Raw genomic sequence first — 115,343 nt, 5'->3', positions numbered from 1 at the left:
TGGGAACTTTTGCCGGATGTGCTGCTGCCTCCCTGGTATTGGGGCATCGCCAGCTCAGCGACTGTCTTGCCATCGGTTCGGGCTTCGGATACTACTCGCTGTCGAGTATCTTTATCACCCAGTATCGTGGTGCAGAACTGGGTACCATCGCCCTTCTAGCCAACATCTGCCGCGAGATTCTCACCCTGCTGTGTGCTCCGCTGCTGGCTAGGTATTTCGGCAAACTGGCACCTATCAGCGTAGGTGGCGCCACCACGATGGATACCACGTTGCCCATCATCACCCGCAGTTCGGGCGAGAGCTTCATCGTCGTTTCCATCTTCCATGGTTTCTGTGTGGATTTCTCCGTACCGTTCCTGGTGACATTCTTCTGTTCTCTGTAAACGAAACTTGCCCATAGCGCTGTGCATTGGTTATGCATCAGGCGCTATGGGCAATTCATTAGAACCCTTCCAGTTCGAAATATTCATCTTCCAGTTCGATGCTTTCTGAAGAGTTGCTGTCATCAAAATAGATGCCGGTATCTTCTTCCTTCTTCTCTTTCTTCTGGTTTGGAATCACGAGGGTTCCGTCGTCTTTCTTTTCCTTCTGGTTTGGAATCACGAGGATTCCGTCGTCTTTCTTTTCCGGAATCTCTTCCTTCTTGCCTTCTACTTCGAGTTCTCCGCTGCTTAGCGGTTCGTCCTGTGGGGTTATTGGAACTGTCAGCGTGTTATCTTCTTGTGATTGTTCCGCTTTGGGCGATTCTTCAGAAGTAGCCTCTTCTGAAGAAGGCTCTTCTTCTGCTGCTGGAGCTGTTTCGGCAGGTTCGAGAAGCAATGGAAGCTTGCTGACAGGGAGAGGGGCGAAATGCTTGCTGTAGAACTTCTCATACTCCTCGTAGGTATGGCTGGTACCCAGGAGCTTCAGGTTCGGCTCGCTGATGACGTAGGCACGTACATTGCCCAGCAGACGCTTGATGGCGGGCTGCTGGTATACGGCGTTGGCGTACTGGCGGGCTTCGTCATAACTGTTGAAACCACTAATCTGCATGCGATGCAGTCCCTCCAAGTCCTCGATATTGATATCGAAATAGCGTGCCATGTAGGAGGTAAAGTTGTACTTCGCCATCTCGAAGAGCAGCTGGTTCTCGTTGGTCTTGTCCGGATCGTAGGCAAGGAGGAACACGAAGCTGGCATTGCGTTCCGGGCTATATCCCTTCTGCCTGGTGGAATCCCGGTCGTTGAGCTCTATGCTTCTGCGGGTCCATACGTCGTTGAGGTCGAATTTGCCCCCATAGAGTCGTCTGCCGGCATCCACGCCGTTGATGATCATACCTGCCATCTCGCTCAGACGGCTGTCGGGATACTTGCTGACCACTTCCTTGAGGTCTGCCAGGCAGCTCTTGATATCGCCGTCGTTCAGCTTGCTGAGGCCGCCGATGAAGAGGAATTTATCACGGTTTGCCCCATCAGGGAAGCGGTTCCGTGATATCTGGGCGTTCCTTTCCACCTTGTCATATTCCCCGTCCCTGAAAGCCTGATAGGTGAGCGTGTAGAGAGAATCTTCTATCTGCACCCCCCGCTTGGCATTCTCTGCATAGTATGGGTCGGAAAGGAGGGTAGTCCACTGGCTTTCCGGGTATTCTGCCTTCAGTTTCTGCAGATAGGTCTGTGCCATCTCTGGTTTCCGTTCTCTGGAATAGAGCAGATATAGATGGTAGTAGGCGTCATCCAGATGTGCATAGTCTGGATGGTTGTTGACCAGTCTCAGCAGGGATTTCCGGCTCAGTGGCAGGTTGTCGAGCTTGTCCTTGAAGATGACTCCGGCATGATACAGACCGTCTTCCAGCAGCTTGTTGCTCTCAGCCAATTGTTCTGGGGTGAACGGAATCTGTGCCAGGTAATACTCGCGTCTGTGCGGATCGTTGACGGCACTGTCTGAAGTCTGCTTGAGTAATTCTTCCTGTTCGGCAGCCTGTGCCAGCGAGTCTCTCTGTTCATCTGTTATCTCTTCAGCTCCGGCAGCGTTGGCAACAACGGTCTTGTTGATGCGTTGCCAGTTGTCCACGTTATCTCGCTTGCCCCAGAGTTTCTGGAATTGCGCCTTTCCCTGGCTTACGGTCAGCGGAGAGTAGAAATACCATTGCCCGTTGGCAGGGGTGTTGGCGCTATTCTCATTGTTTTTCTGCGGGCTGTTGCTGGAGGCAAAGTTGTTGTTGGCAAGGTTGCCGCCGTCCTGCCGGAGGGTTGATTCCGCTTCTTCCTCCGCCTTTCTGTTTCTTTCTTCCTTTTCCTTCTTTTTCAGGGCGTCAATAACCCTGTCGATGGCAGCATTGCGTTCTTTCTCGCTCATCCTGGCAAGTTGCTGCAATGAGTCTTGCAACTGCACGGCATCGGTATAGGGCACCAGTTCATCGAGCACCTTGGATCGGTTGGCGAGTTGCTGGTAGTCCTTTCTGTCCTTATCCAGCAGTCCGATGGCTTCTCCGTAGCATCTGCGTGCATCGGAGAATTTCTCCTTGGTCCAGTACAAATCGCCCAGATGCAGCAGCAAGACGCCTTTTTCTATGCCGTTGCGGGTAGATTTCTGATTGCCTTTCTCGTATGCCGTTATGGCTTGCAGGGTATCTTTCCTGCTGAGGTGTATATTGCCGATGGCATAGTATATCTGGTCCTGATATTCTTTGTTGTTGTCGGAGGCAGCCATTCGTTTCAGCCTGCTGATCATCTTGCCGGCATTGTCTTTCGCCATCACTTCGGTCATGGCAATGCGGGCGTTGAAGGCGAGTTCGTAAGGTGGATTCTGGCGAATCACGTGCCTGAAGGCTTTATAGGCTTCTTTCTTGTTGCCGATGGATGCCTGAAGCTGTCCCATCAGATACCATTCGCGTGCTTTCTGCTTGCGGCGCATCTCGTGGCTGATTACTTTCCTGAGGTAAGGAATGGCCTGCTCGGCATTGCCGGTGTGGATATAGTAATCGGCAAAGGTATAATCCCATTCTTTCTGGGCACGCCAGTGGATGGAATCGCGAAGTATGTTGCGAATCACGTCTTCGGCATCGTAATTCCAGTTCTGCTCGATATAGCATTTGGCGAGCCAGGCCCGGGCTTTGCCGTAGATGGCGGGCTGGGTGGCGTAGAGGCGACTCATATAGGAAAAGGTGGCGGCTGCCGACTCGAAATCTCCCTGATAGAACTGCGAACGGCCCATCAGCATCCATGCCTTCCAGAGGAACGGGTTGTATTCCCGGCGACTCAGCCATTCGATGTCTTTGGCTGTCTTGCGGCGATTTTTGGTCCATTCCGGTTTTCGCTTGATGCTGTGCTGATGGATGGCCTTCTCGCATTTCTCGATGGCGCGGTCGAAGTTGGCCTTGCCGATTTCCCGGCTGTTCTTGTTGCTCACGGTATAGAGCGGAATCTGCTCGGTATAGTTGTCCTTGTTTCCCGTCTCTTTCTCCAGCGAACCATCGATATAGGCGAGTGTACCATTATAATAGGTGTTGTACTTTGCATTAAAGGCGTGCCACCATCTGCTCTGCGCTGTATTCTTCTGCGTAGAGCATCCGGTAAGAATCAGGGCTGTCGTCAGGAAGACAAAGCCTAGGGCGTAATGAAAAGTATTCTGTTGTTTCACCTTATTATATTATCTTTATGAATGCCGGAGCATCTTATATCCCTTGGCGAGGGCAAAGAGGATGATGCTGACGAATATGATGGTAGCGCCTGAAGGCACGTTGAGCAGATAGCTGGCATATAATCCCACCAGGCAGTCTATCCATCCCAGCAGGATGCTGACGGCAATCATGTTCTTGTAATTGTTGGTAAAGAGATTGGCGCTCATCTGCGGAATGGTAAGCAGGCTGATGGCGAGTACGATGCCCACCATCTTCAGCGTGGCTACAATGGTCATGGCGATGAGCGTCATCATCAAATATTCTATGGCTGTGACGGGCAGGTGCTGCGACCTGGCAAACGTGCTGTCGAAAGCAATGTTCTGAATGGGGCGCAGCAGGAATGTGAAGAGCAGCGCAACGATGAGGGTGAGACCGCCCAGCAGCCACAAGTCAGCACTATCGATGGCTAGGATGCTGCCAAAGAGGAAGGAGGGAAGATCGGGCATGAATCCGGGTGTAAGGAAACAGCAGATGATGCCCACGCTCATTCCCAGTGTCCAGAACATGGCGATGGCAGAGTCTTTGCGCACGTCTTTCTTCCTGGAAATCCATTGTACGCCAAAAGCACTCAGTATGGCAAAAGCCATGGCTGAGAAAATGGGGTTGAGCCCCGCATATACACCGATTCCGATGCCACCGAAAGAGGCATGGGTGATGCCGCCGCTGATGAAAACCAGTCGGCGGGTAACTATATAGGTTCCGATGAATCCGCATAGGATGCTGGATAGGAAAGCTCCTATGAGCGCATTCTGGAAAAATGTATACTGCAGTATATCCATTACTTTGAACTTTGAACTTTATAATTAGCGGAGCTGCTGAATATTTAAGTTTGAACTGTAAAATTCTAGCTTAAAAAGTTGATGACTTCATCTTTCAGCTGGTTAGGAAGGTTGATGCCCCGCAGAATGAGGCTTCTGTTCCAGCCGGCTACTTCTTCTGGTTGCATCGTATAGAGCACCTCTGAGAATTCCTCCACCTCTTCGTCGGTATAGGAATCGGCTTCGCGACCAGCAAACCGGTCGAGGTCTTCGTCATCGTAATATTCTATTTCCTTGATGGCTGCTTCCATCATGCAGTCCTGTTCGCATTTAGAGTTTTCCCCATTGCAGGTGTTGCACGATACTCCTTCCTGCAAAGGTTCCTCTTCCTCTCCCTTGCGATGAGAGAAGATACCGAACAGGGCGCTTATCAGGCCTAATACCACCAAGGCTAAAACTAAATATAGCATTTACTTTGAACTTTGAACTTTGAATTTTGAGCTTTGAACTTTATGATTAGCAAAGGCTGTAGAATTCTTCACTTTTTATTCTTCACTTTTCACTTATTTCAAACCCTACTTTCTTGAGGTCCTCCCAGTATTGTGGGTAAGACTTGCTCACAACTTCCGGGTTGTTGATTTCTATCTGTGGAAACTTGAAAGCGAGAGGAGCGAAAGCCATAGCCATGCGATGGTCTTCGTAGGTGTCGATAGGAGCGAACGTAGGCTCGCAGGTTTCACCATCCCAGATGAGCGTATTGTCATTCTCGTCGCGAATCACATAACCCACCTTCTTCAGTTCCGTCTTCAATGCTTCGATACGGTCGGTTTCCTTGATCTTCAAACTGGCAAGACCGGTAAACTTGAACTTGACACCAAGGGCGCAGCAGGCTACTACGATGGTCTGAGCCAAATCTGGTGAGCCCGTGAAATCATATTCGAATTTCGGCAACAGGCAGCGATTCGCCTTCAAGGCAACAGTGCTCAGGGTGTCGCGACTTTCGAATTCGCTCTTTACACCCAGCAGACTGAAGATGTATTTCACAACCGAATCGCCCTGCTTGGAGCTGTCCATTAGACCTTCGAGCTTGATGAGGGAATTGGAATTGCTGTTGAGGGCCATCATCTCATACCAGTAAGAAGAGGCGCTCCAGTCGTTTTCTATCTGATAAGGAGTGCTTTTATATGGCTGCGGTTTGACGGTGATGGTATCCATATCAGTCCATTCTGCTTCAGCGCCATATTCCCTCATCGTCCAGAGCGTCAGGTCGATGTATGGTCGGGATGCAATTTCGCCTGTCAGTTTCAGTTCCAATCCGTTCTTGAGGATAGGACCAATCATGAGGAGGGCTGAGATGTATTGCGAACTGATGTTGCCCACAATTTCCAGATGGCCTCCTTCCAGCGGCTTGCCCTTGATATGGAGTGGGGGATAGCCTTCCTTCTTTTCATAGGTGATGTCTGCGCCCAGATAGCGAAGGGCATCTACCAGAATGCCTATAGGGCGGTTCTGCATGCGCTCGGTACCCGTGATGGTGTGTTCACCTTCTGTAGAAGCCAGGTAAGCAGTCATGAATCGCATGGCAGTACCTGCAGCTTTGATGTTGATGACCTCTGGCATATCCTTGAGGGCTACAATAATCACCTCTGTATCATCACAGTCGCTCAGGTTGTCGGGCTGGATGTTGCTTCCTGCCATCGCACTGATGACGAGCGCTCTGTTGCTGATACTTTTGGATGCAGGCAAGTTGATGCTTGCGTTGAGTTGGCTTGGAGCCTTGATTGTATATTTCATATTCTATATTCTGCTGTTTGATGATATTGAATCTGTTTATTTGTCATGGAAGGTGCGGGTCTGAATGTCTTTCAGCCTGATGGTTCTTCCCTTGGCCAAGACATTCGGAAGGTCGAATTCTTCTTCTGGCATCTCATTCCATGCTCTTGTGGTGGTTCTTGCCTTCTTCGGACCCGGAATGAGCGGCGAATAGTACAATACCTGTCTTATTCGATAGGCTTGATCTGGAGTGAACCGCATGCTGTAGCAGATGCTGTAATCCATCAGATTGTCTGCCTGCCATTCTTTTCCCTGATTGTTGGAGCGTTTGGCAAGTTGTTTCACCGTGAATGTCGTATCTGGCTTGATCTTTTTGGCTTCTGCCATGTAGCTGACGAGCCATTTGTTATACGCTATTCTGTTGTAGCTAGGTGTATCTTGACAATAGTCTGAATCATCATCGTCATCAGCCGGCTCTGATTTGTCTTTCTTGTCTGGCTTTTCGGAGAATGTGTGGAAAAGTCCCAGATAATGCCCCAGTTCGTGGGCCAGCGTGGCATTCGGATCTGCTGTATTATACTGATAATTCTTCTGCTTCTTGTCGGTCGTATATCGGGTACCCTCGTATTTCTTATCCACATAGATGGCATTGAGGGATACGCAGTATGGGAAACTGTTTGGCTTGCTGAGCGGATAATTCTTGCCGTTGGTCAAGCCTTCCAAATCAGGATAACCGGCTACCTTGTAGGGTACATTGCTGATGCCAAGAGTTGTCGACGTTGCATCGGTATTCTTGAAGGTATAGACCATCACATTGATGTAGTCGTTTTGGTTCCAGGAGTATTTGGCGTTCGACTTGCTGCGCATGAACTCTTCACAGTCTAGGGAGTCTTCTGCTATCTTGATGTATTCTACGCCTGGCGTCTTCAGTTTCTTTCCATTGAGGTCGTATTCGGCAAGTTCGAACTGTATATGGAGGTTCTCACTCTCGATGGTGTCGAGACTGATATTATATACATTGCCTTGATATAGCTCGTTGACATTGTCTAGCAGCTCCTTGAGTCGGGCATTGGATATATACTGTTTCGGGTTTTTGCTGTCTTTGTAGAATACATGGAATATGACGGGGAGATGGTAGATGTAGTCATCTCCCGTAATGATGTCACTATCCCTATCCTGTCCGTTGGCAGTGATGGGTGAATCTCCGATGGTTCCCTCTGAGTCTTTGCAAGACCAAAGCCCAAGTGTGGCCAATATGATGATGAAAATTGTAAAATGTTTCATGCGTATACCTTATTATATGATATAATTTATGATATATTTTCTGCAAAAGTACAAAATAAAATGAACATAAGCTAGCAAACGGGCGAAAAAGTTTATGTTTCTGATGAAAAAAAGTTTCTTTTATACGACATGAAATGATAAATGAGTTTACAATATGTAAAGAGATGATAGGTAAAATAGGGTATTATTTCTTGTAGCTACTTTCAAAGTGCGTAATTGGAGGAGCAAAAATAACAAATTGTAATTCTGTGTACGTTTTCACGGAAAAAGTAAAACTGGGGCAAAAAATAAAATAAAATTGCGTTAAGAGAATATACAACATTGAGAATTTCATTGTATCTTTGCACCAGAAAAAAGAAATAAACAACAACAAATTCAATCTAAAAAATTAAGAATATGAAACGAGTTATATTATTCTCATTGATGGCTTTTATGACTGTAGCAGCTTTCGGTCGTAAGCACGTAGAGAATGCAACAGTAGTAGCTGACACTATTTTCTATGCAGAAAATATGAGTAACGTAGCAAGTGCAGAGCAGGCTAGTTATTACAGACTGCTGATGACTACTGGCACAGGCGTCAATAAGAAGGATGTGTTCCAAGACTTCTATATGAATGGTAATCTCCGTGCTGAGGGTGGCTACAGCTTTGTAGATCTCGGTAACGATCGCAATACTATCTTCAATGGTGAGGTTACTACCTACTATAAGAATGGTAAGGAGAAGTGGCATGGCAAGTATGTCAATGGCAAGCGTGAGGGTTACTTCACTCTCCAGCTCCGTGAAGGCGGTGCGGCTGTCGTTCAGTTCAAGAATGGTAAGTCTGTTCACGATTACTTCATGGTAACTTACAAGGATGGTACTACAGAGAAGAGAAATCTCTCAGAAATCCAGCAGTTCATGTAAGATTTAAAACCTTGGAAACGGTTTCTTCATTGGAATTAAAGAAAATCTCTCTTATATAAATTAAAATTTTATGTTGATATGACCAATATGGGGATGGCTTCCGTGAGGAAGGTACATCCCCATCTTTTTTCTGATATGTGCGTAACTGAAAAGGGCTGGCGAAATCTCGCCAGCCCTTCTTTTGCCTTTGTATTTGATATCTGAATCTTTTGTCTCTCTAGGGATATCTGATTAGATGTCTAAATCAACTTCTACAGGACAGTGGTCGCTGCCCATGATTTCTGTATGAATCCTGGCTTCTGTTATCCTGTCTTTGATGCTGTCGGATACCAGGAAGTAGTCGATACGCCAACCTGCGTTCTTCTCACGGGCCTTGAAGCGGTAAGACCACCACGAATAGGTTACTTCTTCCGGATGAAGATAACGGAAACTGTCGGTAAAGCCGTCGCTGAGGAGGATGGTCATCTTTTCTCGTTCCTCGTCGGTGAAACCTGCATTGCGACGGTTGGTCTTCGGATTCTTGATATCGATTTCTTCGTGAGCTACATTCAGGTCACCACAGATTACAACAGGCTTCTTGGCGTCAAGAGCCTTCAGAAACTTGTGAAAATCGTCTTCCCAAGTCATTCGATAATCCAGACGCTTTAATTCTGTCTGAGAGTTGGGGGTATAGCATGTAACTAGATAGAACTGCTCATATTCCAGAGTGATGATGCGGCCTTCGTGGTCGTGTTCTTCCACACCCATACCGTAGCTTACGCTCAAAGGCTTGTGCTTGGTATAGATGGCCGTACCTGAGTATCCTTTCTTTTCTGCATAGTTCCAATAACTCTCGTAGCCTTCAAAGGTCAGATCGAGCTGTCCTTCCTGCATTTTTGTTTCCTGCAGGCAGAAAAAATCTGCATCGAGCGCCTTAAACTGGTTCTCGAAGTCCTTGCCAACGCAAGCGCGAAGGCCATTTACATTCCAGGATATAAACCTTAACATCGTGTTTATTGATTATTTTATAGTGATTAGTGATTACTAATAGACTCTCATGCCAATCAATAATCACTAATAACTAATCATTATAATAATTAGATTCTCTTTGTTTCTCCTCTCAACAGGTTCATGAACTCCTGACGGGTATTCAGGGAATTGAATACGCCACTATAATCACTTGTTGTTGTAATGGAATTCTGCTTCTCCACACCTCTCATCTGCATGCACATGTGCTTGGCTTCAATCACAACCATCACTCCCTGTGGATTTAAAGTCTCTTGGATGCAGTCCTTAATCTGTTGTGTAAGGCGTTCCTGCACCTGCAGACGATGGCTGTAGATATCTACCACACGTGCTATCTTGCTGAGACCGGTAATCTTTCCGTTTGGGATATAGGCTACATGAACCTTTCCGTAGAAAGGCAAGATGTGGTGCTCGCACATCGAGAAGAAGTCGATGTCCTTTACAATTACCATCTGGTTGTACTTTTCATCAAACAAGGCATCTGTCAATACCTTATGAGCATCCTGGGTGTAGCCGCGGGTCAATATCTGCATAGCCTTAGCCACACGCATGGGAGTATTTGCAAGACCTTCACGCTCAGGATCTTCACCCAAGAGTTTCAATACTTCTTTATAGTGGCCTGCGAGTTCGTCTAATCCCTCGCGAAATTCTGTTTCTGGATTCATATCTTATTTACTTTGAACTTTGAGCTTTGAACATTGAACTTTATTATTAGTAAAGCTGTTGAATTCTTCATTCTTCACTCTTCACTTTTTAATACTGCACTGTAATCTGTCCCTTTACGAGGCAGGCTTGCTTGTATCCAAGTGCTTTTACCTTAATCAATACCTTCCGGGCATCGTTAAGGTTGCGGAAGTTGCCCATGCGGCAAATCCATCTTGGTGAGTAGAAATGAACATATACTGGCTGTTCCGGGAATTTCATCTTGAGTGTATTGCCAGTCTGTTCTGCTTTCAGACGGTCGTTGCGTGAATTGCCTCCGGCATAAACCTGTACTCTATATCCTGTAACCTTATAGCTCTTGCGCATCACTTTCTTGCGCATGTCTACAACAGTGTTGTCTGTTTCGTCTTTTGGGGTTTCTGATTTTTGCGCGTTACTTGTATGGACACCTTCTTTGGCTGTCTCATGGCGCTGAGGTTCAGTCTTCTTTAATGAGTCTGGACCCTGTTTGTGCTGAGTAGTAGGAGTTACTCCCTTCTGCTGAGTATCTGTTCCGTTCTTTTGTGGTTGTGGTGTAGTCTTGGTCTTGTCGTCTTGGGGCGTAATCTTCTTTCCGTTAACCAATTCATCTATTGCCTTGCTTTGGTGAACGGTCACAACACCCTGTCCCTGATTCTTCTCTTTCAGATGATCCAGGTAAGTTTGAGCATGAGCGGTCATGCTAGTACTGAGGATGATAATCAATAATGTGACGAATTGTTTCATGACTATTCCTTTTATTATTAATATCGTAGTTTTGATGAAGAAGGGATGCTTCTTCACTTAGAAAACATCCCTTCAATTTTTTATTAAGTCTGTAGACTTATTAATTACTTCTTCCAAGCGTCGATGATACCCTTGAAATCAGCAGCCTTCAAAGAAGCACCACCAATCAAGCCACCGTCGATGTTTGGCTTAGCGAAGAGCTCAGGTGCGTTGCTAGCCTTGCAGCTACCACCGTAGAGGATTGATGTCTCCTCAGCAGCCTCGTTGCCATACTTCTCAGCTACGATAGAGCGGATGTATGCCAACATCTCCTCAGCCTGGTCAGAAGTAGCAGTCTTACCTGTACCGATAGCCCAGATTGGCTCGTAAGCAAGGATGATGTTCTTCCAAGCCTCAGCGCTCAAGTGGAATACTGAACCCTCCAACTCTGCCTTAACAACCTCGTTCTGCTTCTCTGCCTCACGCTCCTCGAGAGTCTCACCGCAGCAGAAGATGACCTTCAAACCGTTAGCCAAAGCCAACTCTACCTTCTCCTTCAAGATCTCTGCTGTCTCGCCATAATACTGACGACGCTCTGAGTGGCCGAGGATAACGTACTGAGCACCTGTGCTCTTTACCATCTCAGCTGAAACTTCACCTGTGAAAGCACCCTTAGCCTTGTCTGCGCAGTTCTCTGCACCGAGACCTACAATCTCTGAATCCAAAACCTGAGCTACAGAAGCCAAGTGGATGAATGGAGTACAGATTACTACGTCGCAGTTTGGTTTGTCTGCTACCAATGCCTCGTTGATCTCCTTAGCGAGAGCAACACCGTCCTGCAGGTTCATGTTCATTTTCCAGTTACCTGCTACAATTTTCTTTCTCATTTTTCTTTTCTTTTTAAAAGTTGATAATATTCTGTTTGAATTCTCTTTCTTTCTAATCCATGCGCCCCATGCCCAGAGCCTATCGGCGATGGTGAGTAATACCAATGGTATGACGAACCATGAAACCATGCCTGCTATCTTCTTGGCTGCACTTACTTCCGGCATCTTACCTATCTCTGTCTGCTCCAGCGGCTTGCCTGCTATCTCCGTCATGTTTGGGAGATCATTGTGGCTCCATTTCTGGATAATGGTTCCGTCTTTCAGCAAGAGCAGACCCGGATTGCTGCGGATCACAGTCTTCAGCGTGGTCTCGTCAGTGAGATAGAACGGATACTCTGCGCCTGTGATGTCTTGCCAGTGCTTGATCCCTTTTTCGGTACTTGCCGTAAGGCAGATGAACTTGTAGCCATGATCATTGGCGTATTCATAGATCTCATCGATGTTCCCAAAATTGGCATCATCGGCAAATTCCAGATGGGGCGAAACCAAGATGAAGGTGTATCCCTTACGATGGATCACCTCTTGGGTGATGTCTAGCCCCGTCTGAGTGTCTTCGATACTGAAATCGTGGATAGGAGGCACATATCCCTCTTCTGTCTGTACCGTCTTACTGTCGATGAATGTCCAGGTAGAGTCTGGGTAGTTGTCTATCGTGAACTCCTTTCGCTCTCCGTTCTTTTCCAGAATGAAGGTCGTATCAAACTTAGGCTGTTTGGCTCCCTTAGGTATTTCCATCCCTTTAGCGATGTTGGCACCGATATGATATGGGCGGAAGTCGAATTGTGGAAGTGTCCACAGACTCCATAAGCTTACGCAGATAGAGAAGATGAACGTATAATTGATTACGATCCATTGAGTCGGCTTGGATATCAGTCGTTTCATTTCGAACGGCTTTCTCCACAATAAGAGAGCTATCGCTAGGAGGATGATGTTCTTGATGAAAGTCTCTGTATTCGATAGGATAATGGCATCACCGAAGCATCCGCAGTCTTTTACAGGGTCTGCGATGACTATCCATAAAGTAATCAGCGTCATCACGCTCATGATGAATAGAGTAATCCGGCTTACCTGCCTCCTATGGATGGCAAACAGCAGGAAAATACCGATGGCAAACTCTATCATTCCTAGCAGAACCGACATGCCAAGTGTACTCCATGAGGGGAATATCCAGTCAATATGCAGTGCTTCCTGATAGTCGGTTATCTTGTATTGCGTACCCAATGGGTCCATTCCCTTCACGAATCCTGAGAATATGAAGGTTGTCGCCATGAGCAATCGCCCGATATTCACCGCAATCTTGGTTAAGATATGAGTAGCCTTATTCTCCATTTGAATTATTCATTTACCCTTATTCGCTCATCTTGATGGCTCCAAACACGGCATAGTTGATGATGTCCATATAGTTGGCATCAATGCCTTCTGACACGAGCGTGGCACCAGCGATATCTTCTATTTCCTTTACGCGCTGAATCTTGGTAAGGATGAAATCAGTATAGCTGCTGACTCTCATCGAACGCCAAGCCTCGTCATAGTCATGGTTCTTCCTGAGCATCAGTTCCAGTGCTTCCTGTGCATGGAGGTCATATAACTTCATTGCCTCTTCTGGCGTCATGTCTACTTCATCCACGAATGGCTTTTCCAGCTGGATGAGTCCCACAATACCATAATTAATAAGGGCGATGAATTCCGGACGTATGCCTTCGCCAACCAAAGATTCTTTCTTGATTTCGAGCGAGCGGATACGCTTAGCCTTGATATAGAGCTGGTCTGTCAGAGAAGAAGGGCGCAAGATTCTCCAAGAGGCTCCATAATCATGAAGTTTCTTCTCAAATAATGCCCTGCATTCACCCATGACAGCCTTAAACTGCTGTTCTGTTTTTAATAAATCTGCCATAATAATTTCGAAATTCGGTGCAAATTTACGCATTTATTATGAAATAGCCAAATAATTATTTTGTATTTTACATAATTTGCAGTAACTTTGGATAAGTTACGCAGCATTCGGAAGAAAAAATAAATCGCAATTTATTTTGTTTTTCGCTCATTTTGCAGTAACTTTTGATAAGTTACGCTGCATCTCAACAATAAAAACAAAAAAAATCTTTTTTTATTTTGTATTGTCTTCGATTTGCAGTAACTTTGCACCCCGAAAGAAAAAAGAGTATGAGAAATTTGACCAATGCCGAACTGGCACAAATACTGGATAAGGATATATTTCATAAGATTTCAGAGGTAGCGGATTCGTTGGCTGTGGAATGTTATGTGGTTGGTGGATATGTGCGTGATCTTTTCTTGGAGCGACCTTCCAATGATATAGATGTCGTTGTGGTGGGTAGTGGTATTGAGGTAGCTTCTGCCTTGAAAACATTGCTCGGAAAGAATGCATATCTCTCTGTGTTCCGGAATTTCGGAACTGCTCAGGTGAAGTATCATGATATGGAAGTGGAGTTTGTGGGAGCCCGTAAGGAGAGCTATAACCATGATTCCAGAAAGCCTATTGTAGAAGAAGGAACTCTGGAGGATGATCAGAACCGCCGGGATTTCACTATCAATGCAATGGCTATCTGCTTGAATAAAAAGCGATTCGGCGAACTTGTAGATCCGTTCGATGGCGTTTATGATATGGAAGATGGTATTATTGCCACTCCTCTCGACCCAGATATTACCTTCTCTGATGACCCGCTCCGTATGATGCGTTGTGTGCGTTTTGCCACTCAGCTCAATTTCCAGATAGAAGATGAGACCTATGATGCTCTCTCCCGTAATGCCGAGCGTCTGAAGATCATCAGTGCCGAGCGCATCTGTGACGAGATGAACAAGATTATGCTCTCTAAGCATCCTAGCAGTGGATTTTATTATTTGAAGGATACAGGTCTGCTTGACCTTATCCTGCCGGAACTGGTAGTGATGGATAAGGTGGAAACACGGAACGGCAGAGCGCATAAGAACAATTATGACCATACGATGGAGGTGCTTGAGAATGTATGCAAGCATTCTGATAATCTCTGGCTTCGTTGGGCGGCACTCTTCCATGATATCGGCAAACCGAAAAGCAAGCGATGGGATAACAGCATCGGTTGGACCTTCCATAGCCATAATATCATAGGCGCCAAGATGATTCCGAACATCTTCCGCCGTATGAAACTGCCGATGGATGCAAAGATGAAGTATGTACAGAAGCTAGTGGAACTCCACATGCGTCCGATTGTGATTGCTGATGAAGAGGTAACGGATAGTGCCGTTCGCCGTCTGTTGAATGATGCAGGCGATGATATCAACGATCTGATGACCCTCTGCGAAGCAGATATAACCAGCAAGAACCAGGTTCGCAAGCAGCGTTTCCTGGATAATTTCAAGATGGTGCGTGAGAAACTGGTTGATTTGCAGGAACGTGATTACAAACGTCTGCTCCAGCCATGTATCGATGGCAATGAGATTATGGAGATGTTCCACCTTACTCCATGTCGCGAGGTTGGTACCTTGAAGCAGTATCTTAAGGATGCTGTACTGGACAATAAAGTGGCTAACGAGCGGGAACCATTGATGGAGCTTTTGATGAAGAAGGCACAGGAGATGGGACTTGTAAATGCAGAAAACTTAAAATAGAGAATAATTTTTGTTAAATAACGGCTCCATGCGAGCCGTTATTCGTTTATTATTAGTAATTTTGCAGCGCCTTTAAAACTTAGAGGTGTTTCTTAGTTTTCGCCGGAGGGCGGAAAAGCGTTGTAACTTAAGGAAGTAAAAAGATTAAATAATAAATTATAATATAAAATAGGTATGAAAATTAAAAGCGTTTTGTTTGTTGCAGCAGTTTGTGTTCTTGCTGCGTTGACATCATGTGGTGGAAGTAAGAAGGGCGGTCTGCCTGACTTCAGCGACGATGAGTTCGCTGTGGCTACTATCGGTACTTCCAGCGCCGCATTGCAGACTACCTATCCTGCTACCATCAAGGGTATCCAGGATGTAGAGGTACGTCCTAAGGTTTCTGGTTTTATCACTAAGGTTTTTGTACACGAGGGACAGACTGTATCAGCAGGTCAGGCTTTATTCTCTATTGATAGCGAGACCTATCAGGCTGCTGTCCGTTCTGCTGCTGCCGCTGTAAATACAGCTAAGGCACAGGCAAATACAGCTAAGTTGACTTATCAGAATAACAAGAAGTTGTATGATAGCAAGATTATCGGTGAATATGAACTTTCTACAGCAGCTAACAGCTATGCAACAGCTAAGGCTCAGGTAGCTCAGGCAGAGGCTGCTCTGGCTTCAGCCCGCGAGCAGTTGTCTTGGTGTACCGTTACCAGCCCTTCTGCAGGTGTTGTAGGTAGCCTTCCTTTCAAGGTTGGTGCTTTGGTAAGCGCTTCTGGTCAGGCTCTGACAACTGTTTCTAACATCAGCACCATGGAGGTATTCTTCTCACTCTCAGAGTCTCAGATTCTGAACATGTCTAAGACCAATGGTAGCGTTCAGGCAGCCATCGCAGCGTTCCCAGCTGTTAAGCTGCAGTTGGCTGATGGTACTATCTATAATCATCCGGGTAAGGTGGTTAAGATGAGTGGTGTCATCGATGCTACTTCCGGTTCTATCTCTCTCATCGCTCACTTCGCTAACCCAGAGAAGTTGCTGAAGAGTGGTGGTGCAGGTTCTATCGTGGTTCCTAATGATCATAACAGGGCTATCGTCATCCCTCAGGAGGCTTGCTCTCAGGTGCAGGATAAGATTTTCGTTTACGTAGTAACCAAGGATAACAAGGTGAAGTATTCTGAAATCAAGGTAAATCCACAGGATGATGGCAAGAACTATATCGTAACTTCTGGTCTCCATGTAGGTGACCGCATCGTATTGAAGGGTATCACCAAGTTGACCGATGGTCAGCAGATCAAGCCTATCACTCTGGAGCGTTACAATCAGAAGATTGCTGAGGCTGCCAAGTTGGCTGAGTCTCAGGATAACGCTCATGCCTTCGCTACTGCTATGGGCGGAAAGAAGTAATATAATGTATAATTAATAATGTATAATTAATAATGTATAATGAATAATTAATAGACCTTGGGGCAATTATTAATTGTTAATTATTAATTCTTAATTAAAATAAGATTATGTCATTTACAAACTTTATAAAGCGCCCGGTACTTTCGACGGTGGTTTCCATCTTCTTCGTCTTGCTGGGTATTATCGGCTTGGTATCGCTGCCTATCGAGCAGTATCCGAATATCGCGCCGCCTACCATCACGGTAACTGCTACCTATACGGGTGCAGATGCCCAGACGGTGTTGAACTCAGTCGTTGCTCCGCTGGAGGAGAGTATCAACGGTGTGGAGAACATGACTTATATGACCTCTTCTGCGTCTAACTCTGGTTTTGCTCAGATCACCGTTTACTTCAAGCAGGGTTCTGACCCTGATATGGCTGCGGTCAACGTACAGAACCGTGTGTCTCAGGCGCAGTCTCTGTTGCCTGCCGAGGTTACTAGGGTGGGTGTCACCGTAACCAAGCGACAGAGTTCCAACGTCATCATGTTTGCTCTGACTACAGACGATGGACGTTACGACGACCAGTTTGTTACCAACTACGCCTTGATCAACGTCATTCCTCAGTTGAAGCGTATCAATGGTGTGGGTGATGTGCAGAGCCCTTCTACCCGTAACTACTCTATGCGTATCTGGTTGAAACCAGAGAAGATGAAGGAGTTCGGACTGGTTCCTTCTGATATTTCTCAGGCTTTGGCAGAGCAGAATATCGAGGCTGCCCCTGGTAGCTTTGGTGAGAGCTCTGATATGCAGTATGAATATACCTTGCGTTACAAGGGTCGTTTGAAGACTCCATTGGAGTATGAGAATATCCTCATCAAGAGCAATACTTCAGGTCAGACGCTCCGTCTGGGCGAAGTTGCCAAGATTGAGTTGGGTGGTTTGCAGTATAATGTAAACCTGCTCAATGATGGTCAGCCTGCCGTGATGGGTATGGTTCAGCAGATTGCCGGTTCCAACGCTACCCAGATTGCAAACGACGTAAAGAAAACGCTTGATGAACTGGAGAAGAGTTATCCTCCTGGGTTGAAGAATGTCATCCTGATGGATGTTACCGAGTTCTTGTTCGCATCTATCGAGGAGGTTATCTTCACCTTGATCATCACTCTGGTACTGGTGTTCATCGTAGTGTATATCTTCTTGCAGGACTTCCGTTCTACGCTGATTCCTATGATTGCCGTACCTGTGGCTTTGATTGGTACCTTCCTCTTCCTCTGGATCTTCGGATTCTCCATCAACCTGCTTACGCTGTCAGCCCTGCTGCTGGCTATTGCGATTGTGGTCGATGATGCCATTGTGGTGGTCGAGGCGGTTCACGCCAAGCTCGACCAGGGTTACAAGAGTGCCCTTACTGCATCTATCGATGCGATGAACGAAATCTCCAGCGCCATCATCTCTATTACATTGGTGATGTCTGCCGTGTTCGTTCCTGTATCATTCATCGGTGGTACTTCCGGTTACTTCTACCGTGAGTTCGGTGTAACCATGGCTGTATCTATCGTTATTTCGGCTATCAATGCGTTGACGCTGTCTCCTGCACTCTGTGCCGTGTTGCTGAAGCCACACGAGGAGGGTCACGAGAAGAAGATGTCTTTCGTAGACCGTTTCCACGCAGGATTCAACTATCAGTTTGAGAAGATTACCAATAAGTATAAGGGTGGTGTCAAGTGGGTTATCAATCATGGCATCATCGCTGGTAGCCTCGTGGCAGTCAGTATCGTAGGTCTGGTTGCCCTGATGGGTACTACCAAGACGGGTCTGGTGCCTGATGAGGATACCGGTACTATCTTCGCTTGTATCTCTACAGCTCCTGGTACTTCTCAGGAACGTACAGCAGAGGTGGTTAAGCAGGTAGATAAGATGCTGGCTAACAACCCAGCCATCGCAACCCGTAACGCCATCATGGGTTATAGCTTTATCGGCGGTGCCGGTTCTAACCAGGGTACCATCATCGTGAAGCTGAAGCCATTCGAGGAGCGTCCGGGTGGATTCTTCCACCGTATCAAGGAGGCTTGTACGGGTGGCGGTATTGAGGCGTTGTTTGTCAACCCAATGGAATATACTTCTGTGTTGGGTATGATCTACAAGCAGACTGCTGCCATCAAGGATGCACAGGTTCTTGCCTTCGCTCCACCTATGATTTCCGGTTTCTCTGTACAGAATGGTATCACCATGACCATGCAGGATAAGACCGGTGGTGACTTGAACAAGTTCTATGACAATGTGAAGAAGTTCCTGGCTGAGTTGAACAAGCGTCCTGAAATTCAGACCGCCCAGACTCAGTACAACCCTAACTACCCACAGTATATGGTAGATGTAGATGTTGCCAAGACCAAGCAGGCTGGTATCTCTCCATCTTCAGTATTGTCTGTAATGCAGGGTTACCTCGGTGGTCTCTACGCATCTAACTTTAATGCCTACGGTAAGCTCTACCGTGTCATGATTCAGGCTGGTCCTGAGAGTCGTATGCGTCCAGACGATCTGAGCAAGATTTACGTTCGTTGTGCTGATGGCACCATGTCTCCTGTAAGCGAGTTCGTGAACTTGAAGAAGATTTATGGTCCATCTAACATCACACGATTCAACCTGTTTACCTCTATGGATGTATCTGTAACTCCTAACAGCGGTTACTCTACCGGTGATGGTATGAAGGCGATTGCTGAGGTTGCCAAGCAGACATTGCCAGAAGGCTATGGTTATGAGTACTCTGGTTTGACCCGTTCTGAAGCTGAATCCAGCAACTCTACAGGTTTGATCTTCGCACTCTGTATCGTATTCGTTTACCTGATCTTGAGTGCCCAGTACGAGAGTTACATCTTGCCATTGTCTGTAGTATTGTCTATCCCATTCGGTTTGGCAGGTTCGTTCATCTTCACCAACCTCTTCGGTCACTCTAACGATATTTACATGCAGATTTCGTTGATTATGTTGATCGGTCTGTTAGCTAAGAATGCCATCCTTATCGTACAGTTCGCCCTCGAGCGTCGTCGTACGGGTATGGCTATCAAGTACTCAGCAATCTTGGGTGCCGGTGCCCGTCTCCGTCCAATTCTGATGACCTCTCTGGCGATGGTTATCGGTCTGCTGCCTCTGATGTTCGCATCTGGTGTAGGTAAGAATGGTAACCAGACTTTGGGTGCTGCCGCCGTAGGTGGTATGTTGATTGGTACTATCTGTCAGATCTTCGTGGTTCCTGCTCTCTTCGCAGTCTTCCAGTGGTTGCAGGAGAAGTTGACCCCAATGAAGTTCGAGGATGAGTTGAACGAGGAGGTAGCTGCCGAGTTGGAGCAGTATGCCAACGCAGCTCATCAGAAGAAGGGTATCGAGAAGAAGTAATAACGCAATGTAACTTCAAAGGAAACAATGAAAAAGAATTTAAATATCATCATATTGGGTCTCGCAGCGCTCTCTCTGAGCAGCTGCAAGACTCTCTACGGAAAGTATGAGCGTCCGGATGTGAAGACCAGCGGTATCGTTCGCGATGTAGCTTCTGATACAGATACTTTGGCTGTAAAGGATACTACTACCTTCGCCAATATCCCTTGGCGCAGTGTCTTTACCGACCCTCAGCTTCAGTCGCTCATCGAGAAGGGATTGAACAACAATGTCAACCTCCTCAATGCGGCTTTGAATGTGAAGATGGCAGAAGAGCAGCTGAAGTGTGCTAAGTTGGCATTCGTGCCAGCCTTGTCTTTCACTCCTCAGGGAACCATCGCTTCCTGGGATGGTCAGGCTGCCACCAAGACTTACACGATGCCTGTTACTGCCAGCTGGATGGTAGACCTCTTCGGCAATCTGCTCTCTCAGAAGCGCAGTGCCCAGATGGCTCTGCTCCAGTTGCAGGACTATCAGGTATCTGTAAAGACCAACCTCATCGCCAACATCGCCAACATGTATTATACCTTGTTGATGCTCGATAAGCAGGTGGAGCTGGTTAACAATATGGAAGGTTTGACCAAGAATACCTGGGAGACCATGAAGGTGCTGAAGGATACCAAGATTGGTTATCGCGGAACTTCTGTTCAGGCTGCCGAGAGCAACTACTATGCAGTGTTGACTCAGAAGACTGACCTGATGCGTCAGATTCGTGAGACAGAGAACTCCCTGAGTCTTCTCATCGGTGACCAGGCTCATTCTATTGCCCGTGGCAAGTTGGAGAATCAGAGTCTTCCTACAACATTCTCTACCGGTGTAGGCATCCAGTTGCTCAACAACCGTGCCGATGTTCACGCAGCCGAGATGAATCTGGCTCAGTGCTTCTATGGCATTGAGACTGCCCGCAGCAAGTTCTATCCATCTATCACCATTTCTGGTACAGGTGCATTCACCAATTCTGCTGGTGCAGGCATCGTGAATCCAGGCAAGTGGTTGCTTTCTGCTGTTGGTTCATTGGTTCAGCCAATCTTCCAGAATGGTAGAATCATTGCCGGCTTGAAGGTGGCTAAGATACAGTACGAGCAGGCTTACAACACTTGGCAGGATGCCGTGTTGAAGGCTGGTAGCGAGGTGAGCAATGCCCTCGTGCTCTACAACTATTCTGACGAGAAGGGTAAGGTGGAGGCTAAGCGCATCGCCGTACTCGAGAAGAATGTGGAGGATACGCGTAAGTTGATGTCAGAGGCTGGCGGTTCTTATCTGGAAGTAATCCAGGCACAGTCTTCACTGCTCAACGTACAACTCTCAAAGGTAGCTGATGACTTCTACAAGATGCAGGCAGTGGTAAACCTCTACTATGCATTGGGTGGAGGAGCTAAGTAATTGATAATTAATAATTAATAATTAATAATTATGGCTAGTATAATAAGTCCAAAGGCAGAGGTTTCTCCAAAAGCTAAGATTGGAGACAACTGCAAGATCTATCCATTCGCCTATATCGAGGACGATGTGGTCATCGGCGACAACTGTACCATCTATCCCTTTGCGAGCATCATGAACGGTACTCGCATGGGTAATAATAATAAGGTGTTCCAGGCAGCCGTTATTGCTGCCCTCCCACAGGATTTCAACTTTACCGGTGAGGAGAGTGAGGTAGTGATTGGCGACAACAATACCATCCGTGAGAACGTGGTTATCAACCGTGGTACTCACAAGGGTGGCAAGACCGTTCTGGGCAACAACAACTTCTTGATGGAAGGTGCCCATATCTCTCACGATACCGTAATCGGCAACGGTTGCGTATTCGGTTATGGTACCAAGATTGCGGGCGACTGCGTGATTGGTAACGGTGTCATCTACTCAACATCTGTAGTAGAGAACGCCAAGACTAGAGTAGGCGACCTGGCGATGATTCAGGCAGGTACTACCTTCTCTAAGGATATTCCTCCTTATATCATTGCCGGTGGAAAGCCTGTGAAGTATGCAGGTCCTAACACCATCATCATGGAAGCAGCCGAGCTTACCGAGAAGGTTCGCAAGCATATTGCTAATGCCTACCGATTGGTATTCCATGGCCAGACATCCCTCTTCGATGCCATTAACCAGATCAAGGATCAGGTGCCAGATGGACCGGAGATTCAGAACATCATCCAGTTCCTGGAGAGTTCAGAGAAGGGTGTCATCACCAAGTTGTAAGATTTGTTAGGGATTAGCAAGTCCCATAAAAGCAAATAGATTAAATTAAGTAAAAGTTCAAGTCATACCTATTTGAATTTTACTCTGTATAGGAAGGGCTGGCCGTGAGGTCGGCCCTTTTTCTCGTTTCTGTTATTCTTATTTTTCCGAATAAATGTAAATAAATGCAATTTTATTTTGTTATCTCTTCGTTTATATGTACCTTTGCAGACAATTTGGGTAATTACGCTCTTTTCAGTCAGAAATAAATAGAATTGATAATGAGAAAGAAACAATATAAACCTCGCAATCATCGTGGATTGCAGGTTGTTACGTTATGCATCAGCACCGCTATGGTGCTTGTATTGTTGGGTTTGGTCATCTTCTCTGTCCTCATGGGGCGGAACCTCTCGTCGTATGTGAAGGAGAACCTGGTGGTACAGGTGATGCTGGAGCAGGATATGACCAATCCGGAAGGTTTGCAGATGTGTAAACGCTTGAATGCCCGTCCTTACGTAAAGGATTTGACTTATATTACGAAAGAACAGGCGTTGAAGGAAGCTACCAAGGAATTGGGTACCAATCCTAGTGAGTTTGCCGGTGTAAACCCATTCCAGCCTTCTATTGAAATTACGACTCAGGCAGATTATGCCAATAATGATTCCCTGACATGGATTGCCAAGGAATTGAAGGCTTATCCGCGTGTAACTGAGGTCAGTTATCAGCATGATTTGATAGAGCAGGTCAACAATACGCTCGCTAAGATTAGTATTGGTTTGTTGATTGTGGCAGTCTTGCTTACTTTCATATCCTTCTCGCTTATCAACAATACGGTACGCTTAGGTATTTATGCCCGTCGATTCTCTATTCATACGATGAAACTGGTAGGAGCTTCATGGGGCTTTATCCGTAAGCCATTCCTGAAAAAAGCGATGGTGATAGGCGTGGTGGCAGCTTTGCTGGCAGATGGATTCCTGGGTGGCTGTCTTTATGCCTGGTCGTTGCATGAGCCTGAGTTGCTCAACGTGTTGGGTTGGCAGGAACTGGCTATTACCGGCGGATCGGTGTTCCTCTTCGGTATCATCATCACGGCTTTGTGCGCAAGCATCTCTGTAAATAAGTTCCTGAAGATGAAGGCAGGCGACCTGTATAAAATATAAGGGAAGAGTGAAGAACGAAGAGTGAAGAATTCTCTTGCTTTATTAAACATTGAACATTACACATTAAACATTAAAATAATGGATAAGAAGAATTTAGCATTTGACAAGATGAACTTCATCTTGTTGGCAATTGGCATGGCAATTGTCATCATCGGTTTCCTCTTGATGAGCGGAGCTGGCTCTAATGAGCATACTTTCGATACTGATATCTTCAGTACTCGTCGTATCGTTGTGGCACCAACCGTTACATTGATTGGTTTCCTCTCTATCATCTATGCTGTAATACGCAAGCCGAAAGACAATTAATAATTAATAATTTATAATTAATATACATATTATTATTAGATGGATTTTATTCAGACAATCATTATCGCTATTGTAGAGGGATTGACCGAGTTCTTGCCTGTGTCAAGTACAGGTCACATGATTATCACCGAAAACTTGTTGGGCGTAGATATTCAGGATCAGTTTGTTAACGCTTTTACTGTCATCATTCAGTTTGGTGCTATTCTCTCTGTTATCTGTTTGTATTGGAAGAGATTTTTCTATCCGGATTCAGTGAAAACAGGCGAGAAGACCTATTGGAAGGCAATGTTCGATTTCTATGCACGATTGGTAGTGGGTACTGTACCTGCGGTGGTGTTGGGTCTTGCCTTTAATGATTTTATTGAGTCTAACCTTGGCAATGTGCAGTTGGTAGGTTGGATGCTTGTCATTGGTGGTGTCTTCATGCTCTTCTGCGATAAGATATTCAATAAAGGTAGTGAGCAGACTAAGTTTACTTACAAGCGCGCCTTGACCATCGGTTTTATCCAGTGTATTGCGATGATTCCTGGTGTGTCTCGTTCTATGTCAACCATCGTGGGTGGTATGTCTCAGCGTCTTACTCGTAAGGCTGCTGCAGAGTTCTCATTCTTCTTAGCGGTTCCAACTATGTTTGGTGCCACTTGTCTGGAGGTTTATAAGCTCATCAGCCATGGTGGCGGTTCGTTGCTCACCCAGGGTAATAATCTGGTAACATTGATTTTAGGTTCAGTGGTAGCATTCTTCGTTGCCATCCTCGCCATCAAGTTTTTCATCAATTATGTCACCAAGTACGGTTTCGCTGCCTTCGGCTGGTATCGTATCGTTGTAGGACTCATCATCATCATCTGCGGCCTTTGTGGTGTAGACATGCAGATGGTGGATTAAATATTTCATAATGGATTTCAGAAAAGGAGAAATTATTGCCATCGACAAGCCTTATCGCATGTCGAGTTTCGGAGCCTTGGCGCATGTTCGCTATCTGCTCAGCAAGAAGCTCGGCTTTAAGGTGAAGATAGGACATGCCGGTACGCTCGATCCCCTTGCCACTGGCGTGTTGGTGCTCTGTACAGGAAAATGTACCAAGCAGATAGAAGAGTTGCAGGCGCATACCAAGGAGTATACGGCAACTCTACAGCTGGGTGCTACTACGGCTAGCTATGATAAGGAGCACAGTGTGAATCATACTTTCCCTACCAAGCACATCACCCGTGAACTGGTAGAGGAAACACTCAAGCAGTTTGTGGGCGAAATCCAGCAGGTTCCACCTACCTACAGTGCCGTGAAGGTGAATGGTGACCGCTCTTATGCACTTCGTCGTGCGGGAGAAGACGTGCAGTTGAAGCCAAAGACCGTACGTGTGGACGAGATTGAACTCACCGACTACAACGACGAGGAGAAGACGGCAAGCATTCGTGTAGTTTGCGGTAAGGGAACCTACATCCGTTCTCTGGCACGTGACATCGGTCGTGCTCTGGATAGTGGAGCATTCCTTACAGCCCTTCGCCGTACCAAGGCTGGAAGTTTTGCCGTTGAGAACTGTATCGACTTCGATCATTTCCAGGAATGGTTGGATGCCCAGACTTTAGAAGACAGCACCCAGGCCGCAAAGTAAGTGTTGTCTTTTGAGAATAATAAAATAGAAATTAGTAATCATTTAGAAAGGAGAAAAATATATAACATGAAACTATCACAATTCAATTTCAAGTTGCCAAAAGAGCAGGTGGCACTTTATCCACATAAAGCAAGACGTGTGGTTAAGACAGCAAGTGGAGAACGTGTATTCGAGGTGACTCGCCGTGACGAGTCTCGTCTCATGGTGCTCCATAAGAAGTCTGAAACCATTGAGATGTATAAGAAGGATGAGGAAGGCAAGGATATGGTGGATGCCGACGGCAATCCTGTATACTTGCAGTTCAAGGATATTGTCAACTACTTTACCGAGGGTGATACCTTTGTATTCAATGACACCAAGGTTTTCCCTGCCCGTCTTTATGGTACCAAGGAGAAGACTGATGCCAAGATTGAAGTGTTCCTGCTCCGTGAATTGAATCCGGAGATGCGTCTTTGGGATGTACTCGTAGAGCCTGCCCGCAAGATTCGTATTGGCAACAAGTTGTTCTTTGACGATGTGAACGAGATGGTAGCTGAGGTTATCGATAATACCACCAGCCGTGGTCGTACCCTTCGTTTCCTCTATGATGAAGAAGGTAAGCATGATGTCTTCAAGAAGTCTCTCTTTGCATTGGGTGAGGCTCCATTGCCTCGTTATGTGATTGATAACCGTGAGGTGCATCACGCTACAGAGGATGATATGGACGACTTCCAGTGCGTATTTGCAGAGAAGGAAGGTGCTGTAACTGCTCCAGCTACTGGTCTCCACTTCTCTAGAGAGTTGATGAAGCGTATGGAGATTGATGGCATTAACAAGGCTTTCATTACTTTGCATTGCGGACTTGGCAACTTCCACGAGATTGAGGTGGAGGATCTTACCAAGCACAAGATGGATTCAGAGCAGATGATTATCACCAAGGATGCATGTGAATTGGTGAATAACACCAAGTTGTCGGGTCATCATGTCTGTGCCATTGGAACAAGTGTGCTCAAGGCTACAGAGACAGCTGTGGGTACAGATGGTATGATGAAGGCATTTGATGGCTGGACCAACAAGTTTATCTTCCCTCCATACGATTTCGGATTGGCAGACTCTATGGTAGCCAATTTCTATCAGCCTGAGTCTACACTCCTGATGAATACGGCAGCCTTTGGCGGTTACGACATGGTTATGGAGTGCTATAAGAAGGCAGTGAAGAATGGTTATATGTTCGGTTGTTACGGCGATTCATTGTTGATACTTCCTGATTAATTGCGAAACAAACGCTTTTTGTGTATAATTAAGTCGTTGATATACAGGTCTTAGACTGAGTTATCCACAGTTTTCGCAAAAGTGTGAATAAGTATGTATAAAGTATATTTAGGTCTCGGAACGAATTTGGGCAATAGAAAGCGCAATATTCGTGAGGCAATAGATAAAATAGGAGAGCAGATTGGCGTGGTTAAGCGCCAGTCTGCTCTTTACGAAACAGAGCCTTGGGGCTATTCGTCGCCTAATCATTACATCAATTCCTGTGTGTTGGTGCTGACCGAGATGGCTCCTCGCCAGGTATTGGAAGCCACTCAGAAGATAGAGCGAGAGATGGGGCGTACGATGAAGTCGGTGGATGGAGAGTATTTCGACCGTATCATCGACATCGACATCCTGCTCATTGATGATTTGAAAATCGATGAGCCTGATTTCAAGGTTCCTCATCCGTTGATGGAGGAGCGTGATTTCGTGATGAAACCCTTGAAGGAAATATTATAAAGAATGAGAAAAAAGAAAAATCCCATCGTTCTTGTGAGCGATGGGATTTTTAATTCTGTTAAGCAATGTGTCTGCTTTCGCTGATTACTTACGAAGACCGAGGGCCTTGATGATAGCACGATAGCGATTGATGTCGCGATCATACAAGTAATCGAGCAATGCACGACGCTTTCCTACAAGCTGTGTCAACGCACGTGTTGTAGTATAATCTTTACGGTTCTTCTTAACGTGCTCCGTCAAATGAGCAATACGGTATGAGAACAATGCTATCTGGCTCTCAGCTGAACCAGTATCAGAGTTAGACTTTCCGTACTTGCTAAAGATCTCTTCTTTTTTTGCTTTGTCTAAATACATAGCTGTGATACTTAAAATTTAATTATTATGAATGAATGTTATGCATCTTTTGGACCTTCCTCACGGTGGTTTCCGTTAAAATGCGGTGCAAAGGTACAACTTTTCAGTGAATTATGCAAATTTTTCGGGAATTTTTTGTAATTTTGCACCCAAATTCATAAAGTATTTAAGGTAAAGGAAATGCAAGACATTAGAAACATTGCAGTTATTGCACACGTTGACCATGGTAAGACAACCTTGGTTGACAAGATGATGCTCGCTGGTAAGCTGTTCCGTGACGGCCAGGATAACAGCGGCGAGGTGCTCGATTCCAACGATTTGGAGCGCGAGCGTGGTATAACCATTCTCTCAAAGAATGTGTCTATCAATTGGAAAGGTACTAAGATTAATATTCTCGATACTCCAGGACACTCTGACTTCGGTGGTGAGGTTGAGCGCGTGCTCAACATGGCAGACGGTTGCCTCCTCCTCGTCGATGCTTTCGAGGGTCCTATGCCTCAGACCCGTTTCGTGCTGCAGAAGGCTTTGCAGCTCGGACTGAAGCCTATCGTTGTCGTTAATAAGGTAGATAAGCCTAACTGTCGCCCTGAAGAGGTGTACGAGATGGTGTTCGACCTGATGTGCGACCTCGATGCTACTGAGGATCAGCTTGACTTTACTGTAGTTTACGGTTCTGCCAAGAATGGCTGGATGAGCGATGACTACAACAAGCCAACAGACAACATCGATTATCTGCTCGACAAGATTGTGGAGATTATCCCTGCTCCTAAGCAGCTGGAGGGTACTCCTCAGCTCTTGATCACATCTCTTGACTATAGCTCTTACACCGGTCGTATCGCCGTAGGTCGTGTACACCGTGGTACTTTGAAGGATGGCATGAACATCACTATCTGCCATCGTGACGGTACCCAGGAGAAGACTAAGATCAAGGAACTCCATACCTTCGAGGGTATGGGTCATAAGAAGACAGACCATGTGGATTCTGGCGACATCTGTGCCGTTGTCGGTTTGGAGAAGTTCGAGATTGGTGATACCATCTGCGACTTCGAGAACCCAGAACCACTTCCTCCAATCGCTGTTGATGAGCCTACCATGAGTATGCTCTTCACCATCAACGATTCTCCTTTCTTCGGTAAGGAGGGTAAGTTCTGTACATCTCGTCATATCCAGGAGCGCTTGAACAAGGAGTTGGAGAAGAACCTCGCTCTTCGTGTTCAGCCTTACGAGGATACCACTGATAAGTGGATTGTTTCGGGCCGTGGTGTGCTCCATCTCTCTGTGCTCATCGAGACCATGCGTCGTGAGGGCTATGAACTTCAGGTAGGCCAGCCACAGGTTATCTACAAGGAGATTGACGGTGTGAAGTGTGAGCCTATCGAGGAGTTGACCATCAACGTACCAGAGGAGTTCGCTTCTAAGATGATTGATATGGTTACCCGTCGTAAGGGTGATATGACCTCTATGTTGAACATGGGCGACCGTGTGGATATCGAGTTCGATATTCCTTCACGTGGTATCATCGGTCTTCGTACCAATGTGCTCACTGCTTCTCAGGGTGAGGCTATCATGGCCCACCGTTTCAAGGAGTATCAGCCATACAAGGGCGAGATTACCCGCCGTTCTAACGGTAGCATGATTGCGCTGGAGACAGGTACTGCCTATGCTTACGCCATCGATAAGCTGCAGGATCGCGGTAAGTTCTTCATCGACCCAGGTGAGGAGGTTTACGGCGGCGAGGTTGTTGGTGAGCATGTTCACGACAACGACCTGGTGGTTAACGTAACCAAGGCAAAGCAGCTGACCAACGTGCGTGCTTCCGGTTCTGATGATAAGGCTCGCGTGATTCCAAAGACCGTGATGAGCCTTGAGGAGTGTCTGGAGTACATCCGCGAGGATGAGTACGTAGAGGTAACTCCTAAGAGTATGCGTATGCGCAAGGTGATTCTCGATCACTTGGAGCGCAAGCGTAGTAATAAGGATTAAGCTATAGCTTATATATAAATGGATCCGTGAGAAATCCCCTCTTGCCGATTGCCCTGGGCAGTCTGCTTGCAGGGGATTCTTTTTTAATGTATGCGTATGTGGTTGTGGAAATTCTTTAGAAAGTTTTCTTTGCCCTGTTCTCTGGTATTGGGAGCCGTGGGCTATCTGATTTTCGCCAATGTTCCTTTTCTGGAACCTTTGGGCGATGCGGTGGGACCGAAGCTGGTGGATATGATGCCGGTGGTGCTCTTTGCCTTGCTCTATGTTACCTTCTGTAAGATTGAGATCAAGGAGATGAAACCGAAGGCTTGGCATTTTATCCTGCAGCTCATCCGAACCAGTCTGGCACTGATGATGGTGGTGCTTATCTTCGAATTCGGAGATAATTATGAAACCAAGCTGGTGCTCGAAGGTGCTTTCATCTGTTTTATCTGTCCTACGGCGGCAGCCGTGGCTGTGGTGACGGAGAAGTTGGGTGGAAGCATCGGCTCGTTGACAACTTATACGGTGATAGCCAATGTCTTTACGATGGTTATCATTCCTAGTCTTTTCCCGATGGTGGAGAAGGGGGCAGATGTTTCCTTTCTTTTCATGAGTGCGATGGTATTCCGAAACGTAACCACGGTACTGGTGGTTCCTTTGCTTCTGGCTTTGCTGAGCCGCAGGTTTCTGCCTAAATGGGTGGATAAGGTGAAGAGCGTGAAGGATCTGGGCTTCTATATGTGGTGCTTCAACCTTACTATCCTGATGGGCGAGACGGTTCGCAATATCCTCCATGCCGAGGTTTCGGGATGGATTCTTGCCTTGCTGCTCATTGTTCCGCTCTTTGTTTGTATTGTCCAGTTCGCCATCGGTAAGGCGGTGGGCAGACATTATGATGCGAGCATCAGTGCCGGTCAGGCTCTGGGACAGAAGAATACCATTGTGGGTATCTGGCTAACCCTTACTTTTCTGAATCCGCTTGCTGCCGTAGCACCGGGTGCTTATGTGGTTTGGCAGAACCTGGTGAATGGCTGGCAACTGTGGTATAAGGAGAAATACGGAAAACTGAAATGGTAGGACGCTAAGTTATAATGATGCGGTAATACTGTGAATTATAGAAATCGGACTGAGTAATATTATATTCGTACTGGGTAATATTATATTCTGCCCGTACTTTGGCAGAATATAATACGATGTTTCTGAATGTGCCTCGGCATGGCAATTTATTGCCCCCTTCTAGGGCAATAAATTGCCGTACCGAGATAATTTTTTATATCTCGGGATGAAAAAAAAAAGTAGGGCGTGGTATACTGAAAAACAGTATATCGGGTGTTTAAGAGCCAGTTTCGATTTTACTCTTCACTCTTCACGTTTTGTATATAACCTACTGTGTTACTGATGGTTGAAATGGTGAAGAGTAGATGGTCACTCTTCACCACTCTTCACCACTCTTCACTTTAGTGGGAAAATGGCTTCTATTGAGGCTTGTCTTTGCCATCTATTGAGGCTTGCTTCAGCCATCTATTAAGGCTCGCTTTAAGTCTCATTTGCTTCTGGAATAAGCCTTTTTCCAATTTGATTTAAGCCTTCTTTGAATTTGGTTTAAGCCTTAGATAAAGTTTACGTGGGGCTTTGTTAAAGTTTACTTGAGTCTTATTCCGATTCCAGGAGACTCTGAAAGCCCTTTCTGAGCTGCTCAAAATCACTTGATGTAAAGAGTGGTGAAGAGTTGTGAAGAGATAAAATAACTCTTCACCCTTCCAACTTGCAGTAACACAGAAGGTTATCTGTAAAATGTGAAGAGTGAAGAGTGAAAGCGAAACTGGGTTGTATTCCTTGTTTATTTGCTTGTAGAGATAAATATGCACTCGATGGTTACGTTGCCATCCATCCATTTGGCTGGAATGGTGTAGGTGCCATCCTTGGCGATATCTGTCTTCTTGAGCGGTTCTATCTGGTCACCATGGGTAATGGTGAAGTCACCGTAGGTGAATCCTGGAGCAGGAACCATCTTCACCTTGAATGGCTTGCCGTATGCCACCTTGTGGTTGTTGAGGGTGGTTCCATCTGCTGCGGTCACCATACCGTTGCGGTTAGCCTCGGTTACAGAAACAAACTCGCTGTGAGCCTTCTTCTTTGCAGCACCTTCGGTCTTCAGCAAGGTGATGCGAGGAGCGTTGGTCAGGTGGATATTGATGTCGTCAATATATACTACTTCATCCTGCTTCATCTCGTGAGGTGACTCAGCATGAGGAACCACAACCAGGCTATAGATGTCTACACCTTCTGCACTCTTGATTGGGAAAACGGCATCAGCCCACTGTCCTGCAGGAACAGGAGTGGTTGACTTGATCCAGAACTGCTCCACTTCGTTAGACTGTCCGGCTCTGTCTCTACGCTTTCCAAGTCCTACCAGCATCACTCTGCCTTCCATCGGACGGTTGATAAGTACATGAACTACTTTTCCTGAAGGCCCCAGTGCAATCGGTTTCTTCAGATCTATTCTTGCACCGAAGATGTTGGATGCCAGGCGTGAACGCTGGAAGGCAAGCACCTTCTTGTTGGGATTGTTGGTGAGGTCAGGATTATCCACAACCTCGCAGTTGCCCGCCAGTTCTCCTGTGCGGAATGGGGAATGCTCCCATCTGTCGTAAACTCCCACGGATTTGTAATCCTGGGTGTCGAACTTAATTTCTTGTCCCATTGCAGCCAATGGTAACAAACACAATGCTATGAGTAATTTCTTCATATTCTTAGTGTAGAGTCAAAGTTTAAAATACTTTTATGGAATGTAACAATGGGCAAGCCTTGCTGTCGTCGATGACAACCTTCAGGCCTTTCACCTGATAACCCTTGCCGTAACTGTCGGATGTGCTGCCGTTCAACGGGATGATGCGCTTGTATCCGATGGTTGTGGTGGTGCACTTCTCTGCGATAGGTTTCCATGTCTTTCCGTCTTCAGAGATTTCGATATGGAACTTTCTTACTCGCTGACCCTTGCGGATATATTCCATCATGTCTACATAGCGAACGGTCTGTGGCTTGTCCCAGTTGAAGGTGATGGTAGCCTGCTTCACGCCATCATCAGTAGCCCAATAGGTATTCTTGTTGTTATCGGTCAGGTTCTTGGCTGCATAGTTGCGGTTGGCACCAGCCTTTCGGGTGTTGCTTACAGTAACCTTTGCCTTCTGTGCCAGGTCCTTGCCCAGACGGGTACGAATCATGTTGCCCATATCCTTGAGGACACGGACGTCAATCTCTGGCAACTGACCACTCTTGTCTGGAGGGCAGTTGAGAATCAAGGTAGCATTTCTACCTACAGTCTCCAGATACATCTGGAAGAGTCGCTCTACAGAGAGAGGCTTCTCGCCCTCGTGCCAGAACCATCCCTTGTCAGTAAGTTTGGCATCGCTCTCTCCCGGGTCCCACTGCCATCCGTCTTCGGTACCATACATACCATTGCTTTCAGGAGCATAACCTCTTTCGTCGGTGAGCCAGTTTGTTTCGCCAGCCCATCCTGCCTCGTTACCAATCCATCTTGACTCAGCGCCCACACCCCAGAGGATGATGTCTGGGCAAACCTTGTGGATAGAATCTCTGAGGTTAGGAATGTCATAATAGGTAGAACGGTCTACATTGACGGTGGTATTGCGTCCGCCGTAGTATCCGTCGCCACCGTTGGCACCGTCGAACCACATTTCGAACTGGTCTTTACCATACTGAGCCAATTCAGCGCACTGGCGGAGGAAAACGTCGTTGACATATTTCTCTGTGCCGTAGTATTTGCTGTTTCTGTCCCATGGAGAAACATAGAAACCATACTTCATTCCCAAGCTTCGGGCAGCCTTGGCAAAGTCGCGTGGAATGTTGGTGGTCTTACCGTTCTCATTGCCGGCATTGACGATGGAATGGTCAGTAGTAGATGTAGGCCAGAGGCAGAAACCGTCATGATGCTTGACTACAGCTATACCGCCCTTCATGCCAGCAGCCTTTACAGCCTTGAGCCATTGAGTAGGGTTAGGCTTCTTGGTAGGTGCAAAAAGGGTTACGTCTTCACTTCCCAAGCCCCATTCTCTGTTGGTATAGGTGTTCATTCCGTAATGGAAGAAGGCATAGAATTCTGTCTCCTGCCATTTCATCTGGCGATCGCTAGGAACAGGGAACACAGCTGTAGGCTCGTTGTCCGGATTAGGCAACGACTGCTGCTTAACTTGGAATACACTCTGAGAGTGGCCAGCCATGGTAGACATGATGAAGGTCACTCCAAACAAAACTTTTTTGATGTTCATGGTTGTTGTATTAAAATCGATACACTTTATTCTTGCCACAAAAAGAAGTTGATAATTGTTAGTTATTGTCGTTATTGGTGATTGTCGTTAATATATATTATCTTATGCAAAGATAATGCAAACGAGCGCAATGAAAGCTTGCTTTCAAATTGCCGAGTGTAGCTTATCTTATGCAAAGATATGAGTTTTCGGAAAAGTTTCAAAACTTTTCTGGTTAATTAAATATAAACGCCCGCAATTTGTGGTTGCGGGCGTTCATCTATGATTAATCCTGTGTAGGATAAATCAAGTTAGCTTCAGTGATACAGTTGAGCACCTCTTCGAGATATTTCTTCGATTCGTACTTAGCCATAGGCAGGTCGTGGAGCAGATAGTTGCCGCAATCCTTGGCTGCCTGTCCAGGAATTTCGCCTTCGAAATCGGCAATGAACTGGAAGGTGCGCTTCATCAGTTCTACGATGTCCTTGCTCTCCAGATCGCCCTTGATGAGGAGGTAGTTGCCGGTAAGGCATCCCATTGGTCCCCAATAGATGATGCGGTCTTTCCACTCCTCGTCGTTACGCAGGTAAGTGGCAGCCAGGTGCTCGATGGTATGGATGGCACCGTTGTGGAGACAAGGCTCCTGGTTAGGCACCTTCATGCGGATATCGAAAGTGGTGACTACTTCTCCGCCTACCTCGTCCTTGCGGCTTACGTAGATGCCGCGGAGCAACTTGTTATGATTGATTGTGAAACTTGGAATCTTATTCATTTATAATTTATAATTAATAATTTACAATTTATAATTAAGCCCGTACCTGAAAAGCAATTGAATTCTTCATTCTTCACTTTTCGTTCTTCACTTCTAAAGGCTCTCCAGGAATGCCTTGGTGACATTGAATGAGCCTTCTGCCATTTTAGCCCAGAAGTCGAAGTACTGCTGTGCCTTGGTATCCTTCAGAGGAACATCGCTGATGATGCGGAAGGAGATGAAAGGAGTCTTGTAGATGTGGCAGGTCTGTGCGATAGAGCAGCTTTCCATATCCACAGCCATGGCATGAGGGAAATGTTCCAGGATGGAGCGCATCTTCTCCTTGCTGTCTACAAACCATTCGCCGCTAACAATCTGTCCGGCATGAATCTTCGGATGCTGGTTGGCGGGCAGTTCATTGATGGCAAGTGCTTTCTCCACATACTCCTTTGGAGTCTTGAAGGTGGCTGGCATACCGAGAATCTGTCCAAACTCGCATTCATCACCGCAGTAGGCATCGTGATAAACACAGTTGGTTGCCACTACTACTTCAGTAACATTGAGGTTGATGTCTGCACCGCCAGCCACTCCCGAAGAAATCACGAGGTCCGGGTGATAATTATCAATCATTTCCACCGCTCCGATGGCGCTGTTCACCTTTCCTATGCCGCACTGCTGCATCACCACCTCGTTCTCGCCGATTTTTCCGATGACGAAGTCCTTATGATTCTTTCGCTCTGTCTGCGATTCTGTCAATAATGTCTTGAGCTGCGTGAACTCCTTGTCCATCGCAACGATAATTCCTATTCTCATACTGATTTATTTCAAATTTGGGTGCAAAGTTACAAAATAAATCCCATAAAAGAACAATTCCCCACCTATATTTTATAACAGGCAGGGAAATGTATATCAAGTTTTAACTACAAAACGTATGGTTGTTTTCTTCTGTTAGAAATTTACGCCAAAATTGAGCATGACGGCTCTGTTGCGTGCCTTGTCAAATGTATCGTGGCAGATGTTGGCAAGACCGAGGTCGTAGGTGAGGTCGGCATAGAACATGTCGTAGCCGATACCGCAACCGATGCGGAGACCGCCATCCAGGCGACGGAAGTTGTTGCTTCGGAATGAACTCTGAGCCTCGCGCTCAGCAAAGTTCTTGATCTTGCCACCCACGCCTGCTGCAAAATATCCACCGGCAAACGGCTCTATGGTTAAGTCATCATCTATCTCATATTTAAATTTTACTACTACCGGAATCTCCAGATAGTTGAGGTCGTAGGTCATCTTCTTGCCTCCGCCTAAGGATTTCTTTCCACCTTTTTCTATATAATAGAGACCAGTCTCCAGATAGAGTGGGTCAGAATAGGTAAGCGGGAAGCCGGCTACAACACCTACGTTGAGACCTGTCTGCCAGTCGCCACCATCGAGACGGCTGTCGTCAGAAGTGATGTATGAGAATCCGGGTCCGATGCGGATGCCGTAATAGGTATCGACGCCCTTATTGTTGGATCCATAGTCGAGATGCCCCGTCTTCTGGTTATAATATTTACTGTGCTTGTAATTCTGTGCAGTAGATGGGATGACTGCCATCAGCATCGCCATCAAGATAAATACGATTTTTTTCATAATCTTACTCATTTTATGTTTATGGGTGCAAAGGTATGGCTTATCGGCAGATAAACCAAGATAGTTTCCCTAAAAGTTAGGGGGAAACCCCTATTGTGACTTTTCTTCGATAAAAAAAGTAAAAAGTTTCTTCTTTTATTTTGTAGTGTCTTCGATTTGTGCTAACTTTGTCCCCAAAATTATAAACGTTTATAGAAAATATGAAATTTTTGAAGAAGTATCTACTGGATATTCTGGTAGTAATTATTTTTGCGGTAATCTCCTTCGCCTACTTCATGCCAGCTGACATGGACGGACGAATCCTGTTCCGTCATGACTCTGCGGCAAGCAAGGGACTGGGACATGAGAAGGAACTTTACCAGCAGCAGACTGGCGAGACTACTCGCTGGACCAACTCTGTATTCGGCGGAATGCCAACTTATCAGATGTCGCCTTCGTATGGCAGTACCAAGGTGCTCGACCAGGTAACTAAGGCTTATCACCTGTGGCTGCCAGATTATGTATGGTATGTATTCGTATATCTTCTTGGCTTCTACATCATGTTGCGTGCTTTCGATTTCCGACAATCGCTGGCGGCATTGGGTAGTATCATCTGGGCATTCTCGTCCTACTTCTTTATCATTATCGCAGCCGGTCATATCTGGAAGGTATGGGCACTGGCTTATCTGCCTCCTATGATTGCGGGAGTGGTGCTGGCTTATCGCGGCAAGTATCTGAAAGGTTTGCTCCTGACAGCCATCTTCTCGGCTTTCGAGGTGAACGCCAACCACGTGCAGATGACTTATTACTATCTCTTCATCATCCTCTTCATGGTGATTGCCTTCCTGGTAGAAGCCATTCAGAAGAAGCAGCTGGCTCGTTTTGGCAAGGCTACAGCGGTATGCGCAGTGGGTGCCCTCATCGGTATCTCGCTCAACCTGTCCAACCTTTATCATACCTGGCAGTATGGTCAGGAAACCATGCGCGGAAAGAGTGAACTGGTCAAGAAAAACTCTGCTAATCAGACCAGTAGCGGTCTGGATAGAGACTATATCACTCAGTGGAGTTATGGTATTGACGAGACTTGGACGCTCCTGGTTCCAGATGTCAAGGGCGGTGCTTCCGTGCCTCTTGCCCAAAACGAGAAGGCAATGGAGAAGGCAGACCCTAACTTTGTTCAGATTTATCAGCAGCTGGGTCAGTACTGGGGTAATCAGCCTGGTACCAGCGGTCCGGTATATGTTGGAGCATTCGTATGTATGCTCTTTATCCTTGGGCTGTTTATCGTAAAGGGTCCGATGAAGTGGGCTTTGCTCGCTGCCACCATTCTGAGCATCCTGCTCTCATGGGGTAGAAACTTCATGCCGTTCACCAATTTCTTCCTGGATTATATTCCGATGTATGCCAAGTTCCGAACGGTGGCTTCCATCCTCGTTATCGCCGAGTTTACCATTCCGCTGCTGGCGATGATGGCGTTGAAGAAGATTGTGGATGAACCGGAAGTGCTGACTTCTAAAATTAAATATGTATACGCCAGCTTTGGTCTGACTGCAGGTTTCTGCTTGCTCTTTGCCATCATGCCGAGCGTATTCTTCCCTGATTTCGTCTCTGCCCAGGAGACTCAGGCGCTGCAGCAGTTGCCTGCTGAATATCAGGGTCCTATTATCAGCAATCTGGTAGAGATTCGCAAGAGTATCTTTACTTCTGATTGCTGGCGTTCGTTCTGGATTATCGTTATCGGTTCAGCCTTCCTGCTGCTTTATAAGATGAAGAAGCTCGGTGCAGAATTCATGATTGCCGGTATCGCCGTGCTCTGTCTCGTGGACATGTGGATGGTGAACAAGCGTTATCTCTATGACGATATGTTCGTGGACAAGGTAGAGCGTGATGCTCCTCAGCAGATGACAGAGACCGATAAGATCATCTGTCGCGATAAGGCACTCGACTATCGTGTGCTCAATCTCGCATCGAATACCTTCAATGAGAACGAGACTTCTTATTATCATAAGAGTATCGGTGGATATCATCCAGCTAAGTTGCGCCGTTATCAGGAGATGATTGATGCTCACATCGCTCCTGAGATGCAGAAGACAATGAAGGCTGTGGCTGAGGCTGGCGGTGATATGACCAAGGTGAATGGAGATAGTATCTTCCCTGTATTGAATATGCTGAATGCCAAGTACTTCATCATGCCTTTGCAGGGCGGTCAGACTGTTCCTGTTCAGAATCCATACGCCTACGGCAATGCCTGGTTTGTTGACGAGGTGAAGTATGTGAACAATGCCAACGAGGAAATCGAGGGCGTGGGCAAGGTGAACCTCCGTCATGTAGCCGTGGCTGATGCCAAGTTCAAGGAGCAGCTGAATCAGAGTGTAAAGCAGGATGATACTTCGGTTGTGAAGATGACTGCCTATAAGCCAAACAACTTGACTTACGAGGTGAAATCGACCAAGGGTGGTGTTATCGTATTCTCTGAAATCTATTATCCGGGTTGGTCTGCTACCGTAGATGGGGAGCCTGTAGAACTCGGTAGAGTAGACTATATTCTCCGTGCGCTCAATGTGAAACCGGGTAACCATAAGGTGGTACTCGATTTCCATCCACAGTCGCTCAAGAATACAGAGACTGTAGCATACGTAGGTTATGGCGTTCTTGTACTCCTTATTATAATAGGTATAGGAGTGGAAGTCAAGAAACGCAAGAAGAATACTGAAGTAGTTAAGGAATAAAGGAGTAGAAGAGATGCTGTTTCGGACAGAAATCGATATTCCTAAGGCTGACTTTGAGATACAGCCGGCAGAGCAAATGCTCTTTGTGGGCAGTTGCTTTGCCGATAATCTGGGGCGCAGATTTGTAGAGAATCGCTTCCGGGCTACGGTGAATCCTTTCGGAGTGATGTATAATCCGGCTAGTATTCTTCATACGGTGGAGAAGAGCCTGGATGTTCATCCACGGGTTGCGGTCTTTACGTTGGGGACAAACCATGTGTATATATTGAAGGAGACGGGCGAAATAGTGGACAACTGCCAGAAACGCCCACAGCGTCTTTTCGAAGAAAGGGAACTGAGCGTGGATGAATGTGCGGACTATCTGCAAAAGGCGATAGATTTGCTGAAGGCAGAAAGAAAGCAAACTTCATCAGCAGACGGTGGCTTGAAGGTTATCATCACGGTGAGTCCTATCCGATATGCCAAGTATGGCTATCATGGAAGTCAGCTTTCCAAGGCTACGCTTCTGTTGGCTGCCGATAAGCTGGTAAAGGCGAATCCGGGAGTGGTGAGCTATTTCCCGGCTTACGAAATCATGAACGATGAACTTCGTGATTATCGCTTCTACAAGGAAGACATGCTGCATCCGAGCGACCAGGCTGTGGAGTATATCTGGGAGAAATTCCGGACAGTATACTTCGGAAAAGCAGCCGAGCAGTTTCTGGAAGACTGGAGACCCATCCGGGAAGCGCTAGGGCATAAACCCTTCAATCCTGATAGCGAGGAACACAAAAAGTTCATCGCCAGGACGGAAGAAAGGAAAAGAGAATTTGAGGAGAAGTATCTTCTCTTATAAAATATAGAATCATTAAAGTATTAAGACAATGACATATACTATTGAAAAGGTAACCACACTGATAGGTGCGCGTCGCTATGGAGACAATGATACCAACATCGGTTTTATCCTGACCGATAGTCGTTCACTTTGTTTCCCAGAGGAAACTCTATTCTTTGCGCTCAAGTCGGAGCGTAATGATGGTCACAACTATATACCTGAGCTGTATCGCAGAGGTGTGAAAAACTTTGTGGTGACTGATGTTCCTAAGGGGTACGCTTCTGATTATCCGGAGGCAAACTTCCTGAAGGTTGTCAATACGCTGGAGGCTTTGCAGCGTCTGGCTGAGCGTCATCGTGATGAATTCAATATCCCTATCGTGGGGATTACGGGTTCCAACGGCAAGACCATGGTCAAGGAGTGGCTCTATCAGCTGCTCTCACCAAGTATGTTCGTTACCCGCAGTCCTAGAAGTTACAATTCCCAGATAGGTGTGCCATTGTCTGTCTGGTTAATGAACGAACAGACTCAGGTGGGCGTGTTCGAGGCTGGTATCAGTCAGCCAGGTGAGATGCTTGCCCTCCGCGACATCATCCAGCCTACCATCGCTGTTCTTACCAATCTAGGTTCTGCCCATCAGGAGAACTTCTCTTCCCTGGAGGAGAAGTGCCGTGAGAAGCTCATCCTCTTCCATGATGCTGATACCGTGGTTTATGATGGAGATAATGAGGTGATTACCAAGGTGGTGGCTGAATATCCTGATTATAAAGGTGAAAAACTCTTCTGGTCGCTCAAGAATCCTGAGGCTCCTTTCTTTGTCAAGAGCATCGAGAAGCAGCAGAGCGTGAGCGTCATCACCTATATATATAAAGGTGAGGTGGATAGTTTCTCCATCCCATTCATCGATGATGCTTCTATCCAGAACTCTATCATCAGCGCTGTGGTGGCTTCTAAGCTCGGAATCTCTGCTGAGGATATTGATAAGCGTATGGCGAAACTCGAACCAGTGGCTATGAGACTGGAAGTGAAGGTGGGACAGCACGGATGTACTCTTATCAACGACAGTTACAACAGCGACATCAATTCGCTTGACATTGCTCTCGACTTCATGAATCGTCGTCCGGATCATCGTGGACGCCGTCATACCTTGATATTGAGCGATATCTATCAGAGCGGCCAGACTCCGGAGGCGCTATATAAAGAAGTGAGCGATCTCGCCCGCAAGCGTGGAGTTGTGAAATTCATCGGTATTGGTCCTGAACTCTGCAAGCAGCATGATATTATTCAGATTTCTGAAAAGTTCTTCTTCCAGGATGTAGAGGAATTCATAGCCAGCGAGGTCTTTGCTTCCTTGCGTGATGAGGTCATTCTGCTGAAGGGCGCTCGCCAGTTTGGTTTTGATCAATTGACCGAGTTGCTGGTTCAGAAGGTGCATGAAACCACTCTTGAGGTGAATTTGAATGCAGTGGTAGCCAACTTGAATTACTATCGTGCCTTTATGAAGCCAGAGACAAAGCTTGTCTGCATGATTAAGGCTGACGGTTATGGAGCTGGAGCTGTTGAAATAGCAAAGACTTTGCAGGATCACCGTGTAGATTATCTGGCTGTGGCTGTTGCCGATGAAGGTGTAACCCTGCGCAAGAACGGAATCACCAGCAATATTATGATTATGAATCCGGAGATGACCGCCTTCAAGACCATGTTCGATTATGACTTGGAACCAGAGGTTTACTCATTCCGTTTGCTCGATGCACTGATTAAGGCTGCTGAGAAGGAGGGAGTAACAGGATTCCCTGTTCATATCAAGCTGGATACAGGAATGCACCGCATGGGCTTTGATCCGGAAAACGATATGGAGGAATTGATCGGCAAGCTGAAGCATCAGAATGCCATTATCCCTCGTTCTGTGTTCTCTCACTTCGTGGGAAGTGATGATGACAGCTTCGATGACTTCTCTGCCCATCAGTTTGAACTCTTCGATAAGGGAAGCAAACAGTTGCAGGCTGCCTTCGACCATAAAATTCTGCGTCATATCTGTAATTCTGCAGGTATCGAGCATTTCCCGGAGCGCCAGTTGGACATGTGCCGCCTAGGTCTTGGACTTTATGGAATCAACTCCCGCAACAATAAGACAATCAACTGCGTGAGTACCCTGAAGACTACCATCCTGCAGATGCACCATGTGAAGGCGGGAGATAGTGTAGGTTACAGTCGCAAGACCATTCTTGATAAGGATAGTGTGATTGCAGCCATTCCTATCGGTTATGCCGATGGCTTGAACCGCCGACTCGGCAATCGACATGCTTATTGCCTTGTCAACGGTCAGAAAGCTGATTATGTAGGCAACATCTGTATGGATGTGGCGATGATAGATGTGACAGGCATCGACTGCAAGGAAGGTGATTCTGTGGAAATCTTCGGAGAGCATCTTCCTGTTCAGACGCTGAGCGATATTCTGGAAACTATTCCTTACGAAGTTCTGACTACCATCAGCAACCGAGTGAAGAGAGTTTATTATCAGGACTAGGAAGTGAAGAACGACGTTCAATTCGTCAATAAATCGTGCAAAAACGGATAAAAATCGATAAATCCCATCCAAAAAGCTCGGATGGGATTTTTTTTTAAGTAATATTTTCCATCAAAACGTATTGAATATGAAGAAAAAAGTGTATCTTTGCAGCCAACAAATCATCTAAAAACAGGTGGAGGTGCACTTTTGGTGTATTTTCTTAACTATTTAACAAATTCAAAAAGTAATAATGGAACAGGTATTTAGCTATATCATCAGTCTGGGTGCAAGCGTGATGATGCCTATCATCTTCACGGTTATAGGACTATGTATTGGCATGAAATTCGGAAAAGCGTTGAAATCGGGACTCTTCGTAGGTGTGGGTTTCGTGGGTTTGGGTGTGGTCACTGCTTTGTTGACTACTAACTTCAATGACCCGCTGAAGGCTATCTCCGACATCTATCACCTACAGTTGAACGTGTTTGACATGGGTTGGCCTGCAGCAGCTGCCGTAGCTTATAATACAGCAGTGGGTGCTCTGATTATCCCAATCTGCTTGGGTGTCAACTTCCTGATGTTGATAACCAAAACCACCCGTACGGTGAACATCGATCTTTGGAACTACTGGCACTTTGCATTTATCGGTGCCGTGGCTTACTTCGTAATGGGTGAAAGTTTGCTTTGGGGATATTTTGCAGCCATCGTCTGCTATATGATAACATTGGTATGTGCAGACTTCACTGCAGAAAAGTTCCAGAAGTATTACGATTTGGATGGTATCTCTATTCCGCAGCCATTCTGCCAGAGTTTCATGCCATTCGCCATCATCTTCAATAAACTCCTGGATATGATTCCTGGTTTCTCTAAGCTTGATGTTGATGCAGAGGGATTGAAGAAGAAGTTTGGCGTGCTCGGCGAACCATTGGTTCTCGGTGTCATCGTAGGTGCCTTGATTGGTTGGGCTGCACAGCTCGATATCAAGAAGATTCTCTTCCTCGGTGTAACCATGGGAGCAGTGATGGAGCTGATTCCTCGTATCACCTCTTTGTTTATCGATGGTTTGAAGCCAATTTCTGAGAAGACTCAGGAGTTGGTAAAGACCAAGTTCAACGGTAAGAAGGTTCACATCGGTATGAGTCCTGCCTTGGTGATTGGTCATCCTACGACCCTGGTAGTATCAGTCATTCTGATTCCTGTCATCTTGGCTATCGCTGTATTCTTGCCAGGCAACCAGTTCTTGCCATTGGCATCATTGGCAGGTATGTTCTACCTCTTTCCAATGATATTACCATTCACCAAGGGAAATGTGGTGAAGACTCTTATCATTGGTTTGATAGCCCTCATCATCGGTCTCTACTTTGTAACCGATATGGCTCCAGACTTTACAATGGCAGCCAATCAGGTTTATGCAGCTACTGGTGATAATGCCGCTCATATTCCTAACGGATTTTCGGGTGGTGCACTCGATTTTGCTTCATCTCTCTTTGGATGGGTCATCTATCGTGGCGTGAAGCTTTCATACATCGGTATGGGTGTGCTTACCATCATCACTATCGCCTTGTTGGTTCTCAACCGTCAGCGCATCGTGAAGGAAGAGAGAAAGGTAAAAGGGTAAAAAGGTAAAAGGGTAAAAAGGTAAAAGGGTAAAAAGAACCTTAACCCCTTCCTCCCTCTTTGCACCCCCCGTTCCCAGCGATTCCATCGCTGGTCCCCTAAAGATAAAATATCAATAATAAACAAGATAATTATGAAGAAATTAACATTAATATTAGCAGCAATGGTATTAACAGCAAGTCAGGCTTTTGGCCAGTGTGGTAAGTGTGGATACGAGGTAAAGGCAGAAAATGCCTACACCAACTACAACGTTCGTTATGCTAGCAACCCAATGGATGCCAAGCATTACACAACAGACCGCCTTCGCAGCGAGTTCGCTATCGAGAAGGTATTCGCTCCAGGTGAGGTAAACTGGACATACACTATGTTCGACCGTTTCCTTATTGGTGGTGCAGAGCCAACAACTGCTCCTTTGAAGCTGACTTCTATCGCTCCTCTTTATACAGATAAGCCAAACGATCAGAAGAATCTGCTCGACAACCGTGAACTGGGTATCATCAACATCGGTGGTGAGGGTACTGTTACCGTAGATGGCAAGAAATATACTCTTGGTTTCCAGGAGGCTCTCTATGTAGGTCGTGGTGCCAAGAACATCGAGGTAAGCAGCAAGGATGCAGCTAAGCCAGCTAAGTTCTATATGAACAGTGCTTGCGCTCATCAGACATTCCCAAACAAGAAGGTGACTCTGAAGGATGCCAACAACATCAAGGCTGGTAGCTTGAAGGAGAGCAATGACCGTGTTATCCATCAGTTGATTATCGATGGTGTGGCTGGCGTTCGTACTTGCCAGCTGCAGATGGGTGTAACAGAGTTGAAGGAGGGTTCTGTATGGAATACCATGCCTGCTCATACTCATCTCCGTCGTATGGAGACTTATCTTTATTATAATGTACCAGAGGGACAGAAGATTCTCCACGTCATGGGTGAACCACAGGAGACACGTCCAATCTGGTTGAACAACGAGCAGGCAGTTATTGCTCCTGAGTGGTCTATCCACTGTGCAGCAGGTACCAGCAACTATACCTTTATATGGGGTATGGCAGGTGAAAACCTTATCTATAACGATATGCAGGTAGTGAAGATTCCTACATTGGAATAATAGAGTGAGAAATATTGGCATAACCTGGCTTGAAGATACAAGCCAGGCTTTGCCGTCTAATAACTGGAATAAATAATAAATATAAAAATAACGCTTAAAAACTTAGACAAATGAGTCCTATTTCAACGAGTAAAATGTCCAACTTCCGTTGGGTTATCTGTGCATTGCTTTTCATTGCTACCACAGTCAATTACATGGACCGTCAGGTTCTGTCATTAACATGGAAAGACTTCATCGCTCCAGAATTCCACTGGACTGATGACGACTACGGTACGATTACTGGTCTTTTCTCTATCTTCTATGCCATCGCTAACCTCTTTGCTGGTAAGTTCGTGGATTGGATGGGAACCAAGAAAGGTTATCTCATTGCCATCTTCGTATGGTCAACAGGTGCCGTTATGCATGCAGGTTGCGGTTGGGTAGCTATGCAGATAGAGGGTTACGATTCTATCGAGGCACTCCGCATGGTACAGGCTGGTAGCGATGCAGCTGTTGCTATTGCTACCATCAGCGTATGGTTGTTCCTCTCTTGCCGTTTAATCCTTGCTGTGGGTGAGGCAGGAAACTTCCCTGCTGCTATCAAGGTAACGGCAGAGTTCTTCCCAAAGAAGGACCGTGCTTTCTCTACTGCCATCTTCAATAGTGGTGCATCTGTAGGTGCCTTGGCAGCTCCAGCTACTATTCCATTGTTGGCTCGCAGCATGGGCTGGGAGTGGGCTTTCATCATCATCGGTGTGCTCGGTTATGTATGGATGGGTCTCTGGATATGGCTTTATGAGAAGCCATCAAAGAGTAAGCATGTGAACAAGGCTGAGCTTGCTTACATTGAACAGGATGAAGATCTCGATAAGGTTGAGACTGAGAATGCTGAGACTACTGAAGAGGAGAAGACCATCGGCTTCCTCAAGTGTTTCAGCTATCGTCAGACATGGTCATTCATCGTTGGTAAGTTGATGACTGATGGTGTTTGGTGGTTCTTCCTCTTCTGGGCTCCAGCTTACTTCTCAGATCAGTATGGTTACTCTTCTGACTCTGGTATGGGTATTGCCCTTATCTTCACTCTCTATGCGATTGTAACCGTATTGAGTATCGGTGGTGGTTACTTGCCAACCTACTTTGTTGACAAGAAGGGTATGAATCCATATATCGGTAGAATGCGTGCGATGTTGATCTTCGCTTGCTTCCCATTGCTTGGTCTGATTGCTCAGCCTATGGGTGAGTACAGTGCATGGTGGCCAGCTATTATCATTGGTTTGCTCGGTGCTGGTCATCAGGCTTGGTCAGCTAACCTCTATTCTACCATCGGTGATATGTTCCCTAAGTCAACTGTTGCTACAATCACTGGTATTGGTGCAATGGCTGGTGGTATCGGTTCTTTCCTTATCAACAAGGGTTCTGGTATGCTCTTCACCTACGCAGAGGGGCAGGGTTCTGCCTTCAGCTTCATGGGATTTGACGGCAAGCCTGGTGCTTACATGATTGTATTCTGCATCTGTAGTGTTGCTTACCTCGTTGGTTGGTGCATCATGAAGGCACTGGTTCCTAAGTACAAGCCAATCGTTGTAGAATAATGAAAAGGTAAAAAGGTAAAAAAGTAAAAGGGTAAAAAGGTAAAAAAAGCACCTCGCTGGCTAACATTCCGCTAGGCTTTTTTACCTTTTTACCCTTTTACTTTTTTACTTTTAAATAAATCCTTGCTGTTTGAGGGCATCCAGGAATCCTACGCTCATCGCTTCACAGTCTTTCTTGGTATAGCGGATGTCTGTGAAAACTTGGGCGAGAGTCTCTACATTGTTGATGCGGACAAATTCCTTGTTCTCTTCCAGAGATTCCTTTTCTGAATAGAAATCATCTATTTTTTCTGGAGTGTAATCTTCAAAGGTCTCATTGTGAACGATGCTGCGTAATGGCAGACGGTCGGTTTGTGCAGGATTTTCATCTGGCCAGCCGATGGCTAATGTAGCTACAGGCATTACGAGCTTAGGAAGCTTCAAGGTATCAATAATCATCTTTGGCATATAGACCGTTGTACCTAGAAAGCAAGTACCCAATCCAGCCTCTTCTGCCAGATTGGTAAATGTCTGGGTGAAGAGGAGAGCATCTGTGGCTGCATTCATGAAGGAGAGAATGTTGTCGTAGCCAGGAGTTCCCTTGCGGTTTTCTGCCCATAGGGTGGTGCGACGATAATCGGCACAGATGGTGAGTACAACGGGAGCACCTGTCACCATCGGCTGGTTGAAATGAGCTGGAGCCAATGCCTTCTTGCCTTCCTCGCTACGGGTAATGACAACGCTGTAAAGCTGAAGATTACCCATGGTTGGGGTACGCATTGCATCTTCCAGCAATTGATTCAGAAGTTCGTCAGAAACTTCCTTCGTTGAATATTTTCTAATGCTTGTTCTGTTCTTGATTGATGTCATAACTTTCCTATTTATGTTATTATACCTTATTATATATAGTAGCTCCGTGTTGTTTTAGAGCCCTATTTTGATGCAAAGTTAGTGAAAGTTTTCCTAAATGGTACATATCTTTTATATTTTTAGTGAAATATATGGTAAAACGTTTCATATTTTAGAAATAAAATCTTAATTTTGCACCATAATATTAAACGTTTGATAGAATGAATAAAGAAAATACAAATTTTGAAGAGGCTACAAAGGTCTTGCTAGATGAGTTGAAAAACAATTTAGCTGCTCTTCATAAACAATATGAAGTGCGTCCGGCTGAATGGAGCAAGATGCATGATCAGCTGTTGAAAGTAGTTTCTGAGGAAACTCAAATTCCTTATGTACCTGAAGAGGTGGTAGAAGTGCGTCCTAGAGAATTGGAATGTGATGTCGTAAGATATCAGAATAATAAGGAAAAGTGGGTGGCTCTTGTTGGATTGCTCAATGGACATCCTTATGAAATCTTCACCGGCTTGCAGGATGAGGATGAAGGAATCATGCTCCCTAAGTCTGTTACTAAGGGTAAAATCGTGAAAACCGTTCTTGAGGATGGTGTGAAGCGTTATGACTTCCAGTTTGTCAACAAGCGCGGTTATAAGATGATTATTGAAGGTCTTAGTGAGAAGTTCAACCCTGAATACTGGAATTATGCTAAGTTGATTTCTGGTGTATTGCGTTATCGAATGCCTATTGAGCATGTAATCAAGCTTGTGAATCAGCTTCAGCTTACCTCGGATAGTATCAATACCTGGAAGAAAGGTGTAGAGAAAGCCCTCAAGAGATATCTCAATGATGGGAGTGCCTTTGATAGGGGGGACGACGACATGGAGGAAGAGGCTTAATGCTGAGGTCTATTGAATCAGAAGACTAAACTATTTATGAAATAAAACTATGTCTGTTAGTAGTAGGATTTATTTGAAGAATGCTCGTTTTCATGCTTATCATGGCGTGTTGCCGCAGGAGAGAACTGTCGGCAACAACTATGTGGTGAATCTAGTCGTAGATTATGATTTCACTGATGCTATGGAAACGGATGAACTGTCTACTACCATTAATTATGCAGAATTGTATGAAATCATCAAAGAGGAGATGGCTATACCAAGTAAGCTGCTGGAACATGTAGCGGGAAGAATCGGTAAAAGACTCTTTTCTGTATTTTCCGCTATTCGTCAAATACAACTGGCTATTACTAAAGAGAATCCTCCTTTTGGAGCTGATTGTGACGGTGCAGGAGTTGAAGTTGTATTAACAAATGATAAAACTTACTAGTTAGTTTAGGTTTTCTGATAATAAAGTAGTAATTTTGCAAAGTCATCAGAAAGTATGTATAAAAAAATAACACTGATATGGGTGGTATTGTGGATGTTGGCAATGACTTCGTTTGCTGCCAATAGAAACTTTACACTTGTGATAGATGCAGGACATGGTGGTCATGATGCGGGTGCGCGTGGAGCTATTTCCATGGAAAAGAATGTCAATCTGTCTGTGGCGTTACAATTCGGCAGATATGTAGAGAAGTATATGCCAGAGGTAAGAGTGATTTATACACGTAAAACAGATAAGTTTGTCTCTTTGATAGAACGTGCCAATATAGCTAATCGTGCCAATGCAGACCTTTTCATCTCTGTGCATACCAATGCTTTGCCTGCAGGTAAGATAGCACGTGGATTTGAAACCTATACGCTCGGTATGCACCGTGCCAAGGATAATCTTGATGTGGCTATGCGGGAGAACTCTGTAATTTCGATGGAGAAGGACTATAAGCAGACTTATCAGGGATTCGACCCGAAATCTTCGGAGAGTTATATCATCTTCGAATTCATTCAGGGCAAGAATATGGAGCGCAGTGTAGAGTTGGCAAGAATGATTCAGCGTAAGGTTTGCGATAATGCCAATCGTCCTGACAAGGGGGTGCATCAGGCAGGTTTCCTGGTGTTGCGTGAAACATCTATGCCAAGTTGCTTGATTGAGTTGGGATTCATCACAACGCCTGATGAGGAAAGAATTCTCAATAATTCTGATCGTGTTAATGATATAGCGAAATCTATTTATGATGGTTTTGCTCAATATCGAAATAAATATGATAAGAGGGTCACTGTACCTTATCGCCCATTACAATCTGGTGATGTAGAGGAATTGAAGGAGCAAGAATCTCAACATCAAGTTGAACCTCAGAGAAAAAATGAAGCTCAGAAGAAGGTAGAAGTTCTGAAAAAAACAGAAGATCTAAAGAGAACTGAACCTCAGAAAAAGGCTGAAGTTCAGAAAAGAGTAGTAGCTCAGAAAAAGCCAGAGCCAAAGGATGCTCCTGTTTTCAAGCTTCAAATCTTCGTGAGTGACCGAATCCTGCGCAAGGGAGATGCCCATTTCAAGGGCGAGACTGATTATGAATCATTCAGGGAAGGTAATCTGGTGAAGTATACCATGGGTGCCTCTTCTAATTATAATGAGATATATCGTTTGCGTAAGAGTTTGCAGGAAAAATTCCCTGAGGCTTTCATCATCGCTTTCAAAAATGGACAAAAGTATGATGTAAATCAGGCGATACGTGAATTTAAGCAGAATAAAAATAGATAAAAATGAAACTGACAAAGGAAATAAAGATAGCGCTGGTTGCTGTTGTAGGTATTTTGATTATGTATTTCGGAATTAATTTTCTGAAAGGTATCAATCTGTTTTCTACCAACAATGCCTATTATATGACGTTTGATAACATTCAGGGATTGGGCGCTTCTACGCCTATCTATGCGGATGGTTACAAGGTGGGTACTGTGGATGCCATCAGTTACGACTACAAGGAAAACGGACCTATCAGAGTGACGGCTGATATTGTCAAGGATCTGAGGATTCCGGCTGGTAGTCAGGCTGAGATTTCTAAAGATATGATGGGCAACCTTCAGGTGAACCTGCTCCTGGCTAATAATCCACGTGAGCGTATTGAACCTGGTGGAACTATTCCAGGCTCTATCAATGCAGGTATCATGGGAAAGGCTGAGCAGCTTATTCCTGTTATGGAAAAGATGTTGCCTAAGCTCGATTCAATCTTGACTAGTGTGAATGCTCTCCTGGCAGACCCTGCTTTGGCAGCTACACTTCATAACGCTGAGACCATTACCAGCAACTTGACAGTTTCTACTCGAGGGTTGAATACCTTGATGGCAGGTTTGAACAAGCAGATACCAGGTATGATTGGTAAGGCGAATGGCGTGCTCGATAATACCCATAAATTGACAGCCAATTTGGCTGCTTTGGATGTACAGGGGACATTGAACAAGGTGAATGCTACTTTGGAAAATGCACAGCAGTTTACTGAGAAGCTGAATAGCAATAAGGGAACTCTCGGTTTGTTGATGAATGATACCCAACTCTATGAGAATTTGAACTCAACCATGGGGCATGCAGATTCATTGATGATAGATCTGAAGGCGCATCCTAAGCGCTATGTGCATTTCTCAATATTTGGAAAAAAAGATAAGTAAACTTGATTTTACTTATATAAATATTATCTAAATAATAAAATAGATGTTTCACGCCCCGATATAACTGCCAAACTGTTTGTTTGTTAGCTATTTCGGGGGTGTTACATAAATGTTTCACTGCAAGAATATTAACGATTGTGGATAACTCTGTAAAATGCAGAGCATCAACTGGTTACATTTAATGTATTAAAATTAATTAAATGGGGAGATTTGCTGTTCTCCTTTTTTTTTCTTAATTTTGCAACTGATTTCGCATCTTTAGTGGTGTGAACACAATCAATATCTAAAAAATAATTAATATAAAATAGTCAATGTTAGCAAGTCCGAAAGCGCTTTGGGATAATAGTCTTTTGCTTATAAAGGATAATGTGTCAGAGCAGCAATATAATACATGGTTTAAGCCAATAGTCTTTGAGTCGTACAAGCCATCGACAAAGACTTTGTTGGTGCAAGTTCCAAGTCCGTTTGTTTACGAATACTTGGAACAGAACTATGTTGGCTTGTTGAGTAAGGTGCTACATCGCAATTTTGGTGATGGAATCCGACTCACTTATCGTGTTGTTACCGATAAGGAACATAAGATTGCACAAGATTTAGAGGCTGATCCTGCTGACGAAGAGGTTGCTGAGCGCAACAGAAAAGCGAAGCAGGCTCAAGCCCAAGGTGTCGTTCCTGAGGCTCTTCAGCAGGATGACATTGATACCCAGCTCGATCCTAAGCTTACATTCAATAATTATGTAGAGGGTGAGAGCAATAAGTTGCCTCGTTCTGTGGGATTGTCTATTGCTGAGCATCCTAATACCACTCAGTTCAACCCTATGTTCATTTATGGTCCATCGGGAAGTGGTAAGACGCATTTGGTGAATGCTATCGGTTTGAAGGCAAAGCAGATATATCCTCAGAAGCGTGTGCTTTATGTCAGTGCCCGTCTTTTCCAGACTCAGTATACGGATGCTATCTTGCATAATTCCAGCAATGATTTCATCAATTTCTATCAGTCTATTGATATTCTGATAGTGGATGATATTCAGGATTGGGCAGGAAAGGCTAAGACATTGAACACTTTCTTCCATATATTCAATCATCTCTTCCGTAATGGCAAACGCATTATCTTGGCGAGCGACCGTCCACCGGTGGAGTTGAAGGATATGCCAGACCGCTTGATTACCCGTTTCTCTTGTGGCTTGGTATGTGAGCTTGAAAAGCCAAATGTGGAGTTGTGTGAAGATATTGTCAGCAACAAGGTTCGTCGCGAAGGTTTGAAGATTCCTAATGATGTTGTGGCCTTTATTGCTCAGACCTGCAATGGCAGTGTGCGTGATTTGCAGGGTGCTATCAATGGTCTGTTGGCTTATAGCATCGTGTACAACAGTCATATTGATATCCGATTAGCTGAGCGTGTTATCAAGCGTGCTGTGAAGGTAGATGATAAACCACTCACAATTGATGACATCGTCGAGACCGTATGTAACCATTATAATGTAACTGTTACGGCTGTGAACAGTAAGAGCCGTAAGCGTGATTATGTGGTGGCACGACAGGTAACTATGTATTTGGCGCAGAAATTTACCAAGATGCCTGCTTCACGCATCGGCAAACTCGTTGGTAATCGCGATCATAGTACAGTTATCCACAGTTGTTCCAAGGTTGAAGAACGATTGAAGGTTGATGCTGCATTCAATGATGAAATCAATAGTATTGAGAACGGATTGAAGATAAAAAAAGGTTAGAAATGCACGGAACCTTGGTATAGTGGTTCTGTTTATATAAATGAAATAAAAGGAAGTCGAGCTTTTTGTATATGCTCAGGCTTCCTTTTCCTGTTTATTTGCTTTGAACTTTAAACTTTGAGCTTTATGATTAGTTTTCTTTTTGCTCTTTTTTCATCATCTTTTTCCATTTGAAATATCCGGCTACGGCGATGATGACGTAGAGACCATAGAGCCCCGCCTTGAATGGGATACCTTTTACTATATAGAGATAGCAGCAAACGGCATCTACAAGAATCCAGAAGAACCATTGTTCTATGTATTTCCGTGCCAAGGCCCACAGACCCACAAAGCTCAGGGCATTGGTGAAGCTATCCTGCAATGGTACCGTGGAGTTGGTAAAGATAATCAGAATATAATAGGTGATTCCCCATGCTGCCAGAAAGAAAATAGCGGTAGGGAGATAGAGCGATTTTTTCATATAAGTGATCGGAAGCTCTTCTTTTTCTGTCTGGTTGTGTTTCTTGCCGAATTTCCAAACAGCATAGCCATAGACGGCTGCCACCGTATAATATACTGCCATACCTGCATCGCCATAAAGACCATGGCTCCAGTATAGCCAGACATCCAGAGCCGGCATGATGATGCCCACTGCCCAAAGCCAGATGCTGGCACGGTACTCCAGCAAGATGTAAATCAAGCCGAGTACCGTGGTAAAGATGTCTAAACCATGTGATGCAATATAATCCATCATGATGTTTTAGTTTTTGAATCTACTTTCTAGAAACCGTGATAATTAGAACTTCAATGTTACATGTCCCATTACAGTGGTGCCTGCCATAGGAATATAGCTAATGGCACTGAGGCGGTGATCCTGAGTGTAACCGGCACTCTGACTTACCGCATTGTACCATACGGAACCGCTCGCTGCGTAATGACGGTTGAAGATATTGTTGATATCAAAACCGAAAATCATCTGCTTGATTCCCAGCTTCTTAGCTACATTTGTCTGATAGTTGAGGCTCAGGTCGCTCTGTGAATAGCAAGGCAATGAACGGTCTTTGCTCTCAGAATTGTCGAGATACTGACTGCTTACGAAGTTGGTGTGCCAGGTTGCTGAGAATCCGGCATAGTGCAGGTCGATGAAACCATTCAGAATAGCTGATGGAGAATATGACAAGGTTGAATTGTCGTAGTGTATCTTCAATGCATCACCATCCCAATTATCTACATACTCATCGAAATCCTTGATTTTGTTCTTGCTCAAAGCAGCATTTCCCTCCAAGGACAACCATGACAATGGTGCCCAACCTGCTGTCAACTCAACGCCCATGCGATAAGAATCTTTGATATTGGTAGTCAATGGCTCACCGATTTCGCTCAACTGTCCGGTTTGAGCAAGCTGGTTGTCGTAATCCATGTAGTAGAAGTTGGCACCTGCATGCCAGTTGCTTCCCTCATACTGATAACCGAATTCCACATCGAGTAACTTCTCCTGTTTAGGGAAAGGATAGTTGAGGTTGTCGGTATAGTTGTTGCGCTCCGGCTCACGGTTGCTGTAAGCTACGGAAGCGTAAGCCTTATGACCGTCCTTGTTGAAGCTGATACCTGCCTTAGGATTGAAGAAATTGAATTTCTCGTCGATGTTCAACTCCTGATTCTTGTAGCTGCCGTCTTTCTGAGCGATAAACTTATCGTTGATACCATCAGTCTTGTATTCCACACGGCGGTATTGCAGGTCTGCGAATGCATTCCAGTAGTCTGCAAAGCGATAGCTTGCCTTGATGAAGGCGCTGTAGTCGTATTTGTGGGCATCAGAATCATAGTACTTATACTTGCCGTTGCTGCCGAGGAACTGCTTCTCTGCATCCTGATTGGCGATATAAGTAAGATATCCCCAGTGGTTGCCACGGAACTGCTGGAGGTTCAAGCCGCCGATTACGTCCCAGTGTTCATCCTTATAGTTGGTGTTATATACCATGCCGTAGGTGTTCTGGGTCAATCCCTTCTTGCGGATGAAGTCAGATTTCTTAACCTTGTTGCCCTCTGCATCCTTGTAAACTAGTCCGAACTTGGCAAACTTATACTGATTCTTGAACTCCTTGTAGTAGCCGTAACCATAGGTATAGTGCAGGGCGATGTTGTGGCTCCAGTGGCTGTTAGGAGTCCAGGCTGCAGAGAGAATATTGTGGTTCTGATAGAAATTATCCGTAGTTTTCTCCCATTTGTTGCCGTTTCTGAGGGTATATGGCTTGATGTTATAATCGCCCTTTCCATTGCGCACCAAATCGCCAGTCAGGACATTGAATTTCCCCAGTCCAGCCTCGTACATATCCTTGTATGTGCGTATTCCATCATCCATCAATGTGAAGTTGGTATTGTAGTCGCCTCCCAACACGCCATTCCATGCCTGTCCGGTCTTCTCGAAGTTGCCGATGTTCTTATAGCTGATCTTGAAGTTATCTCCTAACCAGGTCAGTCCACCATAGTAAGAGCCGGATCTGCCGTCTGTTCCGTCGATATAGCCATCTGTGGCAGTCTCATGATAAGCACCGTCAAAAACCAGGTGGTTGCCCATCAGTCCGGTAGCGAAGCTGACGCCCGTATTGTAAGTGTTGTAAGTACCGTAAGAACCAGTTACTTCTGCCATAGGAGTGAGTGAAGGAGCAGCTGTAGCCATAGAGATGCTGCCGCCGAAAGCACCATCGCCGTTGGTAGAAGAACCTACGCCACGCTGCACCTGAACACTGCCCAGGAGCGAAGCATAACTGTTCATGTTAGCCCAGAAAACGGTCTGGTCTTCAGGAGAATTGAGAGCCACGCCATCGAGTGTCACGTTGATGCGGCTTCCTGCAGCACCACGGATACGCATGTAGGTAGTACCGGTTCCGATACCATTTTCGCCCCACGCCAGGATACCTGGTGTGCGAGAAAGGAGGAAAGGCAATTCCTTACCTGTAGAGGAAAATTGTTGGAGTTCTGATTTCTTGATGTTGGCAATGGCGTATGGAGCTTCTTTTGTGGCACGTACGCCTTTTACGATTACTTCATTCAAATGTTGCACCTTCAAGGTGTCGATTTTTGTCTGTGCCAGTGCAGCTTGGCTTGCCAAAGAGCAAAATGCTACACCGAGTGTGATCCCGTTGAATCTTTTCATTTATTTAAATTAAAACCTTTATATAAGGGGCATTCGTGTAAAGCTACCCCTTCGTCAGCGCTCTGCTAACTGGATGCAAAGTTAGCAATAATAACCGAAAGCGCAAAATTTTCGTAAGTTTTTTCAAGGTTTCAGTCTTTATATCATTCTTTTTTATTATATTTGCAGCTGTAATTGTATTGAACCTAAATAAAACGAAGATATGGTCAAGAATATTTGTCGTCTAAACCTTTGGGTCTTCTTTTTGGGGACTATGCTAGCATTCTCTTCGTGTCAGAATGAGCAGCAGAAGAATCTGCTCAGCGAGGATGCTATCAATGGTTCTGTGTCCGATATTTATTCCAATGCCGTAGCGCCCCTATATGATTATATGGACAAGGATAGCCAGGAAACTTCTTATGCCGACCCGCTTTACCATGTCTGGGAATATATCTATCAGGGTATTTCTCTTGCCAATCATTCCCTTGATTTTATTGATGATAACGCCTCGCTGATTACTGCCGACCACAAAGACCGGTTGAAGGCTGAGGTCCGAGCCATCAGAGCCTTGCTTTATTATGAGGCGATGGATAAGTTTGGGCGTATTCCGGTGGTTTTGTCTTCGGAAGAATCTGCTATTTATGCCTCTGCAAAGTCCGATTCCACTGCTTCCTTTACTGATGTCTATCTTTCTGCTCAAAGTGAGAGGAGTGAGGTCTTTCAGTTTATTTTCAGTGAGTTACAGCAGGTTTTGCCTTATCTCTCCGCTCAGCATAGCGGTAAGGAGGGCAGTTTTTTCGGTCGCATTACGAAACCGGTGGTCAACTATCTGCTGGCAAAGATGGCTTTGAATGCAGAAATTTATACTTTTGATGATTGGACCAAGGGTTATAAGAAGCGTCCAAGGGGCCGTAATATTGATTTTATGGTTCAGACAGCCGATGGTGCCTCCCTGCTGAATGACCTCAAGGCGAGCGAGAATCGCAGCAAGAAGCTGAATGCGTGGGAAACCTGTATTTACTATTGTGATGCTCTGGCTGCTGAGGGATATTCCTTGGACGAGGATGTGATATTCTGCAGTACCGACAGCCGTACAGAGCTTCCTAGCCGTACCGGCACCCCAGTTGCGCGTTTCCTGTTCCGTTATACGGATGTTTTGCTGATGAAGTCAGAGGCAAATATCCGTAATGGTGAGGATGGCAGAACCGAACTGAATATGGTTCGCGCCCGTCAAGGCAAGCCTGCCCATAGGGCTACGCTCAATCGTATTCTCGAAGAGCGTCTTGCCGTATTGTCAAGAGAAGATATTCATCGTCAGGACCTTATCCGCTTTGGTATGTTTACTGATGCCTTCAATCTCTATCCATATCTGAAAGGCAAATCGTCCGTTTATATCACCGTTTTCCCGATTCCTCAGAAATGTATCGATTTAAATCCTAAGTTGGTACAGAACAAGGGATATGAAGAAGAAGGTTCATCTGCTTATAAAACAATGCGTTATGACTAATGGTGAGTGAAACGCCGTGTGGTTGGAATAGCATTTTTTATAAATCCAGCAACGCAGCGTTTCACAGCGTCGCTAGATTTATTTTTTTATTTCCTTTGGATAGCAAATTGGTTTACAACTGAATTTCCTGTAGGAATTACAGCTGATAGAACTTGGTGAAAGCCTTCACGCAATATTCGTGGTCGATAACGCTACCGGTTTCGCGGCAACTGTGCATAGCGAGGATGGCATTGCCCATATCCACACCCTTCAATGGTATGGAAGAGGCGAGGATATTGCCCAATGTGCTGCCACCTGCTACATCGCTGTGGTTTACGAAGCGCTGGCATGGTACACCGGCTGCATCGCAGATGTTGGCGAAGATGGCTGCTGATACAGCATCGCTCGCATACTTCTGGGCTGCATTGAACTTGATGACCGGACCACCGCCCAACTTAGGATGATTCGTAGGGTCGAATTTTTCGCTATAGTTAGGATGCCAGGCATGCGCATTATCGGCTGAAATCATGAAGGCACGCTCTACTGCCTGATAATAAGCCTCTTCTGTATGGCTCTGTGCCAGGGCGATGCGCTGGAGCATATATGAAAGGAATGGACTTCCGGCTCCCTGTTTGGTCTGAGACCCCGTTTCTTCATTATCGAAGATGGCGAGAACCTGGGTGGTATCATTGGCATCAGATGCAATCATCGCCTCTACACCAGCCCAGCACATAGACAGGTCATCGAGTCTGCCTGAAGAGATAAACTCATCGTGTACACCGAAGGTGCAGGCTGGAGTGGCATCAGCCAGATAGAGATCGAAATCAAGAACATCCTCTTTCTGGATATTCAGTTCGTCGGTTATCACATTCATCAGGAGGTTACCCTTCTCCAGTTCATCATTGATGATGCCGAGGATAGGAAGTACATCCTTCTGCTTGCTCAACTTCACACCATCATTCACCTGGCGGTTGAAGTGGATAGCGAGATTGCTGATCTGCAGCAATGGGCGCTTCACATGAAGAAGGAGCGTCTGGGGATTCATCGCATTCTCGCCCTTCACGATAACTCTACCAGCCAAAGTGAGCGGACGGTCGAACCAGGTTGACATGATAGGACCACCATAAACCTCGGTATTCAGTTTTACGATACCGCCCTCGCAAAGCATCTCAGCATTTGGCTTGATGCGGAAGGTAGGCGAGTCGCAGTGGGCGCAGATCATGTGGAAACCGGCATCTGCCAAAGGCTTCTTTCCGATTTGGAAGGCGTAGATGGAAGAGTCGTTCTTGGTAACGAAGAACTTTTCACCCGCTTCAATCTTGCCCAAAGGCTCCTGTGGGTTCATACGGCGGAACCCGTTCTTCTCCAATTCCTTGGAGATATTCTTTACTGCCAGGAAATTCACTGGCGATGCGTCTAGAAAGGATAATAATCTTTTGATCATAGTCTATATCTTTATATTAATATCTTGCAAAGATAATAGATTTTTTTCATTTTATCTCATTATTCTATTTGTTTTTCATTTTTTTGTATTATCTTTGTCCCCAAGTAATATCAATGAAAGAATTATGAAACGACATAAATCCTGTACTTTAATTATATTGCTGCTGTTGGCATCGGCTCTTCAGGCATATGCGCATATTTCCAGAAATATGTTCATGCTTTCCAATCTCAATGCAGACAATGGTCTTTCCAGCCCTCGTGTTTATTCTATTGTCGAGGCAGAGGATGGTGCTATGTGGATAAGTACTAAGCGCGGAGTTGACCGATATAATGGGCAACAAGTAACCAATTATACTTTATACACAGAGATGCCGTATAGTGATGCTAGTGGTAGAAGTATTAAACTGACTAAGGATGCGCAACATCTGATTTACGCCTACGACAACAAGGGAAAGGTGTATATATATGATAAGAGGAAAGATGCATTTGTTTTGAAATGTAATCTTCAGAATATTTTAGGTGGAAGTATCGTGTTGAACGAACTGTTGGTAGACGAAAAGGGCAATTTCTGGTTAGCTATGGATAGAGGCATTTATTGCTTATCAGCAGCTACTGATGGAAAGGAGATAGTTCGGGAGACAGCTAAGGGTAGGTTTGTATTGAAAAATACCTATATTAATCATATCCAATTTATAGGTGAGAAACTCTTGATAGGAACTTTTAAAGATGTTTATTGCTATTCGATGCCTGCCCGGAAGTTAGAAAAGAAGATTAGTGGCAGTTCTGTAGTATCCTCTTATCATGATATTGTGGGACATCGTATCTGGCTGGGTACTTTTCACGAAGGAGTTAAAGTGATGGATGATAGTACTTGGAAGCTGATAAAATCTTCTGATTTCCAATCTTTGCAAAACATTCCTAAAATTCCCGTACGTTCAATCATTTTATATGATAAGCAGACTCTTCTGATGGCTGTAGATGGAGCTGGAATATATGCTTATGACAGTTCGAATAAACAAACCAAACTCTTGCTTGATACAGATGGACGTCCTGGTAACGTGTTGAATGGTAATGGATTATACACCTTGTGCTGCGATCGTTTTGGCGATTTATGGACTGGCTCTTACTCGGGAGGAGTAGATTTGGCAATACCGATGAAACATACTTTGGAATATATCACACATGAATATCTCAACAATCAATCACTGATAGATAATTGTGTGAACGATGTTTTCCAAAGCCGTGATGGGAAAATATGGTATGCCACAGATAAAGGAGTAAGTGTTTATGATGCGCAGACTCATCTTTGGCATCATGGATTATATAATAAAGTGGCGCTTACGATTTGTCAGACTGTAGACGGCAGAATTCTGGTTGGTACCTATGGTAATGGCGTATATCAGGTTAATGCTGATGGCACTAGTATGCCTGCTTATTCTGTGGATACAGGAATGTTGAAGAGTGATTACGTATTCAGTCTTTTAACTGATAGCGATGGTAATATTTGGGTGGGATGTTTGGATGGCGATATGGCTTGTTTCCCTTCAGATAAATATAATTTGAATGGAACGGGAAAGTCGGTATTCTATCTGCCTGTCAACGAAGTGCAATGCATCACGGAATCATTGGATAAGCGTTTTATTGCTGTAGGAACTTCGCATGGAGGCTATTTGATTGATAAGCGCGAACCTTTGCATCCTCGTCGTTTCTTTTATCCAGAACAGTATCCCGATAAAGACATTAATTTGTTTGTCAACAGTATGGCTTTTCAGGATTCCCGTCATATCTGGATTGGAACGGATGGAGGAGGACTCTATGATTATGATTTCCTGACAAAGAAGTTTAAGCGTTATACTAATCAGGACGCTTTGCCTTCTAATACTGTTTATGGACTTATAAAAGGTATTAATGGCAATTTGTGGATAAGTACGGATAAAGGATTGGCTTTCATGAAACAGGGGAAGATAGTAAACCTCAACATCTTTAAGGGAATGGAACGTGAGTATAACCGAATGTCTGTTGCGTGTACTTCAGATGGCAGGGTGCTTTTTGGCAGCAACGATGGAGTTGTCACTTTGGCTCCTATGTTTGCCAAAGGTTTGAATTATGCCGCTCCACTTCGTATTCATAGTGTTGAGGTTGAAGGTGTCGAACGTTCCGATCACTGGAATGAATGTCTCTTTGAAATGTTGAAGGAAGGCAAATTGAAACTTAGCCATAACGAGAATACGCTGGTTGTTTCTTTCGAGAGTATCAATTATCAATACCAGTATGATATTCAATATCAATATTATTTGGAAGGATACGACCGTAATTGGAGTAAATCATCTTCTAATCAGTTGGCACGATTTGTAAATTTGCCTTCGGGCAGCTATGTGCTTCATGTAAAGGCTATCTGCAGAAGTAATGGTAGAGAATTGGGAGAAACAACCTTGGAAATTCATATAGCCCAACCTTGGTGGAATACCTGGTGGGCATGGATTATCTATCTCTGTATTTTTGCTGCCATCTTATATTTTGTCTGGCAGTATTACAAAGAGCGCTTACAGCGAAAGTATTATGATGAAAAAATCAATTTCTTCGTTAATACTGCCCATAACATACGTACTCCTTTGAGTCTCGTGTTGGCTCCTCTTGATAATCTGGCTAATGATTCCAACTTGAGTGAGAAAAGTCGTGGATTCTTGGATATGGCGCATCGCAACGGCAACAAACTATTGAAGATGGTTACAGAATTGCTTGACTTCCAAAAGGCAGAGCAGTCTGCCGAACAGGTTCGTCTGCAAGATATAGAATTGCCGATGCTTTTACGTGTGCAGTTGGAAAAGTTTGTATTGGCAGCTCAGGAGAAGCATATTCAACTGTGTATTGAAACGTGTCCGCAGCAACAGATTCATTCTGATGTCAAAATGATGGATTTGATATTGGAAAATCTTCTCTCGAATGCTATCAAATATACACCTCAAGGTGGAAAGGTTACGTTGTCGGCTTCTATTGAAGGTAAGATGGCTATGATTCATGTATGTGATACAGGTATAGGTATCCCAAAGGCCGAAATTAAGAGTATCTTCAAGACCTTCTTCAGGGCTTCTAATGCGATAAATTCTCAGGAAATGGGAAGTGGATTAGGACTGATGCTTACACGAAAGCTTGTAGAGAAATTAGGAGGAAAGCTTAGTTTCGTAAGTGAGGAAGGAAAGGGTACTACTTTCTGTGTGAAGATGCCATTAGGTAATGTAACAGATTCTTCTGTTCGGCTTGTAGGAGAAAAGAAAAATGTTGCAACTGAATCTTCTTTAGCTGAAGATAAGCATGATGAAACTTGCCAGACTGTTTCTTCTGCGGTTCTGCAGGATGCTGATGTTTCAACGGATACACTTCTTTTTGTCGATGACAATGAAGATCTTCGCAAATATATCAGAATGACTTTTGGTGATTCTTATCAAGTAGTTGATGTGGAGAGTGCAGAGGCTGCCTTGAAATATTTGAAAGAGGGCGGGGTATGTGATATCGTTGTTTCTGATGTCATGATGCCGGGAATGCACGGAGATGAGTTCTGTCGCAGCATCAAGGAAAATAAGGAAACATCATGGCTGCCTGTTATCCTGCTGACTGCTAAGGCTGGTCGTGACTTTATGATAGAGGGACTCGGACTTGGTGCTGATGACTATATAGCCAAGCCATTCGATACTGCTATTCTTGCGAGTAAGGTTGCTAGTATTTTGAAGAATCGTCGCCGGTTGAGTCAGTATTATATGGACAGAAGCCTTGCTCTTGTTAGAGGAGAGGTTGCTTCTGAGTCTGCTTCTTCCGAGCAGATTGTGGGTTCTGATTCTTCCTATGAACTCTTGGAACCTACTGGAGCTTCTGAAAAGAAAAAAGATGATACTGTCTTGAATAAGCAAGGCCAGACGTTCGATAATGTGGCAGAAGCTGTTCTGAATCCACAAGACCAGGCTTTTGTAGACAAAGCTACCCGTTTGGTGTTGGCTCATCTGAGCGATACAAACTTTAATATCGACCGACTCTGTAGAGAGATGGCGATGAGCAGAACGCTTTTCTATGGTAGGCTGAAGACTCTTACGGGTCAAAGTCCGCAGGATTTTATGCGTTTGATACGTCTGGAGCAGGCTGCAATCTTCCTGAAACAGGGGGATAGTGTGCTGGAGGTCTCAGTGAAAGCCGGTTTTGTAAATGTGAAGTACTTTAGTACTGTATTTAAAAAGCACTTTGGAGTTTCTCCAAGTAAGTATCTGTAAATTAGAGTTTTAAATTCAAAGAAAAGGTTTCTGTTTAGACGATATGTCTGAATTGAAACCTTTTTATGTTTGTTATCTAACCCTCTGAAAGTTCCTTTTCTTTATCTTTGCAGCCAAATTCTGTTACGTAAGTCAAACAGTTATTAAAAAAACGAAACAATAACAATATAAACATAAAAATGAAAAGGAACTTTTTGAAATTTAGCCTCTTTTTAATAGGCATCTTCACATGTCTCTCATGCGAAGCAAGTACGTTGCACTCATCATCCAGCAGTTCTGATGGCGTAGGCGAATCCATACCTACTGCCCAGCAATGGAATAAAGACGTTGTGGGGTGGAATCTTGGCAACGAATTCGAGTGCTCAGCTCCTGGACAGGATGGTGAGTCGATGCAGATTGGCAACCCTGATGGTTCTATCCATGCAGAGACAGCCTGGGGCAATCCCGTTGTTACCAAGAAGATGATACAAGCCGTGAAGAAGGCAGGTTTTAATGCCATCCGTATTCCAATCCGTTGGCAGTGCCACATTACCAACGCTCAGGCGATGAGCATCGACAAGGCTTGGATTGCTCGCATCAAGGAGGTGGTGGGCTGGTGCCTTGACAACGGTTTGAAGGTTATCATCAATGTGCATCATGAAAAATGGCTCGAAGGTCGTCCTACCTATCAATATAAGGAAGAAAACTGCCAGAAGCTTGCGCTCCTCTGGATGAATATCGCCTCTGAGTTTGCCAATTATGACAGTCGCTTGGCTTTTGCCGGTACCAATGAGGTTCACATCAGGGACAACTGGGGCAAGCCTACTGCCGAAAACCTCGAAGTGCAGAATGCTTACAATCAGATATTCGTGGATATGGTTCGTGCCACAGGCGGCAACAATGCCAAGCGCCACCTCATCTTACAGACTTACGTTTGCAACCCTTGGTTTGGCATCGAGAATGGAGATTTCATCATTCCAAAGGATGCCGAAGGCAATGGCAACAACTATATGAGTGTGGAATTCCACTACTATCAGCCATGGAGCTACGCCGGCGATTGCACCTACGATTACTGGGGTGATGCTTACAAGGATGCTGGCAAGATACCTGCTGAAAACGAGAAGACGATGACGGATTTCTTCGACAAGGCGGTGAATACCTGGAGCAACAAAGGACTGGGTATCGTAATAGGAGAGTGGGGAGTAACCGATCATTATAAGTCAAACTCAGAGAAAGTGCATGAAAACATGACCTACTACTGTAAGTTCTTGACTACGGAGGCTCGCAAACGAGGCTTCTCTACTTTCGTTTGGGACAACAACCACTTCGGCAACGGCTCTGAGAAGTATGGCATCTTCGACCGTTTCAAGAGTATGAAGGTGAATGCTCCTTGGATTCTCGAAGGAATCTTTGGGAAAGAATAATGTTAAACTAAAAACAAAATATCAATTATGAGAAAGAAAACTATGTTTCTCGGCCTGCTCGGTGCAGGTTTGATGTGGATGCCTGCTTCTGCCATTCTCGCTGCCCAGATGAACAATGCTGCGATGAGCGTGCAGCAGAACCAGGGCATCAAGGGTACAGTGGTGGATGCCACTGGCGAAACCTTGATTGGCGCTAGCGTGAAGGTGGCTGGTACAACCAACGGTGCCGTTACCGATATAGATGGTAACTTTACGTTGAACTGCAAGCCTGGAGTAACGCTCGAAGTGAGCTACATCGGTTACAAGACGATGACCGTGAAAGCTGCTAATGGCATGAAAATCACGATGCAAGAGGATGGTAAAGCCTTGAATGAGGTAGTTGTCACCGCCCTCGGTATCAAACGAGACCGCAAGGCCCTCGGCTATGGCTTGGAGGAAGTGAAGGGTGAGGAACTCACCAAGGCGAAGGAAACCAACGTCATCAACTCTCTTTCAGGTAAGGTGGCTGGTCTTGTTGTGCAGAACACCGCTGGCGGTGCTTCTGGTTCTACCCGCGTGCTCCTTCGTGGTAATACAGAAATGGCAGGCAATAACCAGCCTCTCTATGTGGTGGATGGTGTGCCTTTGGATAATACCAACTTTGGCAGTGCTGGTGAAGCTGGTGGTTATGACCTCGGTGATGGTATCTCTGCCATCAACCCTGACGACATCGAGACGATGACCGTATTGAAAGGTCCTGCTGCCTCTGCCCTCTATGGTAGCCGTGCTTCCCACGGTGTTATCTTGATTACAACCAAGAAGGCGGAGAAGGATAAGATTTCCGTGGAGTACAATGGTTCTTATACTATCGATACCCAGTTGGCTAAATGGGACGACATCCAGGAGATATATGGCGCTGGCTACAATGGCGAGCTTCCTAATTCGAGCACTTCTGGTACGAACTCAAGTTGGGGACCTAAGGCCGATGACTTCATGTTCAAGTATTTCGATGGCGAGGAGCGTCCTTTCCTGATGCACCCTAACAATGCCTCCGATTTCTTCCGCACAGGTTTCACCGCCCAGAACTCTGCCATCCTCTCAGTTAATTCCGGTAAGACGGGTATGCGTTTCTCTGTTACCGATATGCGCAACAAGGATATCTTGCCAAATACTAATATGAGTCGTGACAACTTCAACCTCCGTGTGAATACCTCAGCAGGTCCTATTGACTTCGACTTCACCGCCAACTATACTCGTGAGAAGGTGAAGAACCGTCCTGCCCTTGGTGACTCTCAGAGCAACGTGGGTAAGAACCTCATGACCCTGGCGGGTACCTACGACCAGGCTTGGTTGAAGCACTATGAGGATGCCGACGGCAACTACTCCAACTGGAATGGTAACGACCAGTATAACAAGAACCCATACTGGGATCTCTATAAGAACAGCAATACATCCGACAAGGACGTGTTCCGTTTTACGGGTAAGGCCATCTGGAACATCGACAAGCACCTCAAGTTGCAGGGTACCATCGGTACCGATATCAACAGCATGAACTTCGAGGACTTCATCGCTAAGACAACTCCAGGAACTCCTGCCGGAAAGCTTACCGACCAAATCTTCAACAACCGCACATTCAACGCCGAGATACTCGCCCTCTACAACAACTCATGGGGCGACTTCGATGTCAACGCTACCGCTGGTGGTAACATCTTCAAGGTGAACAACAAGACCATTACCAACGTCGGTCTCAACCAGCAGATGAATGGCATCAAGAACATCATGAACTATCAGGAGCAGAATACTCGCGAGAGCATGTATAAGAAGCAGATCAGCTCTCTCTATGCCAGCGCGAGCCTCGGCTACAAGCATACTTACTATCTGGAGGGAACTCTCCGTGGAGATAAGTCTTCTACGCTCCCTTCGGGCAATAATACATATATATATCCTTCTGTATCTGGTAGCTTGGTATTCTCTGAGTTTATCAAGAACAAGAAGTTCATCAATTACGGTAAGATTCGCGCATCTTGGGCAAAGGTAGGTAGCGATACCGATCCATACCTGTTGGCACTCAACTATACCACGGGCAAGTACAGCTACTCGGGTTATACCATCGGTATGATAGCCAACTCAACACAGCCAAACAAGGATTTGAAGCCTACTATGACAGGTTCTTACGAGGTAGGTTTGGAGATGAAGTTCCTTAACGGACGCTTGGGCTTGGATGCCACCTATTACAACCAGAACTCCAAGGACCAGATTTTGAGTTTGGCTTCAACCACCACCTCTGGCTATGCTTACCGCCTCATCAATGCCGGTGAGATTCAGAACCAGGGTATCGAGATTGCCCTCAATGCCCGTGCCTTGCAGATCAAGGACTTCGCTTGGGACTTGGGTGTCAACTTCTCGAAGAATACCAACAAGGTGAAGTCGCTCACCGATGGCATGGACTACTTCGAGTTGGCGAAGGCATACTGGTGCGGTGTTTCTGTAGGTGCCAAGGTAGGTGAGAACTATGGAGCTATCCGTGGACACGACTTCCTCTACAACGACAAGGGTCAGGTGGTTGTCGATGCAGCTACTGGTCTTCCAAAGGTTGACCAGAAAATCAAGACCATCGGCAATTCTACTTGGGACTGGACAGGTGGTTTCTACTCAACCTTCAGCTACAAGAACTTCCGCCTCTCTGCTGCATTCGATGTGAAGGTAGGTGCCGACATCTACTCTATGTCTATGCGTTCTGCATACCAGACTGGTAAGGCAAAGGGAACATTGGCAGGTCGTGAGGAGTGGTACACTTCTGAGGAGGCTCGCAAGGCTTCGGGTATGGACCTTGCCGCATGGCGTGAGTCTGGCAACTGCAAGGGACTCGTAGTGGATGGTGTTATCGACAATGGTGATGGTACTTATCGCAAGAACGACATCGCCGTGAACCCTGAAGATTACTGGAAGCATGTGGCAAATGGCGTGCAGAGTGCCTTCGTTTACGACAACTCTTACGTGAAGTGTCGTGAGATTACTTTCGGCTATACCTTCCCAGAGAGCATCCTGGGCAAGTATGTCAAGGGCTTGACCGTATCCTTCGTGGCTCGTAACCCATTCATTGTTTGGAAGAACATTCCTAACATCGACCCAGACTCCAGCTACAATACTTCAGGTCTCGGTCTGGAATATGGTTCCCTGCCATCTCGCAAGAGTTATGGTTTGAACGTGAACGTGAAGTTCTAATCTCGAAAAAATAGAATCAATTTCTTTAGAAGAGTTCTAATATATAATAAGGTAAGAAAATGAACAATATAATCAAGAAATATATAGGTAAGAGCAGCCTGATGATGGCTTTCGCCCTGATGGCAACCGGCACTGCGATGACTTCTTGCTCAGATGATACCTTGAGCAACATCAATACCGACAAGACCAAAGTGAACGAGCTCGACCCTAACGCACAGTTGACAACAGCTTTGTTGCAGACTTACGGTGACTTCAGTCTGATGGATACCTACCGTAACTATATAACTGGTTTTCCACAGTATTTCGCTGGTGGTTGGAATGTAACCAATTACGCTGGTTCTAATTTCAGAGAAGATGATATGACCCGTCGTGTCTGGGACCGCTATTATGAAATCAGTATCAAGAACCTTGTGGATGCCATCCACAATTCTGCTGACAAGGCAAACTTGAATGCGGCACTTCGTATCCATCGTGTCTATCTCACGGCAGTTTTGGCAGATACCTACGGTGACGTGCCTTGTTCGGAGGCAGGTCTGGGTTATATCTCAGGTATCTCCACCCCTAAGTATGATACCGTAGAGGAACTCTACAGCTGGTTCTTCGAGGAACTTGACGCTTGCGAGAAGCAGCTTGGCACAGGTACCGACCACATTTCTGGTGATGTTACCAGCATGGGTGGTGATGTAGTTCAGTGGAAGAAGTATGCCAATGCACTCCGTATGCGCTATGCTATGCGCATTTCCGATGTTAATCCACAGAAGGCAAAGGAGGAGTTTGAGAAGGCTGTAGCTGCCGGTGCCATCGCCAGTGCAGCCGATGATGCTTATATCAAGTATGCTGATGCTCCATTTACCTATTATGATGGAGCCAACGACTACGATTTCCGTGCCAATGCATTGAGCGAGACTCTCTATGGTCAGGATGCCACATCGCCTACCATGGTATGCTCTACCTTGTTCTATCAGTTGCAGAATACCAATGACCCTCGTCTCTATCGCATCTGCCGTCACTACTACAATATCAAGCGTAGTCAGGTGAAGCCAGATAAGGAACAGAATATCGACTTGACCGATGATTTCCTGGCTTACTTCCAGAACAAGGGTCTCGGTGAGGAGCCTTGCAACCCTGGTGCAGCCTGGTACACTGACTGGATGAATCCAGCAACGTTGGATGACCTTCCTACTTTGAAGAAGTATGCAGAGATAGACGAGAACACTTATGCCAACTCTGATTATATAGCCCGAGCTAGTCGTCCTTGCCTGAACATCGACTTCGAGATGCCTTCTTGTCCTGGCGACTTGATGAGCTATGCAGAGGTAGAGTTCCTCAAGGCTGAGGCTGCAACCAAGGGTTGGAAAGTAGGTGGTGGTGATGCAGAGAGTCACTACGAGGCTGGTGTTCGTGCCAGCATGGAGTTGCTCAACAACTACTATCTTACATCCAACAAGATTTCCAAGGAAGAGATAGATGCGTTCATTGCTAACAATCCGTTGGGTGACAATCCTAAGGAGACCATCAACACCCAGGCTTGGATTCTCCACATGATGAACCCTTCTGAGGGTTGGGCTAACATGCGCCGCTCTGACTATCCTGCCATCTTGAATCGTGATCTCTTGACCAAGAATGGTTTCACTTATACGGATTCCGATTGGTCAATGCCTGTCCGCTTGCAGTATCCTGAGTTGGAAGCTCAGTACAACAATGCCAACTACAAGGCTGCCATCGACCGCATGGGTGGTACAGACGATTGGCACAAGCACCTCTGGTGGGACAAGGCTGATGTAAACCTTCAGCCAGACTTCAATCCTCCATTCGGAAAGGGATATAGCAAGTAGTGTTTAATGTTAAGTGTTAAATGTTAAGTCTTATAGGACAATAGAATAGAATAATTAATTATGAATAAGACAATGAAACAATATAAGGGAAAAGTTTTGAAGGCTATGATGATGCTCTTAGCCGTGGGTTTCGCACTGGCTGGTACATCTACCTTGTCTTCTTGCTCTTCTGACGATGAACCATACTTCACTGTCAGCGAAGATGACGATCCACGTATCTTGAACACCGACTTGGCTGATTCCAAGATAGACCGCAAGACTAATTATAAGTTGGAAATCAAGGTGACTCCTGTTCACTACACCACTGTGACATGGTTGCTCGATGGCACTCAGATTTATGAAGGTACCACTATCGACCAGACATTGCCTGTAGGTAATCATGAACTGAAGATTGTGGCAACCACCACCAAGGGCAAGAGCACATCCCGCACCTTGAACGTTACCGTGACTCCTGCTGCCGATGACCCAGCCCTGGGTACCAATGCCATCGAGCTTTGGGTAGCTCCAGGTGCTGAGACCACTATCCATAAGTGCAAGAATCTCGGTACAGTTACTAAAGTAATGGTAGGTGGCAAGGAAGTAGCCTTCGAGGTTCTCGAAGAGGGCACAGCCTTGAAGCTCACTGCTCCTACAGGTTTGGAGAATGGTGACTATGATATCACTTTGGTAGATGGTGAGGGCAACCAGTTCCCTGGCGGTACCATCAAGGTAACCACCGAGGCTCGTCCATCTATGGAGAATACCCTCTGGGAAGGTGAGTTTGCCGTGACATGGGGCACTCCTTTCGATGCCTTGAAGGATACCTTCCTCTCAAAGGTGAAGGCTGGCACCATCCTCCGTGTTTATGTGGATGGAAACGGTCAGGGTACCGCTGCCACAGCTTGGTGGAACAACATCCTTACTGGTAAGGGCGACCCAGAGCGTGGCGACATTATGGTGAATGGACCTGCTAAATGGGAGTTTGAACTGACCGACCTCTCTATCCAACTCTTGACAGAGCAGAATGGTCTCCTCCTCGTGGGTGACGGTTACACCGTAAAAAAAGTAACTATTGAATAATATATTGGAAAGATTTCCGTTTTTATCATAAAACGTCAAACCTTTACGACTTATGAAGAAAATATTATTTTCTATTTCAATGTTGGCATTGGCTTATACAGCCAGTGCCAATGTTCCAGTTATCAAGAGCGACCCTAAGATTGAGGCTCAGGTAGAACAAACCCTGAAGAAACTCACCTTGGAGGAAAAGATAGGTCAGATGATGGAATTGGTGACCGACCTCTTTGGTGCCAACGACAAGAACGGTGTGTTCTATATCGACGAGCACAAGACCGATTCTATCCTTTCCCGCTATAAGATTGGCTCTATCCTCAACGCTCCAAATACCTGCGCACCAACCGCCAAGCAGTGGGAGAAGTACATCGCGCAAATCCAGAAGATCTCGATGAAGCGCATCGGCATCCCTTGTGTCTTCGGTCTCGACCAGAACCATGGTTCTACTTATACACAGGGCGGAACCCTCTTCCCGCAGAACATCAATGTGGCTGCCACCTTCAATCGTGAGATAGCTCGCCGTTCGGCTGAGGCTACCGCTTATGAGACTCGTGCAGTGAGCGTGCCTTGGACTTACAGTCCTACCGTTGATCTCGGTCGTGATGCCCGTTGGCCTCGCATCTGGGAGAACTTTGGCGAGGATTGCTACCTCAGTTCAGAGATGGGCAAGGCGATGGTCTATGGTTTCCAGGGCGAGGACCCAAACAACATCGACCAGTATCACATTGCCACTTCAATGAAGCACTTCATGGGCTATGGTGTGCCTTGGACCGGTAAAGACCGTACGCCAGCCTATATCTCTCCTGCCGACTTGCGAGAGAAGCACTTCGCTCCTTTCCTGGCGGGTCTGCAGGCTGGAGCCTTGACCGTGATGGTGAATTCCGCTTCCGTCAATGGTATGCCGATGCACGCCAACAAGGACATCCTGACAGGATGGCTGAAGGAAGAGACAGGATGGGATGGTGTGCTCATCACCGACTGGGCAGACATCAACAATCTTTATACTCGTGAGATGGTGGCAAAGGACAAGAAGGATGCGCTCCGCATTGCCATCAATGCTGGTATCGATATGATTATGGAACCTTATTCTTGCGATGCTTGTGGCTACCTTGTAGAACTGGTGAAGGAAGGTAAGATTCCGATGAGTCGCATCGACGATGCCTGTCGCCGTGTGCTTCGCATGAAGTACCGTCTCGACCTCTTCAAAAAACCAACCCAGAAACTGAAGAATTATCCTAAGTTTGGTGGCGAGGAGTTTGCCAAGCTCGCCTTGGAGGGAGCTACCGAGAGTATGGTGCTCCTGAAGAACGAGGGTAATATCCTTCCTTTGCAGCATGGCAAGAAGATTCTACTTACGGGTCCTAATGCCAATCAGATGCGCTGCCTGGACGGTGGATGGAGCTATACCTGGCAGGGGCATCGTGCTGATGAGTTTGCCGGCAAGTACAATACCATCTATGAGGCATTCTGTAATGAGTATGGCAAGGAGAATGTTATCTTGAACCAGGGTGTTACCTATAATGAGAAGGGAAAATACTGGGAGGAGAACGAACCTCAGATTCAGGGCGCAGTTGATGCTGCAAAGAATGTTGATGTCATCGTTGCCTGCATCGGTGAGAACTCTTACACAGAGACTCCGGGCAATCTGACCGACCTTTGGCTCTCAGAGAACCAGCGCAATCTCGTGAAGGAACTCGCCAAGACCGGTAAGCCTGTCGTTCTGGTATTGAATGAAGGTCGTCCTCGTCTCATTGCTGACATCGAACCATTGGCACAGGGCATCATCGACATCCTTATCCCTGGCAACATGGGCGGCGATGCCTTGGTAAACTTGGTATCGGGCAAGTCAAACTTCAGTGGCAAGATGCCTTACACCTATCCTAAGGAAATCAATTCGCTCGCCAACTATGACTTCAAGAAGAGTGAGGAGGTGGGTACGATGGAAGGTGCTTACGACTACAATGCGAAGATTACCCAGCAGTGGGGCTTCGGATATGGTTTGAGTTATACCTCTTACAAATATAGCAACCTGAAGGTTTCTCAGTCTGATTTCCGCCACGGCGACATCATCAAGGTGAGCGTGGATGTGAAGAATACGGGAAAGGTGGCAGGCAAGGAGAGTGTCCTCTTGTTCAGCAGCGATCTCATCGCCAGTATGGTTCCTGATGGTCGTCGTCTCCGTGCCTTCAACAAGATAGAGCTTCAGCCTGGTGAGACCAAGACCGTGACCTTTGAATTAAAGGCAGACGATTTGGCCTTCGTTGGTTGGGATGGCAAATGGAGATTGGAGGAAGGTGACTTCAAGTTGATGATTGCTGACCAGAGTGCTGATATCCATTGTACTGATACTTATCTATGGAAATCAGCCAACCGATAAAGTATATTTAAAAGATGAGTTAAAGAAAAGAGCGTGCCAATAGCGGTGCGCTCTTTTTGTTTGCATAGTAAAATGCGAAGAGTTAAATATCTACAAGAATCCCCCATGATGTTTGGTGTTATGTCTTGAAATGATTACTTTTGCAAATCATAATTTTTGCAGATTTACAGAATCATTCAAAACAAGGATAAATGGAAATAGTAATTGGAATCATCATAGGGCTTGCCATCGGATTCTTCGTGGGAAAACTGATGGAAGCAAAAAGTGCGGGAGAGGAGAAAACGCAGCTTGTTGCGAAGGCGCAGGTGCTGCAGGCTAACATTGAACAGAGCAATCTGCATCATGCTTCTGAGGTTCAATCCTTGAAGCAATCTCATGCTGTAGAAGTTCAAGGTCTGAAGGATTCTCATGCTTCTGAAGTTCAATCCTTAAAAGTTCAGATGGAGAACGAACGACAGTATGCCGCCAGACTCAGGGCGGAAAGCGACCAGCAGTGGGCACAGAAACTCGAGAGCCTGAAGCAGGAAATGCAGCGAATGACGATAGAACAGCAGAAGGTGGCGGCTGAGCAGTTGGCTGCCAAGCAGTCGGCTCTGCAGGAAAACAACCGTCTGCAGATGGATGAACTCCTGAAACCTATCAAGGATCAGTTTGCTGATTTCAAGAAATCGGTAGAGGAGAGCAAAACCCAGAACGAGGTGAACAAGAAGGAACTGCAGAACACCTTCGAAGCCACGATGAAACTCTTCCAGCAGGAACAGCAGCAGGCTGTACTGAACCTGAAGGAGCAGACCGAGAAGATTGGCTCCGATGCTGCCAACCTGACCAAGGCATTGAAGGGCGACAGCAAGATGCAGGGCGACTGGGGCGAGATGGTGCTGGAAACCATCTTGGAGAACAGCGGACTTCGTAAAGATGAGGAATTCTTCATTCAGGAGAATACGAAAGATGAAGAGGGAAAGAACTATCGTCCGGATGTCATCGTCAGATTCCCGGAAGGCAGAAGTGTGGTCATCGATTCCAAGGTTTCGCTTACCGCCTATTCCGATGCTCTGGCAGCTGAAGATGAGGCTGAACAGGAACGCCTGATGAAGGCACATGCGCTGAGCGTACGAAAGCACATCGATGAACTGGCAGCCAAAGACTATTCTAAACTGGTGGATGATGCCATCGGCTTCGTACTGATGTTCATTCCTAACGAGACCAGCTATATCGCAGCGATGAAGCAGCAGCCGGATCTCAGCCGTTATGCTTATCAGAAGAAGATTATCATCATCTCACCAAGCAATCTGCTCATGGCACTCCAGCTTGCCTATAATCTCTGGCAGTATGACCGGCAGAACAAGAATGTGGAGAAAATCGTGAAGACGGCAGCTGACCTGTATGATAAGGTGGCTGGCTTCGAAGATACCTTTATGAGTGTGGGGGATCTGATAACCCGCCTTTCGGGTACTTTTGATAAGGCTAAGAAGCAACTCTATGACGGCACCGGCAATGTGATGAGAAGGGTAGAGAGCCTGAAGGGACTTGGAGTGACACCGAAAAAGCAGATCAAGGAACTGGATAATCTGTAAAGTGTATACAAATAGTCTGCTGTTGGTTAAAAAGGAAACAGGGCGAAAAGCATTTTTTGTTACCGAAACATTTCTAATTGTTCAATTTAAGTTTCTATTTGTTCAATATTTTGAAATAATCTCTAAAAAGGAGCGGTATTTCAGATTAAATTCGTAATTTTGCTCTGACTAAACAGAAGAGGAATCATTGTATTGCTTATAAAAAGGCAAAAATTTACATAAAACAACATCAATAATTATTAATTATGAAACTGAATGACATTCTTTCTAACAACTTTCAAACTACAGAATGGGAAGCCAAAGGTTATGAGCTCCCTAAGTATGATATTGCTGCTGTAGCTAAGAAGACGCATGATGAACCTACTTGGGTTCACTTTGGTGCTGGTAACATCTTCCGTGCGTTCCCTGCTGCTATTCTTAACGATGCACTTAACACCGGCAAGTACGATCGTGGTGTTATTGTTGCTGAAAGCTTCGACTACGAAATTATCGATAAGGCTTATCGTCCTTACAATAATCTCTCTCTTCTCGTAGGCCTCCAGTCTAATGGTACTATCGAAAAGAAGGTTATCGCATCTATTACCGAAAGTATCAAGGCTGACAAGCAGTTTGCTGACGACTGGGCGCGTTTGGTTCAGATTTTCCAGGCTCCATCTTTGCAGATGGTTACTTTTACCATCACCGAGAAGGGATATTCTTATAATGATGCAGATTTGGCACGTGGTCTTGATGCAGTATTTGCTATGGGTAAGCTTACCGCTCTTCTCTATGAGCGTTATAAGGCAGGCAAGTTGCCACTTACTCTTCAGTCTACCGACAACTGTTCTCACAACGGCGACCATGTTAAGGCTGGCGTAAAGGCTTATGCTGAGCGTTGGGCACAGGATGGTGTCGTAGAGGCTGGTTTCGTAGATTATATCAATGACAGCAGCAAGATTACCTATCCTTGGTCTATGATTGATAAGATTACTCCTCGTCCACACGAGAAGGTACAGGCGATGCTCGCTGAGGATGGTTTCGAGGATAACAATACGATTATCACCGAGAAGCATACTTTCACCGCTCCTTTCGTAAATGCCGAGGAAGTGCAGTATCTTGTTTGCGAGGATACTTATACCAACGGTCGTCCGCCATTGGAGTTGGGCGGTGCGCTCTATACATCCCGCAAGACTGTGGATGAGGTTGAGACCATGAAGGTAACCACCTGTCTGAACCCTCTCCATACAGCGATGTCTATCTATGGATGCATGCTCGACTATACCTTGATTTCTGCAGAGATGGCTGATGATGATCTTCGTGCCTTCATCCAGAAGATAGGTTATATCGAGGCAATGCCAGTAGTAACAGATCCAGGTGTGTTGAATCCATACGAGTTTATCGGCACCGTTATCAACAAGCGTCTGCCTAACCCATTCATGCCAGATGCTCCTCAGCGTATCGCTACCGATACCAGCCAGAAACTCTCTATCCGTTTCGGTGAGACTATCAAGAAGTATATCGACCGTGGTCTCGACAAGAGCAACCTTGTGTTGATTCCTCTGGTATTGGCAGGTTATGCCCGTTATCTCAAGGCATTGGATGATAATCTGAAGCCATTCGAGCCATCTTCCGACCCATTGTTGGCAGAACTGCAGGCCATCGTGGCTCCTCTGGAGGTAGGCAAGGCTGATCAGGACTACTCTTGCCTCAAGAACCTCTATTCTCGCAAGGATGTATTCGGACTCGATCTCTACGAGGCTGGCTTCGGCGAGCAGATAGAAGGCATGGTGAAGGAACTCTTCGCCGGCAAGGGTGCCGTAAGACAGACATTGCACAAGTACGTTGCTGCAAGATAATTCATTTTTTTGATTTAACCAATACATTATATATAAAGATATATGGAAAGAACATGGCGCTGGTTTGGCAAGAAGGATAAGATTACGCTTGCCCAGCTGAAACAGATAGGTGTGGAGGGTATCGTGACAGCATTGCACGATGTGCCTCTGGGTGAAGTTTGGACACGCGAGAAGATTCATGAACTCAAGGAGTACATCGAGTCTTATGGCATGAAATGGAGCGTGGTTGAGTCTTTGCCTGTGGTTGAAACCCTGAAATATGGCGGTCCTGACCGCGACCATCAGATTGAGGTTTACAAGGAAAGTCTCCGCAACCTGGGTGAGGAAGGCATCAAGTGCATCTGCTACAACTTCATGCCGGTTTTGGACTGGGCACGTACCGATTTGTCTCACGACAATCCTAACGGAGCCAACAACCTCTATATGAACTGGGGCGAGTTTGCCTACTTCGACATCTATATCCTCCAGCGTGAAGGCGCCCGTGAGGATTGGGCTGAGTTCTCTAAGGAGCACAAGTGGGGCAGAGACCTCGTGGCTGAGGCTGATGAAATCAAGAAGACTTCTACACCAGAGCAGGATCATGCCCTGGTAGAGAATATCATCATCAAGACCCAGGGTTTCGTATCGGGTAACTTCAGTGAGGGCGATTCTGCTCCTGTCCAGAAGTTCCGCGACCTGTTGAAGCTTTACGATGGCATCGACAAGAAGAAGTTGCAGGAGAACATGAAGTACTGGCTGGAGGCTATCATGCCTATTTGCGATGAATACGATATCAACATGTGTGTTCACCCAGACGATCCTCCTTATCCTGTATTCGGCTTGCCAAGAATCATCGGTCGTGCCGAGGATATCCAGTGGATGCTCGATGCTGTGCCAAACAAGCACAATGGTCTGACTTTCTGTGCAGGTTCATTCTCTGCCGGCGAGCACAACGACTGTGTGGCAATGGCTAAGCAGTTTGCTGACCGCACTCATTTTGTTCATCTGCGCTCTTGCTACATCTTCCCTAACGGGAACTTTACAGAGGCTTCTCACTTGGGTGGTCGCGGCCATCTCATTGAACTTTGCCGCATCTTTGAGAAGGCTGAGCAGGAAGGCAAGTGCAATTCCGGTCGTCGATTGCCAATGCGAGTAGACCACGGTATGACCTTCACTGATGAGCCAGGTGGCGTATTCGATGAGAGCAATCATGGTCACAATGCCGGTTACACTCTCCTCGGCCGTATGTTTGCCATGGGTCAGATTCAGGGTGTCATCGCAACAGTAGATGATGAACTGGGCATTGAGTATAAGCAGCCGGGATTCTATGATTAGTGATTAGTTATTAGTGATTAATTCTGATGAAATATAAAAAGGGCTAGCATGCACAAGCGCACGCTAGCCTTTTTGTTTTTACACCCTCTTGGACCGCATGTGGCCATGGGGCAATTTCTGGGTGTCATCGCCACAGTTGATGATGAACTCGGCATCGAGTATAAGCAGCCGGAATGATCTTATTTTAAATAGAAATGTAGTTTTTTTGTTCGCCCAATGATACAAATCATTCAAATGTAGCAGGATTGACGAATTTTGCTGTTTTTTATACGAATTTTAGGTGTTCTCTTCCAATTATTCGTATTAATTTTGCAGCAGAAAACAAAAGATATAGTCGGTTATAGTAACAGAAAATATAAATTATTAATTATTAAGAATATCATATATGACATATAAGTATATTATAACTCAGAGTTTGGCGATGCTGATGAGTCTTGCTTCGAATGCTTTCGAAGTGAAGAGCGGGCAGATGGTGGTGGTTTCTGCTGATACTGCCCGGATGGAACCCGTGGCTAAGACAGCTTTGAAGATGTTGAAGGGCGATATCCGAAAAGTGCTGGGCTCGGAAATGAAACTTGTTAATACTTCTGTTAATAGTTCCATCATCCTGCAGAGGGATGCCGCTGCCTTCGCCTACAAGAAGGAAGCTTTCCTGCTAAAGTCAGCCAATGGCTGCCTATATATAAAAGGTAGCGATGATCATGGATTGGCTTACGGCATCCTCGAGGTGTCTCGCCTCTTGGGCGTTTCACCGTGGAAATGGTGGGCAGATGCCGAGCCTAAGCAGCTCAAGGCATTCTCCCTGAAGGAAGGATATCACAATGAGCAGTCACCATCGGTGGAGTATAGAGGCATCTTCATCAATGATGAGGATTGGGGACTGATGCCATGGTCGGGAAAGACCTATGAACCATCGGATATTCCAGGTCATATAGGTCCGAAGACCAATGCCCGCATCTTCGAACTCCTGCTCCGCCTTCGTGCCAATACCTACTGGCCGGCGATGCACGAATGTACCCGTCCTTTCTTCCTGACAGAAGGCAACAGAGAGGTGGCCCTGCAGTATGGCATCTACATCGGAGGTTCCCATTGTGAGCCGATGGCTTCGAGTACGGCTGGCGAATGGAAGATGAGAGGAGTAGGAGAATATGATTTTCTGAACAACAGGGAGAATGTGCTCCAGTTCTGGGAAGACCGTGTGAAGGAGGTGGCTGGTCAGCCTATCCTCTATACCATCGGAATGCGTGGCGTTCATGATGGAGCCATGCAGGGAGCCAAGACAACTGAGGAACAGAAAACAGTATTAGATAGCGTCTTGAAGGCGCAGAGAGAGTTATTGGGAAAATATGTGAATAAGGATGTGGCGCAGGTACCTCAGCTGTTCGTGCCTTACAAGGAGGTGCTCGATGTGTATCATGCAGGCCTGCAGGTGCCTGAGGATGTATGCCTCGTATGGTGCGACGACAATTATGGTATGGTGCGCCACTTTCCTACAGCCGAAGAGCGTGCCCGCAAGGGTGGTAACGGCATCTACTATCACGTGAGTTATTGGGGCCGTCCTCATGATTATCTCTGGCTCGGCACCTTCTCGCCAGCTTTACTCTACCAGCAGATGTCTGAAGCCTGGCACAAAGGCATTCAGAAGTTCTGGATTCTCAATGTGGGCGATATCAAGCCTGCTGAGTATCAGATAGAGCTCTTCCTGGATATGGCGTGGAATATGAACCGCATCTATTCGGGCGATACCCCAGAGAAGGAGCTGCAACCTAACAATGAATGGCTGGCAGAGCATGAGAAGAACTTCTGGACCCGCGAATTCGGCAAGAAGCTGGCTGCAGAGATGCTGCCGGTGATGCAGGAGAGCTATCGGCTGGCGTATATCCGCAAGCCGGAGTTCATGGCGAATACACGATGCGAGGAAAGAAATCCGAAATATAAGATTATCTCTGACCTGCCATGGAGCGAAGTCTATATCCGGGCAAGATTGGCTGATTACAAGTCGATTTCTGACAGGGCAGAGAAGATAGGGGGAATGCTCGATAAGGCGATAGCCAAGGGCGAATTGCCTAAGGAACGCAAGGATGAGTTCTATCAGCTATTCAAATATCCCGTGCAGGCTGTTGCCCAGATGAACAATAAACTCCTTTATGGGCAGCTGGCTCGCCACGGAAAGGAAATTTCTGGTTCTTCCCGTGATGTTTCTGCCGAGTATTGGAAGAAGAGCGAGGCGGCTTACGACAGCATAATCAGTCTCACCAAGATATACAATGAGGGTTATTACAATCAGGGCAAGTGGAACCGCATGATGGATTTCCAGCCACGCAGGCTGCCGGTATTCAACCGTGTGCCTCATACCGTGGCTACCCAGCCTTTGGCAAAAGATCCTGAATATATAGCATGTTTGAGCGCCAACGATTGCATTTCAGCCAGTCCTCTTTACTTGTGGAAGGGATTGGGTTACGAATGTAAGGCGATTAGTATAGTCCGAAATCAAGAGATAGGTTTTGTTTTCGACGGTAAGAAGGTGAAGGGTGATTCGGTTACCATCGAAGTTCGCTGGGTTCCGACTCATCCTATGGATGACAAACTTCGTTTCTCTCTGTCGCTGGACGCAGGAAATCCGGTTGAAAGGGAGGTTCAGACCAGAGGCAGAAGTGAGCTATGGAAGGTGAACACCCTGCAATGTCAGGCTCGCGTATCCTTTACATTGCCAGTAGCCAGAATGAAGAAGCATCGCATTCTCATCAAGGCATTGGACGAAGGCTTGGTCCTTGACCAGGTTTGTGTGTATTGAGAGGGCGTGTTTTACGGGAATTATTTCTTCGCATCGAGTTTCACCTCCTCTACATATTTCACCAGCGAATCCTTGCCGTTCAGCAGATAGTAGTCTACTCTTACCACGTGGTTGATGTCGGCATTACCCTTCACCTTGATATGTAGGGTCTTACTATATATAAAGGTGTCGCGGCGTGAAGGGTAGGATACCAGCTGGATGATATCCTTGGTAGAACCGCTGCCTATATAAAATATGTCGGTACTGTCCACGATGGCAGCCTGCTCAGCTGTCTTTTTCGCCATCTTTTTGGCGTGGGCAGACGATGTGTCTTCCGGATAGAACTCGCTGGCAGCCACGGTGTCACCATCCTGCTGTTCGGGTGCGAACTTGCAGCTGGTACCGGTTGTCGTAATAAGGGTTGTGGCGGCAATGGCAGCCACGAAGTATAAAATCTTCTTCATGATTATCTGTTTTTTGCCTGCAAAATTACAAAAAATCCTCTGAAAAACCAATTTCTTTTTCGTCTGATCGTCTTTTGAGCGAATAATTATCGTTCATTTGATACAATAAATCGTTCTTGATGCGTAAAAATGCCAAAAATTGCTGTTTTTTGAACGATTTTTTCACCTATTATATACAGAAAAACCTTATCTTTGCACCAGAATTCAGAAAGGTTTGGTTTACTTACGGTGAATCGATTCGTTTCGGGATGATATGGTTTACGATTATAAGTTTAGGTTTAGTTGTTTTAGGTTAAGTTTAAGGTAAAAGTTTTTAAGTTTAGGTTAGTTAGGTTTTTAGGTTTATAGGTTTAGTTTTTTAGGTTTATAGAATTGTATTCTAGAAGTCCACGGCCCGCTGTTGAAGCTCGCTGTGGATTTTTTTATCCCCAAAATACAAAAAAAATATGAGATTGTTTTTGGATTCTTAGGTTTTACTCGGTAAAAATCTGCGACGTTTGCGAATTGAAAATCGGCGGCAGAAGGGAAAGTTAAAGCTGCGGGAGTTATTTCTTGTCCCACAGAGTCCACAGATTTTCACAGATACAATAGAAAAAAAGGTCTATATGCCACGATAATCGGGTGGCGTATAGACCCTTTTGGTAGTATCAGGGATGCCGAAGGATGACGCCATGCGGTCTGATGGAGCGCTGCATGACTAGAGTTTCATCTGCTTGATTTCCTCTGCCGTCAGCCCCGTCATATCCATGACCATTGCTTCATCTATACCCTGTGCCAGCATCTTTCTGGCAATCTCAAGGCTTCGCTGGTTCATGCCTTCTTCTTTACCTTCAGCTCTGCCTTTTTCCATGCCTTCTTCCTTACCTTTCTGGTAGCTGTCATCTATGAGGGTTCTTTCAACGCTTACGGAATCCCAGAACTTGTCGTAGGCCCAGAGTTCGGCATCTGTGAATCCGGAAATCTCCAGTTCCTCTACGGCTTTTCCTATCTCCGGGTCATTAAGTAGGTCGGAAGGAATCTCCTTCGTGTTGGAATTGATTTCCGTGAGGAAACGGAGCCACAGCACCATCATGCGCTTGTCGGAGATGGAATAAGGAGTGAACTTAGGGAGTTCTATGAAGGTGAAATGCAATCCCTCGATGACCTTATTACTGTCCTTGTCGTGCACGATGCGGTAGTTGTGGATGAAATCCGGAGTATCATGCGCAAAGATATCATTTATCAGGTTGAGAGAATACACTGGTTGGAGTTCACTGTATTTTCCTCCCTTTTTAGCCTGACTCACATAGAGCTTGGATGCATTGAACAGTACTCGCTGCTGGAAGGCATCAGACCATTCCATCTGCATCTCCACGCAGAACTTCCTGCCTCTGACGTCGGTACAGAGTACATCAACAATGGTATTCTTGCCCCCTTCGAGCTGGGGCACAAGTTCTGTGGGCAGATACTTGATTTCTTGTATCTGCTCTTCTTCGCTGAGTGGCAGGAGGGCGTTCAGAAGGCTGATCAGTCTTTTAGGATGATTGCCGAATATCTTCTTGAACGTGAGGTCTGCCTTAGGATCTAAGTACTTCATAACCATCTGTTTTTTAATCTACAGCGCAAAGTTACGACTTTATTTTCAAATCCGCAAGCTTTTTCTGGAATTTCTTTGTTTTTCCTTGGGGGTGTTCTAAAGAAGCTATTAGATAGGGAAAATATCTCTGAGAGATAAAATATTATCTCTGTGAGATAAAACTATATCTCCGTGAGATAAAATAATAGCGTATTGAAAAATCTTGATTCTTTGGAAAAAGAGGGAAAAAATAAGACACGAAAACTGAAGGCAAAGTTTTTTGGAGTGTTAAAATAGGGTTAAAAAGTAAGGAGAATGGACAAAAATGTTGGCTGAAGGACTGAAGGCACTTTTTCAAAATAATAATTTCATGCCAAAAACTGCATTTTAACACTTGGTATAAATATGTTGCAATTACCTAATAATCATATAATTACATCTTTTTTACTCTACGCTGCATATAAAAATGAGTTTTTAATTTCAGATTTCAGTTTTTTTGTGACCCTTCCTTCACAACCTTCAGTTTTTCAGAGGGGTTCCTTTACTCGTAATTCTTTACAAATTCTAAAATCCTAAATCTGCGTTATCTGTGATATCTGTGGGACGATTAAAGAAATAAAAAAGAGAATGCGCCATGGACTCATGACGCATCCTCTTTTATTTATTTACATTTCTACGATTACCTCGTGTTTGCCTTCCTGACATGGAATGATGGTGCCTGGGATAGCCTTGCCATCAACGGTTATCTGCTTGACGCCCTTCTCCTTGCCTTCTGGGTTCTTTACCACGATGTGGTATTCGCCACCACGGAACTTGCGGGTTACCTCGTACTCATGGGCGGTGCTTGGGAGACATGGGTCGATGTTCAGACCCTCGTAATCTGGCTTGATGCCTAGGATGAACTCGCTGACCGTATACCACATCCATGCTGCTGTACCGGTGAGCCAGGAGTTCTTTCCTTCGCCCGGTTTGGCTGCATCCTTACCGGCTACCATCTGGCAGTTTACGTAAGGTTCTACCTTGTGCAGAGTCTGATACTTCTCTTCTACATAGCTTGGCAGAATCTTGGTATAATGGTTCCAGGCATCGTTGCCACGACCGGCTACGGTTTCACCGATGATAACCCAAGGATTGTTGTGGCAGAAGATGCCGGCATTCTCCTTGTAACCTTCAGGATAGGATGATATCTCGCCCATCTCTACATGATAGGTGGTATAGGCAGGGTTGTTCAATACCATTCCGTGCTCGCACTCCAGACGCTTCTTGGCGCTGTCCAATGCCTTGTCGCAGAGACCGTCTTCCAGTCCGATGCCAGCCATGGTGCACCAGCCCTGGCTCTCGATGAAGATCTTGCCTTCTTCGTTCTCATCACTACCTATCTTGTTGCCGAAGAAATCGTAGGCACGGAGGAACCATTCGCCGTCCCATCCATGCTGCTTCACGGCTTCGCTCATTGCGTCTACCGCCTGCTGCATACGCTCGGCTTCTGCCAGGTAATCTTCCTCGGCTAGTCCGGCGATTTCGCCTTCATGGCTGTTCACGGCTTCCTTGGCAAGCTGCTTGCAGAGGGCTACATAGTCCTTGCCGGTTACTACGAACAGGCCGGCAATCATCAGGCTTTCAGCCTTGCTGCCTTCGCCCTTGTTCTCGGTGGTCTGGAAACTCTCGTTAGGATCCCAGGAGAAGCAGTTCAGGTTCAGACAGTCGTTCCAGTCGGCTCTGCCGATGAGCGGCAACTTGTGTGGACCCAGGTTGTTGATAACATGGTTCATTGAAATCTTGAGGTGCTCGAAGAGGCTTACTTCTGTGCCCGGCTGGTTGTCGAAAGGCACCTGCTCAGCGAGGATAGAGAAGTCGCCCGTTTCCTTGATGTATGCCACGGTACCGAAGATGAGCCAGCAAGGGTCGTCGTTGAAACCGCCACCGATATCGTTGTTGCCGCGTTTGGTGAGCGGCTGATACTGGTGGTAGCAGCCACCGTCAGGGAACTGGGTGCTGGCGATATCGATGATGCGCTGGCGGGCACGGGTAGGAATCTGATGAACGAAGCCTACGAGGTCCTGGTTGGAATCGCGGAAGCCCATGCCTCGACCGATGCCGCTCTCGAAGAAACTTGCCGAACGCGACATACAGAAGGTGATCATGCACTGATACTGGTTCCAGATGTTCACCATGCGGTCTAACTTGTCGTTGCCGCTCTTCACGGTGAAGATGTTCAGCAGGTTATCCCAGTACTGGTTGAGTTCTGCGAAGGCAGCGTCCACCTTTTCGGTGGTATCAAACTTGGCTATAAGCTCATGAGCCTTCTCCTTGTTGATCACCTTCTTGGCGCTGAACTTCTTGTCCTGCTCGTTCTCCACATATCCCAGGAGGAAGATGAGGTCGCGACTCTCGCCCGGCTGCAGGGTAACCTCTATATAATGAGATGCGATAGGGCTCCAGCCGTGGGCAAAGCTGTTGCGTGGCTTGCCTTCGATGACTGCCTCAGGCTCGGCAAACTCGTTGTAGAGTCCGATGAAGCTCTCGCGGTCGGTATCATATCCCTGAATCTCTGTATTCACGGTGTAGAAAGCATAGTGGTTGCGGCGCTCGCGGTATTCGGTCTTGTGATAGATGGTAGAACCCTCTACCTCCACCTCTCCCGTAGAGAAGTTGCGCTGGAAGTTCTCCATGTCGGTAGCAGCATTCCAGAGGCACCATTCGGCAAAGGAGAATACCTTGAGGGTCTTCACCTCCTTAGTCTGGTTCTTCAGCGTCATCTTCTGCACCTCAGCCCATGTATGGAGCGGAACGAAGAAGAGCACACTTGCCTCCACGCCGTTCTTGCTGCCCGTGATGCGGGTATAGTTCATGCCGTGGCGGCACTCGTAGCTGTCGAGCGGTGTCTTGCAAGGTTTCCATCCTGGGTTCCATACGGTATCGCCATCCTTGATGTAGAAATAGCGACCGCCGTTATCCATCGGCACACCGTTGTAGCGATAACGGGTGATGCGACGGAACTTGGCATCCTTGTAGAAGGAATAACCACCTGCTGTATTTGAGATGAGCGAGAAGAAATCCTCGTTACCCAAATAATTGATCCAAGGCCATGGAGTCTTAGGATCTGTAATCACGTACTCGCGATTGGCGTCATCAAAATGACCGTACTTTTTCTCTGCCATTGTTTTTTTAATGTTATTTTTAGATAAATTCTTTTATTTTGGTGCAAAGATAATAAAAAGTTTCAGTTTCGGGGTTAGAAAACAGTTTTTTTTTGTATTTTTGCAGTAGAAAGTTTGATGTTTAACAGATTGTAATTAACATAATATACTGTTGGCTTATGAAAAGAAACATTCTAACACTCCTCATAGCCCTGCTTGCCCTGCAGCAAACTGTGGCACAGACATACGACAACTTGTGGAAGCAAGCTGAAATCATTGCTCAGAAGGACCAGCCTAAGAGCGAAATCGCGGTGATGAAGAAAATCATCGCCAAGGCTTCGGCGGCAAATGATTATGGACAGCTGCTGGCGGCTGAGATGAGGCAGATGACTCTCTGGAAAGAGATTTCTGCTGACTCGCTGGAACCGAACGTGAAGCGGATGGAAGCCGAGGTGCTGAAGGAGAAGAACCCGGTTTTGAAGGCGGTGAGATATGCCGTGCTGGGCAAGGTCAGCGAAAAGAAAAGCCAGGAGTTCTTCAAGAAAGCCCTGGAACAGCCTGAACTTCTTGCTCGACATACATCTACAGAGTATGTTCCATTGACGCAGAAGGGCGTGGATGGCAGTTCCTTTAACAACGATCTGCTGCATCTCATCGGATTCGAGTCAGACAGCAAGGAGGCGTATCTACTGATGTATACCTATTATAATAAGGTGGGCAATCGGGGAGCGGCATGTCTCTGTGCCTATAAGCTCATTGAAAAATACAGTCAGGACGACGTGAGAGAGGTGAAGAAGTCGAAGTATCTCCATACCATCGACTCGCTCATCCACGTTTATCAGGATATTCCGGAGGCAGGCGAACTTGCCGTGGAGCACTACCGCTTCATGGAGCGTTCTTCCGATGCCAAACCGCAGGATAAGCTCAACTATATCAACTATGCGCTGAGCCGCTGGGGCGGATGGTCGAGAATGAACGAACTGAGAAATGCGCAGAAGCGACTCACCGAACCGATGTTCCAGGTGCAGGATATGCCGCAGGTATTGCGTCCAGGAGAGAAGGCGTGGGTGCATCTGAATGTGCGCAATCTCCAGAACCTGAAGTTCAGCATTTCCCGTCTTGATATCACGGCAGATAATAATTATGATGCGCAGGATGAGGCTACCTATAAGATGCTCCTGAAGAAGACTACGAAGCTGCATCAGAAGGATTACAGCAGGAACTACTACGGTCGTCCGGATTATGAAGAGGTGAAGGATTCCATCGAAATCGGTGGCAATCTGCCGCTGGGTGCCTATCTGATGGAGGTTACTTCGGATAATACCGGCATCGCTCCGCAGCGCAAACTCTTCTATGTGAGCAATTTGGCGGTGATGATCCAGCAGTTGCCTGATGATAAGCATCGCTATGTAGTGGTGAATGCTACCGATGGCCAGCCTATTGCCGGGGCTAAGATTGAACTCTATGAAAAGGATTATGATGTGAAGACGGGCAAGCATAAGCGACTGGTTCATGCCCGCTTGACTACTGACAGCAATGGTGAGGCTTACTTCAAGAATGTAGATGGAGAGGTGTTGATTTCCACTTCTGCAGATAAGTATGCGCCAGCCAAATACATCTATCTCAGCCGTGACCGCTATTTCGAGCAGAAGGATGACAAGACAGCATATCAGCTGTTTACCGACCGCAGCATCTATCGCCCGGGACAGAAGGTGCATGCCACTGCCGTCTCCTTTATCGTGAAGAAGGGCTTGGATGCCAGCGTGCTGGGCAAGAGCAAGGAACTGAAGTTTATCCTGAGAGACGCTGAATGGAAGCAGGTGGCTGAGCAGAAGGCTACGACCGATGAATACGGTACGGCTTCGGTTGATTTCGAATTGCCGAAGGAGGGAAAGACGGGAATGTTTTCTATCTCCGTGAATGGTCAGGCAAGCGAATATATCAGAGTTGAGGAATACAAGCGTCCTACCTTCGAGATTACTTTCCCGAAGGTGAACGAGCGATATACCTGGGGCGATACTATAGTGGTGAAGGCTACAGCCAAGACCTATGCTGGTGTGCCTGTGCAGGGAGCCAAGGTGGAATATAAGGTGACCCGCAGAAACCAGATGTGGTGGAGGGGTGCCAGTTCTTCCGATAAGCTGGTAAAGACAGATTCCACCGTGACCCGCGAGGACGGAACCTTTGAGGTGGAAATCCCATTGGAGGTTGCAGAATCGGAGAAGAACGACTTCATGCGCATCGCCCGCTTCTTTAATTTCACGGTTTCTGCCGTGGTTACGGATATCAGCGGCGAGAGTCATGAAGGCGAGATGAGTCTGCCTTTGGGCACCAGGTCTACTGCTTTCTCGGTGGATATGCCGAAGCGGATAGAGGTAGACAGTTTGAAGACCGTGACTTTTGCTTATAGAAATGCCAGTGGAATGCCGATTTCGAGCCAGCTGAAATATCGCATTGATAAAGGCGAATGGAAGGTGGCTGAGGCAAATGCTCCTATCGCCATCAAGGAATATAACGCTTCTTCTGCCCAGGTTCGGAAATCGGGCGTTCATCAGCTGGAGGCAATCTGCGGAACAGATACCCTGCAGCAGAAGTTCACCCTTTTCAGCATGAAGGATACCCATCCGATGGAAACAACCACCGAATGGTATTATCAGACGGCGAAGACCTTCCCTCGTGATGGAAAGCCGGTATACGTGCAGGTGGGTTCTTCTGAAAACGGAGCGCACATCGTTTATTCCATCATCGCCGGCAACAAACTGCTGGAGAAAGGTGCCTGGGAGTTGGGCGACAGTATCGTGACCCTGCCATTCACCTACAAGGAGGAATATGCGTCGGGCGTGGTCATCAACTATAGTTTCGTGAAGAACGGAGAATGCTATGCCCGAACCATCAATATCGCCCGTCCTCTGCCGGAGAAGAAGCTGAACATCGCCTGGAAGACTTTCCGTGACCGTCTCACTCCGGGACAGAAGGAGAAGTGGACCTTGCAGATTACCACTCCTGACGGCAAGCCTGCCAAGGCACAGCTGATGAGCGTACTCTATGACAAGTCGCTCGACCAGTTGGCTGAGCATAGCTGGAAAATGTCGCTGGGATTAAGCCAGTGGTTGCCAAGCTGCTATTGGAAGAGTAATCTGAAGTATTATAAGATGGATTTGTTGGGTGTTTATCCTACTAAATATTTCGACCAGAAACAACTGGATGTAGATAAGTTTGATGGCAAATATTTTAGCTATTATGCTTATATGGAAGCGGTGGAACGTTCTTATTTTGCAACCGTTGAGGCTGTTCGTATACAGAAAGACGAGCTGGTTCGAGATGAGGCGAAAGTCATGAGAATTCGTGGCTCTAAGATGACCCGTTTCGGAGCTGCTTCTTCGAAACCTTTGCTTTCTGAGATGGACTTGGCTTTACAGAACAAAATGGTGATGCTTGAAGAATTTGGTGGTGGAGGATCTAATAAGGTTCTTTCTTCTGCCGATGAAGCGGCACTCAACCATGTTCAGGTGCGTGAAAACCTGAACGAGACCGCCTTCTTCTATCCTGCCTTGGAGAGCGACAATCAGGGCAATGTGGCTATCAACTTTACCCTGCCGGAAAGCGTGACTACTTGGAAGTTCATGGGCTTGGCTCATGACAAGGAGATGCGCAATGGTTTGCTGGTGGATGAGGCTGTGGCTCAGAAGACCGTGATGGTGCAGCCTAACATGCCTCGCTTCCTGCGTGAGGGCGACAAGGCTACCATCGTGGTGAAACTCTTCAATACTTCCGACAAGAAGGTGAGCGGCAACGCCCGTATGCAGATTCTCGACCCGGAGACCAACAAGGTGGTTTGGCAGAAGACGCAGAACTACAGCATTGATGCCGAGGGCTCTGCTACCATCTCCTTTGATGTCCAGGGACTGAAAGAGGGTGTATATATTAATAAGGTGGTGGCTGCCGGAAACGGGTACAGCGATGGTGAACAGCACTATCTGCCTGTTTTGAGCAACCGTGAACTCGTGGTGAACACTCTGCCTATCACCCTGCATCAGAAGGGCGAGCAGAACTTCGACCTGAGCAAACTCTTCCTGAACAAGGAGGGCAAACAGGTGAAGGGCGCTGAAGAGGCAAAGGTAACCATCGAGTACACCAACAATCCTAGTTGGCTGATGGTGAAGGCGCTGCCAGCTATCAGCAATCCGGATGAGGAGGATGCCATCTCGCTGATGTCTGCCATCTACGCCAATACCATCACCACCCATATCCAGAAGACTCTCTCTTTGGATAATCATTCTCAGAAGAATCTCTCTCAGGAGACCATTCGTCTGCAGAATCAGGTGGAGAAATTGAAGAAGTTGCAGAATGCTGACGGTTCCTTCTCCTGGTGGAATGGAATGAAGGGCAGCAGATATATGACAACGTCGGTAGCCGAAATGATGGTTCGTCTGAATGCCGTTGCTGGTGTTCAGAAATCCACCGCCAAGATGCTGACTTCCGCCATTGATTATCTCTCCTGGCAGACAGCGCAGGAAGTAAGAGAAATGAAGAAGCAGGAGGAGAAAAAGCAGAAGGTGAGTCCTAGCGAACAGACGCTGCATTATCTCTACATCCTTTCGATGGATGGTAGAAAGATGAAGCAGAATCTGGAAGCTGACAAGGCTTATCTCCTGGACAAAATGTCGAAGATGACCGGTGATTTCACCATCTATGGCAAGGCGCGTGCTGCCGTGGTACTCGCCAGAAACAGCCAGCAGAATGCTGCTTACCGCGAGAAGGCAGGCGAATATCTGCAGAGTGTGAACGAATATGCTGTTTACCGCGAGGAGATGGGCCGCTACTACGATACCCGCAAGGCACTCTACAGCTGGAGAAACTATAAGATTCCTACCCAGGTATCTGTGATAGAGGCGCTGCAGATGCTGAAGCCGAACGACAAGCAGACCATCGAGGAACTGCAGCGTTGGCTCCTGATGTCGAAACGCACCCAGGTTTGGGATACGCCGGTGAACACCGTAGATGCTGTCTATGCCTTTATGAAGGGCAATGAGAGCAACTGGAGCAGGAAGGCTGAGAATGCCGTGCTGAAACTGGATGGCAAGCTGCTGCCGATGCCGCAGGATTCCACTACTTTGGGCTATGTGAAGACCGGAAGACCAGGCAAGGCATCTAAGCTGAGCATCGACAAAAAGAGCGATTATACCAGCTGGGGTGCTGTCTATGCAGAGTTTAAGCAGCCTATCAGCGAAATCGGTTCTGCGGTATCGGGCATCAAGGTGCGCCGTGTCATCGTTCCAGCCGAATCTGAGAGCAAGGGCAAGGCGCAGGCGAAGGTAGGCGAGAAGGTGAAGGTAACGCTCATCATCACCTCCGACCGCGACTACGACTTTGTGCAGATTACGGATAAGCGTGCGGCATGTCTGGAACCGGTCAACCAGTTGAGCGGTTATCAGTGGGGCATAGGCTGCTATGTTTCTCCAAGAGATCATGCAACAAATTTCTATTTCAATCGTTTATCTAAAGGTAAGCACATCGTAGAAATGGAGTATTACGTGGATAGAAAGGGCGACTATCAGAGTGGAACTTGCACCGCTGAGTGTACCTACAGTCCGGAATTTGGTGGCCGCACAGAGACTTATGAATTGAAAGTTAATAATTGATAGTTAAAAGTTTATAGATTGATAATTAAGAATAGAATAGTATGAAACGAATGAATATATGGATACTATCAGCGCTGTTGGCGCTGCCGGCATCAGCACAGAAGATAACAACCCAGCACGAGGTGGTGGACTGCGGACAGGTGTTGTTCCGCAAGCCCGTAACTGCTGAGTTCGTGATGAAGAACGAAGGCCACAAGCCTTTGGTCATTAACAATGTATTGAAGAGCTGCGGCTGTACATCTGTGGAATATCCTAAGAAGAGTATCGCAGCAGGCGAGACCTTCACAGTCAAAGCTGTTTACGACTCCAAGCAGATGGGTACCTTCATGAAGCAGATATGCCTCTACAGCAATGCCTCTGACGAACCTTTCATCGTCATGATGAGAGGCAAGGTGGTGGGCAGCGTGGTAGACTTCGCAGGTTCTTACGACCAGCTTCTGGGTGACATCAAGTCGGATGTCCAGGAAGTGGAGTTTGATGACGTAAACCGTGGCGACCGTCCGGTGCAGCGCATCCACATCTTCAATCCTACCGACCGTGTGATGGAACCGGTGGTGATGCATCTGCCTAATTATCTCCAGGCACAGGTATCTCCATCCAAGGTGGCTCCTCATCATTCTGCCGTCGTCGTATTGGGCTTGGATTCCAAGAAGCTGCGTGACCTGGGACTGAACCAGACTTCCATCTATCTGGGCGAGCGTCCTGGCGACAAGATTGCCCCAGAGAAGGAAATCGTGGTTTCTGCTGTCCTCCTTCCTGACTTTGACAAGTTGACAGCCGAGCAGAAGGCAAAGGCTCCGAAGTTGGAAATATCGGCAACGGAACTGAACCTCGGCAGCTTCAACGGCAAGAAGAAGCTGAAGGGACTTATCACCCTCACCAACAAGGGTAAGTCGGAACTCGACATCAGAAGCATGCAGATGTTTACCATGGGCTTGCAGGTAAGTTTGAAGAAGAGCAAGATTCAGCCGGGAGAAACCGTGAAGATGAAGGTGACGGCAGTGGCTGCCGAACTGAAGAATTCGCGTGTGAAGACCCCTCGTATCCTCATGATTACGAATGATCCTGACCAGGCAAAGGTGGTAGTGAAGATTAATGTACAATGAATAATGTACAATGAATAATTATACATTATACATTATAAATTATAAATTAAAAAAAGTGCAGATAGAAATAGATAACGGCAGTGGTTTCTGCTTTGGTGTGACCACTGCCATCAAGAAAGCTGAAGAAGAGTTGGAGAAAGGCAGTAAACTCTACTGCCTGGGAGATATCGTGCATAACGGTATGGAGGTGGAACGACTGCATGAAGCAGGACTCATCACCATCGACCACGAGCAGATGGAGGAGCTGCATGGCGTGAAGGTATTGCTTCGTGCCCATGGAGAACCACCTGAGACCTATGCCCTTGCCGAGCGCAACAACATTGAAATCATTGATGCCACCTGCCCTGTGGTACTGCAGTTGCAGCGACGCATCAAGAAGCAGTATGTCAACAATCCGGAGGCGCAGATTGTCATCTTCGGAAAGAAGGGACATGCCGAAGTTCTGGGTTTGGTAGGACAGACCCAGAGTCACGCGCTCGTGGTAGAGAAGCTGGAGGATGTGGAACATCTGAGGGAGATAGGAAGGCTGGATTTCTCCAAGGACATCTATCTCTATTCTCAGACCACCAAGAGCCTGGAAGAGTTCCATCGCATCATCGAATACTGCCAGGCGCATATCGTGGAAGGTGCTACCTTCAAGAGCTTTGACACCATCTGCCGACAGGTGGCTAACCGCATGCCGAATATCGCCATCTTTGCCAGCAGGCATGATGTGGTGCTCTTCGTGAGCGGCAGAAAGAGTAGCAACGGTAAGGTACTCTTCAAGGAATGCAAGAGCGTGAATGACAACAGCTATCAGATAGAGAGTGCTGACGAAATAGACATGGCATGGTTCCAGGGCGTCAATACTGTGGGCATCTGTGGTGCCACAAGTACTCCCAAATGGCTGATGGAAGAATGTAAGGAAAAGATTATCAATGAATTCAAGGGGTAATCTCTTTGAATTCAGGGGTAATCTCTTGGAATTCTGGAATGTATAAAAACAAAACAAGTGGTAAATCTTCTCCCGAAGACTTACCACCTTCAAAAAACAGTAATTAACTCAAAATTTATAATCTATATCATTACTACCTTTAAATAGTGTCGCAAAGATAATAAATCATTGCTTTTTTTGCAAGGTAGTGTCAATGAATAATTCTATTTTCTCGTTAAATTATTCTATTTTAACTAATTTTTGCAAACACCTATGCCTTGATGGCTTTCTGATACTGTTCCATGAGCCATGCCTTCTGCTGAGGGATGGTCAGCTGGCTGTTGTCGAGAACGATGGCATCTTCTGCCTGGCGCAGCGGAGAAGTCTCTCGATGGGTATCGATGTAGTCGCGCTCTTCTACGTTCTTCAGAATGTCCTCGAAATCAGCTGGCATTCCCTTCTCCTGCAGCTCATCATATCGGCGCTGTGCTCTCACCTGGGAGCTGGCGGTGACGAATATCTTGAGTTCTGCATCAGGGAAAACGGTGGTGCCGATGTCGCGGCCGTCCATCACGATGCCCTTGTCTTCACCCATCTTCTTCTGCTGTGCCACCAAAGCCTCTCTGACGAATGGGATGGCGGCAATCGGACTCACGTGGCTGGAAACCTCCAATGAGCGAATCTCCTTCTCTACGAGTTCGCCATTGAGATAACAGTCCGGGCGACCGGTAGCTTCATTAAACTTGAACGAGATGTGGATTTCAGGCATCTTCTTCTCCAGCTCATCTACCTTGACATTGCCCTCTGCATCAAACAGCTTGTTTCTCAAGGCGTAGAGCGTAACAGAACGGTACATGGCGCCTGTATCTACATACACATATCCAATCTCCTTGGCAAGGTCCTTAGCCATGGTACTCTTGCCACATGATGAATAACCATCAATTGCTATTGTTATCTTCTTCATATTTCGAACTGATTTATAATTTATAATTTACAATTTATAATTCACACTCAGCACCAGACTGTTGCTGCTGACGTGATATTTGCCATAGGCCACATTCAGCTGGAAGCGCTCCAGGTTGATGCCTCCACCGAATGACCATCCGGCTCCATGACTGCTCTCCTCGTTCTCCTCGCCTGTAGAAATCGTCATCTCGTCAGCACGGCGGGCATTATATCCTGCTCCCAGCCACAGACTCTCGCCTAGGAGGAGTTCTGATCCTACCACAAGATGGTTTTTCAGTCCGCTGTCCCAATGGTTCAGATTCACCAGGGTGGCAGAAATGCGGAACGGGGTGTTCTCAAACCCTTTGGTGGCTCCCACCTGCAGGTCTATCGGCATCTTCTCATATTCCTCATCATACGCCTTGAGCTGTCCACCCAGGTTCTTGGCAACGGCAGAGATAGAAAGGTCCTGCTCTGGGTCGTAATAGTTCAAACCCAGGTCTACGCCCATGGCGATGGAGTTGTAATCACCGATATAGGAGGTGATGAATCTGGCAGAGATACCACCTGCGAGATTCTGGGCAAGCATATAGGAGAAATGGCCCGCAAGCGCAATGTCCTTTGCCGAGAATTCGCCCATCTCGATGTTGTTCTCATCCGTCTGTTTCATCTTGCCATAGTCGATGTATTGAGCCGACACCGCCCATGATGCCTTTTCCTTCACGATGCGGTTGAAGGAAGCCGATGCCACGTTCACCCCCGACATGTAATTCATGTAGTTGAGGTTGATGGTCTTATCGCTCACCGACGACAGCAGCGCCGGATTATGGAATACGAGGGCTTCATCATCTTCTATCAAGGTGATGTTATCGCCTCCGAGGGCTGCGGCATGTGCACTGACCGGTAAGCGCAGAAAGTTATAACTCGTTTGGCTCTCCTGAGCGTTCATAAAAGCCGCAAAAAGCGTCAATACGAGGGAAAAAACTATTTTTTTCATTTAAATTCTATAAATCTTTGGCAAAGATACAGCTTTTTTCAAGAATATACAGTAAATTTGCATTGTTTTCGTAGAAAAGAACGGAATTGATAGTGAAATATTGCAGTTTCTGCTCCTAAAAATGGGGAAGTGGGGCTGCAGACTAGATAGAAATAGAAGAATGTTGGAAATTAAAAAATCGAAGAAAGTACAGTTGGACGACAAGCGGGTCACCTTTTTCCTGCTTGGGCTTCTTCTGGCTTTTACCTTCCTCTTCGTGGCACTTCAATATCAGAAGGGACCTCAGGGAGGAGATGACTGGGCTGAGAACTTTGAGGATCTGGCACAAGACCTGGATATGCAGACACCACCCGACCAGAAGGACATGGTGAGTGCTGAGGCGATGTCGAAGGCACCTGCATCAGAAGCCATCACGCAGGAGGTGAAACCTACCGAACAGCAGATGGTGAAATCGCCCGATAAACTCAGTACCACTACCAGCAAACTGGTTATCGGTGACGGTTCGGGAGCGGTGGAAGGTGCCGATGTGAAGGAAGCTGCACCTGAGACTGCGATTGATAATTCTGACAATACGCCAGAAGAACCCATCAAATTTACAGTGGTGCAGAAAATTCCGGAATTTCCGGGCGGATGGTCGGCATTCATGCAATGGCTCACCAAGAACCTGAAATATCCTTCTGCAGCGCAGAAAAACAAGGTGCAGGGAACCGTTGTCATCACCTTCATCGTGAACAAGGACGGCAGTATAGCAGATACGAGAGTGAGCACATCGGTAGATCCGGTGCTCGATGCTGAGGCTCTCAGGGTGATGAAGATGATGCCGAAATGGAAACCGGGAATGGATAGAAACAAGGTATGCCGTACCATGATTGCCGTTCCGGTGGTATTCCAGTTATAGGATTATAAATTATTTTGTAAATTATTCATTATAAATTATAAATTGTTCATTATAAATTATACATTATTATGAAGACAGCTGATGAAATTTTAAACATGGTGAACGAGTTCTTGGAAAACTTGCCATACGACCGTAAACCATATTCGCTATATGAGCCGATAAAGTATGTGCTCTCTATGGGGGGCAAGCGCATCCGTCCAACCCTGATGCTCCTGGGTTACAACATCTTCAAGAACGACCCGGAGAAAATCCTGATGAATGCCATCGCCCTGGAGACTTATCACAACTATACCTTGCTCCATGATGACCTGATGGACAATGCCGACCTGCGCCGTGGTCACGAGACCGTTCACAAGAAGTGGGATGCCAATACAGCCATCCTCTCGGGCGACAGCATGCTGGTTCTTGCCTATGAGCGCATGGCACAGTGTGACGAAAAGCATCTTGCCAAGGTGTTGAAAATCTTCACCACCACCGCTCTCGAAATAGGAGAGGGGCAGCAGTATGATATGGAGTTTGAGACACGAAACGATGTGAAGGAAGAGGAGTATATCGAGATGATCCGTCTCAAGACCAGCGTACTCCTGGCTTGTGCTCTGAAGATTGGTGCTGTTCTGGCTGATGCTTCTGAGGAAGATGCCGAGAACCTGTATAAGTTTGGTGAGCAGATTGGCCTGGCTTTCCAGTTGCAGGATGATTTCCTCGATGTCTATGGCGATACCAAGGTGTTCGGTAAGGAGATTGGTGGCGATATCACTTCCAACAAGAAGACCTTCATGCTCATCAATGCCTTCAACCATGCCAACGACGCTCAGCGTGCAGAACTCCAGAAGTTGGTGGATGCCAAGGAATTCGACAGCAAGGAAAAGGTAGCTGCCGTTACCCGTCTTTACAACGAGATTGGTATTGACAAGATGGCTCAGGACAAGATAGCTTATTACTTCGAGCAGAGCAGGAAGTATCTGGATGCAGTGAATGTGCCTGCTGAGCGCAAGGAGGAGTTGGCAAAGTATGCACAGAAAATGATGAAGCGCCAGTACTAATCATTTAGTTCAAAGTTCAATGTTCAAAGTAATAGATACGCATACGCATTTTGATGCGGAGGAATTTGATGAGGATAGGGCGGAGGCTTTCGCTCGTGCCAGTGAAGCGGGGGTAGGCAAGGTGTTCTTGCCTGCCATCGACTTGAAGACCACGCACGCAGTCCTGGCTTTGAGCCGGGAATATCCGGGCTACGCCTATCCCATGATTGGCTTGCACCCTGAAGAGGTGAAGGAAGACTGGAAGGAGCAGCTGGCAGAACTCCGGGAGATGCAATTTTCCGACTTTATCGCCATTGGCGAAATCGGATTGGATTACTATTGGAGCCGTGAGTTCGAACATGAGCAGCTGGAGGCTTTCGAAGAGCAGGTGAAGTGGTCGGTAGATACCCGCTTGCCATTGATGATTCATTGCCGCAAGGCGCAGAATGAGATGGTACATCTGCTCAGACAGTATCAGAAAGACCTTCCGGGCGGCGTGTTCCATTGCTTTACCGGCAATCAGAAGGAAGCCGAGGAACTCCTCTCGTTCGACAACTTCGTGCTGGGTATCGGTGGAGTCTCTACCTTCAAGAGCAGTCATCTGCGTGAAGACCTTCCAGCCGTGGTTCCGATGAACCGCATTGTTTTGGAAACCGACTCTCCATACATGGCTCCCGTTCCATATCGCGGAAAGCGCAATGAGAGCGCCTTCGTAGTAGAAGTTCTTAAAACCTTGGCGAAAGCCTACAACGTGAGCGAAGAAGAGTTTGCCAAGCAAACCAATGAAACCGTGGAAAGAGTATTCCACTTGTAAGAATTTTTCCACACGCCCTGAAGGGGGCAAATGCTACAGAAGCAGCACGCCCTGAAGACTCAAAGCTCTAGAAGCAGCACGCCCTGAAAGGGCAGAAGCTCCTAGCCCAGGGCAGTGCCCTGGGTTATAATGGCAATCAGCAAGGAGCCCTGTAAGGGCAAAAGCTTTCGTAAATATATAAACTTTAATAAATATAAATCCTAAACCAACTATTCATTATGACTAGAAAAATGTTGATGGCAGCCCTCCTGATGGCTGCATTTGCACAGGGCACTCAGGCACAAGACCTGAGCGGCCAGCGTTCTGAAAAGCAGGACGTAAACATGATTCCGGGTAAGAAACTGGATCATCACGGACTCATCGTGAGCCCTACACCACATCTCCTGAATGTGGATGCTGCTAACCGACTCGACCTGCAGAAAGGTGTCAAGGTGATAGACAAGAAAGGCAAGTTTGCCGATGACGTGAAGTTTCTTACCGCCAACGCCAAGGGCATTCGCCTGACTATCGATTTCGGTGAAAAACTCGCTGCCAAGGCTGGCGTAAAGCCTGTTTCGGGTGCTTACAGCCTGAAGGCTGATGCCAAGGGTATCCAGATTGTGGGCTTCGACGAGCGTGGTGCCTTCTACGGTTTGCAGACTCTGCGCCAGATTGTTAACAGCGAGATGGCAAAGGGACAGATGCCTTACACCACCTGCAACGACTACCCAGATCTTCCAAACCGTGGTGTGGTAGAAGGCTTCTATGGCGAACCTTGGTCTCATCAGGTGCGTCTTTCCCTCATCGACTATTACGGAAAGAATAAGATGAACACCTATCTCTACGGTCCGAAGGACGACCCTTATCACAGTTGTCCTAACTGGCGCTTGCCTTATCCTGAGAAAGAGGCAAAGAACATCGGCGAACTCGTTCAGGCTTGTCGCCGCAACCGAGTAGACTTCGTGTGGGCTATCCATCCGGGACAGGACATCAAGTGGAATGAGGAAGACTATCAGAACCTGATTCACAAGCTCGATCTGATGTACGACCTTGGTGTTCGTTCTTTCGCTATCTTCTTCGATGATATTTCCGGCGAGGGTGCCAACCCGGTAAAGCAGTCGGAACTCCTGAACCGCCTGGCAAAGGAATTTGTGAAGGCTAAGGGCGATGTAACTCCGCTCGTGATGTGTCCTACCGATTATACCCGTCTCTGGGCGAATCCAAAGCCAACCGGTTCTCTCGCCATCTTCGGAAATACCCTCGACCCTTCTATCAACGTATTCTGGACAGGGGATGTGGTATGTAGCGACTTGACCCGCGAGACGCTCGACTGGGTGAATTCCCGCATCAAGCGCCCAGCTTACTACTGGTGGAACTTCCCTGTAACCGATTATGCCCGCCATATCATCATGCAGGGTCCTACCTACGGTTTGCAGACCGACCTGACCAACAAGGATCTCTGTGGTTTCGTGAGCAACCCGATGGAGCATGGTGAGGCTTCCAAGCTGGCGCTCTATGGTGTAGCTGACTATAGCTGGAATATCGCCAACTATAATCCGCTCGATAACTGGGAGCGTGGTCTGGTTGATCTCACCCCGGAAGCACATGAGGCATATCGCACCTTCGCCATGCACTCTTGCGATACCGAGACCGGTTATCGCCGCATCGAATCATGGGAGACCAAGAGCTTCCGCATCGACAACTTCACAGATGCACAGTTCAACGCTTTGCAGAATGAGTTTGTCAAGGTGAAGAATGCTCCTGCCCAGATGGAGGCAAACTGCAAGAACGCCCTGCTGATGAAGGAACTTCGCCCATGGTTGACAGAATTTGGCAAGTTGGGCGACCGTGGTTTGAAGACCATGAGTCTCATCAAGGAATACAAGGCTGGCAACGACCAGGCGTTCTGGGATGGCTATGTCAACAACCGCATGAGCAAGGAAGATGTGGCTGCTTACGAGAAGCATAAGTCAGGAACCATGGTATTGCAGCCATTCTACGAGCAGTCTATGGACGATATGGCATCTGGTTTCTTCAAGAAGTTGACCGGCAAGGTGCCTGCCTTCTATAAGGGTATCGGTACCTATGCTACCTTGAGAACTACCCAGAGCAAGGCGATGTTCGACAACGATTCTACTACCTATTATACATCGGGTAACGGCCAGAATACAGGCGACTGGATTGGTGCTGACCTGGGCTGCGTTCGTTCAGTTTCAGAGGTAAGAATCCTTCAGGGCCGCAACTCTGTAGATGATGTGGACTACTTCGACAACACCGTATTGGAGTATTCTGTAGACAGAAAGGAATGGAAGGCGCTGACAGGCGAGTTGAAGAAGCAGTATATCATCAACTGGAAGACCGACACCCCTGTTGAGGCTCGTTATATCCGTATCAAGAAGTTGAAGTCAGACAAGCGCAACTGGGCCGCTGTCCGCACCTTCGAGGTGAATCCAACCACTCCAGAGCGTTTGAGCTTCCCTGTAGAGGCAACCAACCTTCAGGCAGCGATGTATGGTTTCGATGAGAATCCTTGCACCTCATTCACCAACGAGGGCATCCTTACTATGGGTATTGAGAAGGATGTAAAGAGTTACACCCTGCTTCTGAAGTTGACTCCAGGCAGTTCTTTGGTTTGTCGTCAGTTGAATGCCAAGGGCAAGGTTCTTGCCACTACCACCATCGACAGTTCATTCTGCAAGGTAGAATTGGTGAAGAAGGCAGCCAAGCTTCAGATAGAAGGCTCAGCCGAAATCTTCGGGATTATTCCTGAGAAGTAAAGGAAAGAACTTTCGCAAGTGGGGAAGTTAAGTGAAGTTAAGGAAGTTAGAGGGAAGTTAAGGGACGAATGTCCTGCGTTTTATGACAAAGACTATTGTTTCTTAACTTCCCGAACGACCGTAGGGAGTGATAACTTTGCGTCTCGCCGGATTTGTAATCCGGCGTTAAAAAATGTCCTAACCTATTTAGTCTCTGCGGATTTGCAATCCGCAGCAAAGGAGCATGCTTTTCCTTTTGTTGGGGGATTAGAAATCCCCCGGTTTTAATAGGTCGAACCTTTTTTTACGGCGGATTGCAAATCCGCCGGGACGCCTAGCGGGTTTACGCTCTTATATTTTCGTTAAAGAAATATAAAAAGCAAGCGAATATGTGGCATTTCGGATAAAAATTAATACTTTTGCATTCCGAAATAAAGGAAAGGTGCTCGAGTGGCTGAAGAGGCACGCCTGGAAAGCGTGTAACCGGCAAAACCGGTTCGGGGGTTCGAATCCCCCTCTTTCCGCTTATATATATAATAAGGTATATATGATTATGAAGAAAAATACATCTATTGCGCGTTTCGCAATATTAGTTTTCACAGCAATGTGTTCTCTGCCTATGATGGCACAGGAGGAGAACATGGGATTTCATCAAGCTCTTAAAACGAAATTCATTGAGGGTAACGCTGGCTTTATGTCGCTCGTTGCCATCGCACTCATCGTGGGATTGGCTTTCTGTATCGAGCGAATCATCTATCTCAGTCTTTCTGAAATCAATGCCAAGAAGTTGATGCAGGACATTGACCAGAAGGTGACTGCGGGAGATGTGGAAGGGGCTAAGGACCTCTGTCGCAATACCCGTGGACCTGTGGCTTCTATCTGCTTTCAGGGATTGATGCATATTGATGAGAAGCTGGATGATATTGAGCGCTCCGTGAACGGTTATGGCACGGTGCAGGCGGCTAATCTCGAGAAGGGATGCTCCTGGATCAAGCTCTTCATTGCCATGGCTCCATCTCTCGGATTCCTGGGAACGGTGATTGGTATGGTGATGGCGTTCGATCAGATTCAGCAGGCGGGAGACATCAGCCCTACCATCGTGGCATCGGGTATGAAGGTAGCGCTGATTACTACTATCTTCGGCATCATCGTAGCCTTGATTCTCATGGTCTTCTATAACTACATCCTTTCGAAGGTGGAGCATCTTACTAGCCAGATGGAGGAATCGGCTGTAACTTTAATGGATATTATTGCCAAGAATAAATAAACGAATAGAGAAATGTTCAAAGTTCAAAGTAACAAGTCATCGGAGAATATCTCTCAGCGCATTTTCTATCTTTTGATAGGCTTGGCGGTGCTAGTATTCGGATTGTTCTTCCTGGTGGGCTATGATATGCCTTTCGTAGAGAACCCAGACTTCAATGCGCCTCTGTTTACGGATGTGCTCATCGTCCTGATGTGGCTATTCCTGATTGGAGGAGTGGGCTTGGCAGTCTATTCGATGATCAAGGGTTATCGCACAACGAAATCGGAGGCTGTGGTGAATGGAGTGCCCGTGCGCCGCATCTTCCGCATCACATGGCTTTCCCTGCTGGCAATCCTGGTTGTTACCTTCCTGTTGGGAGGTTCCGACCCGATGCTCATCAATGGTGAAAACTATGCCGACTGGATTTGGCTCAAACTCTCTGATATGTTTGTCGTCACATCGCTTCTGATGCTGATGGCAGGCATCGGTGCCGTCTGCTTTGGCGGAACCCGATATATCAGAAAGAAGAAGTAATTGACTGATAATTGATAAAGATTTTAGGTTCTATAAGATAAAAGCAAAATGCTGATAAGAAGGAAAAGTCATGAAATCCCGGGGTTGAATACCACTTCCACAGCCGACATTTCGTTTATGCTGCTGATATTCTTCCTTGTCACCACATCGATGGATGTGGATAAGGGATTATTGCGCCAACTTCCTTCACCGGAACCTCAGAAAAAGGAACGGCAGGAGTCGGTGGTTGACAAGAATAACCTGATGGCCATTCATCTGACTGCGGGCGATACCTTGCTGGTAAACGACAAGCCGATGAAGGTTGCTCAGCTCAAGGAAGAAACCGTCCGTTTTGTGCATCGCCTGGGGAAGAAGCATCTCATCTCTATCGAGAGCGACCGTGATGCAGATTACAATCTCTATTTTCAGATGCAAAACCAGCTGATGGAGGCTTATGACCAGCTGCGTAATGAAGCAGCTCAGAAGAAATATCATAGAAACTATGCTCTGCTGACCAATGAGCAGAAGGAAGAGATACGTAAAATCAGTCCTCAGCGTATCACGGAGTCGTATGCCAACGCTATGACTCAACAGGACAAGAGCATCGACGCCCATGCTGAGGAGCAGGAGGAGAAAGGAGGTAAACCATGATTCGTTTCTGCAAGAAATCGCACGATGTGCCTGAACTGAATACCTCATCTCTGCCAGACCTGATATTCTCCGTACTCTTCTTCTTCATGATTGTTACCCACATGCGTCAGGTGACCCTGAAGGTGGAATGCAGAGTGCCACAGGGCAAGAATCTGACCCGATTGACCAAGAAGTCGGCAGTAAGCCATATCTATATCGGCAAACCAACCAAGGATTTGCAGGGTAAATATGGCAAGGAAACGCAGATTCAGCTGAATGACAAGCTGGCTACTGCCCCGGAGGTAATGGACTATATGGCAGCAGAGAAGAAGCGCATGTCGGCAGAAGACCAGCGGTTGATGACAGTTTCCATCAAGGCAGATAAGGATACCAAGATGGGAGTCATCACAGATTTGAAGCAGGCTTTGAGACAGGCAAAAGCCATCAAAATCAGCTATTCTGCTGTTGAAAAAGGTCAATAATGCGGCCTGAAAGGAAAAATAATATTAATTTATTATTTTTTTATTCAGAAAAGTTGCTGTTATTAAAATTTTGTACTATCTTTGCAAGTAAATTAATAGAAGATATGGCAAAACAAATATTAGATTCATTAGACAGGCAGATTTTGAAGTTGATTTCTCAAGATGCCCGTATTCCATTTTTGGAAGTAGCACGCGCTTGCAATGTGAGCGGTGCAGCTATTCATCAGCGTGTAGCTAAACTATCAAACCTAGGCATTATTAAGGGTTCGCAGTTTATTATAGATCCGGAAAAGATTGGTTATGAAACCTGTGCTTACATGGGATTGTACCTGAAAGAACCTGAAAAGTTCGACCAAGTGGTAGAAGAACTCAAGAAGATTCCTGAGGTGGTAGAATGTCATTATACGACAGGTGGCTTTGATATGTTTATCAAGATTTATGCCATCAACAACCACCATCTCCTGGAAATCATTCATGATAAGTTGCAGCCTCTGGGCTTGTCTCGCAGTGAGACTATCATCTCATTCAATGCGGCTATCAACCGTCAGCTTTCTATGGCAGATATCCAGAGATTTGATGATGTTGTGGAGGAAGAGGCAACAGAAGAAGAATAATTTTTATTGCTTTCTATAGAGTGTGAGGAATGTGAACGATAAGTCGTTTTCATTCCTCATTTCCTTTTCTGCTACTTCCCATTCATCCGGGTTGATTTCCGGAAAAAAGGTGTCGGCAGCTTCCGGTTCATCATCCACTATCGTGAGATAGAGTCTGTCGGCAAACGGAAGGGCTTGGGAATAAATGCTCTCACCGCCAATGATAAAGCATTCTTTATCTATGACGGTATTATTTCTTTCTGCTTTCTCTTTTCCTGTTTCATTTGTGACAGCAGCCAGCGCTTCCTCCAAAGATGCGTAAACCTCGCAGTTCGGCAGTTCTTTCCTGCTCCTGGAAACTACGATGTTACGGCGGTGGGGGAGTGCACCGTTAGGAAGTGATTCATAGGTCTTTCTGCCCATGATGATGACATGTCCGGTAGTTAACTCGCGAAAGCGGGTCATATCGGATTGAATATGATAGAGCAACCGGTTCTGATAGCCGATTGCTCTATTTGCTTTGGATATGCAGGCGATGATGCTGAGCATTTTTTTAATGTATAATGTATAATGTATAATGTTTAATGTATAATTATTAATTGTTAATTATAAATTATTAATTATTAATTATTAATTGTTTCTCCGGCACATGGCTGCTCTTGATCTTCCATTCTTGTGGATAGAGGTTGTTGGCACGGTTTCCGATGTTCTTTTCCCATCCCAGAGGTATTTGGCGGTACGTAACCAGCACATAGCCCTTAGGGGTTTCTGCAGGGAGATTGACTGCCTCTTTGCGCAGGTAGCGGATGGCATCTTCGTACGACAGTTCTACTTGCGGAAAAGCCTCTTTGTTGAGCATCACGGAGAGGGCGAGACTCTGGTCGGGAATGATGTCTTTCCCCTTGCTCGTTCCCAGTTTGATGCCGGCATGTATTACCTTCAGATTCCTGGCTGCCTCCTCATAGATGGCTTTCCATCGGCTTGGGATGGCATAGAAGTTGTCCTCTACGCCTATCGTTTCATAGTCGGATGACTTCAGCCAGTCTGTAGGAACTAGCTGACTCTTTCCCTTGTTTCCTCTGTTTTTTCCTTTCTCCTTGTTCTTGTCTTTCTTCTTTTTGTCTTCTTTCTCCATTTCCGCTTCACCCTCTTTTCTGAGTGCTGCGAGGAAGATGCCTTCTCCACGGGTCTTGCCAGGGAGGAAACGATAGACTGGGATTTCTGTACCGATGAGATTGCCGGTGATGTTCCAGCTCTCATCAATGCCGGTTAAGGCTATTGGTTCTGCACCCAGTTCCTCACAAATCCAGGCGATGTTCTCCTCGTCTTCGTGGGCATTGAAGGTACAGGTGGAGTAGATGAGGATACCGCCCGGTTTCAGACAGTTCCAGATATCGCTCACGATTTCACGTTGCAGATGCCAGCAGTTGTCCACATTCTGCAGACTCCATTCTTCGATGGCACCATCGTCCTTGCGGAACATACCTTCGCCCGAACACGGCACATCAGTGAGGATGACGTCAAACTGAAGCTTCGACTTCTTGTAATCACGTGGATAATTGTTGGTGACAATCATGTCGGGATGACCGAACTTCTGGATGTTCTCGGCAAGAATCTGCGAGCGGGTGCGCATCGGTTCGTTGCTGAAGAGCAGACTTCCTTCAGGCAATGCAGCCCTGAGAGCAGTTGACTTTCCGCCTGGAGCAGCACAGAGATCGAGCATCATCACGGGTTCGTGAACGAGCTGGCGGATCACCAGGTCCACAAACATGGATGAAGCTTCCTGCACATAATACTTTCCGGCATGGAGCCAAGGGTCAAAGGTGAAGTTGGGACGTGAGGATAAATACCGTCCGGTAGAAGGACACCATGGAATCGGTTCGCCCGGCGCATCTTCTCCCTCCTTGCACTTGAAAGGATTGAGACGGATGCTGGTAGGAGCTTCTCCCTCGGTGATGCCCTGCTTCAGCTGCAGGAACAATTCTTCGCCCATCAACTCTTGTGTATATTTGATGAAATCTTCTGGTAATGTCTTCATTTTATGCGTATATTCTTTAATTTGTTTGCAAAAATAAGAAATTTTTCGTTCCTTTGCAACTAAATTGGCAACGGATGCGTCTAAGAGACAGAAAATTTAATAAATAACAAGATAAAACAATAAAAATATTGATAGATATGAAGAAAGCGTTATTGACATTGGCGCTCATCATGAGCATCGGAGCTACACAGCTATCTTTGGCATCTTCAGCTCCCAAACACCGTTATCAACCTTCCACACAGCAGGTAGACAAGAAGACTGCTGCATCGGCTGATAAAACGGATGAAGGATTGGAGGCGTATTCTGATACGGCCAGTACGGATACGGCTGATTATAATGTTTACGATGAAAGCAATGATAATGCCCGTGATTATCATTCCAAATACAGTCTGGGCAACTATGATGACCCGTTCGATTTCATCGGTTCGGTGTTTGGTGGCGGTGCGCTGTCTGTCATCATCATCTTTTGTGTAATCTTCGGCTTGTTGTTCGTCTTCGCTCCGTTGATTATCATATTTCTCATCGTCCGTTATCTGATGCGCAGACACAACGACCGGATGAAGCTGGCGGAGATGGCAATGGAGAAGGGCATCAATGTTCCGGAAAGCGACCGGCCGATAGACAAGCAGAGCGATGAGTATCTCGTGAAGCGGGGATTGAGAAATGCCTTCCTCGGAGCAGGCTTGTGCGCCATGTTCGCTTGGTGGGGAGCTGATTTCCTGGCAGGTATCGGAGCCCTGGTCTTCTTCTATGGATTGGGACAGACCCTGATAGGCTCGCTTCCTGCCATCAAGGACTGGTGGAAAAACCGTCATGGCAATCAGGGCACAGGATATAATGGTACTCCGGTGTAAGAATCAAACAACAATTATTAGTTAATATATATAGTGGAAAAGTTATCCGATATTTCTCTCGTCACGAAGGTGGTGATGCTTCACGACCGCAAGTCGTTCGACCTGCTGGTCAAGAAGTATCAATCACCCATTCGTGGGTTCTTCCTACGGCAGACGCTGGGGGATGCGCAGCTGAGTGACGACTTGGCGCAGGATACCTTTGTGAAGGCTTATACCCATCTGGCAAGCTTCAAGGGTACAGCCAACTTCCCCACTTGGCTTTATCGCATCGCCTATAATGTATGGTATGATTATACCCGCAGTCATAAGGAGACGCAAGACATCGATACGCCGGCAGTTTCCCGACAGAATGCGCCGGGAGGAAACAGCGGATTGAAGATGGATTTGATGAAAGCCTTACAGATATTGAGCGATAACGAACGGACATGCATCACGCTGCAGCTGATGGATGGACTCTCTATAGATAAGATTGCAGACGTGACGGGAATGGCACAAGGTACCATCAAGTCGCATCTCTCTCGTGGAAAACAGAAACTTGCAAGTTACTTAAAGCATAATGGTTATGACCGATAAGATAAATGATAAGATAAAAAGCCAGGATATCGAGCCGCTGAACGCCTCAGACGAGCAGTTCTTGCAGGCTTTCTTTGCAGATAATATGATGGCAGGGATTCCTGATGACGGATTCTCTGACAGGGTGATGCAGGCTTTGCCGGATCTTGAGCAGGAGAAGGCATTGGCTAAGCGTCGTAGACTGGAGCATTTGTGGACGACCGCCTGTGTGGCTGTCGGCGTGATTGCTGCTGTGGTTTGTCAGGGCTGGGAACAGATTCAGGGCTGGCTCTTCTCTATGAAGATAGATTTCCTGCTGTCCGGCTCCCGTGCTCTTACGCATGTGGCTGAGTCCATCGGTCATTCGCAGAATCTCTTGACTCTGCTGGCAGGCTTCGTTGTCCTCATCATCGTTTGGGGATATAACGAGCTGGCGGATGCCAGGGAATAGGAATATAAAAACTGAAGTTTCGAAGCTCGAATACACGATATACTTGGACATGCCGTTGCTTTAACAAATAGCAAACATTAATTTACCATTAAAATTAAAGCAATATGGCAAAAGTAAAAGTAAAATTCAGAGCATCCTCTGTGTCGGGAAAGGTAGGCACATTGTGTTATCATCTCATCCACCAGCGCAGTCTGCGACAGCAGCTGCCACCAAGCCAGAGCGTTTTTGCTTTCTTCCGCCAGCAGATAGCCAAGAAGGAGCAGATGCAGTGCATTGGTACAAAGAACAACTATACCAATGCTGCCAACCGATTCATGGAATTCCGAAATCAGGAAGACCTGACCTTCTCTCAGATGACCAGCGAGATGATGGAAATGTACCAGGCATGGCTGTTCAACAGAGGGGTTGGGCAAAACACCGTATCCTTCTATCTGCGAACCCTCCGCACTCTCTACCACAAGGCGGTGGAAGCAGGACAAGCTCCACCCAACGACATCTTCGCTCACGTGCAGACAGGCAGCGTTAGAACCGCCAAACGAGCCATTACTGTAAAGGACATTCGCAAAATCGAGAAATTGGACTTGCCGAGAGGTTCATCCCTTGACAAGGCACGCGACCTCTTCCTGCTCAGCTTCTATCTGCGAGGGATGGCATTCGTGGATATGGCATTCCTGAAGAAGACCGACCTGAGATGTGGCATGGTGAGCTACAACCGTCGCAAGACCCACCAGAATATCAACATCGAGTGGATAAAACCGATGCAAGCCATCATCGACAAGTACACCGAACAAACGAAGGATTCACCGTATATGCTACCCATTTTGACAGGCAAGGAATCCTCTCCATACGCCGCATACCGCAAGAAGGAGCATAACACGAACTACAACCTGAAGAGAATCGGTGAGATGGTAGGTTTGAAAATACCATTGACCACATACGAGGCACGCCACACCTGGGCAAGAGTAGCCTTGCACATGAACATACCGGTAGCCACCATCAGCGAGGGCATGGGGCACAACTCCTATAAGACCACTCAAATCTATCTGGAGTCAATAGACGTAGCAACCATCAATGAGGCCAACAAGAAAATCATCCAACAGGTGATTACAGCCCGTTTTTAGAACAAAAAAGATAATAATAGGAAAAGAGTTATCAGAGCAGGTCATTGTTTTAGACCTATTCTGATAACTCTTTTTCTTTATATATACAAAGTGTAAACCCTTGTAAAGCAACTGTCACGAATTTGCCACCAAACCACTTTGAAAAATGTTCAACCAACTTCGCCCATTCTTATTATGAATGAGCAAAACATGCAGAACCAAACCCCAAATCAGCCATTTTGAGGAAGCTACTAATGCAGATTTGCAAAGCATTTATAGCATAATTTGGAAGATTTAAACAAAAAGTGATAAAATTTGACAGAAAATTCAGCAGAATTTCGTATCTTTGCAAATAGTTCTATCATTCATAATAAGAATGTGCAATAAATGTAAATAAACATGTGCAAGATTATATGAACTAATACTCATGGGAGATTAAGATTATGCACAACAATAACAAATTGACTAAGCTTCTACAACTATCATGTATGGTTGCAGCTAAGAACATAAAGTAGAACGAGAATATGACGCAGGATTGCTTGGATTCACCTTCTACAGCCGACGTAAGCAAGCGCTTACCAAAGGGCATCCACGTTATCGGGGCTGAAAGACTTTCGGATCCGAGTGTAGAAGGAATACCCCGACGTAAACGGATAAAAAAGAAGGAAGACCCTTCCACCGACCCCACTTCGTGGAGTTATCTTTTTATTTTTCACATGGCAGCTAAAGGGATGGAGAAATGGTTGGAAGAATTTAATGCTGACGAGAACAATACCAAACAACCTTATTTCATTCATAAAACCCTTCGTTATTCCTACAAGGATGAGGAAAAGCAACAAGGAGTGAAAAAGATTTGGGAGCAATCTGTCAGTGGACTAATCTTCTTGCAAGGTACAGTGATTGACCTACAAAGATTTCTTGCAGATCATTTTCCCCAATTTCACTTAGTCAACGATCGCAGTTTAAGACGACCAGCCTCCATCAAGAACTCCATCATGCAACCTTTTATGAATGTGATGAAGACCCATCCGGAGCAGGTAACATTCCTTCGAGATGCTTTTGAGAATTTTGCCAAAGACCACGTGAAGTTGCGTGTCCTTTCAGGTCCATTCAAAAACTACGAAGGTTACATTGTCCGCATAGACCGTGACCGCCAGCTAGTCTTCGATTTCGGTGGAATAGCCGTAGCCATCCGTGGTGTCCATAATGAAGATTTTGAGGTAGTAGAAGAGTAGTGAAGGTAGGTTTTCGAAAAATAATTATTAAGGAGATTACGTTATGAACATAGAAGAAAAAAAGCAGATTTTATGCGTCGCTTCAAGGCTTCTAGGGAACGAAAGGCAGAATACATAGCACAAATGGAAAAGCGAATGCGTGATGACTATCGCCGCAGAACCGGTAAGGAAGCAGAATCATTTTGTGTATTGTAATGTTTAGCCATAAGCCAAGTATAGGTTAATAAATGCATTTTTTCTCTTAAATCCTTGGTGATTACGAAATTAAATCGTACTTTTGTCGCTATATTAGCAATGAAAATGTATGATTATGGCAAACGATAATAATATACAGCCTATGGCTGACGATTCACAGATAGTTCTTTATCAACCAGATGAAAGTATTTCCCTCCATGTAAAAATAGATGAAGCTTCCAATACGGTATGGCTTTCTTTAGACCAAATGGCTGAACTATTTGGTCGTGATAGGAGTGTTATAGGCAAGCATGTGCGAACTATATTTAACGAAGGAGAATTGCAGAAAGAATCAGTTTGGGCAAAATTTGCCTACACTGCCTCAGACGGCAAAACATATCAAGTTGATTATTATAATTTAGATGTTATAATATCTGTAGGTTATAGGGTAAAGTCCGTACAAGGTACAAAATTCCGTATTTGGGCTACATCTGTTTTGCGCCAATATCTTCTTCAAGGCTATTCCGTGAATCGTCACTTGATAGCCTTACAGGAGAATATGGACAAGCGTATGACCCATATTGAGGATGTCCAGGCTAAGCAGCAACAGCAGCTTGATTTCTTTATTCGGACTTCGACCCCTCCTGCTGAAATGGTCTTCTTTGAAGGTGATTTCTATACAGCAAGAGTTGCTTTGGAGAACTTGATTCGTACAGCCAATCATCGAGTAATCATCATAGATGGCTATGTTTCATCGCTAACCCTAAGTGTATTAGATGTTCGTAAACCAGAAGTTTCAGCAACAGTTTATACTGTAGGTGTAGGTCAAGGAATGCAACGGCTCATGGATGAGCATGACCGCCTATTCCCCGATAATCATATAGATATTAGAAAATGGCGTAATGAGTCTCATGACCGCTGGCTTATCATAGATGATAGCCTCTATCATTGTGGTCATTCATTAAATGCCAATGGCGGTCATAAGATTTCCGCCATAACCCTGATGGGCACCTCCCCAGAGGTAATCCTCTCAAAAGTAGAATAAAAATAATATTCCTCATTCGAGTGACGACCAGTGCAGAGCGATACTGCAATGAGGAACAAAATAATAAAAAATGGCTACCCGTTACTATATTACATTTCATTCTTCGACGTACGATACAACGAAGAGATATTCTTCTTGTTTACAGATACTTTCTAAAGACAATCTTGTGGCTATTGGACAAGATATAGCCTTGAAGATTCCAATGTCTTGGTCGAAAGAGAAGATGGCAGATTATATATCATCCTATGTCGTATCCCATCCCGAAGAAATGGTATCGATATTAGATGATGAGGAAATAGTCCTTGCTCACGATATCATATCAGGTGGCAAGGGAAATGTTCTTTGGAAACGTCACTTGCTCAAATATCATCATTTGAAATGTATGGTTTGGGTAGTGGTCAATACAGCAAACAGAGGCAAGGATGGATTTGTGATGCTGGATGAGATAAGCGAGTCATTTAGTTCCTATATCGAGCAGCGATATGCTACGGCAAAAGAGAACGTGGAGGCTGCTAAATCAAAACCTGCTCAATCACGTTTCTATCTCAGAAACCTGAAATCAAAACTGGATGACCTGGATATAGACCAGCTCAAGTATCTTCATCTCCTTTTTGAGATGAACTACATGGAGGATTGCCATTTCTGGTTCCGTAATGAATGGTTTGTGGATGGCTACTACGAATGCTATAACGATTGGTATCGCAATGACTGCAAGGACATCCCGTATGATTTGAATCAGATGGTTTTTGATATCCTGGAAGAGTGGAAGGAGCGAGGCTATAAGGAATATCGACCAGCGATGGAAAGCATCAAGAAATGGTGTAGTTGCAAATGGAATAAGTTTGAGTCAAAACATCAAGCTGAAGTTTCTGTCGCTTTTGATGCAGCAATAGTTCGTGAAGAAGAGCGGGAAGTATCCCGAAGTCTGTTCCCATTCATTCATAATGTACATGAGTATATCCGCAACAAGCAATATCAGGAAGCCATTTCTTTAATCTTCTGTTTGTTCGACCATTTAGGTAAGGCATGTAGAAAACATGAAAGGTGGTTTGATTCATATTGGTGTGGTGGAGTTCAGACAAGTGTCGTTCTATTCTTAGATGTACTGCGTCATCTGTACTGTCATTTGCGCCAGCATCCAGATATTTCTTGGCAGACGAAGGAGGCAATGGATTTCCATCTGTTGCTGACCAATAAGCATCATCGTCTTTTTGGTGACCTGGAGTTAGCCTGGGGTGATTCTCGTATGGAAGATATGCTTAACGACGATAGTCCCTATTGCGACTATAGCAATATGGAAGATGAACTATATGGATATCTGGAGAGAATGATAGGGCAAAGTCAGCCCCAATAGAGTATTGAACTCTTAAAGACAGGTGGGGCAAATCGTTACCATGTTGAAAGAACAGATAAGGTGAAGGAGTGTGCTTAGCAATCCTTAACCCAACAAACGATACAAAATAACTTTTTTCAAAAAACTGATAGGTGTAACTACTTGTAATATAGTGGTGACGCTGTAATGGTGATATACTTTTAAAGCAATGAAATATATGAAAGATTTCTTTTATAGATGTTTTTGTAGCAAGTATACTCCGGGATGTTTATTGGTACTTTCTCTTGCAGTGTCTTTTATATGCTATTGGATGGAGAGAAATCTTTGGTTAAGTATAACTCAGTTTGTTTTTGGACTTGTTTTAGGGTTACAGTCTGCATTAGAGTCAAAGAGAATGCATAGTAAAGTGGAAAAGTTAACCAAACGGATTGACGAGACAGGAGCAAAGTTAGTTGATAATCCGGAATATGTATATAGTTTGGTAGATTCTGTAGAACATGTTCTGTTTAGCATAGATTATGAAGGATGTGTAGATTGGCAAAAAGGAATTCCTAAGCCAATAAAGTTAGAATTGGATTCTATCAAAAAAGATATTGCTAATATCAAAAAGAATATGGGTAGTTAGAACAATTGATGCGCCAGCCGACAAACATTCGCAATTCTATTGCGTAAACAATCATCGGCAGCCCCTTGTGGGCAAAGGCTCCGCTGATGATACCAAAACTCTGGCGGAGGCTATAGCGTAGCCAGCTACATCCTCTCGTTCCTGAGGTTTCTGTCCACCGGGAACGGGGGAACCGAAGGGGGTGTAAAGACCATTGAAGAGAGGCTTGGTGAGAAAAGTGGAGCCTTCCTTAAGGTTAAGGAAGGACGGGTAGGTTTTCGAAATCTTTATTATTTAAAGAACAAGATTAATGATACATATTATAATCATGGCCGGCGGCGTAGGCAGCCGCTTCTGGCCAATGTCAACCCCCGATTACCCAAAGCAGTTCATTGATGTGATGGGAGTCGGCCGTTCCCTCATTCAATTGACAGTAGAAAGATTGAAGCCAAACTGGCCTGTCACCCTCATCATTAATACCTCGGAGTATCAGCGAGTGCTCAGCAAGGCATTGAGCTATACTTCCGATAAGAACGCTATCGTTGCCATCGGTATTAAGCCAAGCCACCCAAAGACAGGCTATGGCTATATTGTCGCAGCGTAGGCAAGGACATTCGATAGTATGAAAGTAAGAACTGCGTGGTTCATGCAGCCGATAAAAGCAAGTTGGTAGTTCAAGGCTTGGATGGCTATATCGTAGCCGAGAAGAATGGACAACAGCTTGTCTACTCATTAAAAGAAGAACAGAAAATTAAAGAATTTGGAAAATAATTTATGTCAAATCAAATAGCAGGTAACAACAAACGAATAGCGAAGAATACATTGCTTCTTTACTTCCGTATGCTCTTTATGATGGCGGTTTCTCTGTTTACGAGCAGAGTAGTCTTGAATACATTGGGAGTAGAGGATTATGGTATATATAATGTGGTTGGAGGTATTGTAGCTATGTTCGGATTCATTAATGGATCCATGTCATCTGCAACGCAGCGATACATCACTTTTGCCTTGGGTAAAGGAGATAATAATAGATTGCAGACTGTATTTAGTACTACACTTCAGATTCATACACTGATAGCAGGTGTAATCGTGTTATTGGGAGAAACCATCGGCTTGTGGTTCTTATATAATAAAATGCAGATTCCGGCTGATAGAATGGACGCAGCCTTTTGGGTATTGCAGTGCACTATCGTAGATGCAGTCTTTATGATTATAAGTGTACCCTATAATGCCGATATTGTCGCTCATGAGAAAATGTCGGCTTTTGCTTATATCTCCATTTTGGAGGTGGTATTAAAGTTGGCTATTGTCTATCTGCTGTTAGTATTCTCATTTGATAAGTTAGTCTTGTATGCTTTCCTGCTCTTGGCGATACAGATATTGATTCGATTTTGCTATAGTTATTATTGTAACAAGCATTTTGAAGAAACCAAATACAAGCACGTATGGGATAAAGCATTATTTAAGGAAATGACTGGTTTTGCCGGTTGGAGTATGTTTGGTAATTTGGCGGCAGTGCTCTTCGGACAAGGTTTGAACATGCTGTTGAATGTCTTCTTCGGACCTGTTGTTAATGCTGCCCGTGGTATTGCTGTTCAGGTACAGAATGCAGTTCAGCAGTTTGTCGGCAACTTCCAGATGGCACTCAATCCTCAAATCACCAAAACATATGCACAGGGAGAAATGCAGGAAATGCACAAGTTGATGTATCGCAGTGCACGTTTCTCATTCTTTCTTCTTTTCTTCCTGTCTTTGCCAGTCCTTTTTGAAACCAAATTCATATTGACAGTATGGCTGAAGATAGTGCCAGATAATACAGTTGTTTTCTTGCGTATTATGATATGTACGTCTTTGATTTATACCTTGTCTAATCCTCTGATTATAGCAAATCAGGCTACAGGCAAGGTGCGTAAGTATCAGGCAATTTGTGGAACTATATTATTGAGCCCACTTTAAAAAGTAAGGCCTGTTTAAAATGTTTATATTTCACGAAAATAATCTCTGCTTTATGCTGTTATCTGGAATATTTTTCGTATCTTTACCTCAGTTCGGGATAAGAAATAGTGCCTAAAAAAGTTGGTAATCTCCGATATTTTTTGTATCTTTGTAGTTGAAATCCAATTAGTTACAAACATAAAAAGATATCAT

Annotated in this window: 84 protein-coding genes, 1 tRNA gene and 3 pseudogenes (1 of these 88 running past the window's edge); 61 read left to right on the top strand and 27 right to left on the bottom strand. The window is 46.0% G+C overall.

Annotated features, from left to right (window positions below; genetic code table 11):
- Positions 1 to 383 carry the 3' portion of a lysine exporter LysO family protein gene (locus ACTQ53_RS01370; RefSeq protein ID WP_441931753.1) on the top strand. The gene continues 220 nt to the left of window position 1, outside the view, so the window shows 383 of its 603 coding nt (coding positions 221-603); its start codon lies off the left edge, out of view; the stop codon is at positions 381 to 383.
- Positions 384 to 441: 58 nt separating this feature from the next.
- Here ACTQ53_RS01370 and porW read toward each other — a convergent pair whose 3' ends face one another.
- The 5 genes from porW to ACTQ53_RS01345 all read right to left on the bottom strand — a co-directional run bounded on the left by porW (position 442) and on the right by ACTQ53_RS01345 (position 7,473).
- Positions 442 to 3,618, bottom strand: coding sequence for a type IX secretion system periplasmic lipoprotein PorW/SprE (porW, locus tag ACTQ53_RS01365; protein WP_441931752.1), 3,177 nt, complete (start codon positions 3,616 to 3,618; stop codon positions 442 to 444).
- Positions 3,619 to 3,633: 15 nt separating this feature from the next.
- Positions 3,634 to 4,437, bottom strand: coding sequence for a metal ABC transporter permease (locus ACTQ53_RS01360; protein ID WP_294967870.1), 804 nt, complete (start codon positions 4,435 to 4,437; stop codon positions 3,634 to 3,636).
- Positions 4,438 to 4,502: 65 nt separating this feature from the next.
- Positions 4,503 to 4,886 (bottom strand): hypothetical protein, encoded by a 384-nt coding sequence (locus ACTQ53_RS01355; protein WP_264950773.1) that lies wholly within the window; start codon positions 4,884 to 4,886, stop codon positions 4,503 to 4,505.
- A gap of 82 nt (positions 4,887 to 4,968) precedes the next feature.
- Positions 4,969 to 6,210, bottom strand: a complete 1,242-nt coding sequence (locus ACTQ53_RS01350; protein WP_441931751.1) for a 3-phosphoshikimate 1-carboxyvinyltransferase — start codon at positions 6,208 to 6,210, stop codon at positions 4,969 to 4,971.
- A gap of 36 nt (positions 6,211 to 6,246) precedes the next feature.
- On the bottom strand, positions 6,247 to 7,473 hold the full coding sequence (locus ACTQ53_RS01345) for a zinc-dependent metalloproteinase lipoprotein (protein WP_294967866.1): 1,227 nt from the start codon (positions 7,471 to 7,473) through the stop codon (positions 6,247 to 6,249).
- Between the two features lie 396 nt (positions 7,474 to 7,869).
- Here ACTQ53_RS01345 and ACTQ53_RS01340 point away from each other — a divergent pair, with 396 nt between their 5' ends.
- Positions 7,870 to 8,376, top strand: coding sequence for a VCBS domain-containing protein (locus tag ACTQ53_RS01340; RefSeq protein WP_441931750.1), 507 nt, complete (start codon positions 7,870 to 7,872; stop codon positions 8,374 to 8,376).
- 231 nt (positions 8,377 to 8,607) lie between these two features.
- Here ACTQ53_RS01340 and ACTQ53_RS01335 read toward each other — a convergent pair whose 3' ends face one another.
- From ACTQ53_RS01335 to ACTQ53_RS01315, 5 genes are all read right to left on the bottom strand, one after another.
- The gene (locus tag ACTQ53_RS01335) at positions 8,608 to 9,363 is read right to left on the bottom strand and encodes an exodeoxyribonuclease III (RefSeq protein WP_295346767.1); all 756 of its coding nucleotides are present in this window, start codon (positions 9,361 to 9,363) and stop codon (positions 8,608 to 8,610) included.
- An 89-nt stretch (positions 9,364 to 9,452) separates the two neighbouring features.
- Positions 9,453 to 10,046, bottom strand: coding sequence for a GTP cyclohydrolase I FolE (gene folE / locus ACTQ53_RS01330; protein ID WP_294967861.1), 594 nt, complete (start codon positions 10,044 to 10,046; stop codon positions 9,453 to 9,455).
- An 88-nt stretch (positions 10,047 to 10,134) separates the two neighbouring features.
- Positions 10,135 to 10,809 (bottom strand): SPOR domain-containing protein, encoded by a 675-nt coding sequence (locus ACTQ53_RS01325; protein ID WP_217761832.1) that lies wholly within the window; start codon positions 10,807 to 10,809, stop codon positions 10,135 to 10,137.
- Between the two features lie 104 nt (positions 10,810 to 10,913).
- The gene (locus ACTQ53_RS01320; RefSeq protein ID WP_441931749.1) at positions 10,914 to 13,004 is read right to left on the bottom strand and encodes a BT_3928 family protein; all 2,091 of its coding nucleotides are present in this window, start codon (positions 13,002 to 13,004) and stop codon (positions 10,914 to 10,916) included.
- 19 nt (positions 13,005 to 13,023) lie between these two features.
- On the bottom strand, positions 13,024 to 13,569 hold the full coding sequence (locus ACTQ53_RS01315; protein WP_228117710.1) for a DUF1599 domain-containing protein: 546 nt from the start codon (positions 13,567 to 13,569) through the stop codon (positions 13,024 to 13,026).
- A 269-nt stretch (positions 13,570 to 13,838) separates the two neighbouring features.
- Here ACTQ53_RS01315 and ACTQ53_RS01310 point away from each other — a divergent pair, with 269 nt between their 5' ends.
- From ACTQ53_RS01310 to folK, 11 genes are all read left to right on the top strand, one after another.
- Positions 13,839 to 15,281 carry a CCA tRNA nucleotidyltransferase gene (locus tag ACTQ53_RS01310; RefSeq protein ID WP_441931748.1) on the top strand — a complete coding sequence of 481 codons (1,443 nt, stop codon included), beginning with the start codon at positions 13,839 to 13,841 and terminating at the stop codon, positions 15,279 to 15,281.
- Between the two features lie 174 nt (positions 15,282 to 15,455).
- A complete protein-coding gene (locus tag ACTQ53_RS01305) occupies positions 15,456 to 16,667 on the top strand; it encodes an efflux RND transporter periplasmic adaptor subunit (protein ID WP_294971896.1) in 1,212 nt (403 codons plus the stop codon).
- Positions 16,668 to 16,774: 107 nt separating this feature from the next.
- Positions 16,775 to 20,041: an efflux RND transporter permease subunit gene (locus tag ACTQ53_RS01300; protein WP_441931747.1), complete on the top strand. Its 3,267-nt coding sequence runs from the start codon at positions 16,775 to 16,777 to the stop codon at positions 20,039 to 20,041.
- 27 nt (positions 20,042 to 20,068) lie between these two features.
- On the top strand, positions 20,069 to 21,463 hold the full coding sequence (locus ACTQ53_RS01295; RefSeq protein ID WP_294971901.1) for an efflux transporter outer membrane subunit: 1,395 nt from the start codon (positions 20,069 to 20,071) through the stop codon (positions 21,461 to 21,463).
- A 30-nt stretch (positions 21,464 to 21,493) separates the two neighbouring features.
- Positions 21,494 to 22,276 carry an acyl-ACP--UDP-N-acetylglucosamine O-acyltransferase gene (lpxA, locus tag ACTQ53_RS01290; RefSeq protein ID WP_294971904.1) on the top strand — a complete coding sequence of 261 codons (783 nt, stop codon included), beginning with the start codon at positions 21,494 to 21,496 and terminating at the stop codon, positions 22,274 to 22,276.
- Positions 22,277 to 22,536: 260 nt separating this feature from the next.
- A complete protein-coding gene (locus ACTQ53_RS01285) occupies positions 22,537 to 23,415 on the top strand; it encodes a permease-like cell division protein FtsX (RefSeq protein ID WP_294971907.1) in 879 nt (292 codons plus the stop codon).
- A gap of 78 nt (positions 23,416 to 23,493) precedes the next feature.
- Entirely contained in the window at positions 23,494 to 23,721 is a 228-nt protein-coding gene (locus tag ACTQ53_RS01280) for a DUF3098 domain-containing protein (RefSeq protein ID WP_153124468.1), read from the top strand.
- Positions 23,722 to 23,760: 39 nt separating this feature from the next.
- Positions 23,761 to 24,606: an undecaprenyl-diphosphate phosphatase gene (locus tag ACTQ53_RS01275; RefSeq protein ID WP_441931745.1), complete on the top strand. Its 846-nt coding sequence runs from the start codon at positions 23,761 to 23,763 to the stop codon at positions 24,604 to 24,606.
- 10 nt (positions 24,607 to 24,616) lie between these two features.
- On the top strand, positions 24,617 to 25,333 hold the full coding sequence (gene truB, locus ACTQ53_RS01270; protein ID WP_295346771.1) for a tRNA pseudouridine(55) synthase TruB: 717 nt from the start codon (positions 24,617 to 24,619) through the stop codon (positions 25,331 to 25,333).
- Between the two features lie 66 nt (positions 25,334 to 25,399).
- On the top strand, positions 25,400 to 26,584 hold the full coding sequence (queA, locus tag ACTQ53_RS01265; protein ID WP_295346772.1) for a tRNA preQ1(34) S-adenosylmethionine ribosyltransferase-isomerase QueA: 1,185 nt from the start codon (positions 25,400 to 25,402) through the stop codon (positions 26,582 to 26,584).
- A 93-nt stretch (positions 26,585 to 26,677) separates the two neighbouring features.
- Positions 26,678 to 27,082 carry a 2-amino-4-hydroxy-6-hydroxymethyldihydropteridine diphosphokinase gene (gene folK / locus ACTQ53_RS01260; RefSeq protein ID WP_295346773.1) on the top strand — a complete coding sequence of 135 codons (405 nt, stop codon included), beginning with the start codon at positions 26,678 to 26,680 and terminating at the stop codon, positions 27,080 to 27,082.
- An 84-nt stretch (positions 27,083 to 27,166) separates the two neighbouring features.
- Here the strand turns inward: folK and rpsO are convergent, their stop codons facing one another.
- On the bottom strand, positions 27,167 to 27,436 hold the full coding sequence (rpsO, locus tag ACTQ53_RS01255; RefSeq protein ID WP_022122065.1) for a 30S ribosomal protein S15: 270 nt from the start codon (positions 27,434 to 27,436) through the stop codon (positions 27,167 to 27,169).
- Positions 27,437 to 27,616: 180 nt separating this feature from the next.
- Between rpsO and typA the strand changes: the two genes are divergently transcribed.
- Together typA and ACTQ53_RS01245 are read left to right on the top strand one after the other, a co-directional pair.
- On the top strand, positions 27,617 to 29,419 hold the full coding sequence (typA, locus tag ACTQ53_RS01250) for a translational GTPase TypA (RefSeq protein WP_294970838.1): 1,803 nt from the start codon (positions 27,617 to 27,619) through the stop codon (positions 29,417 to 29,419).
- 96 nt (positions 29,420 to 29,515) lie between these two features.
- A complete protein-coding gene (locus ACTQ53_RS01245; protein ID WP_294970836.1) occupies positions 29,516 to 30,478 on the top strand; it encodes a bile acid:sodium symporter in 963 nt (320 codons plus the stop codon).
- A gap of 763 nt (positions 30,479 to 31,241) precedes the next feature.
- Here ACTQ53_RS01245 and ACTQ53_RS01240 read toward each other — a convergent pair.
- The 5 genes from ACTQ53_RS01240 to ACTQ53_RS01220 form a co-directional block, all read right to left on the bottom strand.
- The gene (locus tag ACTQ53_RS01240) at positions 31,242 to 32,150 is read right to left on the bottom strand and encodes a hypothetical protein (protein ID WP_441931742.1); all 909 of its coding nucleotides are present in this window, start codon (positions 32,148 to 32,150) and stop codon (positions 31,242 to 31,244) included.
- Positions 32,151 to 32,172: 22 nt separating this feature from the next.
- Entirely contained in the window at positions 32,173 to 33,690 is a 1,518-nt protein-coding gene (locus tag ACTQ53_RS01235) for an alpha-L-fucosidase (protein WP_295346775.1), read from the bottom strand.
- 265 nt (positions 33,691 to 33,955) lie between these two features.
- Complete coding sequence (locus ACTQ53_RS01230) at positions 33,956 to 34,441, bottom strand: S-ribosylhomocysteine lyase (RefSeq protein ID WP_294970831.1); 486 nt, start codon at positions 34,439 to 34,441, stop codon at positions 33,956 to 33,958.
- A gap of 93 nt (positions 34,442 to 34,534) precedes the next feature.
- On the bottom strand, positions 34,535 to 35,233 hold the full coding sequence (locus ACTQ53_RS01225) for a 5'-methylthioadenosine/adenosylhomocysteine nucleosidase (protein ID WP_294970829.1): 699 nt from the start codon (positions 35,231 to 35,233) through the stop codon (positions 34,535 to 34,537).
- Positions 35,234 to 35,368: 135 nt separating this feature from the next.
- Positions 35,369 to 36,046 (bottom strand): porin family protein, encoded by a 678-nt coding sequence (locus ACTQ53_RS01220; protein WP_441931741.1) that lies wholly within the window; start codon positions 36,044 to 36,046, stop codon positions 35,369 to 35,371.
- A 200-nt stretch (positions 36,047 to 36,246) separates the two neighbouring features.
- Between ACTQ53_RS01220 and ACTQ53_RS01215 the strand changes: the two genes are divergently transcribed.
- The 6 genes from ACTQ53_RS01215 to ACTQ53_RS01190 all read left to right on the top strand — a co-directional run bounded on the left by ACTQ53_RS01215 (position 36,247) and on the right by ACTQ53_RS01190 (position 46,361).
- Complete coding sequence (locus tag ACTQ53_RS01215; protein ID WP_441931740.1) at positions 36,247 to 38,754, top strand: YfhO family protein; 2,508 nt, start codon at positions 36,247 to 36,249, stop codon at positions 38,752 to 38,754.
- Between the two features lie 13 nt (positions 38,755 to 38,767).
- The gene (locus ACTQ53_RS01210; RefSeq protein ID WP_441931739.1) at positions 38,768 to 39,589 is read left to right on the top strand and encodes a GSCFA domain-containing protein; all 822 of its coding nucleotides are present in this window, start codon (positions 38,768 to 38,770) and stop codon (positions 39,587 to 39,589) included.
- A 28-nt stretch (positions 39,590 to 39,617) separates the two neighbouring features.
- Positions 39,618 to 42,095: a bifunctional UDP-N-acetylmuramoyl-tripeptide:D-alanyl-D-alanine ligase/alanine racemase gene (locus ACTQ53_RS01205; protein WP_441931737.1), complete on the top strand. Its 2,478-nt coding sequence runs from the start codon at positions 39,618 to 39,620 to the stop codon at positions 42,093 to 42,095.
- Positions 42,096 to 42,327: 232 nt separating this feature from the next.
- Complete coding sequence (locus ACTQ53_RS01200; RefSeq protein ID WP_295346780.1) at positions 42,328 to 43,692, top strand: PTS transporter subunit IIC; 1,365 nt, start codon at positions 42,328 to 42,330, stop codon at positions 43,690 to 43,692.
- Between the two features lie 132 nt (positions 43,693 to 43,824).
- On the top strand, positions 43,825 to 44,790 hold the full coding sequence (gene kduI / locus ACTQ53_RS01195; RefSeq protein WP_153124438.1) for a 5-dehydro-4-deoxy-D-glucuronate isomerase: 966 nt from the start codon (positions 43,825 to 43,827) through the stop codon (positions 44,788 to 44,790).
- A 110-nt stretch (positions 44,791 to 44,900) separates the two neighbouring features.
- Positions 44,901 to 46,361 carry an MFS transporter gene (locus ACTQ53_RS01190; RefSeq protein ID WP_294970557.1) on the top strand — a complete coding sequence of 487 codons (1,461 nt, stop codon included), beginning with the start codon at positions 44,901 to 44,903 and terminating at the stop codon, positions 46,359 to 46,361.
- Positions 46,362 to 46,472: 111 nt separating this feature from the next.
- Here the strand turns inward: ACTQ53_RS01190 and ACTQ53_RS01185 are convergent, their stop codons facing one another.
- Entirely contained in the window at positions 46,473 to 47,210 is a 738-nt protein-coding gene (locus ACTQ53_RS01185; RefSeq protein WP_294970555.1) for a nitroreductase family protein, read from the bottom strand.
- Between the two features lie 377 nt (positions 47,211 to 47,587).
- On the opposite strand from ACTQ53_RS01185, the pseudogene ACTQ53_RS01180 reads away from it, so the two are divergent.
- The 5 genes and pseudogenes from ACTQ53_RS01180 to dnaA all read left to right on the top strand — a co-directional run.
- Positions 47,588 to 48,037, top strand: a pseudogene (locus ACTQ53_RS01180) (adenosylcobalamin-dependent ribonucleoside-diphosphate reductase); the annotation flags it as partial.
- A gap of 91 nt (positions 48,038 to 48,128) precedes the next feature.
- Positions 48,129 to 48,506 carry a dihydroneopterin aldolase gene (gene folB / locus ACTQ53_RS01175; RefSeq protein ID WP_441931735.1) on the top strand — a complete coding sequence of 126 codons (378 nt, stop codon included), beginning with the start codon at positions 48,129 to 48,131 and terminating at the stop codon, positions 48,504 to 48,506.
- 54 nt (positions 48,507 to 48,560) lie between these two features.
- Entirely contained in the window at positions 48,561 to 49,814 is a 1,254-nt protein-coding gene (locus tag ACTQ53_RS01170; protein WP_441931734.1) for an N-acetylmuramoyl-L-alanine amidase, read from the top strand.
- 2 nt (positions 49,815 to 49,816) lie between these two features.
- Complete coding sequence (locus tag ACTQ53_RS01165; RefSeq protein WP_441931732.1) at positions 49,817 to 50,716, top strand: MlaD family protein; 900 nt, start codon at positions 49,817 to 49,819, stop codon at positions 50,714 to 50,716.
- A gap of 311 nt (positions 50,717 to 51,027) precedes the next feature.
- The gene (gene dnaA / locus ACTQ53_RS01160; protein ID WP_294970547.1) at positions 51,028 to 52,446 is read left to right on the top strand and encodes a chromosomal replication initiator protein DnaA; all 1,419 of its coding nucleotides are present in this window, start codon (positions 51,028 to 51,030) and stop codon (positions 52,444 to 52,446) included.
- Positions 52,447 to 52,576: 130 nt separating this feature from the next.
- Here dnaA and pnuC read toward each other — a convergent pair whose 3' ends face one another.
- Complete coding sequence (gene pnuC / locus ACTQ53_RS01155) at positions 52,577 to 53,179, bottom strand: nicotinamide riboside transporter PnuC (RefSeq protein ID WP_441931730.1); 603 nt, start codon at positions 53,177 to 53,179, stop codon at positions 52,577 to 52,579.
- Between the two features lie 42 nt (positions 53,180 to 53,221).
- The gene (locus ACTQ53_RS01150) at positions 53,222 to 55,582 is read right to left on the bottom strand and encodes a TonB-dependent receptor (protein WP_441931728.1); all 2,361 of its coding nucleotides are present in this window, start codon (positions 55,580 to 55,582) and stop codon (positions 53,222 to 53,224) included.
- 253 nt (positions 55,583 to 55,835) lie between these two features.
- Here ACTQ53_RS01150 and ACTQ53_RS01145 point away from each other — a divergent pair, with 253 nt between their 5' ends.
- Positions 55,836 to 57,068 (top strand): RagB/SusD family nutrient uptake outer membrane protein, encoded by a 1,233-nt coding sequence (locus tag ACTQ53_RS01145; RefSeq protein ID WP_441931726.1) that lies wholly within the window; start codon positions 55,836 to 55,838, stop codon positions 57,066 to 57,068.
- A 136-nt stretch (positions 57,069 to 57,204) separates the two neighbouring features.
- On the opposite strand, the gene ACTQ53_RS01140 is transcribed toward ACTQ53_RS01145, so the two are convergent.
- On the bottom strand, positions 57,205 to 58,491 hold the full coding sequence (locus tag ACTQ53_RS01140) for a M18 family aminopeptidase (RefSeq protein WP_441931724.1): 1,287 nt from the start codon (positions 58,489 to 58,491) through the stop codon (positions 57,205 to 57,207).
- Positions 58,492 to 58,615: 124 nt separating this feature from the next.
- Here ACTQ53_RS01140 and ACTQ53_RS01135 point away from each other — a divergent pair, with 124 nt between their 5' ends.
- The 10 genes from ACTQ53_RS01135 (at position 58,616) to ACTQ53_RS01090 (ending at position 80,138) form a co-directional block, all read left to right on the top strand.
- Positions 58,616 to 62,749, top strand: a complete 4,134-nt coding sequence (locus ACTQ53_RS01135; protein ID WP_441931722.1) for an ATP-binding protein — start codon at positions 58,616 to 58,618, stop codon at positions 62,747 to 62,749.
- Positions 62,750 to 62,928: 179 nt separating this feature from the next.
- Positions 62,929 to 64,152 (top strand): glycoside hydrolase family 5 protein, encoded by a 1,224-nt coding sequence (locus tag ACTQ53_RS01130; RefSeq protein ID WP_294970538.1) that lies wholly within the window; start codon positions 62,929 to 62,931, stop codon positions 64,150 to 64,152.
- Between the two features lie 27 nt (positions 64,153 to 64,179).
- Positions 64,180 to 67,356, top strand: a complete 3,177-nt coding sequence (locus ACTQ53_RS01125; RefSeq protein WP_441931720.1) for a SusC/RagA family TonB-linked outer membrane protein — start codon at positions 64,180 to 64,182, stop codon at positions 67,354 to 67,356.
- Positions 67,357 to 67,415: 59 nt separating this feature from the next.
- Positions 67,416 to 69,191, top strand: coding sequence for a SusD/RagB family nutrient-binding outer membrane lipoprotein (locus ACTQ53_RS01120; RefSeq protein ID WP_441931718.1), 1,776 nt, complete (start codon positions 67,416 to 67,418; stop codon positions 69,189 to 69,191).
- A gap of 72 nt (positions 69,192 to 69,263) precedes the next feature.
- Positions 69,264 to 70,250, top strand: a complete 987-nt coding sequence (locus tag ACTQ53_RS01115; RefSeq protein WP_295347143.1) for a hypothetical protein — start codon at positions 69,264 to 69,266, stop codon at positions 70,248 to 70,250.
- Positions 70,251 to 70,302: 52 nt separating this feature from the next.
- A complete protein-coding gene (locus ACTQ53_RS01110; RefSeq protein ID WP_294970531.1) occupies positions 70,303 to 72,621 on the top strand; it encodes a glycoside hydrolase family 3 N-terminal domain-containing protein in 2,319 nt (772 codons plus the stop codon).
- 191 nt (positions 72,622 to 72,812) lie between these two features.
- On the top strand, positions 72,813 to 74,195 hold the full coding sequence (rmuC, locus tag ACTQ53_RS01105; RefSeq protein WP_441931716.1) for a DNA recombination protein RmuC: 1,383 nt from the start codon (positions 72,813 to 72,815) through the stop codon (positions 74,193 to 74,195).
- 245 nt (positions 74,196 to 74,440) lie between these two features.
- On the top strand, positions 74,441 to 76,030 hold the full coding sequence (locus tag ACTQ53_RS01100) for a mannitol dehydrogenase family protein (RefSeq protein ID WP_295347140.1): 1,590 nt from the start codon (positions 74,441 to 74,443) through the stop codon (positions 76,028 to 76,030).
- Between the two features lie 42 nt (positions 76,031 to 76,072).
- On the top strand, positions 76,073 to 77,344 hold the full coding sequence (gene uxuA, locus ACTQ53_RS01095; protein ID WP_006847799.1) for a mannonate dehydratase: 1,272 nt from the start codon (positions 76,073 to 76,075) through the stop codon (positions 77,342 to 77,344).
- A gap of 385 nt (positions 77,345 to 77,729) precedes the next feature.
- Positions 77,730 to 80,138, top strand: coding sequence for a glycosyl hydrolase 115 family protein (locus ACTQ53_RS01090; RefSeq protein WP_441931715.1), 2,409 nt, complete (start codon positions 77,730 to 77,732; stop codon positions 80,136 to 80,138).
- 20 nt (positions 80,139 to 80,158) lie between these two features.
- On the opposite strand, the gene ACTQ53_RS01085 is transcribed toward ACTQ53_RS01090, so the two are convergent.
- From ACTQ53_RS01085 to ACTQ53_RS01075, 3 genes are all read right to left on the bottom strand, one after another.
- Entirely contained in the window at positions 80,159 to 80,581 is a 423-nt protein-coding gene (locus ACTQ53_RS01085) for a hypothetical protein (RefSeq protein WP_153124402.1), read from the bottom strand.
- A gap of 697 nt (positions 80,582 to 81,278) precedes the next feature.
- Positions 81,279 to 82,163 carry an Rpn family recombination-promoting nuclease/putative transposase gene (locus ACTQ53_RS01080; protein WP_441931714.1) on the bottom strand — a complete coding sequence of 295 codons (885 nt, stop codon included), beginning with the start codon at positions 82,161 to 82,163 and terminating at the stop codon, positions 81,279 to 81,281.
- Positions 82,164 to 82,801: 638 nt separating this feature from the next.
- Positions 82,802 to 85,297, bottom strand: a complete 2,496-nt coding sequence (locus tag ACTQ53_RS01075; RefSeq protein WP_441931713.1) for a GH36-type glycosyl hydrolase domain-containing protein — start codon at positions 85,295 to 85,297, stop codon at positions 82,802 to 82,804.
- 158 nt (positions 85,298 to 85,455) lie between these two features.
- Here ACTQ53_RS01075 and ACTQ53_RS01070 point away from each other — a divergent pair, with 158 nt between their 5' ends.
- Genes ACTQ53_RS01070 through ACTQ53_RS01060 form a run of 3 tightly spaced genes read left to right on the top strand, consistent with a single transcriptional unit; the run spans position 85,456 to position 92,958 of the window.
- A complete protein-coding gene (locus ACTQ53_RS01070) occupies positions 85,456 to 90,918 on the top strand; it encodes an alpha-2-macroglobulin family protein (protein WP_441931712.1) in 5,463 nt (1,820 codons plus the stop codon).
- A 41-nt stretch (positions 90,919 to 90,959) separates the two neighbouring features.
- Positions 90,960 to 92,024, top strand: a complete 1,065-nt coding sequence (locus ACTQ53_RS01065; protein WP_441931711.1) for a DUF1573 domain-containing protein — start codon at positions 90,960 to 90,962, stop codon at positions 92,022 to 92,024.
- 10 nt (positions 92,025 to 92,034) lie between these two features.
- Complete coding sequence (locus tag ACTQ53_RS01060; RefSeq protein ID WP_441931710.1) at positions 92,035 to 92,958, top strand: 4-hydroxy-3-methylbut-2-enyl diphosphate reductase; 924 nt, start codon at positions 92,035 to 92,037, stop codon at positions 92,956 to 92,958.
- Positions 92,959 to 93,208: 250 nt separating this feature from the next.
- Here ACTQ53_RS01060 and cmk read toward each other — a convergent pair whose 3' ends face one another.
- Together cmk and porQ are read right to left on the bottom strand one after the other, a co-directional pair.
- A complete protein-coding gene (gene cmk, locus ACTQ53_RS01055) occupies positions 93,209 to 93,901 on the bottom strand; it encodes a (d)CMP kinase (RefSeq protein ID WP_217761610.1) in 693 nt (230 codons plus the stop codon).
- A 27-nt stretch (positions 93,902 to 93,928) separates the two neighbouring features.
- Complete coding sequence (porQ, locus tag ACTQ53_RS01050; RefSeq protein WP_441931709.1) at positions 93,929 to 94,879, bottom strand: type IX secretion system protein PorQ; 951 nt, start codon at positions 94,877 to 94,879, stop codon at positions 93,929 to 93,931.
- Between the two features lie 160 nt (positions 94,880 to 95,039).
- Between porQ and ACTQ53_RS01045 the strand changes: the two genes are divergently transcribed.
- The 10 genes from ACTQ53_RS01045 (at position 95,040) to ACTQ53_RS01000 (ending at position 103,833) form a co-directional block, all read left to right on the top strand.
- On the top strand, positions 95,040 to 95,777 hold the full coding sequence (locus ACTQ53_RS01045) for an energy transducer TonB (protein WP_294971134.1): 738 nt from the start codon (positions 95,040 to 95,042) through the stop codon (positions 95,775 to 95,777).
- Positions 95,778 to 95,845: 68 nt separating this feature from the next.
- Positions 95,846 to 96,820 carry a polyprenyl synthetase family protein gene (locus tag ACTQ53_RS01040; protein WP_441931708.1) on the top strand — a complete coding sequence of 325 codons (975 nt, stop codon included), beginning with the start codon at positions 95,846 to 95,848 and terminating at the stop codon, positions 96,818 to 96,820.
- Between the two features lie 19 nt (positions 96,821 to 96,839).
- A complete protein-coding gene (locus ACTQ53_RS01035; protein WP_441931707.1) occupies positions 96,840 to 97,613 on the top strand; it encodes a TatD family hydrolase in 774 nt (257 codons plus the stop codon).
- Between the two features lie 218 nt (positions 97,614 to 97,831).
- Positions 97,832 to 100,369: a beta-N-acetylglucosaminidase domain-containing protein gene (locus ACTQ53_RS01030; protein ID WP_441931706.1), complete on the top strand. Its 2,538-nt coding sequence runs from the start codon at positions 97,832 to 97,834 to the stop codon at positions 100,367 to 100,369.
- A gap of 415 nt (positions 100,370 to 100,784) precedes the next feature.
- Positions 100,785 to 100,872 (top strand) — tRNA-Ser (locus tag ACTQ53_RS01025).
- 80 nt (positions 100,873 to 100,952) lie between these two features.
- Positions 100,953 to 101,615: a MotA/TolQ/ExbB proton channel family protein gene (locus tag ACTQ53_RS01020; RefSeq protein ID WP_441931799.1), complete on the top strand. Its 663-nt coding sequence runs from the start codon at positions 100,953 to 100,955 to the stop codon at positions 101,613 to 101,615.
- Positions 101,616 to 101,627: 12 nt separating this feature from the next.
- Entirely contained in the window at positions 101,628 to 102,128 is a 501-nt protein-coding gene (locus tag ACTQ53_RS01015) for a hypothetical protein (RefSeq protein WP_294971124.1), read from the top strand.
- 48 nt (positions 102,129 to 102,176) lie between these two features.
- Positions 102,177 to 102,758 (top strand): ExbD/TolR family protein, encoded by a 582-nt coding sequence (locus tag ACTQ53_RS01010; RefSeq protein WP_441931705.1) that lies wholly within the window; start codon positions 102,177 to 102,179, stop codon positions 102,756 to 102,758.
- Entirely contained in the window at positions 102,755 to 103,219 is a 465-nt protein-coding gene (locus ACTQ53_RS01005; RefSeq protein ID WP_441931704.1) for an ExbD/TolR family protein, read from the top strand. Before ACTQ53_RS01010 ends, ACTQ53_RS01005 begins: the two co-directional genes overlap by 4 nt.
- A 104-nt stretch (positions 103,220 to 103,323) precedes the next feature.
- Positions 103,324 to 103,833, top strand: coding sequence for an Lrp/AsnC family transcriptional regulator (locus ACTQ53_RS01000; RefSeq protein WP_153124283.1), 510 nt, complete (start codon positions 103,324 to 103,326; stop codon positions 103,831 to 103,833).
- 3 nt (positions 103,834 to 103,836) lie between these two features.
- Here the strand turns inward: ACTQ53_RS01000 and ACTQ53_RS00995 are convergent, their stop codons facing one another.
- Together ACTQ53_RS00995 and ACTQ53_RS00990 are read right to left on the bottom strand one after the other, a co-directional pair.
- The gene (locus tag ACTQ53_RS00995) at positions 103,837 to 104,361 is read right to left on the bottom strand and encodes a dihydrofolate reductase (protein ID WP_295347117.1); all 525 of its coding nucleotides are present in this window, start codon (positions 104,359 to 104,361) and stop codon (positions 103,837 to 103,839) included.
- A gap of 67 nt (positions 104,362 to 104,428) precedes the next feature.
- On the bottom strand, positions 104,429 to 105,850 hold the full coding sequence (locus ACTQ53_RS00990; protein WP_441931703.1) for a methyltransferase RsmF C-terminal domain-like protein: 1,422 nt from the start codon (positions 105,848 to 105,850) through the stop codon (positions 104,429 to 104,431).
- Between the two features lie 137 nt (positions 105,851 to 105,987).
- On the opposite strand from ACTQ53_RS00990, the gene ACTQ53_RS00985 reads away from it, so the two are divergent.
- The 11 genes and pseudogenes from ACTQ53_RS00985 to ACTQ53_RS00935 form a co-directional block, all read left to right on the top strand.
- Complete coding sequence (locus tag ACTQ53_RS00985) at positions 105,988 to 106,704, top strand: DUF6249 domain-containing protein (RefSeq protein ID WP_294972383.1); 717 nt, start codon at positions 105,988 to 105,990, stop codon at positions 106,702 to 106,704.
- A 33-nt stretch (positions 106,705 to 106,737) separates the two neighbouring features.
- Entirely contained in the window at positions 106,738 to 107,277 is a 540-nt protein-coding gene (locus tag ACTQ53_RS00980) for an RNA polymerase sigma factor (protein ID WP_294972380.1), read from the top strand.
- Positions 107,267 to 107,707: a DUF5056 domain-containing protein gene (locus tag ACTQ53_RS00975; RefSeq protein ID WP_441931701.1), complete on the top strand. Its 441-nt coding sequence runs from the start codon at positions 107,267 to 107,269 to the stop codon at positions 107,705 to 107,707. Before ACTQ53_RS00980 ends, ACTQ53_RS00975 begins: the two co-directional genes overlap by 11 nt.
- A 104-nt stretch (positions 107,708 to 107,811) precedes the next feature.
- Entirely contained in the window at positions 107,812 to 108,828 is a 1,017-nt protein-coding gene (locus ACTQ53_RS00970) for a tyrosine-type recombinase/integrase (protein ID WP_441931700.1), read from the top strand.
- Positions 108,829 to 109,331: 503 nt separating this feature from the next.
- On the top strand, positions 109,332 to 110,042 hold the full coding sequence (locus ACTQ53_RS00965) for a hypothetical protein (protein WP_441931699.1): 711 nt from the start codon (positions 109,332 to 109,334) through the stop codon (positions 110,040 to 110,042).
- Positions 110,043 to 110,114: 72 nt separating this feature from the next.
- The gene (locus tag ACTQ53_RS00960; RefSeq protein ID WP_264948568.1) at positions 110,115 to 110,237 is read left to right on the top strand and encodes an ABC transporter ATP-binding protein; all 123 of its coding nucleotides are present in this window, start codon (positions 110,115 to 110,117) and stop codon (positions 110,235 to 110,237) included.
- 115 nt (positions 110,238 to 110,352) lie between these two features.
- Positions 110,353 to 111,261 carry a virulence RhuM family protein gene (locus ACTQ53_RS00955; RefSeq protein ID WP_441931698.1) on the top strand — a complete coding sequence of 303 codons (909 nt, stop codon included), beginning with the start codon at positions 110,353 to 110,355 and terminating at the stop codon, positions 111,259 to 111,261.
- Positions 111,262 to 111,427: 166 nt separating this feature from the next.
- Complete coding sequence (locus tag ACTQ53_RS00950) at positions 111,428 to 112,615, top strand: hypothetical protein (protein ID WP_441931696.1); 1,188 nt, start codon at positions 111,428 to 111,430, stop codon at positions 112,613 to 112,615.
- A gap of 187 nt (positions 112,616 to 112,802) precedes the next feature.
- Complete coding sequence (locus ACTQ53_RS00945; protein ID WP_441931694.1) at positions 112,803 to 113,219, top strand: hypothetical protein; 417 nt, start codon at positions 112,803 to 112,805, stop codon at positions 113,217 to 113,219.
- Between the two features lie 289 nt (positions 113,220 to 113,508).
- Positions 113,509 to 113,799 (top strand): annotated as a pseudogene (locus ACTQ53_RS00940) (sugar phosphate nucleotidyltransferase); the annotation flags it as partial.
- Between the two features lie 173 nt (positions 113,800 to 113,972).
- Positions 113,973 to 115,142 (top strand): annotated as a pseudogene (locus ACTQ53_RS00935) (MATE family efflux transporter); the annotation flags it as partial.
- Between the last annotated feature and the right edge of the window lie 201 nt (positions 115,143 to 115,343).

It is taken from the genome of Prevotella sp. Sow4_E9_plate (assembly GCF_052116205.1).
Taxonomy (GTDB): Bacteria; Bacteroidota; Bacteroidia; order Bacteroidales; family Bacteroidaceae; genus Prevotella.
Note: the sequence above shows the minus strand (reverse complement) of the source record. Positions and strands in the feature narration are given on the sequence as shown.

Coding starts and splice junctions, on each gene's coding strand:
- ACTQ53_RS01360 (WP_294967870.1), bottom strand. CDS start 4,437: ATGGATATACTGCAGTATACATTTTTCCAGAATGCGCTCATAGGAGCT.
- ACTQ53_RS01355 (WP_264950773.1), bottom strand. CDS start 4,886: ATGCTATATTTAGTTTTAGCCTTGGTGGTATTAGGCCTGATAAGCGCC.
- ACTQ53_RS01350 (WP_441931751.1), bottom strand. CDS start 6,210: ATGAAATATACAATCAAGGCTCCAAGCCAACTCAACGCAAGCATCAAC.
- ACTQ53_RS01345 (WP_294967866.1), bottom strand. CDS start 7,473: ATGAAACATTTTACAATTTTCATCATCATATTGGCCACACTTGGGCTT.
- ACTQ53_RS01340 (WP_441931750.1), top strand. CDS start 7,870: ATGAAACGAGTTATATTATTCTCATTGATGGCTTTTATGACTGTAGCA.
- ACTQ53_RS01335 (WP_295346767.1), bottom strand. CDS start 9,363: ATGTTAAGGTTTATATCCTGGAATGTAAATGGCCTTCGCGCTTGCGTT.
- folE (WP_294967861.1), bottom strand. CDS start 10,046: ATGAATCCAGAAACAGAATTTCGCGAGGGATTAGACGAACTCGCAGGC.
- ACTQ53_RS01325 (WP_217761832.1), bottom strand. CDS start 10,809: ATGAAACAATTCGTCACATTATTGATTATCATCCTCAGTACTAGCATG.
- ACTQ53_RS01320 (WP_441931749.1), bottom strand. CDS start 13,004: ATGGAGAATAAGGCTACTCATATCTTAACCAAGATTGCGGTGAATATC.
- ACTQ53_RS01315 (WP_228117710.1), bottom strand. CDS start 13,569: ATGGCAGATTTATTAAAAACAGAACAGCAGTTTAAGGCTGTCATGGGT.
- ACTQ53_RS01310 (WP_441931748.1), top strand. CDS start 13,839: ATGAGAAATTTGACCAATGCCGAACTGGCACAAATACTGGATAAGGAT.
- ACTQ53_RS01305 (WP_294971896.1), top strand. CDS start 15,456: ATGAAAATTAAAAGCGTTTTGTTTGTTGCAGCAGTTTGTGTTCTTGCT.
- ACTQ53_RS01300 (WP_441931747.1), top strand. CDS start 16,775: ATGTCATTTACAAACTTTATAAAGCGCCCGGTACTTTCGACGGTGGTT.
- ACTQ53_RS01295 (WP_294971901.1), top strand. CDS start 20,069: ATGAAAAAGAATTTAAATATCATCATATTGGGTCTCGCAGCGCTCTCT.
- lpxA (WP_294971904.1), top strand. CDS start 21,494: ATGGCTAGTATAATAAGTCCAAAGGCAGAGGTTTCTCCAAAAGCTAAG.
- ACTQ53_RS01285 (WP_294971907.1), top strand. CDS start 22,537: ATGAGAAAGAAACAATATAAACCTCGCAATCATCGTGGATTGCAGGTT.
- ACTQ53_RS01280 (WP_153124468.1), top strand. CDS start 23,494: ATGGATAAGAAGAATTTAGCATTTGACAAGATGAACTTCATCTTGTTG.
- ACTQ53_RS01275 (WP_441931745.1), top strand. CDS start 23,761: ATGGATTTTATTCAGACAATCATTATCGCTATTGTAGAGGGATTGACC.
- truB (WP_295346771.1), top strand. CDS start 24,617: ATGGATTTCAGAAAAGGAGAAATTATTGCCATCGACAAGCCTTATCGC.
- queA (WP_295346772.1), top strand. CDS start 25,400: ATGAAACTATCACAATTCAATTTCAAGTTGCCAAAAGAGCAGGTGGCA.
- folK (WP_295346773.1), top strand. CDS start 26,678: ATGTATAAAGTATATTTAGGTCTCGGAACGAATTTGGGCAATAGAAAG.
- rpsO (WP_022122065.1), bottom strand. CDS start 27,436: ATGTATTTAGACAAAGCAAAAAAAGAAGAGATCTTTAGCAAGTACGGA.
- typA (WP_294970838.1), top strand. CDS start 27,617: ATGCAAGACATTAGAAACATTGCAGTTATTGCACACGTTGACCATGGT.
- ACTQ53_RS01245 (WP_294970836.1), top strand. CDS start 29,516: ATGTGGTTGTGGAAATTCTTTAGAAAGTTTTCTTTGCCCTGTTCTCTG.
- ACTQ53_RS01240 (WP_441931742.1), bottom strand. CDS start 32,150: ATGAAGAAATTACTCATAGCATTGTGTTTGTTACCATTGGCTGCAATG.
- ACTQ53_RS01235 (WP_295346775.1), bottom strand. CDS start 33,690: ATGAACATCAAAAAAGTTTTGTTTGGAGTGACCTTCATCATGTCTACC.
- ACTQ53_RS01230 (WP_294970831.1), bottom strand. CDS start 34,441: ATGAATAAGATTCCAAGTTTCACAATCAATCATAACAAGTTGCTCCGC.
- ACTQ53_RS01225 (WP_294970829.1), bottom strand. CDS start 35,233: ATGAGAATAGGAATTATCGTTGCGATGGACAAGGAGTTCACGCAGCTC.
- ACTQ53_RS01220 (WP_441931741.1), bottom strand. CDS start 36,046: ATGAAAAAAATCGTATTTATCTTGATGGCGATGCTGATGGCAGTCATC.
- ACTQ53_RS01215 (WP_441931740.1), top strand. CDS start 36,247: ATGAAATTTTTGAAGAAGTATCTACTGGATATTCTGGTAGTAATTATT.
- ACTQ53_RS01210 (WP_441931739.1), top strand. CDS start 38,768: ATGCTGTTTCGGACAGAAATCGATATTCCTAAGGCTGACTTTGAGATA.
- ACTQ53_RS01205 (WP_441931737.1), top strand. CDS start 39,618: ATGACATATACTATTGAAAAGGTAACCACACTGATAGGTGCGCGTCGC.
- ACTQ53_RS01200 (WP_295346780.1), top strand. CDS start 42,328: ATGGAACAGGTATTTAGCTATATCATCAGTCTGGGTGCAAGCGTGATG.
- kduI (WP_153124438.1), top strand. CDS start 43,825: ATGAAGAAATTAACATTAATATTAGCAGCAATGGTATTAACAGCAAGT.
- ACTQ53_RS01190 (WP_294970557.1), top strand. CDS start 44,901: ATGAGTCCTATTTCAACGAGTAAAATGTCCAACTTCCGTTGGGTTATC.
- ACTQ53_RS01185 (WP_294970555.1), bottom strand. CDS start 47,210: ATGACATCAATCAAGAACAGAACAAGCATTAGAAAATATTCAACGAAG.
- folB (WP_441931735.1), top strand. CDS start 48,129: ATGTCTGTTAGTAGTAGGATTTATTTGAAGAATGCTCGTTTTCATGCT.
- ACTQ53_RS01170 (WP_441931734.1), top strand. CDS start 48,561: ATGTATAAAAAAATAACACTGATATGGGTGGTATTGTGGATGTTGGCA.
- ACTQ53_RS01165 (WP_441931732.1), top strand. CDS start 49,817: ATGAAACTGACAAAGGAAATAAAGATAGCGCTGGTTGCTGTTGTAGGT.
- dnaA (WP_294970547.1), top strand. CDS start 51,028: ATGTTAGCAAGTCCGAAAGCGCTTTGGGATAATAGTCTTTTGCTTATA.
- pnuC (WP_441931730.1), bottom strand. CDS start 53,179: ATGATGGATTATATTGCATCACATGGTTTAGACATCTTTACCACGGTA.
- ACTQ53_RS01150 (WP_441931728.1), bottom strand. CDS start 55,582: ATGAAAAGATTCAACGGGATCACACTCGGTGTAGCATTTTGCTCTTTG.
- ACTQ53_RS01145 (WP_441931726.1), top strand. CDS start 55,836: ATGCTAGCATTCTCTTCGTGTCAGAATGAGCAGCAGAAGAATCTGCTC.
- ACTQ53_RS01140 (WP_441931724.1), bottom strand. CDS start 58,491: ATGATCAAAAGATTATTATCCTTTCTAGACGCATCGCCAGTGAATTTC.
- ACTQ53_RS01135 (WP_441931722.1), top strand. CDS start 58,616: ATGAAACGACATAAATCCTGTACTTTAATTATATTGCTGCTGTTGGCA.
- ACTQ53_RS01130 (WP_294970538.1), top strand. CDS start 62,929: ATGAAAAGGAACTTTTTGAAATTTAGCCTCTTTTTAATAGGCATCTTC.
- ACTQ53_RS01125 (WP_441931720.1), top strand. CDS start 64,180: ATGAGAAAGAAAACTATGTTTCTCGGCCTGCTCGGTGCAGGTTTGATG.
- ACTQ53_RS01120 (WP_441931718.1), top strand. CDS start 67,416: ATGAACAATATAATCAAGAAATATATAGGTAAGAGCAGCCTGATGATG.
- ACTQ53_RS01115 (WP_295347143.1), top strand. CDS start 69,264: ATGAAACAATATAAGGGAAAAGTTTTGAAGGCTATGATGATGCTCTTA.
- ACTQ53_RS01110 (WP_294970531.1), top strand. CDS start 70,303: ATGAAGAAAATATTATTTTCTATTTCAATGTTGGCATTGGCTTATACA.
- rmuC (WP_441931716.1), top strand. CDS start 72,813: ATGGAAATAGTAATTGGAATCATCATAGGGCTTGCCATCGGATTCTTC.
- ACTQ53_RS01100 (WP_295347140.1), top strand. CDS start 74,441: ATGAAACTGAATGACATTCTTTCTAACAACTTTCAAACTACAGAATGG.
- uxuA (WP_006847799.1), top strand. CDS start 76,073: ATGGAAAGAACATGGCGCTGGTTTGGCAAGAAGGATAAGATTACGCTT.
- ACTQ53_RS01090 (WP_441931715.1), top strand. CDS start 77,730: ATGACATATAAGTATATTATAACTCAGAGTTTGGCGATGCTGATGAGT.
- ACTQ53_RS01085 (WP_153124402.1), bottom strand. CDS start 80,581: ATGAAGAAGATTTTATACTTCGTGGCTGCCATTGCCGCCACAACCCTT.
- ACTQ53_RS01080 (WP_441931714.1), bottom strand. CDS start 82,163: ATGGTTATGAAGTACTTAGATCCTAAGGCAGACCTCACGTTCAAGAAG.
- ACTQ53_RS01075 (WP_441931713.1), bottom strand. CDS start 85,297: ATGGCAGAGAAAAAGTACGGTCATTTTGATGACGCCAATCGCGAGTAC.
- ACTQ53_RS01070 (WP_441931712.1), top strand. CDS start 85,456: ATGAAAAGAAACATTCTAACACTCCTCATAGCCCTGCTTGCCCTGCAG.
- ACTQ53_RS01065 (WP_441931711.1), top strand. CDS start 90,960: ATGAAACGAATGAATATATGGATACTATCAGCGCTGTTGGCGCTGCCG.
- ACTQ53_RS01060 (WP_441931710.1), top strand. CDS start 92,035: ATGAATAATTATACATTATACATTATAAATTATAAATTAAAAAAAGTG.
- cmk (WP_217761610.1), bottom strand. CDS start 93,901: ATGAAGAAGATAACAATAGCAATTGATGGTTATTCATCATGTGGCAAG.
- porQ (WP_441931709.1), bottom strand. CDS start 94,879: ATGAAAAAAATAGTTTTTTCCCTCGTATTGACGCTTTTTGCGGCTTTT.
- ACTQ53_RS01045 (WP_294971134.1), top strand. CDS start 95,040: ATGTTGGAAATTAAAAAATCGAAGAAAGTACAGTTGGACGACAAGCGG.
- ACTQ53_RS01040 (WP_441931708.1), top strand. CDS start 95,846: ATGAAGACAGCTGATGAAATTTTAAACATGGTGAACGAGTTCTTGGAA.
- ACTQ53_RS01035 (WP_441931707.1), top strand. CDS start 96,840: ATGTTCAAAGTAATAGATACGCATACGCATTTTGATGCGGAGGAATTT.
- ACTQ53_RS01030 (WP_441931706.1), top strand. CDS start 97,832: ATGACTAGAAAAATGTTGATGGCAGCCCTCCTGATGGCTGCATTTGCA.
- ACTQ53_RS01020 (WP_441931799.1), top strand. CDS start 100,953: ATGTGTTCTCTGCCTATGATGGCACAGGAGGAGAACATGGGATTTCAT.
- ACTQ53_RS01015 (WP_294971124.1), top strand. CDS start 101,628: ATGTTCAAAGTTCAAAGTAACAAGTCATCGGAGAATATCTCTCAGCGC.
- ACTQ53_RS01010 (WP_441931705.1), top strand. CDS start 102,177: ATGCTGATAAGAAGGAAAAGTCATGAAATCCCGGGGTTGAATACCACT.
- ACTQ53_RS01005 (WP_441931704.1), top strand. CDS start 102,755: ATGATTCGTTTCTGCAAGAAATCGCACGATGTGCCTGAACTGAATACC.
- ACTQ53_RS01000 (WP_153124283.1), top strand. CDS start 103,324: ATGGCAAAACAAATATTAGATTCATTAGACAGGCAGATTTTGAAGTTG.
- ACTQ53_RS00995 (WP_295347117.1), bottom strand. CDS start 104,361: ATGCTCAGCATCATCGCCTGCATATCCAAAGCAAATAGAGCAATCGGC.
- ACTQ53_RS00990 (WP_441931703.1), bottom strand. CDS start 105,850: ATGAAGACATTACCAGAAGATTTCATCAAATATACACAAGAGTTGATG.
- ACTQ53_RS00985 (WP_294972383.1), top strand. CDS start 105,988: ATGAAGAAAGCGTTATTGACATTGGCGCTCATCATGAGCATCGGAGCT.
- ACTQ53_RS00975 (WP_441931701.1), top strand. CDS start 107,267: ATGACCGATAAGATAAATGATAAGATAAAAAGCCAGGATATCGAGCCG.
- ACTQ53_RS00970 (WP_441931700.1), top strand. CDS start 107,812: ATGGCAAAAGTAAAAGTAAAATTCAGAGCATCCTCTGTGTCGGGAAAG.
- ACTQ53_RS00965 (WP_441931699.1), top strand. CDS start 109,332: ATGACGCAGGATTGCTTGGATTCACCTTCTACAGCCGACGTAAGCAAG.
- ACTQ53_RS00960 (WP_264948568.1), top strand. CDS start 110,115: ATGCGTCGCTTCAAGGCTTCTAGGGAACGAAAGGCAGAATACATAGCA.
- ACTQ53_RS00955 (WP_441931698.1), top strand. CDS start 110,353: ATGGCAAACGATAATAATATACAGCCTATGGCTGACGATTCACAGATA.
- ACTQ53_RS00945 (WP_441931694.1), top strand. CDS start 112,803: ATGAAATATATGAAAGATTTCTTTTATAGATGTTTTTGTAGCAAGTAT.